We start from the raw sequence: 112,882 nt of genomic DNA, 5'->3' as shown, positions 1-112,882 counted from the left end.
GCGGTTTTGCAATTCCTCGACTTCCCGGGTCAATGCCGGCCGGTCGAGGAACTCCAGCAACACCAGACCGCGTTGCTCAGCCATCGCGATCATCGGCCCCAGCGGCGTGGTCAGTCGGGTAAACAACAGCGGTTCACTGTGGGCGGTGCGGCCCGGGGTGATGTGGAATGACTTCTGGAAAGCATCGCGAAACCCGCTAAGCGATTCATACCCGGAATCGAACGCTGCGTGGTCGATCGAAGTGCCTTGCTTGATCCCGCCCAGCGCCATGCCCAGGCGCCGGGTGCGCAGCCAGGCGTGGAACGTCATGCCGAAGTGCTGCTGGAACCAGCGCCGCAGCTTCAGCGGCTCAATGCCTTCGGCGAGCAATTGCGCATCGCTCCAGCGCAGCTCGGGGTCAGCGTCGACGGCCGCGAGCAAACGCTGTACCCAGTCCGGCGCAATGGCCGCCGCGTCCAGCGGTTTGCAGCGCAGGCAGGCGCGGTAACCGGCGGTCATGCATTCATCGGCGTGGGCGAAGAACTCGACGTTCTCCGGTTTCGGTTTGCGCGCCGTGCAACTGGGACGGCAAAAGATGCCGGTGGTTTTCACGGCCGTGAAGAACACGCCTTCATAGGCAGTGTCGCGTTCGAGCATGGCGCGAACCATCTCGGCGTGGGGCGGCAGGGCAGCGGTTTGTATGTTCATGGGGTGAGAGTAAAACCAGATTCTCGATGGCTCCACCGAAAAATCGACAATGAATTCCGGCGAACGCTGAACTATTGTAGGGGCTGCCGCAGCCTGCGGCAGCTCCTAGAGTTTGTTGAGGTTTGCCCATGCATCCGTTTGTAATTCAGCACATTGATCACATCGTCCTGCGCGTCGCGGATCTGCAACGCAGCATCGATTTCTACGGTCAGGTGTTCGGGGCCGAAGTGGTCAAATTCAACGAACCGCTGGGGCTGGTGCATTTGCGCGCCGGGACGTCGATGATCGATCTGGTCGACCTTCAAGGCGAACTCGGCCGTCAGGGTGGCGGCGCGGCGGGTGCCGAGCGGCGCAATGTCGATCACTTCTGCCTGCGCATTGAGCCATTCGATGAAGCAGCGCTGATCGAGCACTTGCGGGCGCATGGCCTTAGCGTTGAAAAGGCCGCTACCCGCTTTGGTGCCGAGGGCAACGGCTTGTCGCTGTATTGTTTCGACCCGGATGGCAATCAGGTCGAACTCAAAGGTCCGTCGCAGACTTAAGCCCGCTTCTCAGGCCCATCCAGTCAGGCGGTGCTGTCGCGGTACAGCAACCCCAGGCGCATCAGATCGGTCGAACTTTTTGCGTCAGAAGGAACTCTGAAATGTCCGAGGGCCGTGGTTTCGTCTGAAAAAACGATCTGTGCGGTCAGAAATGTCGTTTGACGTGTAAAATTTCACGCGACATTTTTACACCCCGAATGGCCCCAGGCGGCCTCACCAAGAGCGACATACATGCAAGCAAAGGCCCGTGAGGTTTATGTGCCACCGGTGCTGCAAGATCTGCGGACCGGCACGGCCGAACTGCACATCGCACTGGAAAAACGCCTTCCTTTTTTCTCCGATACGCTCGATTTACCTGCTTTCAAGCGTTTGATAGCGGCCTATTACGGCTTCTATATCCCGCTGGAAAACGCATTGCAGCGCAGTGGTTCAGTCCCCGACGATTTCGACCTGACGCCACGCCTCAAAACCTCGACATTGCGCGGCGATCTGCAAGCGTTGGGGTTAGCGCCCGCTTCGCTGGAAAACCTGCCGATCTGCGATCAGTTGCCCGTGATTGATTCGAGCGCCGCGTGCCTGGGGGTGCTGTACGTGCTCGAAGGCGCAACCCTCGGCGGACAGATCCTGCGTCGAGAAATCTCCGCACGGTTGGGCCTTGAATCAGACAACGGCGCTGCCTTCCTCGATGTCTACGGCGCTGCCACCGGCCGTCGCTGGCGCGAATTTATCGAATACCTGGGCAATCGCCCTATGACCGCCGATGAGCGCGAAGCCGTTGTGATCGCGGCGCAAACCACATTCAGTTGCTTCGAGCGCTGGCTCGATTGCCAGGAGGTATTGGCATGAACCCGCAAGACAAGAAAGATTTTGAAGAGCTGCTGGCCAACTGTGCTGACGAGCCGATCCGCTTCCCCGGCGCAATCCAGCCCCACGGGTTGCTGCTGACGTTGAGCGAGCCGGCGCTCGAGATCATTCAGGTCAGCGCCAACGTCGAAACCCTGCTGGACCGTGCGCCAGAGGCGTTAATTGGCCAGCCATTGGTGGATTTGCTGGGTGAAGTGCACACAGCACAGGTGCGTGAAGCCTTGCAGCAAGCGGCATTCTTCGACGCGCCGCGGTTGTACCTCCACCTCAATGGCACCGCGTTCGAGGGGTTGCTGCATCGACATCAGGGCGTGTTGATTCTTGAGCTGGAGATTCACGTCGAAAACTTCCAGCCGCGCAACGTCGCCGGCAATCAGACAAACCTGGGGCGCATGCTCCAGCGTCTGCAAGCGGCCACCACTTTGCAGGCGCTGTACGACATCAGCGTCAAGGAAATCCAGGCGATGACCGGTTACGACCGGGTGCTGATCTATCGTTTCGAAGAGGAGGGCCACGGCCAGGTCATCGCCGAAGCGTCCGATCCGTCGATGGAAGTCTTCAACGGCCTGTTCTTCCCGGCCTCGGATATTCCCGAGCAGGCGCGCGAGTTGTATCGCACAAACTGGCTGCGCATCATCCCCAACGCCGACTATCAACCGGTGCCGCTGGTGCCGAAGTTGCGTCCGGATACGCAGACGCCGCTGGATTTGAGTTTCGCGACCCTGCGCAGCGTTTCACCGATTCACTGCCAATACATGAAGAACATGGGCGTGCTGTCGTCGATGAGTATTTCCCTGCTCAAGGGTGACAAGCTTTGGGGCCTGATCAGTTGCGGCAACCGTCAGCCGCTGCATGTACCGCATGAGTTGCGCATCGCGTGCCAGACCATCGGCCAGGTGCTGTCGCTGCAAATCAGCGCGATGGAGGCGCTGGAGGTGAGTCGCCAACGTGAAGAGAAGGTCGAAGCGCTGGCGCTGCTCAATCAGGCCATGATCGATTCGCCGCAAAATGTCTTCGACGGCCTGGCCAATCAGCCACAGGTTCTGATGGCGCTGGCCAATGCCGGCGGTGTCGCAATCATTGAAGACAAGCAGTTGCATCGTTACGGCAACTGCCCGGAACCGGAAGACATCCGCGCTCTGCACAAATGGTTGCAGGACAGCGCTGAGCCGGTGTTCGCCAGTCACCATCTGGCCAGCGTTTATCCACCCGCCGCGCAGTTTCCCCAAGTGGCCAGCGGCGTACTTGCCATGAGCCTGCCGAAACCGGTGGACAACGGCGTGCTGTGGTTCCGTGCGGAAGTGAAAGAAAACATCAACTGGAGCGGCGATCCGCGCAAGCCGCTGGATCTGGAAAATTCTGATGCGGGCATGCGCCTGCGTCCGCGCACCTCGTTCGAAATCTGGAAGGTCGAGATGGCCGGGATTTCCGCCAAGTGGAGCCATGGCGACTTGTTTGCGGCCAACGATTTGCGTCGTTCGGCGCTGGAAAACGATCTGGCCCGTCAGGTACGGCGTGAGCAGGAGGCCGTGCGTGCTCGCGATGAACTGGTGGCGGTGGTTTCCCACGATCTGCGCAATCCAATGACGGTTATTTCGATGCTCTGCGGCATGATGCAGAAAGCGTTCAGCTCCGACGGCCCGCACACCTCGCGGCGAATCTCCACGGCCATCGACACCATGCAACAGGCGGCCGGGCGGATGAATACGCTGCTGGAAGACTTGCTCGATACCTCCAAGATCGACGCCGGGCGTTACAGCATCACACCGCAGAAACTCGACGTCAGTCAGATGTTCGAAGAGGCGCAAGCCTTGCTCGCGCCGCTGGCACTGGACAAGGACATCAGCATTTCCTTCGCGGCTGATCCCGATCTGCGCATCCATGCCGACCCGGAGCGGCTGTTTCAGGTGTTGTCGAACCTGGTGGGCAACGCCATCAAATTCACCCCGCGCCTGGGTTCGGTTGGCGTGCACGCCAAATCCGTCGGCAATGAAATCGTCTTCATCGTGCGCGACAGCGGCGAAGGCATTCCCAAGGAACATCTGCCTCACGTGTTCGACCGTTACTGGACGGTGAAAGAAGGTAATCCAACTGGCACCGGCCTGGGTTTGTACATCAGCCAAGGCATCGTCGAAGCGCATGGCGGCCGGATCTTCGCCGACAGTGAGCCGGGGCAGGGCAGCGAGTTCCGTTTCACCGTGCCGCGGCTGGACTGATTCAACTGGACTGCGCGGAATCTGTAGGAGCGCGCTTGCTCGCGAATGCGGTGGGTCATCTAGAAAAGATGTCCGCTGATCTGACGCCTTCGCGAGCAGGCTCGCTCCCACAGGGGATTTGCGCTGTCAGGGTGATTTTCTTCAATACCGGGGACCAGGCGCTGGTTACCGTGAGCACCTTGTTCCTCGTTTTGAAGCAGGTGTGAGATGAGTCTTGTTCTTTCGATGGCGGCGTTTGCTCTGGCCGCGTCCATTACCCCCGGCCCGGTCAACATCGTGGCGCTGAGCTCCGGTGCGCAGTTCGGCTTTCGCGCCAGTCAGCGGCATGTCGCCGGGGCGACGTTGGGGTTTGTGCTGTTGCTGGTGCTGATGGGACTGGGTCTGCACGAAATCCTCAAGCTCTGGCCATTCATGACCCGCGTGGTGCAACTGGCCGGGGTGGCGTTTCTGCTGTTCATGGCCTGGAAGCTTGCGACCGATGACGGGCAACTGAATGCCGGCGACTCGGGGCGTGCCCCATCCATGCTCTATGGCGCCGTCATGCAATGGCTCAATCCGAAGGCCTGGCTGGCCTGCGTCGCCGGCATGGGCGCGTTTGTTGCTGATGGCGAGGCAAGGTTGGTTTGGCAGTTTGCGGCGGTGTATCTGGTGATCTGCTATGTGTCGGTGGGCTGCTGGGTCTATGCCGGGACGTTTTTGCGTGGGTATCTGGGCAATCCGGCGGGGATGCGCCTGTTCAATCGGCTGATGGCGGGGTTGTTGGTCGTGAGTGCGGTTTATCTGTTGTTGCCTTGAAATCCTCCCATTCCTCTGTGGGAGCAAGCTCCCTCCCACAGGGGGGACGGTCGCTTGTGATACCGCGTCAGCCGCGATACTGGCCGGGCGTCGCCGCCAGATGCTGTTTGAACGCTCGTTGGAAATGCGCCTGATCGGCAAACCCCGCCTCCAGCGCCACATCGGCAATCAACTGCCCGTTGCGTAATCGCTCACGAGCGAACTGAATACGTTGGTTGACCACAAAAGCATGCGGCGTCATGCCGAAATGTTGCTTGAAGGCGCGGATCAGGTAGGACGGTGACAGCTGCGCGGCGCGGCAAATGTCATCCAGACTCAGCAGATCGGTGCAGTGTTCACGGATGTAGTCGGCGGCACGTTCCAGCTTGAAATTCGGCTCGCGCACCGGCTGTTGTGCCGGGTTCAGGCGTAATTGCAGATCGGTGAAAAACTCCACCGCTGCGCTCTGTTTGCGCAGGGCATCCTGCTGGTGGTCGACGAGGATTTCATACAAATCGTTGAGGTCGTCGAACAGGCTGGCATCGTTGACATGGGTGGTCGCAAACCGGCGAAACTCAAGCTCCTCGCCGAAACCCAATTGGTGTTGCAGATCAGTCAGCCAAGGTGTCTCGACATACAGCATCAGGTACGACCACGGCTGATCATCGATCGGATTACACGCGTGCACATCGCCAGGATTCATCAGCACCACAGTGCCGGCAGCGACCTCGAACCGGGCGTGCTCATGCACATACGTGCTGCGCCCGGCAGTGATCGCACCAATGGAAAAATGCGCGTGGGAATGCCGCGCGTAGCACACCTCGCGACCATCGGCGATGGCCCGCGCCTCGATGAACGGCAGGGCCTCATCACGCCAGAAACGCGGGGCTTTTTCAGGGTTTTTGGCGGCAGCGTGTTTCATCATCGTCCTTCCCGGCAGGCCAGCGCCCGAGTGTATTAGCTCCGGCCGGTAAAGGCTCGTTGCAGTCTGCAGTCCGGCCGGTGATTTTCGCCTGATCGAAGATCGAGCAGTAGAACCTCGCGGCGGCTTCAGCCTGATTGTCGAACCACAGGCACGGGGTGAGTTTTTGAAAGCGTTGCATGGCAGTCGTCCTCGGCAGGCAAGACATGCTGGATTAACAGCGTAGTCAGTCCTTCGTCGATGGGGGGGGCCGTAGATCGATTAAACTGGCGTGCGGGAATGTGTTTACGCACGGTACACATGGGTGAACAGAGGAGATCCACCATGGACCGATTCACGGGCGGCTGCCTATGCGGCGACATTCGCTTCGAAGCTTCAGGGCAACCTTACCGCGTGGGACTTTGTCATTGTCTCGACTGCCGGAAACGCCACGGAGCGTTGTTTCACGTCTCGGCGATTTTTCCTGCCAGCGCAGTGACGTTTACCGGCGAAACGCGTGACTACAACGGGCGGTTTTTTTGCCCACGCTGTGGTTCTCCCGTGTTTACGCATTCGGCTGACGAAGTAGAGGTGAACGTGGGATCGCTTGATCAGCCTGATCAATTCAAACCCACTTATGAGCTTTGGACTGTTCGGCGCGAGTCCTGGTTGCCGGCGCTTCCTCTTGCCCACCATTACGAGCGGGATCGCGAGAGTGATGGGCGTTCCGAAGACTAGTGCGTGACGGCGCCGCTGGACAAGATCAAGAGCGGTATGCGCCGTCTTCACATCTTTAAACAGCCAAAAGCCGACCCTCACCCTAACCCTCTCCCAAAGGGAGAGGGGACTGACCGTGGTGTTGGCGAGAGCTACACCGACGTGGGACACCGAGTCGAACTCAAGTGTTGAAAAGCCCAGATATCGGCCCCCTCTCCCTCGGGAGAGGGCTGGGGTGAGGGGCGAGCACACCACAAGACCCAAAGCCGACCGCCTGCGCTTCTACCACTCAAGAGGCCATTTTTCACTGAGTGCACGAGCCTGCTCGCGATGGCGGCCTGACAGTTAGCCAATCTCGACCCATGCCCTGTGGGAGCTGGCTTGCCAGCGATGAGGCCGGCAGCCTCGACATCGATAAGGCCTGACCCGATGCCATCGCTGGCAGCCAGCTCCCACAGGGTCGGGTGTATGGCTCGCGTAATGATCACCCGCGAATAAACGCCAACAAATCTGCATTAATCGTCGCCGCCTCAGTCGTCGGCATCCCGTGCGGAAATCCCGGATACGACTTCAACGTGCCCTTTGGCAGCAATTTCGCCGACAAAGGCGCCGAGTTCTCATAGGGAACAATCTGGTCATCTTCGCCATGCATCACCAGCACCGGCACCGTCACGCGCTTCAAATCCTCAGTGAAATCGGTCTGCGAGAACGCTACGATGCCGTCGTAATGCGCCTTCGCGCCGCCCATCATGCCCTGACGCCACCAGTTGGCGATGACACCTTCCTGCGCCTTGGCCCCCGGTCGGTTGTAGCCGTAGAACGGGCCGCTCGGCACATCGCGATAGAACTGCGCACGATTGGCCGCAAGTTGCGCTTGCAAATCATCGAACACCGATATCGGCAAACCACCCGGGTTGCTCTCGGTCTTGACCATCAGCGGTGGTACCGCGCTGATGATCGCGGCTTTGAGGACTTTGTCCTGGCCATGGCGGGCGATGTAGTGGATGACTTCACCGCCGCCGGTGGAGTGGCCGACGTGCACGGCTTTTTTCACGCCCAGATGGTTGACCACCGCCAGGACATCATCGGCGTAGTGATCCATGTCGTGACCGTCCCAGACCTGGCTCGAACGTCCATGGCCACGGCGATCATGGGCAATCACCCGAAAGCCTTGCCCCAGAAAGAACAGCATCTGTGCATCCCAGTCATCGGAGCTGAGCGGCCAGCCATGGTGAAAGTGGATGACCGGGGCGTCCTTCGGACCCCAGTCCTTGTAGAAAATGTCGACGCCATCTTGGGTGGTGACAAATCCCATGTTCGCTACTCCTGACACATATGGAGGGCAATCCGCGAGCTGCTCGCGAATCGGTTCGCTGGTACGAGTGTTCCTCTGGCGGCGCAGTGCGAGCCGTTATCAACTGTAGGATTAAAGCCGACATGTGCACGACCGGTGGTCGCCACGGCTGGCTTGAGGCGCAAATTAGGCTTTGCTGAAAGGGATAACCCGAGGCGCGCGCAGGCTTCACGGCCGCAGCAACGCCCCTTCAGAACACCGTGAGTCTGAGGAAAACCCCGATGCTGACTTTGAACATCAATGGCAAGGATCAAGCGCTCGATGTCCCCGCGGACATGCCGTTGCTCTGGGTCCTGCGCGATATCGCGCACCTGACCGGCACCAAATTCGGTTGCGGCATGGCGCAGTGCGGCGCGTGCACCGTGCATGTCGATGGTGCGCCGTTGCGTGCCTGTATCACCCCGGCCACGGCCGTCGCCCATGGGCAGAAAATCCTCACCATCGAAGGTTTGTCCACGGATGGCTCGCACCCTGTGCAGCAGGCCTGGGCCGAACTCGATGTGGTGCAGTGCGGTTATTGCCAGTCCGGGCAGATCATGTCGGCCGCCGCCTTGCTGGCGAAAATCCCCAAACCGACCGACAGCGATATCGATCAGGCGCTCTCCGGCAATATCTGCCGCTGCGGCACTTACCCAAGAATTCGCGCAGCGGTCAAACGTGCGGCCGAGATCGGCTGAAGCTGACGGGGGAGCTAAACGATGAACAGTCCCGTATCGCGTCGGGGTTTTCTTAAAGGCAGTGCCCTGTTGGGCGGCGGTCTGGTGGTGGCGTTTGCCGTGCCCGCCGGCCACCGCTTTGCCATGGCGGCGGAGAATGAGGGCAAAGTCTTTGCGCCGAATGCCTTTCTGCGCATCGGCGCTGACAACAGCGTCACCGTCCTGCTCGGGCATTCGGAAATGGGCCAGGGCATCTGGACCGGCCTGACCATGCTGATCGCCGAAGAACTGGACGCTGACTGGTCGACCATCCGTGTCGAACATTCCCCCGCGTCGGCGGCGGATTACGGCATGCCCGCTTTTGGCGGCATGCAGATTACTGGCGGCTCGACGTCAACCTGGATGGAGTTCGACCGTTATCGTTTGGCCGGTGCAACGGCCCGGCAGATGCTGGTCGAAGCGGCGGCCAAGCGCTTTGACGTCGCGCCTTCGACGATCCGCACCGAATCGGGTGTGGTGATTGCCGGCGATAAACGCGCAACCTACGGCGAACTGGCAGACGCCGCCGGGCAACTGCCGGTACCGGATCCGAAATCGATCACGTTCAAGGAGGCCAAGGACTGGAAAGTCATCGGCAAACCAACCAAACGCCTCGATACCCCGGAGAAAATCACCGGCCGCGCCAAGTTCGGCATGGACGTGCAATTCGAGGGTTTGATGACCGCCATGGTCGTGCGTGCGCCGGTTTTCGGGGCGACGGTCAAGTCCTTCGAAGGCGCTCAAGCATTGGCGATCCCGGGGGTACATAAAGTGCTGCAGGTGCCGAGTGGCGTCGCGGTGATTGCGGAGCATTACTGGGCGGCGAAACTGGGCCGCGATGCGCTGAAAGTCGATTGGGACCTGGGGCCTCACGCGGATCTGAGCAGCGAAAAGCTACTGGAGAGCTTTCGCAAACTGGCCACCACACCGGGCACATCAGCCAGTCAGGCCGGTGATGCCAAGGGCAACTTTAGCAAAGCGGCGAAGAAGATCGACGTCGAGTACAGCGTGCCGTATCTGGCGCATGCGCCGATGGAACCGTTGAACTGCACGGTGAAAATCAGCGAGCAGAAATGTGAAATCTGGACGGGCACGCAGTTTCAGACGCTCGACCAAATGGTTGCCGGAAAAATCACCGGGTTGAAGCCCGAGCAGGTGGAGATCCACACGGAATTCCTCGGCGGTGGGTTTGGCCGCCGGGCCAATCCGACTTCCGATTTTGTCGCTGAAGCCGTGCAAGTGGCGAAAGCGGCGGGTCTGCCGGTGAAAACCGTGTGGTCGCGGGAGGACGATATCCGCGGCGGTTATTACCGCTCGATGTTCCTGCATCAGGCACGAATCGGCCTTGGCGCGGATGGGCTGCCGCTGAGCTGGCAGCATGTGCTGGTCGGCCAGTCGATCATGACCGGCACGTTGCTGGAAGCGACCATGGTCAAGAACGGCATCGACCCGACGTCCGTCGAAGGTGTCAGCGACAGTCCGTACGTCAAAGGTCTGGCCCACCATCAGGTCGATCTGCATTCGCCGCAGACCGGGATCAACGTGCTGTGGCTGCGTTCGGTGGGGCATAGCCACACGGCGTTTGTCATGGAATCGCTGATCGACGAAATGGCCACGGCGGCGGGCAAGGACCCGGTCGAATACCGGCGTACATTGCTCAAGGAGCATCCGCGGCATCTGGGCGTGCTCAATCTGGCGGTGGAAAAGGCCAACTGGACAGCGCCGCTGCCAGAGGGCCATGCCTTGGGTGTCGCGGTGCACGAATCGTTTGGCAGTTATGTGGCGCAGGTCGCGCAAGTGTCCCAGGACAACCTGGCGATTCGCGTGCATCGGGTGGTGTGTGCGGTGGACTGTGGGATTGCGGTCAACCCGCAGAGCATCGCGGCGCAGATGGAATCGTGCATCACCTTCGGTCTGGGCATGGCGCTGCACAGCAAGCTCACGCTCAAGGACGGTGCGGTCGTGCAGTCCAACTATCACGATTATCAGGTGCTGCGGCTTAACGAAATGCCGGTGGTCGAGGTGCACATCGTACCCAGCACCGACAAACCCGGCGGCATCGGCGAGGCCGGTGTGCCGCCGACCGCACCGGCGGTGGCCAACGCGGTGTACGCCCTGACCGGGCAACGCCTGCGCGAACTGCCGCTGCAACTGTCGGGGGTATGAGATGAAACGACATCTGGTCTTGGCAACGATGGTGTTGGTCGGTCTGGGCGGCTATGCCGCGGATGTGTTCGCCGATGATCAGGAGGCCCTGAAAGCCTTCGGCACGGTGCAGAAGGTATTCCAGAGCCCGCGCTGCCAGAACTGCCACATTCCCGGCGATTCGCCGCTGCAATTCGACGCCGGCATTCCTCATGCGATGAGCGTGGTGCGCGGCATGGACGGCAAGGGCGCCGCCGGTTTGCCTTGTGCCACTTGTCATGCTGAAAACAATCCGCCGGCCAGTTACGGCCCCCATGCCCCTCCGGGGGCGCCGCACTGGAGCCTGCCGCCAGCAGCGCACAAAATGGCCTGGATCGGCCTGCCGCCGGACAAGCTGTGCGCGATGATCAAAGACCGTTCGAGCAATGGCGACCGCGATTTCGCCGCGCTGATCAAACATGTCAGCGAGGATAAACTGGTGCTTTGGGGCTGGAACCCCGGCGCAGGGCGCGCGCCAGTGCCGGTGCCGCACGACATATTCGTGAACCAGTTCAAGCTCTGGGCCGATGCTGGGGGGCCATGTCCGGTGGTGGGTGGTTGATGGGGTGAGGCCGAGGAGAATTAGCGCTACTCTTAGGAACACTGATGCCAATGGAGTGTGTGATGCTGGTTCCCCGAAAACCTGCCAACGAAGAGGCGCGCATCCAGGCGCTGCATGGCCTCAATCTTCTCGATTCGGCTCCCGAAGAGCGTTTCGACCGACTCACGCGGCTGGCCAAACGCCTGTTCAATGTGCCGATTGCATTGGTGACGCTGGTGGACAAGGACCGTCAGTGGTTCAAGTCCTGCGTCGGGCTCGATGCTACCGAGACGTCGAGGGACGTTTCCTTCTGCGGCCACGCGATTCTCAAGGATGACCTGCTGCTGGTGCGCGATGCCCGCGAGGATGAGCGCTTCCATGACAATCCGTTGGTCACCGGCGAGCCGAACATTCGTTTTTACGCCGGCTATCCGCTGACCGTGCCCACTGGCAACAAACTGGGTACGTTGTGCCTGATCGACACCAAACCCCGTGAGCTCGACGACGAGGAGCGTGCCCTGCTGCGTGATCTGGCCGAAATGGCCGAGCAAGAGCTGACGGCGGTGCAAATGGCGAGCATGGACGAGCTGACGCTGCTGTCCAACCGCCGCGGTTTCAAGCAGCTGGCTCAACATGCCCTGGACGCCTGCGCACGGCTCAAACGGCCGGCGACGCTGCTGTTTTTCGATCTCAACGACTTCAAGCAAATCAACGATCTGTACGGCCATGCCGAGGGCGACAACGCCTTGAAGACTTTCGCCGACGTGCTGCGCATCGCCTTTCGTGAGAGCGATGTGGTCGGACGCCTGGGCGGCGATGAATTTGTCGCGTTGCTGACCGGCTCCAGCCACATCGAAACCACGGCGGTCATGGCACGCCTCAAGGAAATACTCGAAGAACGCAACGCCACGCTCCACCGTGGCTACGCCATCCGCTTCAGCGTCGGCCAGATCGAATATGACCCGCAGCGCCATGAAACCGTGGATCGGTTGCTGGCCGATGCGGACGGGGCGATGTATGCGCATAAGCAGGTGTTGAAGCGTAGTTGATATCGGGGCACGAGCAGGCGTGTGTTCACGCATTTGCCTGCTCGGATATTGTGTGCAAAGGAGTTACGTATACCGATGGACTAAGAAAGTCGATGTGAAAGCCTGATGAACCGTCACCAATTGCTAGATGAACGCCGCTGATACCTTCATTCATTTGTGAATTCATTTTGTAGTCAATGTCTGGCGCAATGGCTTGGTTCACCCCGATGGCAAATTCCGTCAGTTTCAGACCTCGATTGCCGGCAGCAAGATCCAGGAGTTTTATTTGCTCCTCGTCGTTTATCTTGAATGAAATTATGGTGTTGTCCTTTATCGATATAGTCGCACCTTCTTGAGCTATGCGATCACTTAGCCATCTAAGTGAGGATTTCAAGCCCTCTGGTAATGTTGGGTTTGGCTTTCTCTGTACCGCTAATATTCCTGCAACTCTTAATGTGCCGTTAAAAGAAAATGGGCTGGGCTCCTTAGGGTCCATATGTGCGTAGTGGACTTCAAAAAATTCCGCGACCGACTGGATAAAGTTGTCAGATATATCTTCGGCCAGTAGCGCATAAGCCTTTGCGTGAGAGTGAATCGAAACTGATGCAGCGGCATGATTACCATGCAGGGAGAACTTCTGATTGGAGTTCAACATGCTCAGCACGGATCGTTGCATCGAAAGGGAATGTTCGAAATCGCTGCTGAGTAGAAGTCTTAAACTGTACATTGCCGCAGTCACGGAAGGCTCGAACACTTGAGCCGCGCAGAAAATACTTTTTTTCCTGTCAGCGTTTTCTGCGATTTGAAACATTACTCTGGCAGCTTGGTTGCTAAATGAAAAAACGATAGTGTTTTTTGGTAGTTTCGTTAGCTCAAAAATATTAGCCGTTTTGAAACCCAGGAGTGCACATTCTCTGAGAAAAGCAGCTGAGTCGGCGATGATGGAGAATTCCTCATGGCCGAAGAGCGTCGATATCATGTTTGAGGTTGACATGAAACTCTCCTGATGGAAAGGCGCGCGGCGTAAGTGATGCCGCGCGTTGTTCTCGTTTAATCTTCAGAATTCGCCCAAGCCAGTGGGGCCCATCCGAAATTTTCAGGTCCAGAAGTAATTCGCTTGAGGTTCTCGTTGGTGGTTATTTCGATGCACATTTGATTTTCCTTCTTTGAGTTTTTGTTTTTTACTCCCAGCACTGCTTGGGAGATATAAATTAGTACCTGATTTGTTTGATGTGTTAAATGGTTTATTTGATTTTTTAAGAATGATTTTATCTATCTGTTTTGTTGGGGGTGCATGGTTCGGTTATTTGAATGGGTGGCGGCTGTAGTACCGATCTGAAAATTTGATGTCAGTGGTTTTTGCTGTTGTGAAAGGTAGGTCTTTTGTAGTTATGTTTATTTATGGTTTTTGGTTTATATGAAACGTGGTCGGAGGAAGCACAGTGCACGTATCAAAGAAATACCTGACAGAAGCATCTGTTCACAAGGCTTTGCTGTTGGAAGATTTAACTGAAAAAAATCATCCTGACCACGCAGTACGGCTATTGCTCAATGAAGTTCTTCTGGGGCTTGCCGAAAATGGCTGGCCTCGAGCGCAGTTACAAGTGGGGCCAAGGATCGTCTCCGCTGAGGAGAATTACGGATTACTTGGGTACGATCCGAAAGAGACCACGCTGGGTAGCGAACATACGCGATGGGTCGATGAGCATTCCCTCTTGCGTACCCAAACCACGAGCCAGATCCCCGCGGCGCTTAAATTGGCCGCTCAGGGTCGACAACCGGGGCAGACGGTCTTGTTAGCTGCGCCGGGAATAACGTTCAGGCGTGATAGCCGGGATCGCTGGCATTGTGCAGAGCCTCATCAAATGGATATCTGGGTACTGGGCGATCCAGACTTGGCGTCGCATGAAAATTTGCTGCGTCTAATCGGCGATATTCTCAACGTTGCTGTTCCCGAAAAATCCTGGGTTTACAGCGATAGCCCCCATCACTACACCGAGGGTGGAATCGAAGTGAACGTGCTTAAGGATGGCACGCCGATTGAGGTCATTGAGTGCGGCCTTATAGCGAAATCTTTGCTGGAACGTTTGAACATTGACCCGCTGCGACATGGCGGGCTGGCGCTTGGGATGGGGCTGGATCGCCTGACGATGTTACGTAAAGGAATTCCTGATATTCGCTTGCTGCGCGATCAGAACGCGCGCGTGCAGGCGCAAATGCATGATCTGAATCCATGGACTTCGGTATCGCGTCTGCCTTCAATTGCACGGGATATATCAGTGGCGATAATGCCAGGTCTTAGTGAGGAAGAGCTGACCGAAAGGATGTTGCAGGCGGCGGGGGATTGCGTTGACTGGATTGAGGAGATGCAGATAAAGGGACGTTGGCCGTATGTGGATCTACCCGAACAAGCTATCGAACGGCTCGGACTGCTACCGGGGCAGGAGAATGTGCTTTTACATGTGGTTTTGCGCGATTGTTCGCGATCAATCACTACCGCCGAGGCAAATGCGTTGTACGCCGAAATTCAGGCGGCAATGCATGAGGGCGCCCCCGGGGCAGGATACAGAATGGATCTGTCCAAGGCGTGATATGTACTGACCACAACCGATATACCACGGGCCATGTAGGAGTGAGCCTGCTCGCGATGGCGCAGTGTCAGGCGGCCAAAATTCAGGAAGTGCTACCGACATCGCGTGCAAGCCCACTCCCATAGGGGGCTATGGTGTACTCGAATTTCAAGTATTTCAGAAGACCCTGCACGAGTGAAATTTCATCACTCGGACGGACTCAACGCCTGATAGAACGCCATCCATGTCGAGTGGCAGGTTTCGGTGTCGTTCAGATCAATGGCGGTCATTGCACGCTCCAGCGCCGCGGCTTCGTGCGCGTTGTACAACTGGTTGACTGCGGCTTGGGCGATGGCGTTGACCTTGGCAGATGAAAAGGTGTCGGGCACCGTTACGGGTTGTCGCGCGAATGGCGCTCCCTCGACGCTGAGACGTTCAACCCTGACATTGCAGCTCGCCGGGCTCTCGGGCTGAGTTCCTCGCTGGTATGCCTCCCCGTCTATTGGCAGTGAAGGCGGTGCCGCGCGGTCGGCCGTTGGCGTCAACAACGTCCAGTCGATATCCCTGCGCAACTGAACCTGCGAGTGTCGGACGAAGACTTCGAAGACCCGGGGCGTGTAGTCGCGTAGCAGCGCAATTATAGCGAATGGCCCCGCGTTATTGTGCGGTTCAACTGCCGCGCCTGCCTGCGGCACCGGACTCAGTGCAAACAGCTCCAGTGTGGAATCTTCGATATCAATCCGTTGTTGCAAAGGTAACTCGCAAAACGCTTCTTTGATCAAGGCCAGGCTGGCCTTTTTCATCTGAGCCAAGCGGGTGGTGAGGGCGAAAGAAAACTGCCGGCAGACCTCTTTCAGTCTGGAAAACTGCGGCGCCATTGTTTCCAGGTTCACTTGGGCACGCCTGGAGCTCCAGCCTGTCATGTCGGGCATCAGTCGGTTGGCCATGTGTAGATCCACCAGGGAATATTGCGGCGGATCGGTTTCCGTAACTGCGATTGCGTCGGTCCAGACCAGAACCTTGTCTTCGAGGTGACGGTGATTGGGGAAAATGCTGCGCAGGTCAGCCAATGCCACCGTATAGGGCGTTGGGAAGGCTGAGCGAAAACCGTCACGGCACAGCTGGTCCAGCTGGTGAGTGTGCTCGCGGAAGACCGTGCCGGCCTTTTCCAGTGTGGACGAGTCGTAGGTGCTGACGTCAAGGCCGGGCTCTGGGTGGATCAAGCCCCTGGCAATGGCCCAGTCGACCAACACCGATGTGCACGCGAGCCCGGTCTGAAACGTCTGGAATCGGGGGATTGGATGTTGGGCCAGGGTCATCAATTGTTCGAACGTCATCACTCGCGCCAGTCCGGTTTTCAACTGTTCGATGTACAACACCATCTGTTTGAGCATGACCCAACGGCACGAACTCATGTAACCGACGGATTCGGGAATATCACGGACCAGAAACTCTGGCGCTATGCCCGATAGCATCAGGTGTGTGGCCAGCACTTTGTTTTTGACTGGCGTCAGGCCGGGTTGAGCGTCGATAAAGCGGCGCACTTCGCTGAAACTTTCGCCCCAGAAAAAGCGGTCGTTCAAGGGCTGGGCAATGATCCGTCGGGTGTGCTTTCCCATACTCGGGTCGAGACTCAATATCAGGGCAGCGAGGACCAGGCGTTCACGGTTTATCGCGTTGAGTGCCTTTGCCATGTCAGCCAATCTGAATTTGCTCAACAACAGGTTGCCCAGATCCTGAGCCCGGGGTGCGCTCAGGATCTGGTTGAACAGGTAGTCCGCTTTGGCGTACAGAGCGGATCGGGGCAGGTCGGTTTCAAGGCCTTCGCTCAAATAGTCGATCAGCGGGGCCGAGCCTGAAGGCAGAAACGCTGCAGTGGCGTCGACAATGACCTGGCGTTCCTGCGAGGTAAACTGTTCGGTTTCATTGCCGGGAGGGCCCAGCAGATACCAGTGGTCCATGTGCACCGGATGCAGTATCAAAAGGGTTTTTTCCCACTGGGCGGTGAGGCGGGCAGAGTCGACGTTTTCAGGTACGTCCATTTCGTAGTAGCGCATCATCTGGACCAGACTGACTTTACCGTTGGTACGTATCTCTCCGCCTGCATCGCCCGCCAGGGTTTTTAGCCTCTCCAGCAAGACTTTCAATTCCGCGTGCCGCTCGACTTGCCGGCCCAGGGCAATCCAGTTGTGATTGCTGCCGACGGTGCCTACCCGACCTGATTCGGTCACAAGCAACTGACTGTCCGCCGGGAGGTTTCTGCCTTTGAGAATCGCTTGAAAAGCCTGAATGTTCCTGAACCCCAGCAGTAATTCCTTGCGCCTGGCCACCAGTCGCCCCAACGTCGATGCAGGTTCCGGTTTGCTGAATTCCTCCAGACTGATCGTCTGGGTACTTTCCTTGTTCCAGCTCAGCGCTTCCAGGCGCCCGATGATGTACTGACAGTTCTCAATATCACCAAACGCTTCCTGGTAGCGCGTGATGAGCAGATTGGTCTGCACGTAGCCACTGACAAAGGGTGGGAGTGGCCACTTTGCTTGGCGCAACCGCAGGATCAGTTCGCGGGTGCCTTCGACATTGTCCGGCAGTTCAAAGCCGTATTGCGTCATGACGTGGCCGAGGTTGTGTTGAGACTCTGTCCTGGCAATTAAAGAGCAAGAGATCAGCGATACCGACTTTGCGGCAATGCGAGACTGGATGAAAGGCTGTTTGCGCTCCTCTATGGCCTGCAGGGCCCGCTCCAGTTCTGCCGCGATGGCTCGATAGTCCTCAAGCTGCGCGGTGCGCTCTCTGATCACCGCCGACGTTGTATAGCCGTCGTTGTTGATCGCGGCAATTGCGCTGGTTTTCAGCTCATTGACAATCACCTGCGCCTGCTGGGTGTTTTGCGGTTCTGGATAGCCGTAGAACGCCAGCACCAGCTGGCGCGGAAAACGGGACTGAGGGTTGGCGGATTTACCGCCAATACAGGGCAAGCCGATCCCCGCCGGATCGATCCGTTGCGAAATCGACAACAGGGTCGGCGCCATTTGCCACCAGCCGGAATCATCGTCCAGGGTGAATATCCTGAGGGTAGGCGTTGTGTGCGACGCGGTCAGGGCCTGCAATATCTCGCCTTTGAGGCTGAAAGTATCAAAGTTGACGTCGAACTGGCTGGCCCAATAGAGAAAGTCCGGGCGCTGCAGAGCGGTCCAGTACAGTTCGGTCCACTCGCTTAACAGGCAGCCGCGCGGAATCTCAAGGGTGCGCGAGGGCGCCATGGCATCTGCGACGGGTACTTCGGTCAATTCGTTGATAAGACATTGGATCAATGCCTGTTGGGCCTGATCGGCCGCTGGTTCTGATTCGGTGTTGTTCATCTGTGTTCTCCTATAGGCGGTTGAAAACCGCTGAGCGCCGATTGTCGAACGACGGGGAGAATCTCCGGTGGTACATAGTTATTGCCCGTGCGCGAGTTTTGCGCAGGCGAAAAAAAACCGCCTCGAAAGGCGGTTTTTTTCTACATCGAGATCACTCTTCGATGTTGCCCATGGCGGTGGTGTTGAAGCCGCCGTCCACGTACATGATTTCACCGCTGATGCCCGACGCCAGGTCAGAGCACAGGAACGCGCCGGCATTGCCGACTTCGTCGATGGTGACGTTACGGCGCAGTGGGGTCTGCGCTTCGTTGGCGGCCAGCATCTTGCGGAAGTTCTTGATGCCGGAAGCGGCCAGCGTACGGATCGGGCCAGCCGATACGCAGTTCACGCGGGTGCCGTCCGGGCCCAGGGAACCGGCCAGGTAACGTACGCCAGCTTCCAGCGAAGCCTTGGCCATGCCCATGACGTTGTAGTTAGGCATGGTGCGCTCGGCGCCCAGGTACGACAGGGTCAGCAGGCTGCCGTTGCGGCCTTTCATCATTTCGCGGCCGGCTTTGGCCAGGGCCACGAAGCTGTAGGCGCTGATGTCGTGAGCGATGCGGAAACCGTCACGGGTGGTGGCTTCGGTGAAGTCGCCGTCCAGTTGGTCGCCCGGGGCGAAGCCAACGGAGTGCACGATGCAGTCCAGGCCGTCCCACTTCTTGCTCAGTGCTTCGAAGACCTTGGCGATTTCTTCATCGCTGGCCACGTCGCACGGGAAGCACAGCTCAGGGCTCGAACCCCAGCCTTGGGCGAATTCTTCAACACGACCTTTCAGTTTGTCGTTCTGATAAGTGAAGGCAAGCTCAGCGCCCTCGCGATGCATGGCGGCAGCGATGCCGGATGCGATGGACAGCTTGCTGGCGACACCGACGATCAGTACGCGCTTACCGGCGAGAAAACCCATGTGTTGCTCCTCTTTCAGGTTATTGCGCAGTGGCTGGTGCCAAAAAAGCGGCTTCCAGCAACTGCTGTGTATACGGATGTTCAGGGGCGGCAAAAATGGCTTGCGCGTCTCCCTGTTCGACCACTTGGCCATGCTTGACCACCATCAACTGGTGGCTCAGCGCTTTGACGACAGCCAGATCATGGCTGATGAACAAATACGTCAGGTTGTACTTGGCTTGCAGTGAACGCAACAGTTCCACCACTTGCCGCTGCACCGTCCGGTCGAGCGCTGAAGTCGGCTCGTCCAGCAGGATCAGCGCCGGTTTGAGCACTAACGCTCGAGCAATGGCGATGCGTTGCCGTTGCCCACCGGAAAATTCGTGGGGGTAGCGGTGCCGGGTTTCCGGATCCAGACCTACCTCCTTCAATGCCGCAATAATTGCCGCTTCCTGTTCGGCGGCGGTGCCCATCTTGTGAATCCGCAGGCCTTCACCCACGATGTCGCTGACGCACATCCGCGGGCTCAGACTGCCGAACGGGTCCTGAAACACCACCTGCATCTCCCGGCGCAACGGGCGAATCTCGTTCTGTGTCAGGCAGTCTAGCTGTTTGCCTTCAAAACGGATCGCGCCTTTGCTGCCGATCAGCCGCAAAATCGCCAGACCCAGCGTGGATTTACCGGAACCGCTTTCGCCCACAATCCCCAACGTCTGGCCTTGAGGCAGGCTGAAATTGATACCGTCCACTGCCTTGACGTAGTCCACCGTGCGCTTGAGCAGGCCTTTCTTGATCGGGAACCAGACTTTCAAGTCCTCGACCTCAAGCAGCGGCGCCCCGATTTTATTGGTCGCCGGGCCTCCGCTGGGCTCCGCGCCGAGCAATTCCCGAGTGTACGGATGCTGCGGCGAACGGAACAGCTCTGCGCACGATGCCTGTTCGACGATGCAACCGCGCTGCATGACACATACGCGATGCGCAATTCTTCGTACCAGGTTCAAATCGTGACTGATCAGTAGCAGCGACATGCCCAGTCGGGCCTGAAGTTCCTTGAGCAAATCGAGGATTTTCAGCTGAACGGTCACGTCCAGCGCCGTGGTCGGTTCATCGGCGATCAGCAGTTCCGGCTCGTTGGCCAGGGCCATGGCGATCATCACCCGCTGGCGCTGGCCGCCGGACAGTTCGTGAGGCAGGGCCTTGAGGCGCTTGTGCGGTTCGGGGATGCCGACCATCTCCAGCAGCTCCAGCGTGCGCCTGGTCGCGACTTTGCCGGTCAGCCCCTTGTGGATGCCGAGCACCTCGTTGATCTGCTTCTCGATCGAGTGCAGCGGATTGAGCGAGGTCATCGGCTCCTGAAAAATCATCGCGATGCGGTTGCCGCGGATGTGGCGGATGGTTTTCTCGCTCAGACCCAACAGGTTTTGCCCGGCGTAATTGATGCTGCCGGCCGGATGCCGCGCCATCGGGTACGGCAGCAAACGCAGGATGGAGTGGGCGGTCACCGATTTGCCCGAGCCGGATTCGCCGACCAGCGCCAGGGTTTCGCCGCGTTTGATGTCGAAGCTCACGCCCTCTACCACCCGGTGCAGGCGCTCGCCGACACCGAATTCGACGGCGAGGTCGCGCACTTCGATCAGATTGTCCTGATTCATTTCACTTCCTCGGGTCGAAGGCATCGCGAGCGGACTCGCCGATAAACACCAGCAAACTCAACATCAGCGCCAGCACCGCAAACGCACTCATGCCCAACCACGGCGCTTGCAGGTTGGATTTGCCCTGGGCCACCAGCTCGCCCAGCGACGGACTGCCGGCCGGCAAGCCGAAACCGAGGAAGTCCAGTGCAGTGAGCGTACCGATGGCGCCAGTGAGGATGAACGGCATGAAGGTCATGGTCGACACCATGGCGTTGGGCAGAATGTGGCGGAACATGATCGCCCCGTTCTGCATGCCCAGCGCCCGCGCTGCGCGTACGTATTCGAGGTTACGGCCACGGAGGAACTCGGCGCGCACCACGTCAACCAGACTCATCCATGAAAACAGCAACATGATCCCCAGCAGCCACCAGAAATTCGGCTGGACGAAACTGGCCAGAATGATCAGCAGGTACAGCACCGGCAACCCTGACCAGATCTCCAGAAAACGCTGTCCGGCCAAGTCGACCCAACCACCATAGAAGCCCTGCAAGGCCCCGGCGAACACGCCGATGATCGAACTCAGAATGGTCAGCGTCAGGGCAAACAGCACCGAAACGCGGAAGCCGTAAATCACCCGCGCCAGCACATCGCGACCTTGATCATCGGTGCCCAGCAGGTTGTCCGCCGACGGAGGGGCAGGGGCCGGGACTTTCAGGTCGTAGTTGATGCTTTGATAGTTGTACGGAATCGGCGCCCACAGCACCCACGCATCCTTGGCCTTGAGCAGTTCACGGATGTACGGGCTCTTGTAGTTGGCTTCCAGCGGAAATTCACCGCCGAAGGTGGTTTCCGGGTAGCGCTTGATCGCCGGGAAGTACCAGTTGTTGTCGTAGTGCACCACCAGCGGTTTGTCGTTGGCGATCAGTTCGGCGCCCAAGCTCAGCCCGAACAGCATCAGAAACAGCCACAGTGACCACCAGCCGCGCTTGTTGGCCTTGAACAGTTCGAAGCGGCGGCGGTTGAGAGGGGACAGGTTCATCTCAATGCTCCCGGCTTTCGAAGTCGATGCGCGGATCGACCAGGGTGTAGGTGAGGTCGCCAATCAGTTTCACCACCAGCCCCAGGAGGGTGAAGATGAACAGGGTGCCGAACACCACCGGGTAATCGCGGTTGATCGCCGCTTCGAAACTCATCAGACCGAGGCCGTCGAGCGAGAAAATCACCTCGACCAGCAGCGAGCCGGTGAAGAAGATACCGATGAACGCCGACGGAAACCCGGCGATCACCAGCAGCATGGCGTTGCGAAAGACATGACCGTAGAGCACGCGGTGACGGGTCAGGCCCTTGGCCTTGGCGGTAACCACGTACTGCTTGTTGATCTCGTCGAGGAAGCTGTTTTTGGTCAACAGCGTCATCGTCGCGAAGTTGCCGATCACCAATGCCGTCACCGGCAGCGCCAGGTGCCAGAAGTAATCAAGGACCTTGCCGCCCAGGCTCAATTCGTCAAAGTTGTTCGAGGTCAGGCCGCGTAACGGGAACCAGTCCAGATAACTGCCGCCGGCAAACACCACGATCAGCAGGATTGCGAAGAGGAACGCCGGGATCGCGTAACCGACGATGATCGCCGAACTGGTCCAGATATCGAAGTGACTGCCGTGTCGCGTGGCTTTGGCGATCCCCAGCGGGATCGATACCAGGTACATGATCAGCGTGCTCCACAGCCCCAGCGAGATCGATACCGGCAGTTTTTCCTTGATCAGGTCGATGACCTTGGCGTCGCGGAAGAAGCTGTCGCCAAAATCCAGCGACGCGTAGTTCTTGACCATGATCCACAGACGTTCCGGGGCCGATTTGTCGAACCCGTACATGTGCTCGATTTCCTTGATTAGCGCCGGGTCTAGGCCCTGTGCACCGCGATAGGCGGAACCGGCCACCGACACTTCGGCACCGCCGCCGGCAATGCGGCTGGTGGCGCCTTCGAAGCCTTCGAGCTTGGCGATCATCTGCTCGACCGGTCCGCCGGGCGCCGCCTGAATGATCACGAAGTTGATCAGCAAAATGCCGAACAGGGTCGGAATGATCAGCAACAGTCGCCGAAAAATATACGCCAGCATCTGATTACTCCGTGCCCGCAGGGTCGGCTTGCAGTTTGGTTTCGACTTCTATCGCCGGTTTTGCGTCGGGTTTGACCCACCAGGTATTAATCCCGATGTCGTACTTGGGCGAGACTTTCGGGTGGCCGATGTGGTTCCAGTACGCGACGCGCCAGGTCTTGATGTGCCAGTTGGGGATCACGTAATAGCCCCACTGCAACACGCGGTCGAGCGCGCGGGCATGGGCCACGAGACTTTTGCGCGTATCGGCGTTGATCAGGTTCTCGACCAGTTGATCGACGATCGGATCTTTCAAGCCCATGGTATTGCGGCTGCTCGGCTTGTCGGCAGCGGCACTCATCCAGAATTCGCGCTGCTCGTTACCCGGCGAATTGGACTGCGGGAAACTGCCGACAATCATGTCGAAATCCCGCGAACGCACGCGGTTGATGTACTGCGAGACGTCGACACGGCGAATCACCAGATCGATGCCCAGGTCGCTGAGGTTGCGCTTGAGCGGCAGCAGCACGCGTTCGAAGTCGGTCTGCGTCAGCAGAAATTCGATGACCACCGGTTTGCCGCTAGCGTCGACCATTTTGTCGTCGACGATCCTCCAGCCAGCCTCTTGCAGCAGTTGATAGGCCTCGCGCTGTTGGGTGCGAATCATGCCGCTGGCGTCGGTCTTCGGATTCTCGAAGGCTTCGCTGAACACCTGCGCCGGGAGTTTGCTGCGAAAGGGTTCAAGGATCGCCCGCTCCTCGGCGTCGGGCAGGCCAGTGGCGGCCATTTCCGAGTTTTCGAAATAACTGCGGGTGCGCACATAGGCGCCGTTGAACAATTGCTTGTTGGTCCATTCGAAGTCGAGCAGCAGCCCCAGCGCCTGACGTACCCGCACATCCTGGAACACCGGGCGGCGCAGGTTGAAGACGAAACCCTGCATGCCGGTCGGGTTGCCGTTGGCGATCTGTTCCTTGATCAACCGGCCTTCGGTGACGGCCGGGATGTTATAGGCGTTGGCCCAGTTCTTCGCGGTCATTTCCAGCCAGTAATCGAATTGACCGGCCTTCAACGCTTCGAGCGCGACGGTGTTGTCGCGGTAGTAATCGGTGGTCATCGTGTCGAAGTTGTAAAAGCCGCGATTGACCGGCAAGTCCTTGCCCCAGTAATCCTTGACCCGCTCGTAGCGCACCGAGCGCCCGGCCTTCACTTCGGTGACTTTGTACGGGCCGCTGCCGAGCGGAATTTCCAGGTTGCCCTTGGTGAAATCGCGCCCGGCCCACCAGTGTTTGGGCAGCACCGGCAACTGGCCGAGGATCAGCGGCAGTTCGCGGTTGTTGGCGTGCTTGAATTTGAACAGCACTTTCAACGGATCTTCTGCGATCACTTCGGCGACGTCATTGTAGTAGCCGCGAAACATCGGTGAGCCTTCCTTGGTCAGCGTCTCAAAACTGAACACGACGTCGTCGGCGCGTACCGGGTGGCCATCGTGGAAGCGCGCTTCGGGGCGCAGGTAAAAACGCACCCAGCTGTTGTCCGGGGCCTTTTCTATCTTGCCGGCGATCAGACCGTATTCGGTGAACGGTTCGTCAAGGCTGTGCTTGGTCAGCGTGTCGTAGATCTGGCCGATGTCTTCGGCAGGTACGCCTTTGCTGATGAACGGGTTGAGGCTGTCGAAGCCGCCGGACCCGGCCTGGCGAAAAGTCCCGCCTTTGGGCGCGTCGGGGTTCACGTAGTCGAAATGCTTGAAGTCGGCCGGGTATTTCGGCGGCTCGTTGTACAAAGTCAAGGCGTGCTGCGGGGCGGCAAACGCCAGCCCGGCAAACAGCAAGCCGCTGGCCTGCACCAGCAGGGCGCGGATCGGTTTCATTGATCTTTCTCCGAAGACTTCAGCCACCATGCGCTCAGGCCCAGGGTGTAGGGCGGCGTGGTGACAAAGGCCAACCGGTTGCGGTAGGCCAGGCGATGATAATTGAGGTACCAGTTGGGAATGCTGTAGTGCTGCCAGAGCAGTACACGGTCGAGGGCCTTGCCGGCGGCGACCTGCTCGTCGCGGGTGCGCGCGGCGAGCAATTGTTCGAGCAAGTGATCGACCACCGGATTGGCGATGCCCGCGTAATTCTTGCTGCCCTTGATCCCGACCTGGCTGGAATGGAAGTACTGCCATTGCTCAAGACCCGGGCTGAGGGTCTGGTTGAGCGTCATCAGGATCATGTCGAAGTCGAATTGATCGAGGCGTTGTTTGTACTGGGCGCGATCCACGGTGCGCAGGCGCGCGTCGATACCGATACTTTTGAGGTTCTCGATATACGGCTGGAGGAGGCGTTCCAGGTTCGGATTGACCAGCAACAGCTCGAAGCGAAATGGCTGGCCAGCGGCGTTTTGCAGGCGTTGGCCATTGAGCTTCCAGCCAGCCTCGGCAAGCAACGCCAGGGCCTTGCGCATGGTGTCCCGAGGAACGCCGCGCCCGTCGGTCTGCGGCAGGGTGAACGGCTCGGTAAACAGCTTCGCTGGCAGTTGCTCCTTGTACGGCTTGAGCATCAGCCATTCGTGCCCGACCGGCAGGCCGCTGGCGGAGAATTCGCTGTTGGGGTAGTAACTGGTGGTGCGCTTGTACGCATTGCTGAACAGCGCGCGGTTGGTCCACTCGAAGTCGAACATCAGGCCCAGCGCTTCGCGAACCCTGGTGTCAGCGAAGGTCGCTCGGCGGGTGTTCATGAACAGGCCCTGACTCTGGGTCGGGATCTGATGCGCGATCTGCGCCTTGATCACCTCGCCACGGCGCACGGCCGGGAAGTTGTAGCCGTTGGCCCAGTTCTTCGCCTGATGCTCGATGTAGATGTCGAACTCGCCGGCCTTGAAGGCTTCGAACGCGACGTCGCTGTCGCGGTAGAACTCGACTTGCATGCGATCGAAATTGTACTTGCCGCGATTGACCGCCAGGTCTTTGCCCCAGTAATCCTTGACCCGCTCGAAGATCAACTGGCGCCCCGGCGTCACCGACGTGATGCGGTACGGGCCGCTGCCCAGCGGCGGTTCGAAGGTGGTGGCCTTGAAGTCGCGGTCTTTCCAGTAGTGTTGCGGTAGCACGGGTAATTCGCCCAGGCGCAGAATCAACAGCGGGTTACCTGAGCGCTTCATCACGAAACGAATGCGCTGCTTGTTGAGGATGTCGACCCGCAGCACTTCCTGCAGCGCGGTGCGATACAGCGGATGACCTTCCTTGAGCAGCAATCGGTAGGAGAACGCCACGTCGTAGGCGGTGATGGGTGTTGCGTCGTGGAAGCGTGCTTCCGGGCGCAGATTAAACACCACCCAGCTGCGATCTTCGCTGTACTCCACCGATTGCGCGATCAAGCCGTAGCTGGATGCCGGTTCGTCACCGGACGGCGAATACTGGCCGGTGCCGACCATCAGTGGTTCGTTCAGCTCGTTGATGCCGTACTGGAGGAAATTCCCTGTGGAAACCGGGCTGGTGCCCTTGAAGGTGTACGGATTGACCGTATCGAAGGTGCCGAACGCCATTACCCGCAACGTACCGCCCTTGGGCGCTTGCGGGTTGACCCAGTCGAAGTGGGTAAATCTGGCCGGGTACTTGAGCGTGCCGAATTGCGCATAACCGTGACTTTCGGTAATCGTCGCGCTTGCGGGTGAGCTCAAGGCCAGGCTGATCAGGAGCAGGAGGAGGGGACGCTTCAAGTCAGATCTGATCCAGGCGGCTTGGGCTTTGTGGGCCGTACAGTAACAGCTTGTCTGGACAGGAAAAAGATAGCGGGTTAATGGGCTGTTAATCCTCTTGCCGAAGAACCCCTCACCCTGACCCTTTCCAGAAGGGAGAGGGGATGGATCTACCAGTCACCCCGCGTTCAAGCCAGACACCCGTCGAAAGAAAGCCCCTGAAATTCAGGGGCTGTTTTATCAATCAATGCGGCGAATAAACCGTGAGCATCTGCCCTGGCTTCAACGCCTTGCCGGCACCCGGATTCCAGCGTTTGAGATGTTGCATCTCAACGTTGAAACGCTTGGCCACCACATACAGGGTGTCGCCGCGCTTGACCTTGTACTGGGTCTGCTGGGCGCTCTCGGCCTTGCCTTTGGTTTTGCTGTTCGCCGCCATGACGGTGTTGACCCGGCCACTCTTGCGCGAAGGGCTGCGCTTGGTGTTGTCCTGCATCACCAGGGTCTGACCGATCTTGAGGTTCTTGCCGGTCAATTTGTTCCAGCGTTGCAGATCCTTGACTTCGACCTTGTTGGCCTTGGCGATGGTGCCAAGGTTGTCGCCGCGCTTGACGCGATAAGCGCGCTTGAGTTGCGCCACTTCGGCAGGATCGGCACCTTCGAACACCGGTTTCAGCGAACGCGGGCTGATCAATTCGTCAGGGCGCATGGTTTGCAGGCTGGCGGTCAGCAGTTGCGCCTTGGACGTCGGCACCAGCAAATGCTGAGGCCCGTCGATGGTCGTGCGCTGCTTGAACGCCGGGTTGAGCTGGAACAGCTCGTCTTCGTCGATGTTGGCCACCGCAGCGACTTTCGACAAGTCCATGCGCTGGTTGATTTCGACGACCTGGAAATACGGTTCGTTGGCGATCGGGTTGAGATTCACCCCGTAGGCTTCCGGCGCCAGGACCACTTGCGACAGGGCCAGCAGCTTTGGCACGTAGGCCTGAGTTTCCGCTGGCAGCGGCAGGTTCCAGTAGTCGGTTGGCAGGCCGAGCCTTTCGTTACGCTCGATCGCGCGGCTCACTGTGCCTTCACCGGCGTTGTAGGCCGCCAGTGCCAGCAGCCAGTCACCGTTGAACATATCGTGCAGCCGGGTCAGATAATCCATTGCTGCGGTGGTCGAGGCAGTGATATCCCGACGGCCATCATAAAAACGGGTCTGACGCAGGTTGAAGTAACGGCCGGTGGAAGGAATGAATTGCCAGAGACCTACCGCATTGGCCCGGGAATAGGCCATCGGGTTGTACGAGCTTTCAATCACCGGCAGCAGGGCCAGTTCCAGCGGCATGTTGCGTTCTTCGAGGCGTTCGACGATGTAATGGATATAGAGACTGCCGCGTTCGCCGGCGTTCTCGAGAAAAGAGGGGTTGCTGGCAAACCACAGGCGCTGCTGCTCGATGCGCGGGTTCACGCCCAGGCCTTCCTGCAACTGGAAACCCTGGCGCATGCGCTCCCAGACATCCTGGGGAACCTGTGGGCTGGGCTTCTCGGTCAGCCAGATCGGCTTCTGCTTGGCTCGCGCAGCAATGTTCGGCGTATGGGTCGCTTCAGGCTGCGGGGCGTGGCTGGAACAGCCCGCCAGCGTGGCAGACACCGCCACCGCGATGGCTTGCGCCAGGCGGGTCAACGCATCTGAATTGACGGACTTACGTATGGATGACGACATTGGCTGGAAGTAAGTTCCGGGCAAAAATGTCGGGCGATTCTAGAAAGTGCACCCCTTGCGGTCAACCATTCAGAATTTTTGTATCGGGCCATGTGGCTCTTAGAACGTATCTTTCCATGCCCGCAGAGCCGCAAAAACCTCACTCGGGCCCCGGTTTTGAGCGCCGTCCCGTTCGTCCACTTTTTGTGTAACCAATGTTTCAGTGGTGCGCAAAAACGGATTTGTGAGCTTTTCGAGTGCCAGGGTCGATGGCAGGGTCATGACCCCGTTCTGCCGTTGCCGGGTGACTTTTTCCAGACGGGCGGCAATGTCTGCGTTGCCCGGCTCAACCGCTGCGGCAAACTTGAGGTTGCTCAGGGTGTATTCGTGGGTGCAATAGACCAGCGTATCTTCAGGCAGCGCGGCGAGCCGGCCGAGCGAGTGGTGCATCTGCTCAGGCGTGCCCTCGAACAAGCGGCCACAACCGGCGGCAAACAGCGTATCGCCACAAAACAGCAAGCCGTGGTGATAATAGGCAATGTGGCCCAATGTGTGACCGGGCACCGCGTAGACATCGAAGTCCCAGCCGAGCACGCTGACGCTGTCGTTGTCCTCGAGCGCCACGTCCCGTGCCGGAATGTTTTCGCTGGCCGGGCCGTACACGGTAGCGCCGCTGGCCTGCTTCAGGCGTTCGACGCCGCCGACGTGATCGTGATGATGGTGGGTAATCAGGATATCGCTCAGCGCCCAGCCAGGATGGGCGTCGAGCCACGCCAGCACGGGCGCGGCATCGCCCGGATCGACCACCGCGCAGCGCTGGGTACGGTGATCCTGTAACAACCAGATGTAGTTATCGGTGAACGCGGGCAGGGCACTGATCTGTATCATCGTCGGAATTCGCCAAGCGGAAAACATTGGCGCATCTTAGTAGTTCCTGGCGCGTTGGAGAATGACATGACCGATAAAGCGTTCGCTCAGGCAGATCCCGACTGGCTGGCGTTGATCAGCGCCGCCCGTGAATGGCTGTCGGGCCCGCTCGGGCAATTGCTGCTGGATGAAGAGCGGCGCATGCTCGAAGACGAACTGGGCCGGTTCTTCGGTGGCTATCTGGTGCACTACGGCCCCTCGGCCGAAACCCCGCCGTCAGCGCCGCAAGTGCAGCGCAACGTGCGGCTCGGTGCGCCGTTGCCGGGTGTCGAGATTGTCTGTGAAGAGCAGGCCTGGCCATTGAGCGAGCACGCCGCCGACGTGGTGGTGATGCAGCATGGTCTGGATTTCTGTCTGTCACCTCACGGCCTGTTGCGCGAAGCGGCGAGCAGCGTGCGCCCTGGCGGGCATTTACTGATTATCGGCATCAATCCCTGGAGCACCTGGGGCCTGCGCCATGCATTTGCTCACGATGCCTTGCGCAAGGCACGCTGCATCTCGCCATCTCGGGTTGCCGACTGGCTCAATCTACTGGGCTTTGCGCTGGAGAAACGCCGCTTCGGGTGCTATCGTCCGCCGCTCGCGTCGCCCAAGTGGCAGGCCCGTCTGGCCGGCTGGGAACGCAAGGCCGGTGACTGGCAATTGTCGGGAGGCGGCTTCTACTTATTGGTGGCGCGCAAGATTGTGGTCGGGCTACGCCCACTGCGTCAGGAGCGTCGCGAGCCGATGGGCAAGCTGATTCCGCTGCCGATGGCCAAGGTCAACCGCCGCCGCATCGAACCGTAAACCCTTCTTTTATAGTGGCCGGACTTGCTTCGGCCGCGGCCATCGTCGATCCGCGATTGGCGAGGCACGCATTTTTTCTGGATAGATTGGCATGAGCGAAAGCGTCGAAAGCGTAGAACTGTTCACCGATGGCGCCTGCAAGGGCAATCCCGGTCCGGGCGGCTGGGGCGCCTTGCTGGTGTGCAAGGGCGTCGAAAAGGAATTGTGGGGCGGCGAAGCCAACACCACCAACAACCGCATGGAACTGCTCGGCGCGATCCGTGGCCTCGAAGCCTTGAAGCGGCCCTGTGAAGTGCTGTTGGTGACCGACTCGCAATACGTGATGAAGGGCATCAACGAATGGATGGTCAACTGGAAGAAGCGCGGCTGGAAGACAGCTGCCAAAGAGCCGGTGAAGAACGCTGATCTGTGGAAAGAACTGGACGAGCAGGTCAACCGCCACAAGGTCACCTGGAAGTGGGTCCGCGGGCACATTGGTCATCACGGTAACGAGCGCGCGGACCAGTTGGCTAACCGTGGTGTTGATGAGGTTCGCGGGTACAAGCAGAGCTGATTTTTTCCAGTTTCACCGTGGCGCCCATTCGCGAGCCTGCTGGCGAAGAACGATAACGCGCCAAGGCAGATACATCCCGTGAGCGTGTTAAGATCCGCGTTTTTGCCCGATTGACCCGTTGAGAGCTGAGCACTGATGGCCACCAGATCCGTTGTACTCGATACCGAAACCACCGGCATGCCGGTGACCGATGGTCACCGGATTATCGAAATCGGTTGTGTCGAACTGATCGGTCGGCGCCTCACGGGCCGGCATTTTCACGTCTACCTGCAACCGGATCGGGAGAGTGACGAAGGCGCCATCGGCGTCCACGGCATCACCAACGAATTCCTTGTCGGCAAGCCACGCTTTGCCGAAGTCGCTGATGAGTTCTTCGAGTTCATCAAAGGCGCGCAGCTGATCATCCACAACGCGGCGTTCGACGTTGGCTTCATCAACAACGAATTCGCCTTGATGGGTCGACAGGATCTCGCAGACATCACGCAACACTGCTCGATCCTCGACACCTTGATGATGGCCCGGGAGCGTCATCCGGGTCAGCGCAACAGCCTCGATGCGTTGTGCAAACGTTATGGCGTCGACAACTCCGGCCGTGAACTGCACGGCGCTTTGCTCGACTCCGAGATCCTCGCCGACGTCTACCTGACCATGACCGGTGGCCAGACCAGCCTGTCGCTGGCCGGCAACGCCTCCGACGGCAATGGCACGGGCGAGGGCTCGGACAACTCCGCTACCGAGATTCGCCGCTTACCGGCTGATCGCCAGCCAGCACGGATTATTCGTGCGACTGAAGATGAACTGGCTGCGCATCTGGTGCGGCTGGAGATCATTGCCAAGTCGGCCGGTGGCCCGGCGTTGTGGACACAGATTGCCGAGGCTGACGCGCAGGCTTGAAGATCCAGAGGTCGCGGTGCTGACAACTGGCCACCCTCGCCACTTTCGCTGCAACCCTCTACCCTGAATGCATTGGCGGATTCGAATCCGCCGCCTCAGGACACTGAGCCCCATGTACAAAGATTTGAAATTTCCGGTGTTGATTGTCCATCGTGATATCAAGGCCGACACGGTCGCCGGCGATCGTGTCCGAGGCATTGCCCGGGAGTTGGAGCAGGAAGGTTTCAGTATCGTTTCGGCCACCGACTACGCGGAAGGGCGTCTGGTGGCTTCGACCCATCATGGTCTGGCATGCGTGCTGATTGCCGCCGAGGACGCCAGCACGGACTCGCATCTTTTGCAGAATATGGCCGAACTGATCAGCCTCGCCCGGGTGCGGGCGCCGGATCTGCCGATCTTTGCCTTGGGCGAGCAGGTCACTCTGGAAAACGCCCCGGCCGACGCCATGGCCGAGCTCAATCAACTGCGCGGCATCCTCTACCTGTTCGAAGACACCGTACCGTTCCTGGCCCGGCAAGTGGCGCGGGCGGCGCGCAAGTATCTCGACGGCTTACTGCCGCCGTTTTTCAAAGCGCTGGTGCAACATACCGCCGACTCCAATTATTCCTGGCACACCCCCGGCCATGGCGGCGGCGTGGCGTATCACAAGAGTCCGGTGGGGCAGGCGTTTCATCAGTTTTTCGGTGAAAACACTCTGCGTTCCGACTTGTCAGTGTCGGTGCCCGAACTCGGTTCGCTGCTCGATCACACCGGTCCGCTCGCCGAGGCGGAAGCCCGCGCAGCACGCAATTTCGGAGCCGACCACACCTTTTTCGTGATCAACGGCACCTCGACCGCCAACAAGATCGTCTGGCATTCGATGGTCGCTCGCGATGATCTGGTGTTGGTGGATCGCAACTGCCACAAGTCGGTGCTGCACGCGATCATCATGACCGGCGCGATCCCGTTGTACCTGTGCCCGGAGCGTAATGAACTGGGGATTATCGGCCCGATACCGCTGAGCGAATTCAGCCGCGAATCGATCCAGGCCAAGATCGACGCCAGTCCGCTGACCAAGGGGCGAGCGCCGAAGGTGAAACTGGCGGTGGTCACCAACTCGACCTACGACGGGCTCTGTTACAACGCCGAACTGATCAAACAAAGCCTGGGCAATAGCGTTGAAGTGCTGCATTTCGACGAGGCCTGGTACGCCTATGCGGCGTTTCACGAGTTCTTTGCCGGGCGCTATGGCATGGACACTTCGCGCAGCGAAGACAGTCCTCTGGTGTTTACCACCCATTCCACTCACAAGATGCTGGCGGCGTTCAGTCAGGCCTCGATGATTCATGTGCAGGACGGCGGCGCGCGGCAACTGGATCGTGATCGTTTCAATGAAGCATTCATGATGCACATTTCGACCTCGCCGCAGTACAGCATCATCGCCTCGCTGGACGTGGCTTCGGCGATGATGGAAGGCCCGGCCGGGCGCTCGCTGTTGCAGGAAACCTTCGACGAAGCCCTGAGTTTTCGCCGTGCGCTGGCCAATCTGCGCCAGCACATTGCGGCGGATGACTGGTGGTTTTCGATCTGGCAGCCGCCGGGTGTCGAAGGGGTCGACCGCGTGCACACCGAAGACTGGCTGCTGAAGCCCGACGCCGACTGGCATGGTTTCGGCGAGGTCAGCGACGATTACGTCTTGCTCGATCCGATCAAGGTCACGCTGGTGATGCCGGGCCTGAACGCCGGTGGCGCGTTGAGCGAGAAGGGCATCCCGGCGGCGGTGGTCAGCAAGTTCCTCTGGGAGCGTGGGCTGGTGGTGGAGAAGACCGGGCTGTATTCGTTTCTGGTGTTGTTCTCCATGGGCATCACCAAAGGCAAATGGAGTACGTTGCTCACCGAGTTGCTGGAGTTCAAGCGCAGTTACGACGCTAACGTCAGTCTGGCGACGTGTCTGCCGTGTGTCGCCCAGCAAGATACCGCACGCTATCGCGGCATGGGCCTGCGGGATTTGTGCGATCAATTGCACGCCTGTTATCGCAGCAACGCCACCGCCAGGCATCTCAAACGCATGTACACGGTACTGCCGGAAATCGCCATGAAGCCGGCCCACGCATACGATCATCTGGTGCGCGGTGAAGTCGAGGCGGTGCCGATCGACGAGCTGGAAGGACGGATTGCCGCCGTGATGCTGGTGCCGTACCCGCCGGGCATTCCGTTGATCATGCCCGGTGAGCGCTTTACCGAGTCGACTCGCTCGATCATCGACTACCTGAAATTTGCCCGCACGTTTGATAGCAGCTTCCAGGGTTTTGTGGCGGATGTGCATGGCCTGCAACATGAAGACGAAGGCAATGGGCGGCAGTACACCGTCGATTGCGTCAAGGAATGAGGAGCTTTGCGAGCATGCAACCGGTCATGAATCCTAAACACCCAGGGCTGTCGGTGCGGGTTGCCGATGAAGGTTTTGCGCCTTATATCTGGGGCAGCGACTTCAGTTTTGAAGTCGCGGCGTATGGTGCCGCTGTTATCGGCAAACCCGTTGAACAGTGGCGGGTGACGCCCATCGTGCCGTACCGCAAGTGCTATGGCATTGATCCCGAGGAGTTCAGCAGCTTTCACAAAGCCGCTGACAGCGCGATATTCATGGCCTACCTCGATGATGAGCCGGTGGGCCATCTGGTGATCAGCACCAACTGGAACGGCTTTGCCCATATCGATGAACTGGCGGTGCACGCGCCGGCCCGTCGCCATGGCGTGGCCAAAGCATTGCTGGATGTGGCGCAGTTCTGGAGTCGCAAGAAGAAGCTGCCGGGCATCATGCTGGAAACCCAGAACAACAACCTCGGTGCCTGTCGGCTGTATGAGCGATGCGGGTATGTGATTGGCGGCGTCGACCAGTTGCGTTATCGCGGTATCGATCCGAACACCGCCGAAGAGGCGCTGTTCTGGTATCGATTGTTCGATAACCCGCTGGAAAATCCGCTCAGTTCGACAACATCGCCTCGGCTTGTTCCGTGATGATCGCCAGTAACGTCTGAATCGCCAATGAGGGGGCGGCGTGTTTGAAGGTCAGGGCGTAGAGGGTGATCGGCACGGCAGGCGACAGCGGGCAGACATCCAGCCCGGCGGCACGTGCACCGAGCGCGGTAAACGGGTCGACGATGGCCAGCCCTTCGCCAGCCTCGACCATGCTGCGCATCATCTGGTGGGTCTGCACGCGGGTCTGGATGCTCGGTGCCGGACGCACGGCCTGGAGTTTGTTATCCAGCGCCGGGCTCAGCGGGTCCTGACCCTCGAGGCCGATCATCGCCTGGCCCGCCAGATCCTGCAGGGAAATGTACTTTTGTCTGGGTTGCAGCCAGCCGTGCGGCGCGAGCAGTTGCAGCTTGCTCTGGGCCAGTGGCTGGCAATGAATGTCGGGGTGTTCGGGATCATGCAGGCTCAAGCCGAGATCGCTTTCGCGCAGCAGCAAGCTGCGGACGATGTCGCGGGTTGGCGCGCTGAGCAGGCTGCACGGTGCGTCTGGCACGCGTCGACGCAGGGCGGCCAGGCTGTGCGGGAGTAATTGTTGCGCCAGCGGCGGGGTGCCGATGATGCGCAGCGGCGGTGCGAGGTATTGCTTGAGGCTGCTGGCCAGGCGTTGCACCGGTTCCAGCGCTTCATAAACGTGCGCGATTTCCACCTGTAACGCCCGCGCCTCGGGCGTCGATTGCAGGCGACCGCGAACGCTGGCGAACAGCATGAACCCCAACTGACTCTCGGCTTCGCGCAAACGCTCTTCGACTTCGGTCACCGGCAACTGCAGCCATTCGGCGGCGGTGCCCATGTGACCGGTCTGCAAGAGCGCCTGAATCACTTCGATATGGCGTAAACGCATGCGTGAAGTCCATGTTCAGCAGGTGGGGTCAGAGGCCGAATCCTACCCCAAGTCTGCGCCTATGACTTCTGCTCATAACGCACGCTTATGAAGCGACGATTGGCTCAGGTTCGCGCGTCAGGATAATGCCTGACTGAACCAGCTTGAATTCAGCGTCATCAAGTTTCTCGATGCGATCGCCAATCGCCAGTTTGTACGTGGTGACGGGCTCCTTGCCGGTGATTCCGTCCGCCGACGGAGTGGATTCCTGGAACTCATGCACGGAATAAACGCGGCCTTCCGCATCTCTTGCATGGAACTGACCGACGAGTACTGCTGCCATCTGCTTAGAACCTCTGGAGATAAAACGCTTGATTTGCGGCTTGGTAGACCGCCATCAGGTGCTGTAAGTTTTCCTACAGGAAAAAAATAATCAGCAGGCGGGAATTTCCCTCCTCTGCTGGTGAAATCGTCATCGGATCATCTATAACTAGTGGCTCCCCCACTGACAGTCGAGAGTTTCCATGAGCAATGTCTACAACGTCGCAGTAGTGGTTGGTAGCCTGCGTAAAGCTTCGATCAATCGCAAAGTCGCTTTGGCACTGGCTGAGCTGGCGCCGGCGAACCTGAAGCTTGAGATTGTCGAGATTGGCGACCTGCCTCTGTACAACGAAGACATCGACGGTGATTCACCGCCCGCAGCCTACAGCACTTTCCGTGAAAAAGTGGGTTCATCCGACGCGTTGTTGTTTGTGACGCCAGAGTACAACCGTTCCGTGCCGGCACCGCTGAAGAATGCCATCGATGTCGGCTCGCGGCCTTACGGCAAGAGCGCCTGGAGCGGCAAGCCGGGCGCTGTGATGAGCGTATCGCCGGGGGCAATCGGTGGTTTTGGCGCGAACCAGCACCTGCGCCAGTCGTTTGTGTTTCTTGACGTGCACTGCATGCAGCAACCGGAAGCCTATTTGGGTGGCGCGGGCTCGGCATTTGACGAGGCGGGCAAATTGAGCGAGTCGGTGAAGCCGTTCTTGCAAAAGTTTATTGATGCCTATGGCCAGTTCGTCGAACAACACAAAAAGTAATGACCTCTTAATCGAAGCCCTGTGGGAGCGAGCTTGCTCGCGAAGGCGCACTTTCAGTCATTAATAATGTATGGCTGAAGGCCTCTTCGCGAGCAAGCTCGCTCCCACAAGTTTTGTGGAATGAGTTATTTCACCCTATTGAAGGTTGTTAGGAATGCTTTTTGCGTCACTGATTTTTTTACTGACCATTACCCTCGTGATCTGGCAACCCAAAGGCCTCGGTGTCGGCTGGAGTGCGACGTTGGGCGCGGTGCTGGCGCTGATCTTTGGGGTGGTGCACCTCAGTGATATCCCGCTGGTGTGGCAAATCATCTGGAACGCCACCGGCACTTTTGTCGCGCTGATCATTATCAGTCTGCTGCTCGATGAAGCCGGTTTTTTCAATTGGGCCGCATTGCACGTGGCGCGCTGGGGGCGGGGCAGCGGGCGCAAGCTGTTTGCCTTCATGGTGCTGCTCGGCGCGCTGGTGTCGGCGCTGTTCGCCAATGATGGGGCGGCGTTGATTCTTACGCCAATTGTCATTTCCATGCTGCTGGCACTGCGGTTTTCGCCGGCAGCGACCCTGGCGTTCGTCATGGGGGCAGGGTTTATCGCCGACACCGCAAGCCTGCCGCTGGTGGTGTCGAACCTGGTCAACATCGTCTCGGCGGACTTCTTCAACATCGGCTTCAACCGCTACGCGGCGGTGATGGTGCCGGTGAACTTCGTCAGTGTGGCCGCGACGCTGGGCATGCTGATGTGGTTTTTCCGTCGCGATATTCCGGCGGCTTACGACCCCGAACAGCTCGAGCGTCCAGAAACCGCCATCCACGACAAAGCCACGTTCTATGCCGGTTGGGCGGTGTTGGTGATTTTGCTGATCGGCTGTTTCGCGCTGGAACCGCTGGGCATTCCGATCAGCGCGATTTCCGCTGTCTGCGCGGCGCTGCTGCTGGCGATCGCCGCCCGTGGCCACAAGATTTCCACGCGCAAAGTGATGAAAGAGGCACCGTGGCAGATCGTGATTTTCTCGCTGGGCATGTATCTGGTGGTCTACGGCCTGCGCAATGCCGGGTTGACCGGGTATCTGGCTGGCTGGCTCGATGGTTTCGCCGGATATGGCGTGTGGGGCGCGGCGTTCGGAACCGGCGTGCTGACGGCACTGTTGTCATCGATCATGAACAACCTGCCAACGGTGCTGATCGGGCTCTTGTCGATTGATGCCAGTCAGGCGAGCGGGGTGGTCAAGGAGGCGATGATCTACGCCAACGTAATCGGCAGCGACCTGGGGCCGAAGATCACGCCGATTGGCAGTCTGGCCACTTTGCTGTGGCTGCATGTGCTGGAGCGCAAGGGAATCCGGATTGGCTGGGGGTATTACTTCCGGGTGGGGATTGTGCTGACGGTGCCGGTGTTGCTGGTGACGCTGGCGGCGTTGGCATTGCGCTTATCCCTTTGACCGATTGACCCCATCGCTGGCAAGCCAGCTCTCACAGAAAACTGTGGGAGCTGGCTTGCCAGCGATGAGGCCGGTATGAACACCACAGATTCTCAGGGTTGCCCGGGGACATTCGGCCACAGGTCGGACACCAGAAACAGCCGCTCCGCCTCTTCCCATTCCCCTCGCGCATTCTCGGTCAGGCGCACCATCAGTTGCGCTGGCGCCAAGGGTTCGAGCGCCTCGAGCCACATCTGCAAATGCTCACGACTCCAGGTCTGATCCGCCGGGTAATGCGCCGGCGCCAGCCAGGCATGGCGGGGCAGGGGTTGCCAACGTCCCGGCGGGCGCTGCGCCAGGAATGCCGGCCAGTCTTTCTGATGCAACCAACTGCCACGCAAATGTTGCGGATGCGCGCCATTCGGTGATTGCGACTGGCCGGGCCACGGGTACAGCAGATATCCGCCCAGCCACAGTTGTGCACTGAAGGCCTCGATATCCAGTGCAGCCAGGGTTTCACGGCTTTCCGGGCGCGCCGAAATGGGCAGTTGATGTTCGGCCAAGTGCGCCAGTTTACGATCCAGTCGATCATGGCAACCCGGCCCCAGCCACTGCGCCGGATCCTGGCCGTCGCCGTTTTGCGGGCCGAGGTAGAGTTTGATCGCCAGTTCCAGGTGATGCACGCCGTCGCGATCACGCAGCAGCATGTCCAGCTCGCCAAGGGTGTGCCCCTGGCGGCGGATCGGCAGATTGGCCGCGATCAACTCAATGCCTGGCGCGTGCTGCACGGCAAACTGCCACAGTCGCTCGTAATACAAACCCAGGCGCCGCGTGCGTGCCTGGGACAACCAGTGCAGCAAACCGCTGCTGTCGTGATCGAGCTGACGCAGCCATTGCTCCAGTTGCTCGGGGTGGCTGACCCAGTCGCTGCCCGCCAGCGGATGGCGCTGCGGCCACGGTGTGGTCGCGAGCATCGGCGGGGCGAGGATCACCCACGCCAGATCGCGCACATGCGGATGGCGTAATTGGTGGGGTAACTGCAGCAGGTCGGGAAATAGGATCATCTTGCGAGCATAGCCTTAAACACGCGTCCGCCCTTGAGGCTGAAAGGATTTTGTCTAACGGCGGCTTTCGCCCATAATCGGGTTTTTCGCGTTTTCGATTGTCCGCAGAGGTCCCATGGAGCAATTTCGTAATATCGGCATCATCGGTCGCCTGGGCAGTTCACAGGTGCTGGATACCGTCCGCCGACTGAAACGGTTTCTGCTCGATCGTCACCTGCATGTGATCCTCGAAGACACCATCGCCGAAGTCCTGCCGGGGCATGGCCTGCAGACTTCGTCGCGCAAGATGCTCGGTGAAGTCTGCGACATGGTCATCGTTGTCGGCGGCGACGGCAGCCTGCTTGGCGCCGCCCGAGCGCTGGCCAAACACAATACGCCGGTGCTCGGGATCAACCGTGGCAGCCTCGGGTTTCTCACCGACATTCGCCCGGATGAGCTGGAAGTCGAAGTCGCCAAAGTGCTCGACGGCCATTACCTGGTGGAAAACCGTTTTCTGTTGCAAGCCGAAGTTCGCCGCCACGGCGAGGCCATCGGGCAGGGCGATGCGCTCAACGATGTGGTGCTGCACCCTGGCAAGTCGACGCGAATGATCGAGTTCGAGCTGTACATCGACGGGCAGTTCGTCTGCAGCCAAAAGGCCGACGGCCTGATCGTCGCCACGCCGACCGGCTCCACCGCGTATGCGCTGTCTGCCGGTGGTCCGATCATGCATCCCAAGCTCGACGCCATTGTGATCGTGCCGATGTACCCCCATATGTTGTCCAGCAGGCCAATTGTGGTCGATGGCAACAGTGAGCTGAAAATCGTCGTGTCCAAAGATATGCAGATCTACCCGCAAGTCTCCTGCGACGGGCAGAACCACTTCACCTGCGCGCCGGGCGACACCATCACCGTCAGCAAAAAAGCGCAAAAGCTGCGGCTGATTCACCCGCTCGACCACAATTACTACGAAGTCTGCCGGACCAAGCTCGGCTGGGGCAGCAAGTTGGGTGGTGGAGGCGACTGATGCTCGATCCCGCGCGCAGTTATGACTTGATTGGTGACGTGCACGGATGCGCGCTGACCCTCGAACACTTGCTTGATCGCCTCGGCTATCACAAGCAGGGCGGGGTCTGGCGGCATCCATCGCGCATGGCCGTGTTCGTCGGCGACATCATCGACCGTGGCCCGCGGATTCGCGAGGCGCTGCACATCGTCCACGACATGGTCGAAGCCGGTCAGGCGTTGTGCATCATGGGCAACCACGAATTCAACGCTCTGGGCTGGAGCACCCCGGCGCCACCGGGCAGCGGCAAGCAGTTCGTGCGCGAACACACGCCACGCCATGCGCGCCTGCTGCATGAAACCCTGACGCAATTCGAAGGCCATCCAGGCGACTGGCATGACTTCCAGCAGTGGTTCTATCAACTGCCGCTGTTCGTCGATGCCGGGCGTTTTCGCGTGGTGCATGCCTGTTGGGATGCCGGCCTCATCCAGCCGTTGCGCGCGTTGTTCCCCGACGGCTGCATTGATGAACACTTCCTCCAGGCTTCGGCGGTGCCCGGCAGTTTCGCCTGCACCGTGTTCGATCGCTTGCTGCGCGGTACCGACATGCGCCTGCCCGATGGCCAGACCATGACCAGTGGCGATGGTCTGGTGCGTTCGTTCTTCCGCACCAAGTTCTGGGAGGACGATCCGAAAACCTACGGCGACATTGTCTTCCAGCCCGATGCTCTGCCGGAGCCGGTGGCGCAAACCCCGCTGACTTCAACCGAAAAGAATTCCCTGCTGCGCTACGGTGTCGATGAGCCATTGCTGTTCGTCGGCCACTACTGGCGCAGCGGCAAACCGGCGCCGATCCGCCCGAACCTCGCGTGTCTGGATTACAGCGCGGTGCTCTACGGCAAACTCGTCGCCTATCGTCTGGATCAGGAAACGCGTCTGGATCCGCATAAATTTGTCTGGGTCGATGTCGAGCGGCCGGAGGTGCTGCAATGAGTTCGGTAGCGGTATTGCGTCTGCCCCTGGCGGTGGATCTGAGCGGTTTCGTCACGCTGTTGCAACGCATGCAAGTGCCCCATCGAGTCAGTGAAGAGGCGGGCGAGCAGGTGCTGTGGGCGCCTGCGGAGATCAGCGACGACGTGCGTTCGCTGTACGAGCGTTTTCCGGCGGGCGATCCCGATCAGCAGCTGGATATTCCGGTTGCGCAGACGTTCAAGCGCCCCGGGTTTGTCGAGCAACTGAAGCATGCCAAGGCTACCGGGTTCATCCTGCTGCTGAGCCTGATCGTCGGCGGCCTGACCTTCCTCGGCGAAAATCTTGAAACCCTTCGCTGGCTGACCTTTCTCGATTTTCGCGTGATCGGCGAGTACATCCACTTCACGCCATTGGCCGACAGCCTCGCGGCGGGGCAGTGGTGGCGGCTGGTCACGCCGATGCTGATTCACTTTGGCATCCTGCACCTGGCCATGAACGGCATGTGGTACTGGGAGCTGGGGCGGCGTATCGAATCGCGCCAGGGCAGCATCAACCTGATCGGCCTGACCTTATTGTTCAGCCTCGTTTCCAACTACGCGCAATTTGTCTGGAGCGGGCCGACCTTGTTCGGCGGTCTGTCCGGCGTGCTTTACGGTTTGCTCGGGCATTGCTGGATCTTTCAGTTGCTGGCGCCGAACCCGGCTTATCGCCTGCCGCGCGGCGTGTTGGTGATGATGCTGGTGTGGCTGGTGGTGTGCATGTCCGGGCTGATCTCGATGATCGGTTTCGGCGAAATCGCCAACGCCGCGCATGTCAGCGGGTTACTCATCGGATGCTTCACCGGTTTGTTGGGTGGTTTGTATAACCGCCGTAAACTGGCCATCTAATTTTAGTTTGTAGATAAAGAGCACGGAGACCCAGATGTCCTCTTTTAACGACATGATCAAGAACATCACCCCGGACATCTACGAGAGCCTGAAACTGGCTGTGGAAATCGGCAAGTGGGCCGACGGTGGCAAGCTCACCGCCGAACAGCGCGAGTTGTCGTTGCAGGCAATGATCGCCTGGGAAATCCAGAACCTGCCCGAGGACCAGCGCACCGGTTACATGGGCCCGCAAGAATGTGCGTCGAAGTCGATCGAAGTGCCGAACATCCTGTTCAAGTCGGATGCCATCCATTGATCGAGATTGGCCGCGGTGCAATCAGCAAAATGTCGGCGCGCCTTGACGGGCCGAATGTGCAATACGCGTTTCGTCTGGATGACGTCGAGGTGCCGGTCAACCCGTTGATCGGCACGACGGTGCGTCTGGAGTATCTGGGGGCGATCCACTGCACCCATTGCGGGCGCAAGACCAAAACCAGTTTCAGTCAGGGGTATTGCTACCCGTGCATGACCAAACTGGCGCAGTGCGACCTGTGCATCATGAGCCCGGAGCGTTGCCACTTTGATGCGGGCACCTGCCGGGATCCGGTGTGGGGCCAGCAGTTTTGCATGACCGACCACGTGGTCTATCTGGCCAATTCGTCGGGCATCAAGGTCGGCATTACCCGTGCGACCCAATTGCCGACGCGCTGGCTTGATCAGGGCGCCAGTCAGGCATTGCCGATCATGCGTGTGTCCACGCGGCAGCAGTCGGGCTTCGTTGAAGACCTGTTCCGCAGTCAAGTGGCGGACAAGACCAACTGGCGTGCGCTGCTCAAGGGCGATGCGGTGGCCGTGGATCTGGCGCAGGTGCGTGATCAGTTGTTTGAAAACTGCGCCGAGGGTCTGCAAGGCTTGCAGGAGCGATTTGGCCTACAAGCCATTCAGACGATTGCCGATGTAGAACCTCTCGAAATCCGCTATCCGGTCGAGCAATACCCGGCCAAAATCGTCAGCTTCAACCTGGACAAGAACCCGATTGCCGAAGGCACGCTGCTGGGAATCAAGGGCCAGTACCTGATCTTCGACACCGGCGTGATCAATATTCGCAAGTACACGGCTTATCAGCTCGCCGTGCATCAATAAGGATTCCAGCATGCGCACCGAACAACCGAAGATGATTTACCTCAAGGACTATCAGGCGCCCGAGTACCTGATCGACGAAACGCACCTGACCTTCGAGTTGTTCGAGGACCACAGCCTGGTCCATGCGCAACTGGTGATGCGCCGCAACCCGGCGCGTGGCGCGGGCCTGCCGCCGCTGGTGCTTGATGGCCAGCAACTGGAACTGCTGTCGGTGACGCTGTCCGATCAGGAACTGAGTGCCGATGCTTATCAGCTCAGCGAAAACAACCTGATCCTGCAGCCGACCAGCGAAAACTTCACGGTCGACACCAGCGTCAAAATTCACCCGGAAACCAACACCGCACTGGAAGGCCTGTACAAATCCGGCACGATGTTCTGCACACAATGCGAGGCCGAAGGCTTCCGCAAAATCACCTATTACCTTGATCGCCCGGACGTGATGAGCAAGTTCACCACCACCGTGGTGGCCGAACAACACAGCTATCCGGTGCTGCTGTCCAACGGCAACCCGATTGCCTCGGGGCCGGGCGAAGACGGCCGGCACTGGGCAACGTGGGAGGATCCGTTCATGAAACCGGCGTACCTGTTCGCGCTGGTGGCCGGTGACTTGTGGTGCGTTGAAGACACTTTCACCACCATGACCGCGCGCGAAGTCGCGCTGCGCATCTACGTCGAACCGGAAAACATCGACAAGTGCCAGCACGCCATGAACAGCCTGAAGAAGTCGATGCGCTGGGACGAAGAGGTCTACGGTCGCGAGTACGATCTGGACATCTTCATGATCGTCGCCGTGAATGACTTCAACATGGGCGCCATGGAGAACAAGGGCCTCAACATCTTCAACTCCAGCGCCGTGCTGGCCCGCGCCGAAACTGCCACCGACGCCGCACACCAGAGGGTCGAAGCGATCGTCGCCCACGAATACTTCCACAACTGGTCGGGCAACCGCGTGACCTGCCGCGACTGGTTCCAGCTGTCGCTCAAGGAAGGCTTCACCGTATTCCGCGATTCGGGCTTCTCCGCCGACATGAACTCGGCCACGGTCAAGCGCATTCAGGACGTCGCCTACCTGCGCACCCACCAGTTTGCCGAAGATGCAGGTCCCATGGCCCACGCCGTGCGCCCGGACAGCTTCATCGAGATTTCCAACTTCTACACCCTGACCGTGTACGAAAAGGGTTCGGAAGTGGTCGGCATGATCCACACCCTGTTGGGTGCCGAAGGCTTCCGCAAAGGCAGCGATCTGTACTTCGATCGTCACGATGGCCAAGCCGTGACCTGCGATGACTTCATCAAGGCCATGGAAGACGCCAACGGTGTCGATCTGACCCAGTTCAAACGCTGGTACAGCCAGGCCGGCACGCCGCGTCTGGCAGTGAGCGAGTCTTACGATGCTGCGGCGAAAACCTACAGCCTGACCTTCCGCCAAAGCTGCCCGGAAACCCCGGACAAGGTGGAAAAACTGCCGTTCGTGATCCCGGTTGAATTGGGCCTGCTCGACAGCAAAGGCAATGAGATTGCCCTGCGTCTGAGCGGCGAAGCGTCGGCCCAAGGCACCACCCGCGTGATCTCGGTGACCGAGGCTGAGCAGACGTTCACCTTCGTCGATATCGCTGAACAGCCGCTGCCATCCTTGCTGCGCGGTTTCTCGGCGCCGGTGAAACTGAGCTTCCCGTACAACCGCGATCAACTGATGTTCCTGATGCAGCACGACAGCGACGGTTTCAACCGCTGGGATGCCGGTCAGCAACTGTCGGTACAGGTGCTGCAAGAACTGATCGGCCAGCAGCAGAAGGGCGAAAGCCTGAAGCTCGACCCGCGTCTGGTGTCGGCACTGCGCACGGTGCTGTCCGATGAATCGCTGGATCAGGCGATGGTTGCCGAGATGCTCTCGCTGCCGGGTGAGGCGTACCTCACCGAAATCAGCGAAGTCGCAGACGTTGATGCCATCCATAGCGCGCGTGAGTTTGCCCGCAAGCAACTGGCGGAAGGGTTGTTCGAGGCGCTGTGGCTGCGTTATCAGGCCAACCGCGACCTGTCGAAGAAAACCCCGTACGTGGCCGAGGCCGAACACTTTGCCCGTCGTGCGCTGCAGAACATCGCGCTGTCGTACCTGATGCTCAGCGGCAAGCCGGAAGTGCTGGCAGCGGCGCTGGAGCAGTTCGAAACGGCCGACAACATGACCGAGCGCCTGACCGCGCTGGCCGTGTTGGTCAATTCGCCGTTTGATGAGCAGAAGGACCTGGCGCTGGCGAGTTTCGCCGAGCACTTCAAGGACAATCCGCTGGTCATGGATCAGTGGTTCAGCGTGCAGGCCGGCAGCACGTTGCCCGGTGGTCTTGCGCGGGTAAAAGCGCTGATGCAGCACCCGGCGTTCAACATCAAGAACCCGAACAAGGTGCGTGCGCTGGTGGGGGCTTTTGCCGGGCAGAACCTGATCAACTTCCACGCGGCGGATGGCTCCGGTTATCGCTTCCTCGCGGATCTGGTGATCGAGCTGAATGGCTTCAACCCACAAATCGCTTCGCGCCAACTGGCACCGCTGACGCGCTGGCGCAAATACGACAGCGCCCGTCAGGCGTTGATGAAAGGCGAGCTGGAGCGGATTCTGGCTTCGGGGTCGCTGTCGAGTGATGTGTATGAAGTGGTGAGCAAGAGCCTGGCTTGAGCAAGCGTTTGTGGCTTCCCCCCTCACCCTACCCTCTCCCGGGGGGAGAGGGGACTGATCCGGGAATATTTGCGAACTGCACCGACTTGAGCGAATGGCTTTGAATCCATAATCGGCTCGATGTTTCAGGTCGACGTAAAGCGTCATACACTTTGGTCGGCTCCCTCTCCCTCCGGGAGAGGGCTGGGGTGAGGGGGCCGTTTTTGACGCAGATCGAAATGTGGGAGCGGGCTTGCCCGCGATGGCGGTGTCAGATCCAACGTCAATGTTGAATGATCTACCGCGATCGCGGGCAAGCCCGCTCCCACAGGTTTTTGCGTTTTCTGCTATTTCAGGTCAAACCGATCCAGATTCATCACCTTCGTCCACGCTGCAACGAAGTCTTTCACAAACTGTTCCTTCGCATCCGCACTCGCATACACCTCCGCGACCGCCCGCAATATCGCGTTGGAACCAAACACCAGATCAACCCGCGTCGCCGTCCATTTCACGCTACCGTTTTTACGGTCGCGGCCTTCAAACTCGTCCGCGTCCGGTGAGGTCGGCTTCCACTCCCTAACCCTCTCCCGGGGGGAGAGGCGACTGATCCGGGAATATTTGCGAACTGCACCGACTTGAGCGAATGGCTTTGAATCCATAATCGGCTCGATGTTTCAGGTCGACGTAGAGCGTCATACACTTAGGTCGGCTCCCTCTCCCTTCGGGAGAGGGCTGGGGTGAGGGGGCCGTTTTTGACGCAGGTCGAAATGTGGGAGCGGGCTTGCCCGCGATGGCGGTGTCAGATCCAACGTCAATGTTGAATGATCTACCGCGATCGCTGGCAAGCCAGCTCCCACAGGTTTTTGCGTTTTCTGCTATTTCAGGTCAAACCGATCCAGATTCATCACCTTCGTCCACGCTGCAACGAAGTCTTTCACAAACTGTTCCTTCGCATCCGCACTCGCATACACCTCCGCGACCGCCCGCAATATCGCGTTGGAACCAAACACCAGATCAACCCGCGTCGCCGTCCATTTCACGCTACCGTTTTTACGGTCGCGGCCTTCAAACGCGTCCGCGTCCGGTGAGGTCGGCTTCCACTCCACGCCCATGTCCAGCAGGTTGGTGAAGAAGTCGTTGGTCAGCGCTTCGGTCTGGCTTGTGAACACGCCGTGGCGAGTTTGCCCGACGTTGGTGTTCAGCACCCGCAGACCACCGAGCAACACAGTCATTTCCGGCGCGGTCAGGGTGAGCAATTGCGCCTTGTCGATCAGCAGCGCCTCAGCCGCTACGGTGTATTTACCCTTGCTGTAATTGCGGAAGCCATCGGCAATCGGTTCGAGAAAACCAAATGACTCGACGTCGGTCTGCTCCTGAGTCGCATCCGTACGCCCCGGCGAAAATGGCACGGTGACCGAGTGGCCGGCATTTTTCGCCGCTTGCTCGACCCCGACATTACCCGCCAGCACAATCAGGTCGGCCAGCGACACGTTCTTGCCGGTTGCGCCGCCATTGAACTCGTTTTGAATCCCTTCAAGGGTTTGCAGGACCTTCGCCAATTGCTCAGGCTGGTTGGCCTGCCAGAACTTCTGCGGCGCCAGACGCAGGCGACCACCGTTGGCGCCACCGCGTTTGTCCGAACCACGGAACGTCGACGCCGCCGCCCATGCGGTCGAAACCAGTTGCGAGACGGAAAGCCCCGAGGCCAGCACTTTGCTTTTCAGCGCGGCGACATCGTCATCGTCGATTAGCGGATGAGTGGCCTCGGGAATCGGGTCTTGCCACAGCAACTCCTCGTTCGGCAGTTCCGGGCCGAGGTAGCGTGACAGCGGGCCCATGTCGCGGTGGATCAGCTTGTACCAGGCGCGGGCAAATGCATCGGCCAACTGATCGGGATTGGCCAGGAAACGCCGGGAGATCTGCTCGTAAGCCGGATCGAAGCGCAGTGCCAGGTCAGACGTCAGCATGGTCGGGTCGATACGTTTGTTCGGGTCATGGGCGTGGGGGATAGTGCCGGCACCGGCACCGTTCTTTGGTTTCCATTGGTGCGCGCCGGCGGGACTTTTGGTCAGCTCCCACTCGAAGCCAAACAGATTTTCCAGGTAGTTGTTGCTCCACTGGGTCGGCGTGGTGGTCCAGGTCACTTCGAGGCCACTGGTGATGGTGTCAGCGCCCTTGCCAGTGCCGAAGCTGTTTCTCCAGCCCAGACCTTGTTCTTCCAGCCCGGCGGCTTCCGGCTCAGCGCCGACGTGATCGGCAGGGCCGGCACCGTGGGTTTTGCCGAAAGCGTGGCCGCCGGCGATCAGCGCCACGGTTTCTTCATCGTTCATGGCCATGCGGCCGAAGGTTTCGCGAATGTCGCGGGCCGATGCTACCGGGTCTGGATTGCCCTCGGGGCCTTCCGGGTTCACATAAATAAGACCCATCTGCACCGCGGCGAGCGGGTTTTCCAGGTTGCGTTCGCCCTGGTCGGTGCGGCTCTCTTCTTTGCCATGCAAATCCGGCTCGGCGACCAGCGTACCGTCGCCGGGCTCCTGCATCGGCTCCTTGCTTTTACCGTAACGGCTGTCGCCGCCCAGCCATTCGTTTTCCGAGCCCCAGTACACGTCCTCATCCGGTTCCCAGACATCCGCGCGACCACCGGAGAAGCCGAAGGTCTTGAAGCCCATGGATTCCAGCGCGACGTTACCGGTGAGGACAATCAGGTCGGCCCAGGAAATATTGCGACCATATTTCTGTTTGATAGGCCACAGCAGGCGACGGGCCTTGTCGAGGCTGACGTTGTCCGGCCAGCTATTGAGCGGGGCAAAACGTTGCTGGCCGGAGCCGGCACCACCGCGGCCATCCGCAGTGCGATAGGTGCCGGCGCTGTGCCAGGCCATGCGCACGAAGAGCGGGCCATAGTGGCCAAAGTCCGCCGGCCACCAGTCCTGTGAGTCGGTCATCAGTGCGCGCAAGTCTTGTTTCAGTGCCTGGAAGTCCAGGCTTTTGAAGGCGTTGGCGTAGTCGAAGTCTTTGCCCAGCGGATCGGACTTGGGCGAGTGCTGACTCAGGATCTTCAGGTTGAGTTGATTCGGCCACCAGTCACGGTTCGTCGTACCACCACCGGCGGCGTGGTTGAACGGGCATTTCGATTCGTTTGCCATGTTCGGGTCCTTATCAGGTCTGCGACGGCCGGCTCGTGCCGACTTCGGACTTGTAAGGCTAGACCCGAGTGGGCGAGTCAGCTAATAGCCCGACTGATGGGCGCCGATAGGCAGAATCTTTTACCGCTGATACATCGCAAACCCGCGCACGCGAACTCAACTCGACTGCGCCGCCTCGTCCTCAAGCGCGTCGTCCAGAATGTCCTCTTGCCCCGGCACTTCAGTAATCACACTGAAATCCGTCACCTCCACCGCGCCCAGTCCATAACCCAGCAAATGGAACGAGAACGCCTTGCGCTGCTGCGGATTGTCAAAGCTGAAATCCATCTCCAGCGGTTGATCCGCCGTGGCGACCATTTCTGTTGGCAATCCCAGTTGCACGTCCTGCTCGAATTCCTTGGCCTTGAGCTGGATGTACGCCGCCTGTTGCGGATCGACAGAGCGTACGGTCAGGCGCACGCGGGTGTGCGAGCCCTTGGGCATTTCCAGGTATTGAGCGCCGATCAGGTTGTCAGCCCAGTCGTCCTTGATTTGTGCTTGCAGCGCAATGACGTTGGTGCTGCCGAACTGATAGCGATGGTTGAGCGGGGTGCGCAGCAGCGACAGGTCGAGTGCCGTGGCGCGCGCGGCGACTTGCCGGGCGCGCTGGCCGCTATAGTTGCCTTTGAACCTGGCGCTCTCGGCGATGAAGCCGGCGCTTTCGTAATAGCGGCAGCGGCGCGGCATGTCACATTCGGAGAAGATGCCCCGGCCGTCGTGATAGCGCAGTTTGCCGTTGGTGAACGACATGATTTCGCGACCGGAATCGTAGTCGCGAAACAGCGAACGGCCACTCAGCGCGGAGGGCACCGGCAGGTCGAAGTAGTCGAGGATCGACGTGCTGAGATCAACATGACCATAGACCCCGGCATTTAGTCGGGGCAGTTGTGGTTGCTCCGGCGCCAGCGTCAGGTTGAAGCCCCACGACGAGGCCAGACGTACGCCGTCGATGCCGTGGGATTCATCCGAAGTGATCACCACCAGCGTGTCTTTGAGCACACCTTGTTGCTCGAGACCTGCGAGGAATTGATCCAGCGCATCGTCCAGATAACCGACGGCTGCCTGCTTGGGTGTCTCGTAGCGGTCCAGGTATTCGTCCGGGGCGGAGTAGGGCTGATGCGTGCCCACGGTCAGCAGGGTCAGCATCCACGGTTGCTTCTGCTTGTTCAGTTGGCCGACGTAATCCAGCGCACCCTCGAAGAACGCTTTGTCATCCTTGCCCCACGGAAACTCCAGATAGTTGGCATTGGTGAACCATTCCAGGCCATGCGTCGCATCGAACCCGATGTGCGGCATGATCTTGTCTTTGGCCATGAAGCGCAGGCCGGCGCCTTGCAGGTAGTGGGTGCTGAAGCCATGTTCGCGCAGCTGCGCCGGCAGGCAGGCCTGATTGCGTTTGTTCTGGGTGAGCATTTCCACGCCTTTGGGCGTGCCGTTGTTGAGTTTGTCGTAATCGCCACAGAGCATCGCGTACAAACCGCGAATGGTCTGGTGCGTGTGCAGAACGTAATCCGGAGTGTTCATGCCGCGCTCGGCCCAGCGGCTGAGGTTGGGCATAAGGTCTGCCTGATAATGGCTGCCGATGGCTTCGCGGTTGGCGCGGATGTAAGCGCCGGGAATACCTTCCAGGGCAATGATCAACACGTTGCGTGCTTGCCCCGGCGCGGTCAGCAGTTTTTGACCGTTGAGGTCGACGTCGGTGAGCCCCGCCATCGCGGGTGTGGCTTCTTCGACATCACCGTCAAGCCATTCCTCGGCCTGAATCTGAATATCGGCGACTTGAGTGGCGAGCAACTGATGCGGCAGGTTATACGCGCGCCACGGATCGTCCTCGCTCGGCCACAGATTTTGCGCGCCCCAGTGCGCGGCGAACAATACCAGCGGCGCGCTCCAGACCGCGCGGGGCAGGGGTGGGCGGCTAATGCCGCGAGCGGTGAACTGCGTCAACAGCCAGAACGTCAAGGCCAGCAGCAATGTGATGCCCAGCGCCGGATGCGCCAAACCACCACCGGTGGAGTTTTCGACAAATTGCGGATCAATCAGGTAATGCAGATCGGAAGGATTCGGCAAACGGCCCACAGCGCTGACCAACTCGGCCGTTGCCACCGCCAACAGCGCCCAGAACACCAGCACCGGCAGCGCCAGCCACCAAGCCCGGCGATGCAGCAGAACCACCAGCAGACTGCCAACGGCCAGATCCGACAGATAACCCAGCGGTGTCGACCAGCCCAATGCCGCGCGCAGGCACACCGGCACGATCAGTACCAGCAGAATCAGAGAGAACAGGCGGGCATGTGGTTGCCGCAACCAGCGAAAAAGAGCGCTCACAAAAAAAAGACCTTCCAGTCATTAAATCGTCAAAAAAGTGTGAACGATGATACCAAGGGTCAGGGGTCTGATCGCCTTTTAAAACCTGAAGGTGATTCGATGCGGGGCGCACTTGCAAGCGTGGGCTCCGGGCTGAAGCCCAGACAGGAGCGGGTGTCTGACTATTAACCGGGGTAGCGCAGGCGAATCGGTGCAGGCGTTTTTTTGTTTCAGGCTGTTTAACTGAAACGGGAATCCGCCTGCACCGACTGTTGCTCAGTTCAAGCCATCATCAAAAATGCTTTCAATCGACAGCTCAAACGCCCGGGCAATCTGGAAAGCCAGCGGCAGGCTCGGATCGTAGCGTTCGTTTTCGATGGCATTGATGGTCTGGCGCGACACGTTCAGGCGTTCAGCCAGATCGACCTGAGACCATTTGCGCTCGGCGCGCAGTGCCTTGAGGCGGTTTTTCATTGGTAGCGGCGCCGGGCGATCTGCAGCCCGAGGATCCACATCAAGGCCATCACGGGCCAGACGCAAGTCCATGGAATGTGCGGCGCGCCGATGTTTTCCAGAAAACCATAGCTGAAGGTCAGCAGTGCTGAAGCGGCAAACGCGAAGCCCAGCGCTTCGAACTGGATGCGCAGGTGCATTTCGTCCATGCGCCGCATGTTGCGCACGATGGCCCAGCACATCAATCCCGACGGAATGATCGGGGTTAGCGCAACGGCTGAACGCAGAATAATGTTGGCCTCCATCAGGTGCTGCGAGGCGATCAATGACGCCATCAACACCAACACGTAGAGAGTCAACGCCGCGCCCATTTCGAGGTAATACCGCTTCATGCTCTACTTCCTATGTAAAAGACCCTTTACATAGTCGCGAAAGATTTCAATTATGTAAAGCTTGCTTTCCATAGAAGTGGATTTCCCAAACCAAAAAAGGGCCGGACTGATCAACGATCAGCCCGCCCCTTTTTGTTACCGCTCAGTCAGATCAATGCATTTTGCTGTGATCGTGACCTTCCATGTTGGTCAGCGAACGCACGCTGGCCTTCACTTCAACGGTTTCTTTTTCGCCCTTGGCGTTCTCCACGGTCAGGGTCAGCGGCACGGATTCACCTTCTTTCAACTGACCGGTCAGGCCCATCAGCATGACGTGGTAACCGTTCGGATCGAGCTTGACGGCTTTACCAGCCGGCAGGTCTACCGATTTGACCGGGCCCATGCGCATGACGTCGTTCTTCATGCTCATTTCGTGGATCTGCACGTCTTTGGCCACTGGCGTGGCGACGCTCAGCAGCTTGCTGTCGCTGTCGGCGGTGAGGGTCATGAACGCGCCGCTGGCGGACTGGGTCGGCACGGTTGCACGCACCCACGCATCGTCGACCTTGGTTTGCGCCGAGACCTGAAAGGCCAGGCCCAGCAGGGACAGACCGAGTACCGCGCGTTTGATGTTGTTCAGAACCGGTTGCATTAGCAAACCTCCATAACAGTAAGCAAATCTTCCGTGCATTCTTCTGCCGAAAGCGAAGTGGACAGACCCAGGCGCAGTTCGCCGCGCGAGTCGAAGACGTAGCTGGTGGAAGTGTGCGAGAGGGTGTAGGTGTCGCCGGCCGGCACCTTCTCGAAAAACACGTCGAATTCCTTGGCGGTGGCCTTGGTTTCCTCAAGCGTGCCGTACAGCGCGACGAACGTCGGGTCGAAGGCTTTGACGTAGGCGTCGAGGATTTGCGGCGTGTCGCGCTCGGGGTCGAGGGTAATGAAGATCACCTGCAAGCGATCACCGTCCCTGCCCATCAGTTTTTTGATTTTTGCCGCGCGGGCCAGGGTGGTCGGGCAGACCGCCGGGCACTGGGTGAAGCCGAAGAACACCATCGGCATAAGGCCGCGGAAGCTCGACAGGGTCATGGTATCGCCGTCGGTGTCCTTCAGTTTGAAGGTGCGGCCCATGATTTTGTTACTCAGGTCCTTGCCGTACTTGTACGACAGTTGGCCGCGGGTGTCGCAGCCGGCGAGCAGGCCGAGCCCGAGTACGCCCATTCCCGCAAGTACCTTGCGGCGAGTCAACAAAGCCGTCATCTAATACCGCCTTTTGCAGCCCGTCAGTCGGCAGGACCGGCGGGGTGGGTTAACCGTAAAAGCGGCGCATGATACCAAACTGAACCGGCGAGTCGGTTTTCGATCGGCTGACAGGGTGTCGCAGGGCGACAAAAGGTGTAAGAAAAAGTGACGGGTGCGAGCGAGGAAGGCGCTATCAGCTCATCACCGCCGAACTCGAACACCAACGGTTGCGCCCCTGTTGCTTGGCCTCGTAGAGGCAAGTGTCGGCCGCTTTCAACAACGACGCCGACGTGACCGTGTCGTCGACGGGATGACGCGTGGTGATGCCGGCACTGGCGGTGACATACCCCAGAGGATGTCCGGCATGTTCCAGCTTCAGCGCCCGAATACTCTGCAAAATGTCCTCGGTGACCTGGATTGCCCCAGCGCTATCGGTATTGGGCAATAACACGGTGAACTCTTCGCCGCCATAGCGTACGGCCAAGTCACCCGGACGTTTGACCGCTTGCTGGATCGCCTGCCCGACTGCGCTCAGGCAATCATCACCCGCCGCATGCCCGTATTGGTCGTTGTAGCGTTTGAAGTGGTCGACATCGAGCATGATCAACGACAGTGCCGAGCCTTGGCGACGGGCCAATCGAATTTCATCGGCCAGCGAATTGTCCAGGCGTCGACGGTTGCCGAGCCCGGTCAGGGCGTCAGTCAATGCCATGTCGCGCATGGTCTGATGGGCGTGGCGGATTTGTCGTTCCATCGCCATGCGCTGGCGCAACTGGCTCAGGACGATGAGCCCGAAACAGCTCAGCACCAGAATCAGAAACACCAGCACGAAGCCGTTCTTGAGCAAATCCTGCTGCCAGGGTTCGATGATTGAATCACGCGACAGACCCGCCTCGACCACCAGTGGATAGGTCGTGAGGGCGCGATAGCCATACAAGCGTTCGGTGTCGTCGACGACGGCGCGCACTTGCGCGATGCCTGAGTTGGAGATGGGTAAATAGGTCTTGAAGATCTCGCTGTTGGCCAGGCTCTTGCCGATCACCGAGGCGATGAACGGGCGGCGCACGAGGATGGTACCGTCGCGCCTGGCCAGCACCAGCGCGCCTTTGTCATCAATGCGAAAGTCACCGTAGTAATCGACGAAGTAGCTGACCTTGACCGTGCCCAGCAACACGCCGGCGAACGAGCCATCGGCATTGTTCAGCCGGCGTGAGATGGGAATGATCAGGTCTTTCGTGGAGCGGCTCTCGACCACATCGCCGATGCGCACATGGCGATCTTCATGGGTGCGGTGGTACTGGAAATAATCGCGATCGGCGTTGTTCGCGGTCTCGGGCGTCACCTCCTTGTCGGTGACGATCCACTGTCCATCAGGACCGTAGATAAACAAACCGTGCAGCTGCGGCATGATTGTCGATTGCTGCACCAACAATTTATGGATGCGCGGGACATTGAGGTTTTGCAGGCCATCACCTTCGATCCGCTCACTCAGGGCGGCAGTCAGCACGTCCATCTGGCGGATGGTGTCTTCGGCATGCTGGGCCGTGGCGCGGGCGAGGTTGGTCACCGAGTTGCGCGCAGAATCGAAGGCTGCACGGTAGTCGCGCCAGGTTCGCCAGCTCTCGACGGCCAGGAAGGCCATGACCACTACCAGCATGAAACTCACCGTCAGGCGGAACGTCGATCCGGCGCGCACGGCTTTTAGGGATGCGGGGTTGTCTGTGTTCGGCTCTGGCGAGGGGCGTCCGAGCATGAACATCTCCTTGGTTTATTGCACACGTGAAGCGGGTGACAGTATGACAAGGATCGCCGCGAAGGTCGGGATCGCAGCGAAATCCGTGATCGGTGTCGCGTGATTGTCCTTTTTGGGTTGACGGTGAAACGCTTTTCAGCCGGTTTATCCAGCGCTGGAGTGTCAGTAATCTGTGCCCATCTTGAACGCAACAAGAACTTCCCCAACTAAAAAGGACTGCACAGATGAATACGCCAACCTACAACCGCCTCAACAAAGACGACGCCGTAGTACTGCTGGTTGACCACCAGACCGGTTTGATTTCTCTGGTGCAGGACTTCTCGCCAAACGAGTTCAAGAACAACGTTTTAGCCCTGGCCGATCTGGCGAAATTCTTCGAATTGCCGACCATCCTCACCACCAGTTTCGAACAAGGCCCGAACGGCCCATTGGTACCGGAACTGAAAGAGATGTTCCCGGACGCGCCCTACATCGCCCGTCCAGGCCAAATCAACGCCTGGGACAACGAAGACTTCGTCAAGGCGATCAAGGCTACAGGCCGCAAGCAGATCATCATTGCCGGCGTGGTGACCGATGTTTGTGTGGCGTTCCCGACATTGTCGGCACTGGCCGAAGGGTTTGACGTGCTCGTGGTCACCGATGCCTCCGGCACCTTCAACACCACGGTGCAACAAGCCGCTTGGAGCCGCATGACCCAGGCCGGCGCACAAATGATGAACTGGTTCTCGGTAGCCTGTGAGCTGCACCGCGACTGGCGCAACGACATCGAAGGACTGGGCAATCTGCTGTCGCAGCGGATTCCGAACTATCGCAACTTGATGAATGGTTATGCGGCGCTGACGGCGCAGCAGAAATAAGCTGACGCTGACTGACTAAAAGCCTGCCCTCAAAAGCAGGCTTTTGTTCGTTCAACTGCATAACCTATTGTGGGAGCGAGCTTGCTCGCGAAGGCGCTGGTTCATTCAACCTATCGTTCGACTGGCACGGCCCCTTCACTAGCAAGCTCGCTCCCACAGGTTTGTGCGTCGCTCACGGATCTTTGTTTCACCCCAATCTGCGGCCGGCACAACATCCTGTAGGCGCATTCGAGTGCAGCGTGCCGCAGCGCCTACAGGGGATGGTAGTGTCTAGACGGGAGAGGGGACCACCGCCTTGTCGCTGTCTTGCCCTTTGAACGTCAGCCAGAAAAGCAGCAGTACCGCGACCGAGAAACCGGCCGGAAACAGCCAGATGCTGCGCCAGTCATGCCCGTTTGGTGAGGCAAAGTGGTCGGTGATCTGGCCGGCGATCCAGAAGCCGATCAGCATGCCCAAACCGTAAGTCGCCAGGGTAATCAGGCCTTGAGCCGAGCTGCGAAAGCGCTCTGGGGCCTTGGCGTCGGTGTAGATTTGCCCGCAGACGAAGAAAAAGTCGTAGCAAACGCCGTGCAGGGCAATACCGATGAGCAGCATGAATGCCTGATCACCGTTGTCGCCGAAGGCAAACAGCACGTATCGCAGCGCCCACGCCAGCATGCCGACCAGCAACGCAATCTTGATGCCGAAGCGCTGAATGAACAGCGGCAAAAGCAGCATGAACAGCACTTCGGACACTTGCCCGATGGCCATCTTCGCCGTCGGGTTGGTGACGCCGATTTCGGCGAGGAACGGGTTGGCATTCTGGTAATAAAACGCCAGAGGAATGCAGATCAAAATGGACGCGAGGAAGAACACCAGATAGCTGCGATCCTTGAGCAGGCTCAACGCATCCACACCGAGCATCTGCTTCAGGCTCGCCGGGCCGGCAGTGGATTTCAGCGGTGCGGTATTCGGCAGGCTGAAGCTGTAGAGCCCCAACACCAGCGACGCTACGGCAGACATCAGGAAGGTGTTGCGCAAGCCGCCGGCCGCGATGGCCTGTTGGGAGTCCCAGGCAAAGCCGAAGCTGATGACGATGCCGGCGACAATCCAGCCGACCGTGCCCCAGACCCGTATGCGCGAGAACTCCAGGGCCGGGTCTTTGATTTGGCGGAACGCCACCGCATTGACCAGGGCCAGCGTCGGCATGTAGACCATCATGTAGGCCAGCACATAGGGATAAAAATCGCTGAAATCCGCTGCCCGATAGAGCTGGAACAGCAGCACTGCGCCGATCAGATGCAGCACCGCCAGGATGCGTTCGGCGTTAAAGAATCGGTCGGCAATCAGGCCAATCACGAAGGGCGCAATGATTGCCCCCCACGACTGGGTCGAGAACGCCATCCCCACCTGGCCGCCGCTGGCCGCCAGCGTTGTGGTGAGGAAGGTGCCGAGGGTGACGAACCAGCCACCCCAGATAAAAAACTGCAAAAACATCATCACGCTGAGTCGCGCATTCATTACGTTCATTTCAATCACCGTATTATTTTTATGTCGGTAACAGCGGTAAATCAGTGGTCGTGGAGCCCTAAAAGACGTCGATTCGATTGCGCGTCAGCGCTCACGCTGGCGAAGTCGTCGAACGCCTTGCGGGTCTTGGTGATCATGTGTTGTTCAATGAAGGCGGCGCCTTCGGCAGCGCCTTGCGCTGCATCTTTCAGACAGCATTCCCACTCGAGCACGGCCCAGCCGTTGAAGTCGTATTGGGTCAACTTGCTGAAGATCGATTTGAAGTCGATCTGGCCATCGCCCAGCGAGCGGAATCGGCCCGGGCGATCAACCCAGCCTTGATAGCCGCCGTAAACTCCGGAGCGCGCGTCGGGGCGGAACTCGGCGTCCTTCACATGAAACATGCGGATGCGCTCGTGATAGCGATCAATGAAGCCCAGGTAATCCATCTGCTGTAACAGCAAGTGGCTCGGGTCATACAGAATCGCCGCGCGCGGATGATGATTCACCGCCTTCAGGAAACGCTCGAAAGAGGCGCCGTCGTGCAGGTCTTCGCCGGGATGGATTTCGTAACACAGGTCGACACCGGCCTCGTCGAAACAGTCGAGTATGGGTAGCCAGCGCTTGGCCAGTTCAGTAAAACCGTGCTCGACCAGACCGGCAGGGCGTTGTGGCCACGGGTAGACATACGGCCAGAGCAGGGCGCCGGAAAAGGTTGCATGGGCTGTCAGCCCCAGGCGCTGACTGGCACGCGCCGCAAGCTTCAACTGGTTGATCGCCCACTCGGTGCGCGCTTGCGGCTTGCCACGCACATCCTGTGGGGCGAAGTCGTCGAAGAGGCTGTCGAACGCCGGATGCACCGCGACCAGTTGGCCTTGCAGATGCGTCGACAATTCGCTGATCACCACGCCGGCCCTGGCGCAGGTTGCGATGAGTTCGTCGCAGTAATCCTGACTCTCGGCGGCGCGCTCAAGATCAATGAAGCGCGTGCCAAGGGACGGCAACTGGATGGCCTTGTAGCCTTGCGAGGCCGCCCACTGTGCAATGTTGGCGAGGGAGTCGAAGGGCGCTTCGTCCGAGATGAATTGCGCGAGAAAGATGCCCGGGCCGCGCATGCCGCCAAGGTGTGTTTGATCAGTTTTCATGGGCGGATGCTCCGATTGAATGGCGAGGTATTTCGCTCCACTTGGCATCGCCGCGATGGTTGGCGATAGCGGTTTCGATGAACGCCATGCCGCGCAGGCCGGTCGCTATGCCGGGCACGCCTGGCGCGTCGGGGCCGCTCGTGCCCTCAAGAATCGCCTGCGCGAGGTCGCCGTACAGATTGGCCATGGCCTCCAGATAACCTTCCGGGTGCCCGGCAGGCAGGCGCATGCGCCGGGTTGCGGCTTCACATAGCCACGCTTGACCGAGGCCGGATCGCAGCACGCGCAGGGGTTCGTTCAAGGGTCGGTGGATCAGACTGGCGGGCTCTTCCTGACGCCACTCCAGGCCGCCCTTGTCGCCATACAGACGAATTTTCAGCGGATTCTCTTCGCCGGCGCAGACCTGACTGGCGATCAACACGCCGCTGGCACCGTCGGCCATCTTGAACAGCATGGCGGCGTCGTCATCCAGTTGGCGGCTGCCGAAGTGCGAGCCAAGCATCGCGCTGATGAACTGGATGGGCTGACCGGCGATAAACTCCGCCAGGGAAAACGCGTGAGTGCCGATGTCACCGATGCAGCCGCCGATGCCCGATTGCTCTGGGTTGTCGCGCCAGTCGGCCTGCTTGTTGCCTTGGCCGGCAACGTCGGTACTGAGCCAGCCTTGCGGGTATTCGACGAGGACTTTGCGCAAGCGACCGATAACGCCGCTGGCGACCATTTCCCGGGCCTGCCAGACCATCGCGTAACCCAGATACGTGTGCGCCAGCGCGTAGATTCGCTGACTGCGGCTGACAACGCGTTCGAGCGCCTGCACTTCGGCCAGATTGAGCGCAGCAGGCTTCTCGCTGAAAACATGGAAACCGGCGCTCAACGCTGCGCTGGCAACAGGCGCGTGCAAGTGATTAGGCGTGACGATCACCAGCAGCTCCATGCGCTGATCGGGCGACAGAATGGATTCGGCGGCGAGCATGTCTTGCCAGCTGTCATAACAGCGTTGCGCGGGCAGGCCCAGTGCGGCGCCGCTACGCTGATTGTTTTGCGCGTCTCGGCTGAACGCACCGCAGACCAGTTCGAAGCGTCCATCGAGGCCGGCTGCCTGCCGGTGTGCCTGAGCGATGAAGGCGCCTTCACCCCCACCGACGAAGCCCATTCTTATTTTTCGAGCAGGAGCAATCATGGCAATTGTCTCTGTGGAAAGTGTATGAGTTGTCTATCATGTAACCGGTTACATCGTGAGCGGAATCTAGGCTCGAAATGCACGGCTGTCAAACCATGTCGGACGAATGCCGGCGTTTCCGCGCGCACCGCTGTGCGGTAAGCTCGGCGGCCAATTTGATGGAAAGAGCGAGGCAGACTTGTCCAATATCCGCGAAGTGGCACGGCTGGCGGGCGTTTCGGTGGCAACAGTGTCAAGAACACTGAAGTCGCCGGAGCGCGTACTGCCTGACACCCGCGATCGGGTCATGGCTGCCGTCGAACAGGCGGGGTATAGGCCGAACTTGATGGCGGTGCAGTTTCGCTCACGCAGAACCGGGAATCTGGTGATTCTGGTCCCCACCATCGCCAACACATTTTTCGCCCGAGTCATCAGCGGTGCACAAAAGGCTGCGCACGCCGCCGGCTACCGATTGTTGCTGTGCGACACTCAGGGCCGCGAAGCACTGGAACGCCAGTTCGCCGATCTGGTGTACGCCCATCAAGCGGATGGCGTGATTCAACTGCGCGCCTTCGATCCCTTCGAAGGCTCAATGCCGGGGCAGGATCTGCCACCGATCGTCAATGCCTGCGAAGTGATCCAGCAAGGGCGTCATCCGACAATCAGCCTCGACAACGTCGCGGCCGCCAAAGCGATGACCGAGCATTTGATTGCGCTTGGGCATCGGCGCATAGGCCTGATCAAAGGATCGAAAGGCAGCCCGCTGACGCGCGATCGTCTGGCGGGGTACGAACAGGCGATACGCCAGGCGGGCCTTGCACTGGACGATGCGCTCGTTTGTCACGGGGATTTCAGTCTGGCTGCGGGCTATGCCGGCGCCGGAAAAATGCTGGCGCTCGACGACCGGCCAAGTGCGCTGTTTTGTGAAAATGACGAGATGGCGATTGGTGCGCTGAAGCGCATCAAGGAGCAGGGGTTGCGCGTGCCGGAGGATATCTCACTGGCCGGATTCGATGACATTCCGATGGCGGCTTATTGCGATCCGCCGCTGACAACCATCTCCCAACCGGCGGAAATGTTCGGCGAGAAGGCCGTCGAAATGCTGATTGCGCTCATCGAGAAACAGCCGTTGCCTGCCCGACATGTGGTGTTGCCGTTCCAGCTGACGCCACGTGACAGCACAGCGCGATTTGAAAAGTCTTAGTCGGCTTCCAGCTTCAACGATTGATACCATTCGGCGTACGGCGTGTTGCTCACTTTATACCGGTTGTAATCCGCACTGCCATCCTCCCACCACACCGGGCCACGCTCGCCCAAGGCCACTTTGGCGGCTTGCACATGCGCTCTCGCTGCTTTCAATTTTTGCGGGTCATTCAGCAACTTCGCCGCTTTGACGTCGCGTCGCGCGGTCATCAAATCGTCGACCAGATGCTGGCGCTGTTGCGGGTCCAACGCCGGGTTGCTGCACCGCCAAAGCTGTTCTTTGACCACGAAATAACGGCCGTCAGGCGTGGTTGGGTGCATCTGTGAGCCCCTCTCATTTTAAATGTTGATAGCCGTGATAGCGGCCGCCAAACGGCATAAACACGCTTAGTCAATCGGCTGCGCTAAACAGGGGGCTGGCACAGGCAAAATATCCAGTGACTGATCCACCGCTATCGCCAGCAGGCTGGCTCCTACAGGAAATCTGCGAAGGTCGAGATTGTATGAGCACCGCTTATCCTTGTGGGAGCTGGCTTGCCAGCGATTAAGTCCGCACAGCCGAAATGGTTGTTGGCTGACTCACCGCCATCGCTGGCAAGCCAGCTCCCACAGGTGTTGTGGCGTTCACAAGCGTAATGCACTTAAAGATCGCAGCGTGCCGCAGCGCCTGCACGGTTCTGGTTGCGGTTTACGGCATTTTCGCTTCGTACAGCAAATGACTGACCCGCGACACCAGGGTGTCGACCGCAAAAGGCTTGGTCAGCACTTGCATCCCCGGCCCGAGCTGAGCGCTGCCGATAACCGCGTTTTCGGCATAGCCGGTGATGAACAGGGTCTTGAGTTTCGGGCGGATTTCCCGGCCCGCGTCGGCCATTTGCCGGCCGTTCATGCCGCCCGGTAAACCGACATCGGTGATGAGCAGGTCGATCTGCGCGTCGGAGCGCAACGTCTCAAGGCCTTCGACGCTGTCAGCCGCGTCCAGCACGCTGTAGCCGAGTTCGCTGAGCACGTCTTTGAGCAGCATCCGCACCGTGGGTTCGTCGTCGACGATGAGGATGGTCTCGCCTGCTTTTACCAGCGGTGTTGCCGTGCTGCGGGTGGCGTCATGGTTGTGTTTTGCTTCGCCGCAATAGCGTGGCAGGTAGATGCACATCGTGGTGCCATGGCCGACTTGTGAATGCACACGCACATGGCCACCGGATTGTTTGGTGAAGCCGTAGATCATCGACAGCCCCAGACCTGTGCCCTGACCGAGCGGTTTAGTGGTGAAAAACGGGTCGAAGGCCTTGGCGATCACTTCCGCGCTCATGCCGGTGCCGGTGTCGGTGACGCAGAGGCAAAGGTACTCGCCCTCGGGAATATCCAGCGTGCGAACCGACTCGACGGCCACGGCGCGATTGGCGGTTTCCACCGTGATGCTGCCGCCATCCGGCATGGCATCGCGGGCGTTGATGCACAGGTTCAGCAGAGCGTTTTCCAACTGGCTGGCATCGACCAGCGCCGGCCACAGATCGGGTGCCACCAACGTCTTCAGGCGAATGCTCGGGCCGACGGTGCGCTGGATCAACTCGGTCATGCCGACAATCAGCGTGTTGACGTCCGTTGGCCGCGGATCGAGCGTCTGGCGCCGGGAGAACGCCAGCAGTCGATGGGTGAGCGCCGCCGCACGTTTGGTCGCACCTTGGGCGGTGGCCAAATACTTGTCGACGTCTTTGAAGCGGCCCTGAGCGATGCGTTTTTCCATCAGCTCCAGGGCGGCGGAAATGCCGGCCAGCAGATTGTTGAAGTCATGGGCCAGGCCGCCGGTCAGTTGCCCGACGGCTTCCATTTTCTGAGATTGGCGCAGCTTTTCTTCGGCTTGCATGAGATCGGCAGTGCGCGCGATTACACGTTGTTCCAGGGTGTCGTTGAGCGCGCGCAGTGCCGCGTTGGCCCGATCGCGCTCGGCCTCGACACTGCGCCGCTCTTCCACATCGATCAGCACGCCGGGGAAGCGCAGCGCAGTACCGTCGTCGGCGCACTCGACGCGTCCGTTGGCCTCAAGCCAGTTGTATTTTCCATCGGCGTCGCGCACCCGATACTGATGGGAATAGGCGCCGCCGCGGGCAATCGCTTCGTTGATCGCACCGATGAGTCCTTCCCGGTCGTCGGGGTGAACGGTCATCACCACTTGTTCCAGGCTCAGACCGGTGCGGCCCAAAGCGGGGTCGAGATTGAACACCTTGGCGAAGGCTTCATCCACGGTAAAGCTATCGGTTGGCAGGTCCCAGTGCCATGTGCCGATAATGGCGCCGGCGGCGAGGGCGAGTTGTACACGCTCGACGTTTTCACGCGCGAGTGCTTCGCTGACGCGCAGGCGCTCTTCGGCGTCGCGTCGTTCGGTGACGTCATTAAAGAGGATCGCGATTTGCCGGTCGGCCGGATCGCCAACCCGTACGGCACGCACGTCGAACCATCGTTCAAAGGTGTTGGCGTAACTTTCGAAGTTCGCCGGCTCGCCCGTCTTGGCCACGTGCCCGTAAGTCTCGAACCAGAACTTTTCCAGGTTGGGTGCAAACTCGGTCACCCATTTACCCCGCAGGTTGACCCCGCATTGACGTTCGAATGCTGGATTTGCCTCGACGAAGTAGTAATCCACCGGACGATCATCGGCGTCGAATTTGACCTTGACGATGGCAAATGCGGCTTCGATGGTTTCCAGAATGGTGCTAAAGCGTTCTTCGCTCAGGCGCAACGCCGTTTCGGCACTGCGTGAGCGCGTCAGATCAAGCATCGCGCCGATCATGCGCTCGGCGCGGCCGTCGGCGTCGCGGATCAAGTGGCCGCGGTCGAGCACTTCGGCATAGGAACCGTCCTGGCAGCGGAAGCGGTACTCGGCGCTCCAGGTCGATCCGCTGCCCTCGATGGCCGAGCGAATCGAGGTCTCGACGCGTTCGCGATCCTGCGGATGGATCTGGGCAAAGCGCCATTCACTCGTCGAGTCAATGGCTGCGCACGGGAATCCATAAGCCTGTTGCAGGGCTTCGTTCCAGACAATCTGCCGGGTCTGCAGATCCCAGTCCCAGACCGCATCGCGTGTGGCCTTGAGCGCCAGGCGATAGCGCTCTTGCGATTCGAAAAGCGCACGGCCAGCGAGATGCTCCTGGGTGCGGTCACGAAGGATTTTCACGAAGCCCAAATGGGATTGATCGTCAGCATAAAGCGGCATCAGTTCGCCCGACGCCCAGAACAATTTGCCGTCCTTGCGCAGGTGCCAACGCTCATCCCAGGCGCGTCCCTCAAGCAAAGCGCGTTGCATTTCCAATTCAACGCGACCCGTCGCGCGATCCGTCGGCGTGAAAAAAATCGCGGCGCTTTGGCCGAGTATTTCTTCAGCGGTCCAGCCCATGACATTGACGGCGCCGGCGTTCCATTCGGTAATGTTGCCTCGCGGGTCGGTGGCGACCATGGCGAAATCGATCGCGCACTCGAAGATTGCCCGCTGGCGCGCTTCACTGGCGGCGAGCGCCGCACGGCTGGCGGCCAGTTGCGCGGCGATATCGTGCTGTGCGCCGTTGACGAGTGTTTGTCCTGCGCTGGTTTCCAGCGCCTGGCGCAGACGCATGACCTCGGATTCAAGCGCTTCGCGGGTTAGATGTTTCAGGATTTTCACCACTCACGCCTGGTTGATTATTGTGGTCCTTGCTCGTTTTGCGCGTTGCAAACGAACACTACGGGTGACCCATTGACACGGCGCGCCTTACATAAGTTGCAGCCTTGAAGTGCGGTGCTTGCGGATCTACAACGACTGCCCGTTATCCAGCGTGTCGAGCAGCATTTGCCCGCGTTGCCAAAGGGCCTGCTGTTTGGCTTCTGGCATGCGGTCGAGGTTCTTATAGAGCATGCCCATGCGCTGATTACTGCGCAGCAGGTTGCCGTGACGCATGAGGAAATGCCAGTACAACGCATTGAATGGGCAGGCATTGTCGGTGGTGCTTTCACTCACCTTGTAAGCGCAATCGCGACAGTAATCGGACATTCGCTTGATGTATTGGCCACTGGCGCAGTACGGCTTGGAGCCCAGGTATCCGCCATCGGCGTGCATGACCATGCCCAGGGTGTTGGGCAATTCGACCCAGTCGAACGCGTCCATGTAAATGGCCAGATACCACTCGCAGATCTCGCTCGGCGCGATGCCCGCCAGCAGGGCGAAATTGCCCGTGACCATGAGCCGCTGGATATGGTGTGCATAGGCATGTTCGAGACTTTGACCGATGGCCTGGCGCATGCAGTTCATCTGTGTTTCGCCGGTCCAGTAGAACTCCGGCAATGGCCGGGTGTTACCGAATGAATTGCCGTGGGCGTAGTCAGGCATTTTCAGCCAGTAGACCCCGCGCACATATTCACGCCAGCCGATCAGCTGCCGAATGAAGCCTTCGGCGGCATTCAGGGCCACGCTGCCCGCCGAGTAGGCCGATTCGACGTCGCTGCACAATTGCCGCAGATCGAGCAAGCCGATGTTGAGTGCCGCACTGATGCGCGCATGGAACAGAAACGGCTCGTCGATGGCCATGGCGTCCTGATAATCACCAAAACCGGCCAGGCCGAAATCCAGAAAATATTGCCACAGCGCTTGGGCGTCGGCGTGGGTCACCGGGTAGTTGAAATCATCCACAGCGCCGTAGTGACTGGCGAAACGCTCGCGCACCAAAGCGAGGACTTGCTGAGTGACAGGGTCCGCGCTGAAGCTGAGCGGGTAGGGCGGCTTGACGCCTTTGGGCAGCGACTTGCGGTTGTCGGCGTCGAAATTCCACGCGCCACCCACCGGAGTGCCGTCGCCATTGAGCAACAGCCTGCTTTTGCGGCGCATCTCGCGGTAGAAGTACTCCATGCGCAGCTGCTTTTTATCGGCCGCCCAATCGGCGAACTCGGCACGGGTGCATAGAAAACGGCTGTCACTGTGCCAATGGATGGGCAAACCACAATCGCGCAGCGAATGCTCCAAACGCCAATCGCCGCATTCGGTCAGGTGCAACTCGTCCGGCTTTAGAAGCGCATGCCAGCGCTGCAACTCACTCGGTACAGCGCCGGTGTTTTGTGGATCATCGAGCCTGACGTACTGCACCCGAAAGCCTTGCGCCTGCAACGCCTGAGCAAAATGACGCATGGCGCTGAACACCAGAACGATTTTTTGCGGATGGTGAGGAACATGGCTGGCTTCCTCCATCACCTCGACCAACAGGACGGTATCGCGTTCTCGATCAAGCCCCTGCAACGAGGCGAGATCGAAAGATAACTGGTCACCGAGGACCAGGCATAAGCGGTTAACGGTCTTCATTCGAACGCAATCAGCCTGATGAGAGGCAGTAGGGGTAGCCGGTGGTGGGAAAGTCCTCGCTTAGATAGTTGTACGAAAATTTCCTTTTGTATAGGTTTTTTTTGCTAGCCGGAATACACCGGATAATCGATATAACCTTCAGCGCTGCCGCCATACACCGTGGCCGGGTTCAGTGCATTCAGCGGCCAGCCGTTGGCGATTCGCGCAGGCAGATCCGGGTTGGCCATAAACGGCCGACCGAAAGCGACGAAATCAGCGAGACCGGAGTCGAGCAACTGCGCACCGGTTTCGGCGTTGTAGCGCCCGGCATAGATAATCGCGCCGCTGAAGGTATCGCGCACCGCTTGGCGGAAGGTTTGCGGCATCGCTGGCGCATCGTCCCAATCGGCTTCGGCGATGGACAGATAAGCAATGCCGACGTCTTCCAGCACCTTGATGGCTTCTATATAGGTGGTGTGCGGATCTTCCTCGACCAGGCCTAGGTACGTGCGCGCCTCATCGGTGGTGGTGAACAGCGGCGCGAAGCGCACGCCGACCTTCTCCTTGCCAATGCACTCGGCGACGCCCGCCACCACGTCGCGCAGAAAACGCAGGCGATTGTGCAGCGAACCACCGTATTGATCGGTGCGCAGATTGCTGTGGGCGGAGATGAACTGGTTGACCAGATAGCCATTGGCGCAGTGCAGTTCGATGCCGTCGAAACCGGCGTCCATCGCGTTGCGTGCTGCCTGGATATAGAGCTGGATCAGCTCCTGAACTTCATCAGTGCTCAACGCGCGCGGTGCGGACGGCGGCACCAGCTCGCCTTTGCCTGGCGCGGTTTCGATGAACACACTGACCCGGTCGGTCGCCACGGCGGAAGCCGATACCGGCGCCTCGCCGCCAGGTTGCAACGCACTGTGCGACACACGACCCACGTGCCAGAGCTGGGCGAAAATCACCCCGTCGACCGCATGCACGGCATCGGTGACTTTGCGCCATCCGGCAATTTGCTCGGGGGTGTGAATGCCCGGCGTCCAGGCATAACCCTGACCCCGCGGCTCGATCTGGGTGCCTTCGGTCACCAGCAAACCCGCGCCGGCGCGCTGCTGGTAATACTCGGCCATCAATTCATTGGCGACGTTGCCCGGTTGGGTACTGCGCTGGCGGGTGAGAGGCGGCAGGACGATGCGGTTTTTCAGGGTGTGCAGGCCCAATCGGGTGGGGGTGAAGAAACGGCTGTTGTTCATGAATGACCTTTTTACTGGTTTATTAGACCAGTCAACTATTGAGTGAGCGTAAAAAAAACGCCGTGCATGACGCGCACGGCGTTCGGGTGTTATTCCCGCGTGGGGCTTGACGTGAAAAATCAGCCGAGCATCTTCAGCAGTTTTTCGGCGACCGCTGCGGAGCTGGCAGGGTTCTGGCCAGTGACCAATTGCCCGTCGGCCACCACATGTACTTGCCAGTCGGCGACTTTGGAGTAGTAACCGCCAAGACGCTGGAACTCGTCTTCGATCAGGAACGGCACAACCTCAGTCAAACCGACCGCGGCTTCTTCGGCATTAGTGAAACCGGTGACCTGGCGATGCTGGATCAGCGGCTTGCCCTCGGCATTCAAAACGTGGCGCAGTACGCCCGGTGCGTGGCAAACGAAACCGTGCGGTTTGTTGCTGCGGTCGAAGGCTTCGATCAAAGCGATCGACTGCTTGTCTTCGGCCAGATCCCACAACGGGCCGTGGCCACCCGGGTAGAACACCGCATCGAAATCATCCGCCCGAACATCCGCCAGACGCCCGGTATTGGCCAGTGCCTGTTGGGCGGCCGGATCATTGCGAAAGCGATCGGTCTCGGCGGTTTGTGCATCTGGCTCGTCGCTTTTCGGATCCAGAGGTGGCTGGCCACCGGCCGGGGACACCAGCGTGACGTCGGCGCCAGCGTCCTTGAAGGCGTAGTAAGGAGCAGCGAACTCTTCGAGCCAGAAGCCGGTTTTCTTGCCGGTGTCGCCAAGTTGATCGTGCGAAGTCAGAACCATCAAGATTTTCATAAAGCACCCTTGGTTGATCAGGTGGCGTCGCTGCGCAACGGATTTGCGAAACGCCGACACCGGGAGATGAGTTGTCGGAGCGCAGCATAGATTCCAAATAGACCAGTCGTCTAGTAATTTTTTCTGCGCAGGTTTTTCACTGACAGGTATGGCAAACTCTCGTTCCCTGGAAATATACGACTGGTCTATTGTCTGGTAATTTGCGCCCCATGAAACCGACCTACGACGACACCCGCCAACACTTGCTCGATACCGGCCACCGAATGATGGCCGAGAAGGGCTTCACCAGTGTCGGCCTCAATGAAATCCTGCAAACCGCTGGCGTGCCCAAGGGCTCGTTCTACCACTATTTCAAATCCAAAGAGCTCTACGGCCAGGCCTTGCTCGCGGATTACTTTGTCGGTTATCTCGCCGACATGGAGCGGCGCCTGACGTTGCCGGGGCTGACCGCTTATGAGCGGTTGATGGATTACTGGCTGGGCTGGCAGAACCGCTGCACCCTCGAAGGCCACGGCGATGAGTGTCTGGTGGTGAAACTCAGCGCCGAAGTCGCCGACCTGTCCGAGTCGATGCGCCTCACCTTGCGTGATGGCGCCGAACAAGTGGTGTCGCGCATTACCCTGTGCATCGAGCAGGGCCAGGCTGAAAACAGCCTTCCTGACGGCGATGCTCGGCAATTGGCGGAAACCCTGTACCAGATGTGGTTGGGCGCCAGTCTTCTGAACAAGTTGCAGCGCACCGGGCAGTCGCTGAACACGTCGATGGCGACCACCCGGCAACTGCTCAGCGTTTGAGTTCGACGGTCGGCTAAAGCGCCGCCCATTGATCCCGGTATTGCAGCAGAAAATCAACGAAGGCCCGCACGTGTTGCGGCACGTAGCGGCCGTGTGGATAGAGCAAGGTGTAAGGTCTGGAACGACCTTTATAGGGCTGCAGGACTTCGACGAGGCGGCCGTCCGCCAATTCCTGTTCGACAATGAATTTGTAGGTCTGAAACACCCCGGCACCGTGCTTGGCCAGGGTCACGCCACCGAGCACATCGTCGGAGCAAGAGTAACCGCCGTCCGAAATAAGCTCTCGATCGCTGCCATGTTCCTGAAACAGCCATGAAATCCGCCGTCCGCTGCTGGGCAGTTCGAACTGGATGCACTCGTGGTCCGCCAGATCCTCCAGCGTCTGCGGCGTACCGGCCTTGCGCAGATACTCGGGCGAGGCGACCACCACCAGTTTGGCGTCCTCCAGCAGGCGCGCAATCATCGTTGAGTCCGGTTGGGCGCGGACGCGGATTGCCAAATCGTAGCCCTCGGCGACGAAGTCGATGTTGCGATTACCCAAGTGGATATCGACGGTGACGTCGGGGTACAGCGCGCGAAATTTTGGCAGCAGCGGCAGGATGCGGTGGTGACCGTAAGTGGTCGGCAGGCTGATGCGCAATCTTCCTGACGCACTTGTCTGTGCGCCCATGACCTCTTGCTGAGCTTCAACCAGTTGGGTCAGCGCCTGGTTGCACTGGACGAAGAAGTTTCTCCCGGCCTCGGTCAAGCGAATACTGCGCGTGGTTCGCGCAAAGAGCCGAGCACCGAGCCGTTGTTCCAGACGCAGAATCGACCGGCTCACCGCTGCCGGTGTCACCCCGGCCAGTTGCGCCGCCGCGGTGAAGCTGCCCGCTTCGGCGGCGAGGCAAAAGAGTTCGATACTGCCCAACTGCAAGTCTTCAAAGTGGCGCTTCATAATCGATTACACCGAGGCTTGACGGATCTTTCATCCCGGTATTTACCACAACAAACGGCACCGCCGGTATAGACCGACGGTGCCGTTTGTTGTTGCAAGGACAGCGGCTGGATCAATGTCCCGCGCTCTGGCCACCGTCGACGTGCAGGATCTCGCCCGTGACAAAGTTCGCGTTATCCAGATAGAGGATCGCTTGCACGATGTCATCAATCTCGCCCATGTGGCCAACCGGGTGGAGATTGCCCAGCGCTTCGTGGGTTTCCACGCCGTGCATTGGCGTCTTGATGATGCCCGGCGAAACCGCGTTGACGCGAATGCCGCGCTTGGCGTACTCGATGGCCAGCGATTTGGTTGCCGCGTTGATGCCGCCCTTGGTCAGCGAAGCGAGCACCGAAGGCACGCCGTCAATCGCGTGGTCGACCAGGCTGGTGGTAACGCTGACGACGTGGCCGCTACGGTTTTTTTCCATCTCGGCAATGGCCAGTTGGGTGATGTAGAAGAAGCCGCTCATGTTGGTCGCCACGACCTGGGCGTAATCTTCTTTGCTGTAATCGGTGAAGGGCTTGGCGACGAAGATGCCCGCGTTGTTGACCAGTGTGTCGATGCGACCAAAGCGTGCAACGGCTTCACGGATCACCCGCTCGGCGGTTTGCGGATCAGCGATGTCGCCCGCGACGGTCAGAATATCCGGGTCCGACGATGGTTTGACGGAGCGAGACGTCGCGACAACCTGATACCCGCGATCGCGAAAACCCTTGACCAGGCCAGCGCCAATGCCTTGCGAGGCGCCGGTGACCACTACAACTTTATGGGAAGTGCTCATGATGAATTCCTCATTGAATCGATAGGGATGAGTAGAAAAATCTGCAAATCAGGCGTGAGCGGTCTCTCGGGCCGCCTGCCGTAACGCTTGCTGGTATTCGGCGACCGAGTGCGATCCGGACATCAGTTCTCGGTCGTTGAGCACCATCGCCGGGACCGAATTGATGCCCCGCGCCTGATAAAACTGCTGAAGCTCGCGGACCTCCTGACTGAACTCGCCGCTCGCCAACACTGCTTGCGCACGTCCGGTGTCGAGGCCGACTTCGCCCGCGAGATTCACCAGCGTTTGCGCGTCATCCGGGTTCTTGCCGTCGGTGAAGTAGGCTCGTAACAGAGCTTGCTTCAGTGCGCGTTGACGGCCTTCGACGTGTGCCCAAAACAACAGGCGATGTGCATTGAACGTGTTGAAGAAGTGACTGCGTTTTTCCAGGTCGAAGCTAAAGCCGATGTCTTTGCCGCGTTGAATGATCATCGCGTTGCGCTCCGCCACTTGCTGAGCGCTACGGCCATATTTGCGCATCATGTGCTCGACGGCGTGTTCACCGACGGCCGGCATATCCGGGTTCAGTTCGAACGGTTTGTAGGTCAGTTCAACATCGATCTCACCGGCCAGATTCGCAATCGCTTGCTCAAGTGCCGTAGCGCCCAAGGCGCACCACGGGCAGACCACATCCGAGACAAAGTCGATTTTCACCGTGCGGCTCATGACTGTTCGTCCGCTAGCTGCTGGCGGTACTCGGTGGTCGTTATACCGGCGTAACCCCAGTTATCCGTGTCGACTTCTTCAATCACGATGTGCGTGAGTTTTGGGTCCTTGTTGAGTACTCGCTCCATCGTTTCGGTGATCTCTTTGATCACCTGGGCTTTTTGCTCGCGAGTGACGCCGTCACGGGTGATGCGTACGCTGATGAAAGGCATTGGAGTAACTCCACTAGCCAGCCTGTCGGGATGATGGGCTGCTGTTGGAGAGAACTTTAAGAAGTCGCGCGCGATTGATAAATACGCCTTGAGGTACTTCATTTGTGATGCGGTGTATCAAATCGAAAGGGGCGAACCCTGCGGGATCCTTCCACTGAGGGCGATGGCGGGGGAGTTGTTCAGGAGCCTAGGTCGCAACGGATGTGCGCCCAGGATTGAAGCGAAGCGGTTTTTACGGTCAGGCGTACGCCACTCAAGCCAATAAATCGGTGATCCATTGCGCTTGTTGCGTGATCTCTTGCACTTTCGCCTCGGGTAACGCCTGCCGCGCTCGGGCGAACTGGCTCAGGGTCTTTTGTTTCTCGCGCAAGATGCGCTGCCACTTGCTCAGAAACGCCGGGCTGCGCGCCTGCATCTGCAGTGGCCCGAAGTACAACTCCGGACCCGTGTAGGCGACGGGTTCTGCGCGCTCGGCCACAATGATTTCGTAGTAGAAGCGGTTCTCCCACAGCAGTTCTTCACAGCGGATGCAGTAGCCGTTATCCATCAGCCATTGGCGCAGGGGTTGTTCGCCGCCGTTGGGTTGCAGGATCAGGCGTTCGGCGCCCCCAAGCTTCGCTTTGCCGCTGTCGAGAATGTCGCGGATCGTCTCGCCGCCCATGCCGCAAATGCTGATCGCGGTGATTGCGTCGCCAGGCTCGATTGCCGCCAGACCACTGGCATGACGCACGGTGATGTGCTGTTCAAGATCGTTCTCGCGCACCGTGCGTTCAGCCGAGCGGAACGGCGTCAACGCCACTTCGCCAGCCACTGCCGCTGCAATCACGCCACGGCGCATCAGCGCCACCGGCAGATAGCCGTGATCCGAGCCGATATCGGCCAGTCGCGCGCCGGCGGGCACGTGCGCCGCCACGCGCTCCAGGCGCATGGACAATGTGTGTTCGTTCAACGACAACCCCTGTTCAACACTGACCTGCGGCACTGATGGCCGCAAAAGGGGTGCGACTTTGTCGAGCTACGCGTTGCCTGTCAAATCCCGCTGATAAGGGCCACGTTGCGATCCGCTGGCAGCGCCGGTTTCGCCAGCGCTGCCAGCGGGTCAAACCGCTAACCGGCGAATGTCGCGTTGTCGATCACGAAGCGATATTTCACGTCACCCTTGAGCATGCGCTCATAGGATTCGTTGATCTGGTCCGCGCGGATCAGTTCGATGTCGGAAACAATCCCGTGCTCGGCACAGAAGTCCAGCATCTCCTGGGTTTCGGGGATGCCCCCGATCATCGAACCGGCAATCGTGCGGCGCTTCATGATCAGGTTGAACACGTTGGGCGATGGATGCGGCGAGGCGGGCGCGCCGACCAGCGTTAACGCGCCGTCACGCTTGAGCAGCACCAGGAAAGCATCGAGATCGTGGGGCGCGGCCACCGTGTTGAGGATGAAGTCAAAGCTCTTCGCATGCGCGGCCATCTCTTCGGCGTTACGCGACACCACGACCTCATCGGCGCCTAGCTGTTTCGCCGCTTCGCGTTTCGATTCAGAGGTGGTGAACGCGACAACATGGGCGCCCATCGCGTGGGCCAGTTTGATGCCCATGTGACCGAGGCCACCGATGCCGACCACACCGACTTTCTTGCCCGGACCGGCGTTCCAGTGCCGCAGCGGCGAGTAGGTGGTGATGCCCGCGCACAGCAGCGGCGCGACGGCCGCGAGTTGCGCTTCGGGATGACGAATACGCAGCACATAGCGTTCATGCACGACAATGTTTTGCGAGTAGCCGCCCAGCGTCCAGCCCGGTGCGTCAGGCGTCGGGAAGTTGTAGGTGCCGATCATGCCGTCGCAGTAGTTTTCCAGACCGGTTTCACAGTCGTCGCAGTGTTTGCAGCTGTCGACGATGCAGCCGACACCGACCAGATCACCGACCTTGAAATCCGCAACATGCGCGCCGATCGCCGAAACCCGACCGACAATTTCGTGGCCCGGCACGCAAGGGAATTGCGTGCCAGCCCATTCGGCGCGCACCTGATGCAAATCCGAATGGCAGATGCCACAGAAGGCAATGTCAATCTGGATGTCATGGGCCGTGGGTGCACGGCGGTTGATCTGCATGGGCTCAAGGGGTTTGTCGCCAGCGTGGGCACCGTAGGCTTGTACAAGCATGGGAACGTCCTCAATGAATGTGTCGGACGTCCATTTTTGCTGTTCCGCGCCGCCGTCAAGTAGTGCAATCCTGTGCAATGTTTGCCTGATCCTGTGCGTCGTTGTGACGTTGCACCGACAGACGAGCGCGATGATTGCGGGTAATCTGCCGGCTCGCTGACTAAAACAAGATAAAAACAGGAGTCATTGATGCAACCGATCCGACTCGGTCTGGTGGGCTACGGCAAGATTGCCCAGGATCAGCACGTCCCGGCGATCAACGCCAATCCCGCATTCCAGCTGGTGTCTGTCGCCACACAGGGCAAGCCCTGCGCCGGCGTGGAGAACTTTCAGTCCCTGAGCGAGCTGCTCGCCAACGGCCCGCAGGTTGATGCGATCGCGTTCTGCACACCCCCGCAAGGGCGCTTTGCCTTGGTGCAAGAAGCGCTCGCTGCCGGCAAACATGTGCTGGTGGAAAAGCCGCCGTGCGCCACATTGGGTGAGGCCATGGCGTTGGTCAGCCTGGCCGGGCAGCAAGGCGTCAGCGCGTTGTTCGCCTGGCATTCGCGCTACGCCCCCGGCATTGCCGCCGCCCGCGACTGGCTCGCCACGCGCACCCTGCAAAGCGTGCAGATCGACTGGAAGGAAGACGTGCGCAAATGGCACCCCGGCCAGACCTGGATCTGGCAGCCGGGCGGTCTCGGCGTCTTCGACCCGGGCATCAATGCCTTGTCGATTGTCACGCACTTGCTGGCGCTGCCGTTGTTTGTCGAGTCTGCCGAACTGCGCGTTCCGGAAAACTGCCAGTCGCCGATTGCCGCGTCGATCAAAATGTCAGACGCACGCCACCTTGATGTACGCGCCGAGTTCGACTTCGACCACGGTCACGACGAACTCTGGAGCATCGAAATTCGTTGCGCCGAAGGGGTGTTGCGACTGGACAACGGCGGCGCGTTGTTGAGCATCGACGGCGTGCGCCAGCCCGTTTCGGAGGAGGGTGAATATGCCGCGGTGTATCGGCACTTTCAGCAGTTGATTGGCGACAAGAGCAGCGACCTCGACCTTCAGCCGTTGCGGTTAGTGGCGGACAGTTTCTTCGTCGGCAGTCGCGTCTCAGTCGCCCCGTTTTACGACGCATAATCCCCATGCGGTCACAAAAAACCGCCGTCCTGGTTGATCGGGACGGCGGTTTTTTGGCCTGATGGCACTGCGTTGCTTATTCGTCAGCCTTCGCGAGCAAGCTCGCTCCCACATTGGAACGCGGCCAACTGTAGGAGCGAGCCTGCTCGCGATGGGGGCAGAATTGGCCCCGAATAACGCTGCGGATATTGACCGCGATTGTCAGCCCGACAACTCCAGATTATCCAGCACCCGATTCACCACCAGCTCCCCGAGCATGATCAACTGCGCAATCCCCACCAGCGTCCGACGCTGCGATGCCGGCACCAGCGCTGCGAAATCATTGGCGATGGTTCTCGCCGAGGCGAGCGTTTCGCAGGCATCAACCAGCAGCTCGTCGTTTTTGAAATCGGCGTTAACGGCGTACATTCTGCGGGTTTTGCGTGGCGCAGGGGTGGAACCGGGCGGGCAGAGGTAGTGATCAAGGGCGCGGTCGGCAGCTTCGTTCAGCTTTTTTGAATCGAGGGATTCGTAGGGGGAGGTGGGGTCGGTTTCGGGCGGGTTTGGTGTTGGTTTTATCATGGTGAAGCTCCTTGAGAAATGGAGCCGTCAACCTTCGCTGCTAAACGAAGAGGGTGGCGGCTGTGCGCGGGTTAGCAGACCAGGCTCAAGGATCCCGGCGCACCGAAGTGCCCCACGCAAAGCCGCCATAGGGAAATGGCGGGACTTACGTGCCTTGAAAATTGGCGAGCTGCTAAACCCGATCACTGATTCGTCAGCGACCGCACCACAATAGAACCCGCCCTCAAGGCGCACAAGCCGGCTGATTCTGGCGTAGCTGTAGGCAATTGCGCAAGGATGCGTAGCCTCAGATCCGTGTCCTCAGGTGTCATTTAAACACCCTGGTTTAAAGCGAAGATCGCTGCACCAAGGCGACGCGCTTCAGCGCATTTGACGCCGGGTCAGAAGCGCGCCAGTCGATACGCCTCGCTGCATGGCAGGTCTTTGGGCGGGTTTGGAGCTGCCGAAGGCTGCGATCTTTAGATTTTGATTGCAGCCTTCGGCAGCTCCTACGATGGGGCGCGTTCAGTGCAGCTAGACTGAATGAGCCACAACCTCATGCGACAGGAGCAACGCGATGATCGGAACACCTCGGCACCGATGCTCGCTGTGGCTCTTGCCTGCGCTCATCGTTTTCAGCCTGACGCTGAGCGCCGGCTGCTCGAACCGCAAACACTATCCGCCCTCCGGCGTAGGCGACAGTTGTTACGCCAAGGCGTTGCCGACGGTGGGCGAGGGCGGTCTGGCCTGGGGCTCCAGCCTGAACATGGCGCGGCAGAAATCCATGAACAACTGTATTCGTTATGCCGGTCGCTCAGGCGGCACGCCGAATACTTGTCAGGTGGTGTTGGCCAAGTGCAAATGATTTGAGCTGCGTAGTGAACGCATTTACCGCGGAGCGAAAGCGACTCACTGTCGTGACAAAAAAAACCGGCCTGTTCAGCCGGTTTTTTCATGCGCGATGCTTTTGCGTGTGTGTGCCTGTCAGACGATGTTCAACGCCTTGAGAATCACCAGTTTGTTACTGGCAAATACCTTGGCACTCAGCGTCAGCTCAGCGATGTTCTCTTCGGCGGTCGCCAGCGGCTGGCCGTCCCTGACGAGGACTTCGCCTTGTTCGCCGAGGATGGCCCACGCCAGTTGTGCCCATTCGGCGGGTTGTTCCTGGCCATGCTTGATCGATATCAGGAACAGCTGTTCGAAACGACTGACGGTGATGCCGCCGCCGGTCACCGGGCTGGCCAACACCTGGATCTTGTCGTTCAACAGCGAGCGTTTGCACAGTTCCAGGTTCAGGTCGTTGCAACGCGCCTGCACGCCTTTCTCGGCGGCTTCGCTCTGGCACGGTGCCACGGCATTCATGCCGATCAGTACGTTGAGCGCTTGCAGCACATCGTCAGAAGCCAGTGAGGACGCGGCGGCTGACAACTGGCGCAAGGTTTTCGGGGCATAGTCGTTGGCTGCCAGCGCTTCAAGTACCGGGCCGTAGATCTCCGTCTGCAGCGAGGCTTCACCCGCAGGCCCGCGAACGTGGACAGGTACGCTCTCTGGCGCTTGCAGCAGGATGAAACGGGTATTGAACAATGTCTGGCGCTGCTCTGCGGTGGACAGCCGGGTGGCGCCGCGCACGTAGAGATCACGTCGGAAACTCTGATTGACGAAATAGTCACGCGCCTGTTCGCGCATGATCGGATGCTCGATCCCTTCCAGGAAATCCATGCCCTCGGGCCTGAGGTTGAGCGGGTCGACCGAGTCCAGCGGCACAGCGGTGGTGACGTAGTCGAGTTTGGCGGGGGCCATGGCGTCGACCACGTCAGTGAAATACATGCAATCCCAGCTACGATTGAAGTATTCATGGGCGATGTACTGACGATTCTGCCCCTTGATGCTCTGAAGTTTGGCATCCAGATTCGGCGCTGCGCTGGCGTAGTTGGGATGGGCGGCCAACAGCGCTTCAGAGAATTGCAGAGCAGCGTCAATACGCTGATCCGGGCCGGCAGACGCCGACTTGGTGAAACGATCATGCAGGCTGAACAGGTTGCGCAGTGGCGCTGCGGGCGACCAGCCGGGGAAGCAGTTGTAGCTGACGTACAGCATTCCACCCGGTTTCAGATGGCGACGGGCAAACTCGACGATCAGTTGCTGGTTGTCGCGACTAACCCAGGTCCAGATGCCATGCAGGCTGATGCTGTCGAATTGCGGCAAGTCATTGCGGGCCAGCAGCTGCGCGAAGCTGTCGTCATACAGCCGGGCATCGCTGTTCCAGTCGCTGGCCAGCTTACTGGCAAAGGCGGCCTGAGACGGTGTGAAGTCTGTACCCACATAGGAACCGGGGTTGGCGGCGGCATGGATATTGATCGATACGCCTTGGCCGAAGCCCAGTTCGCAATGATAGCTTTCGCTCGATTCCAGGCTGGCAAAGCCGCGCAGCAACAAGCAATAACGCTGGAAGACAGGATTGATTTCCCGGCTATAGCTGTAGGTGTAGCCTTCGTCGGTGAAATACCCTTCGTTCCAGGTGTCGCTCATGTTCGTATCCTAATATTTCGTGACTGAAAGGCTGGTTTATAAGGGCTGGTGATTACGGGCCACAAGGACAAAATGCGCGTGAGTATTTCTATTCGTGTCCGCATTGTGGCGAGGATTCATCCCCCAATGGACTGCGGAGCAGGCTCCAGTCTCTAAATGGCCTCATCGCGAGCAGGCTCACTCTTACAGTGATCGGCGTCAGGTAAGGATTCTTTAAACACCCGGCAACTTGTGGGAGCTGGCTTGCCAGCGATAGCGGCGCATCAGCCAGCGAAAATATCGAACCTGATCAAGCACTCGACGCCGGCTTCGCCAACGCAATCCCGGCCGCGCCCAACCGCTTGAGCACCTCGAACAACAAATCACTCTTGGTCACCCCGACAATCCTCGGGCTGCCGACATACCCGGTCACGGTCAACGTAATCCCGTCCGGCGACAAATGGCTGAAGCGCACAAACGGCGCCGGCTTGTCGAGGATGTTTTCGTTCTCGCGGTAGGTGTTGAGGAGAAGCTCTTTGACCTCCTCGGGATCAATATCCAGCGGGAACATCAACTCCAGCGACGCCACGCCCTGGGCACTGCCGCCCAGGGTGACGTTGCGCAGGTTCTGCGAGATCAGTTGCGAGTTGGGCACGATCACGATCGAGCGGTCGCTGAGCTGGATTTCCGTGGCGCGCACATTGATCCGGCGGATGTCGCCCTCGACGCCGCTGATGCTGATCAGATCGCCGACCTTCACCGGGCGCTCGGTGAGAAGAATCAGGCCCGAGACGAAGTTCTTCACAATCTCCTGCAAACCGAAACCGATGCCCACCGACAGTGCGCTGACGATCCACGCCAGATTGGTCCACTGCACGCCGAGCGACGACAGTGTCAGCAAGATCACCAACGCGTAACCGATATTGGAAAACAGCGTACTCAGCGACGCGCACATGCCCGGGTCCATGTCGGTCTTGGGCAGGAACTCGTTGTCGAGCCAGCGGCGCAGGGCGCGGATCAACCAGATGCCGATCAGCAGCGCCAACACCGCGTTGAGCAGATGAGCGGGGACAACGTTCAGCTTGCGCAACCCGGCGCCGCCGAGGATCGCCATGATGTTGCTCGTCAACTGCCCGAGCGTGGTGCCGATGCCGCCGACAAACAGTGCGATCACCGCGCACAGCAACAGCACGGCGCGGCTGATGCCGGATATCAGGATGGCGATCTGATCCAGCCGTCGATCACCAATCCCGAACAGATGCTCAAGCGCCTTGCCGCTTGAATACCTGGGCGAAAACGCGAACTCGCAACCGTCCTTGACCACCTGAATCACCAGGTAGAACCCTGCAAGCACGATGTACGCCCACACCAGTTCATACGTGACGAACCGTGCCAGCGACACATAACCGGTCAGCAGCGCGACCGTCGAAACAACCATAGAAATGCTGGCGACGGTGAAAATCACTCCGGCGAAGGTGCTGCTCGTCTGCGGGTCATGAGCCGCAGCCAACGCCTTGCGCACTTTGCCCACACGCAGCAGCATCGTCACGATGATCGCCATGACCACCATGGCGACCACGCCACGGCCGGCCAGCACAATCTTGCTGCTCATTGCCGTCGCATTGCTGACCTGCACCAGCGTCACCAACACCAGCAATGTGCAGGACAAGATGCGCGGATAAGGCTTCAGGGCCAGCGCCACTTCATCGGCAATCGCTGGCAAACGCCACGACGGATGCTCCGTCGCCAACAACGCGCGACTCAAACCGGTGATCAGCACGCAGGCATAGACGACTTTTTCGAACTCTTCGGAGAACGTTGTCAGTATTGGCGTCAACGGCGCTTGCCGAGTCAGGGCATAGAACAGCAAATGCAAGGCGAGGGCGGTGGTGACGATGGTCGCCAGCGCGGATGCAAACGCCAGCGCACTGCGCCGCAAGCGCCCCTCCGGCATGCGGTGAATGCACACCCACGTCAGCCCTCGCTCGGCCAGCCGCCGCCCGAGCGTCCACACCAGCCATGCCAGCAGCATCAGCACCAGCGTGAAAAAGTACTCGGCAGGCGTCCAGACCGTCGCCCAGGTTTTGCGGATCTGGTCGGAGAAATAATTGAAACGCTGGGCATCACTCTCTGAAGGACTGACCAGCGGCGCCCAGAAATCCGGATTCAGCACACTCAGTGTGCGCAGCGTCAATTCGCTCTCAAGCAACGTGCGGCGGATACCGGCGATCTGTGTGATCAAATCCGCGGCACTCTGTTTCAACGCCGCGAGACTCTTCAGCGTGCCATCGACCTTGTTCTTCTGCTCCGTCAGCGCCGCCCGCTGCGCGACGATATCCGCTTGCTCCGCCGCGGCCTCGACATCCGGTGCCGCGCCCAACACTCCCAACTGCACCGCCAACTGTGCCTGCTGCGGCAACAACGACGCCGACAACCGATCAACATCCAGGATAAAAGCCTGAACCCGATCCTGCGGCCCTTCGAGTTGATTGAAATTGTTCGCCGACGAAATCTGCTGCTTGAGCGCATCGAGACGTTGTTGCAGCGCTTGCAGATCACTTTGATTAATCGCCGGCAACGGCGCCGCCGCTGCCGTGGAAGGCGCCGGCAGATCTGCAGCCCACAGCGAAAAACTGCCGGGAACGAGCAGCATGAATGCGACCAGAAACAACGACTTCATCGTGTTACGCATGGGCAGGACGGGCTCGAAGGGAACACACAGTCTATGAGGTTAGGTGATCGAGCCGGATGGAGCGGAAAAGTTTCAGGGCAGAAGGTGGATCAGCTGCGGTTCCAGTGCGTCTGCACGCACGTCGAGCAGGGCCAGCGTCACGGGGAGTTTGAAACGACGGCGACCGGCGCTGCCGGGGTTCAGGTAGAGGCGGTTGTCGCGCCATTCGATTAACGGCTTGTGGGAATGGCCGGTGATGATGAGTCGGGTATTGGCGGCGAGGAGGGCAGGGACGTCGGCGATGTCGTGAATCAACAGGGTTGGCCAACCGTTGAGATCGAGGCTGAGGTAGTCGGGGATGTTGGCAGCCCAAGGAAGGTCGAGGTCGTTGTTGCCGCGCACGGCCTGGACGGGGGCTATGTGGGATAGCTGATCGAGGATTTCGGGACTGCCGATATCACCAGCGTGGAGGATGAGGTCGCAGCCCTGGATGGCGGTCAGGGCTTCGGGACGCAGGAGGCCGTGGGTGTCGGAGATGATGGCGGTTTTCATGGGGGGAGATTAGCAGGGAATGGATGGGTGGTTTCGGCTGTGGAATCACCCGGTCAAGAGCATGAACGTCGTATTACAGGCTTCGATGACCAGGTCATTGCCATGTACGCCCGTGGCGTGACGGTGCGTGAGATCCGCGCTTTCCTGCCGGAGCAGTATGGAACCGATGTGTCGCATGATTTCATCTGGATACCAAGTTCGAGATGTTTGCTCCGGATTCCACCGCGCTGTCGCCCGACTTGAGCTCATGGGCAAGCAACCTGCCGGCAATCCGTGCGGCGTTCTCCAGGCGCTCGCTGGACATTCCACTGCATGCCGCCGCAGATAGCCCCCGCAGGGTGATCAGGATGTAGTCGGTCAGGGTCTGCGAAGCGTCCGGGCGGACGTGGTCCAGATAACGGCGGATCGCCTGGATTCCGGCATCGCCAAATTTCTCGGCCATGTTTCGAGCGATCGGATCGTCCGCGCGTAGGCCTTCGGTAATCAGACAACCACGCAAAGCGCTGTCTCGTCCGTACTGCTGCGCAGCGGCAATTAGCAGTGCGGTTAGCGCTTCGGCGGGAGGTCGATCCGGTGCCAGCAGCCTGTCCATCGGCAGCGCGTTTTCTGCGGCGTAGCGATTCATCGCTCGTTCGAACAGTTCGGCCTTGCTGCCATACGCTGCGTAAAAGCTCGGCGGTTTGATATTCATGGCCTCGGTCAGGTCGGTGAGGCTGACGGCGTCGAATCCACGCTGGTGAAACAGTGCTTGTGCGATGGCTATTCCTTGCTCTCGGTCAAAGGCGGGACGGCGCTGCCTGGGTTTTTCGTTCATGGCTTATCTCTCAAGTTGGTACGCCACTTTAGCGATCGCTACATGCAAGTTCAAATACGCTTTGCCTGCGTGCTTTTATTTAGTGGTTGCTAAATAACTTGCAGGCGGTTTTCTTATTATGTAGTGTTCGCTACATATTCGACTGTTGAGGTTTTTCCCATGCAATTCAAAAACAAGGTTGTGCTGGTCACTGGCGGCTCCTCGGGCCTCGGCTTTGCAATCGCCGAAGCATTCGTCAGCCAAGGCGCGGATCTGATCATCACCGGGCGCCGCCAGCCACAGCTCGATGAAGCTGCAAGTCGCCTCGGTGGTAATGTTTCTACAGTGCGGACTGATATCTCGGACCCTGCCTCTTTAGGGGAACTGTTCAGGCATATCGGTGCGGTCCACGGTCGTATCGATGTATTGATCGCTAACGCCGGGATGGGTGAAATCGAGCCTCTGGGTGCAATCACTGAAGCGGGCTTCGATCGGGTTTTCGCGACCAACGTCAAAGGCACCACCTTTACCGTTCAGGGGGCGTTGCCGTTGATGGGCGAGGGGAGCAGCGTTGTCATCATCGGCTCGACCTCTTCGATCAACCCTGGACCTGGTATGAGCGTTTATGGAGCAACCAAGGCGGCATTACGCGCGTTGGTGAGGAGCTGGATTCTCGACATCAGAGGATCGGGTGTACGTATTAACTTACTCAGCCCCGGGCCGGTGGACACCCCGTCCCTACGCGACGTGCTTGGTGAAAACGCGCAGCAGGTGATCGGTTTGCTCAACGAGAAGAGCACGCTTGGCCGGATCGGCCAGGCACACGAGATCGGCCAGGCTGCGCTCTTCCTGGCGAGCGATGCCTCGAGCTATGTCAATGGCGCCGAGCTGTTCGCTGACGGTGGAGCTTCTCAGGTCTGAGGTTACATGGGGCGGCCGATTCGTCCCACGCTCACCTTCCTCTGAACTCCGACAATGCCTTAGCCGGCTCCTGATGCGATTAACCCGCCCCAACCGGAAACATCGTTCGTCTATGGATGGCGAGCCTTACCAACATGCCGAGCGAATCGGGCATTTGAGGAGTTACCTAATGAGTAAATTTGCTGGATCAGTAATCGATCATGTGGGCATCGGTGTTTCGGACATTTTGCATGCTCGCGCCTTCTACGAGCAGGCGCTCGAGCCTTTGGGGATTACATTGATAATGAGCATCGAGACGGAACCACCGCAATCGACGCCTCGGAGATTGGGGTTCGGCTCCGCAGGCAAGCCATTCCTGTGGCTGCACGACGCTCCCGTTCCCAGTTACGGGGCTCATATCGCGCTGATGGCGCAGAGTCATAAGGCCGTCGACGCATTCCATGCGGCTGCCATCGCCGCTGGCGGACAGGACAACGGTGCACCCGGGATCAGGCCTCAGTACCACTCCGATTATTACGCGGCCTACGTACTGGGTCCTGATGGGGTGAATCTGGAGAGTGTTTGCCAACTGACGACTTAAGCGATTGGGCTCACACCAGGTGCCTGCCGGGTCACGTTCTTAGTCAGCGATACGATGTCATCTCGCGCTAATGGCACGTAATTAACAGCTGGCACGTAACGATGAAGATCGAACGCCCTTGCTTTCACCTTGCCGACTGATGGCCAAGTCGACGGTGCCCGCGGTAAAGCGGGCACCGCTTCCTATAAGGGAAAAAGGCTTACACGCCTGCTTACCAGTTGTAACTCACTTTGGCGGTAATCTCGCGACCCGGGTTGTAGAAGTTCGCTGTGCCGGAGCCGACCACGTGCTGCTCATCCAGCAGGTTGCTGACGTTCACCGCAAGGTCGGTGCCCTTGGCGATCTTGTAGTTGAAGGCGGCGTCGAACAGCGTGGTGCCATCGCTTTTGCCGGAGTTGGCGGCATCGAAGTAATAAGAGCCGACGTAGCGCGCACCCAAGCCAACGCTGACATCAGTGGCGGGGACGTCGTAATAACTCCAGAGCGAAGCGGAATGCTTGGGTGCCGTGGAGAACTCATTACCCTTCAGGGAGCTGCCGTCGTACAACGAACCGCGCAGTACCTCGGACTCCATATAGGAATAGCCACCGATCAGGCTGAGGTTCTGCGTCACCTGCGCCTTGGCCTCCAGGTCGAGGCCACGCGCCCGCGATTCGCCCACCGTCTGTTGCTCAATGATGCCGCTCGGCAGCACCACAGCGATGGTGACGTTTTCCTGGGTCAGGTCATAAACGGCGGCGGAGAACAGTGCGTCCATCCCCATCGGCGCATATTTCACGCCCACTTCGTACTGCCTGCCCGTCTGCGGTGTAACGCCAACCTGCGGCGGCGAGACGGATTCCACCATGCTCACATAGGTGGACACCTCATCGTTGACGATATAGGTCAACGCACCTCGGTAGGAGGTTTCGGAGAAGGTGTCTTTCTCAGTGGATTGCAAGCCTTTGCTGGTCAGGTCCATCGAGTCGTTGCGCACACCGCCGGTGACGATGAAACGTTCGTAGAACGACAGGTTCTGCTGCAGGAATACGGCCTTGGTGGTCGCGTCTCGCTTGTTCACGGCATACGGCGCGATTGAGCGTGAAACCCCAGTAAACACGGGGTTTGCAATGTCAATCGGGGTCGTCAGGGCGTAGATCGAGCTTTCCTTGGTGGTCGAATCGAGGTACTCCACGCCCACCAGGCTGCTGCTGTCGATGTTCTCGAAGCGGGCATCGTATTGCAGCATCAGATTGCCGTTGAACTGGTCGGCCTCACTGTCCGTTCCAAACATATAGCGGTCAACGGTAGTACCGACACGTGCGGCGCTGTCGCTGAGGTAAACGTAGCCAAAATCATCGGTCAACTTGCTGAAACGCAGATTGCTGCGCAGTACGAAGCCGTTATCGAAGTCATGGGTGATGTTACCGCTGAGGCTGGTGCGCTCGACATCGTGGAAGTTATAACTGGGCTCACCATAAAACTTGCTGCGGTCGTACTCCTTGTCCAGCGGATAACCGCCGCTGTTGGGCGAACTTTCGGTTTTCAGGTAGTCCAGAATCATCGTGGCCGACGTGTAATCCGTCGGTGCCCAGGTGAGGCCACCCATAAACAACTGGTTGTCGTCCTGTGAGTGATCGTACTCGCGGTCGCTGTTCTGGCCTTTGGCAGTAAAGCGGCCAGCCAGGGTTTTCTCGTCGTTCAGCGCATCCCCTACATCGATGCCTGTCTCGACATGGTCAAACGAACCGTAGGTCACATAGCCTTGGCCAAACTGTTCGAAGCGCGGCTGTTTGGTCACAAAATTCACCGAACCGCCCGGGTCCGCAGGGCCAAACAGTGTGGAGTTGGCGCCACGCAGAATCTCGATGCGCTCGTAAGCGAATGGATCTTCGCGTACGCCGCGCATCGAGCTCAGGGTCAAGCCGTCACGGTAGGTGGTGGCCTGGAAACCCCGGATCTGGAAATAGTCGTTGCGGTCATCCGTACCATAGAAGTCACTGACCACGCCCGGCGTGTATTGCAGCGCCTCTTCCGTGGTGCTGACGCTGCGTTGCTCCATTTCCTTGTTGGTAACAACCGACACCGATGCCGGTGTATTGAGAATGCTGGTTGCCACCTTGCCGCCAACCCAGAGCTCCTTGGCGACCACCGAGTTGGCGTCGTCGTCGGCACTGACCCTGACCTTGGCATTGATGATGAGAGGGGCAAGGCGGTAGTCCTCGACGTCCGTTGCGTCGAGCTCCAGCGGGCCGGCGGGCTTTGCTTGAGGGAGCAGCAGGTAGGCGTTCGGGCCTTGCTGTTCGATTTGCAATTCGCTCCCCTGCAGCAACGATGACAGCGCTGCCGACGTATCGAGCGTGCCACTCACGCCAGCAGTGGTGCGGTTCACTACACTCGACGCGTCGAATGAAAGACTGATACCAGCCTCGCGCGCAAAGCGGTCAAGCGCCGGTGCCAGTGGACCCGCAGCGATGTTCCACTGCTTGATTTGATTGCTGTGGTCAGCGCTCGACGTTTGCGCCAAGGATGGCAATGCGTAGCTGCTTACGATCAAACCCAACATCGCACCGTGCAAGGCACGATTCAATGGATGGCGCTGTGAAACCGGGGACGAACTCATTTTCTCGCTCCAAGAAAGGACATCGGCAGACTGGCCTGTATTCCGGCCTTCCAAAGAGGTCGAACGAGAATGAGAAACCACCTCATTATTTTTCAGGTTATATAAAGTTCTGATGGATTCAGGTGGCAGCGGTCACGGTCACCCAATAACGGGTCCGATAATCAATCTGCAAGTGCAGTGACTGCGCGATCAAAGCCAGGACCTGATCGTTGTCGGCGAGCTGGAAGGTGCCGGAAACGCGCAGATCAGCGACCTCTTCGGCGCAGCGCAGTACCCCGGGGCGATAACGCGACAACTCCACGATGAAATCACTAAGGCGCATATTGCGCGCACTGATCACGCCGTCACCCCAGCTCCATAGATCAAGACCGTTGTCCCTGACCATTTGGGCGCTACTTGATGTGAACAGCAGCTGATGTCCGGCCTGGACGCTGCGGCTTGCAGGCGTTTGACTGGAGCCGGGGAATACCGTGACTGATCCTTCCTGAGCCGCGACCAGAGTGCCAACGTCAAGCTCGCGCGCCAGAAAGCGCGAACTCTGAGCGCGCATGATCCCGTCACGTGATTGCACCCAGAACGGTCGCGCTTGAGGCGAGTGTTGATCAGCGCCGACATTCACGATGATTTCACCACGTCGCAGAATGAGCAGACGTCGCTGGGCGTCGAAATCGCTGTCGACGGCGCTATCGCTATTGAGCTGGATAAGGCTGCCATCATCGAGTTGGAAGCGTCGTTGCTCGCCGGTGCTGCTGCGTTGCTGCGCAAGCATGGCGGGTACGGGCGTGTAGTCCCGGCCGAGCCAGGCTGCCGTGCCAACAGTCGCCAATATGCCCAGTAGCTTCAGGCTTTCCCGCCGGCGCAATCCATGATGGGTGCCATCAAGGGTTTGTCGGGCCAGTTGAGCTGGCACGCCTGTGAGTTCATCACCAAGTGTTTCCACACGCTGCCACGCCAACACATGCTCTGGGCGCTCCTGCAGCCAGTGCTCAAAGGTGCGCTGTGTTTGTTCATCCGCTTGATTGAAGCGAAGGCGCACCAGCCATTGGATCGCTTGCTCGACAATGGCCGGATCCAGCGCCTGCGGCTCACGCCTCGACATAACGCAAGCGATAGCAGTGTTGCAGGGCCGTGGCCAGGTCGCGTTCCACGGTCGCGCGGGAAACTCCCAGCTTTTCGGCGATTTGCGCGCACGTCAGACCGTCGAGTCGGGCCAATAAAAACGCCTGGCGAACTCTCGGTTTAAGCGTACCGAGCATGCGGTCTATGCGCTCAAGCGCATCAAGAATCATCAGCCGGCTTTCTTCCGAGGGGACCTCGTGTTGAGGCAGCAACGTGACGCTTTCCAGGTAGGCACGTTCGAGTTCGCGACGACGATACTGATCAATCATCAGTCCGCGGGCGATACTGCTCAGATAGGCGCGTGGTTCGCGCAAGGGGCTGGACTGACGGGATTTGAGCAGACGTACGAAGGTGTCCTGCGCCAAATCTGCTGCGTTATCGCGACATCCAATGCGTCGGATCAGCCAGCCGTGCAACCACGAGTGGTGGGTGCGATAGAGCAGCCCTAGATCTGCAGTACCTAGTGTTTCGTCGCTGCGCATTGGAATCCCAGCAAGTACATGATTGATAATTAATCGCATTCTACTTACGCGATAGGCCTTAGGCAAATACGTGGCGCTCAGTGTCTGCTTTTGCCGACCGCTGAGCGCCGCTCCAGGCATGCATTCCCTGCAGGAATGCACCGCATAAAATCTATGCATTTTTTTTATCCGATTTCTCGGCGTACCTTGCTGCAAAGACAAGGAGATCGCCCATTGAACTCATCCACTGCCAATCCCGCCGATAAATTCGATACCTCCCGCGCCAGCGAATACGCCAGGCAAAGCCGCATCGCATTGGCCGGTTACGATGCCTGTCACGATCTTGCAGCGTGCATGTTGGCCGCCAGTCTCGGTCACTCGCGGTCGGCCAAAGTACTGGTCGTCGGCGCTGGCGGTACGGCGCAGGAAATCATCGCAATGGCCACGCTGGAGCCGAACTGGCGCTTCACCGCAGTTGATCCTTCCGAGCCAATGCTGGACGCCGCGAGGCAGCATTTGCAGGCCAACAACTTGCTGCACACAACGAAGGTGCATTTGGGGCACGTCGACGACTTGCCAGCGGACGAGTCATTCGACGCAGCGACCCTGATCGGCGTCCTCCATCACCTGAATGGCGACGAGCAAAAACACGCCATCCTGCAATCGATCAAGGCTCGCTTGAAGCTGGGCGCGCCGTTGATCGTGGCAGGCAATCATTACGCTTACGCGAGTCAACCGTTGATGCTGGAAGCGTGGGGTCAACGCTGGCGGCAACAGGGCGCCAAGGCGGAGGAGGTGAGGGCCAAACTTGGCAAGATTCTTCAGGGAGCGGATCCGCCGCATTCCGAGGCGGCGGTTCAGGCGTTGCTGCATGAGGCGGGGTTTGGCGAGGCTACGCGGTTTTTTAGCAGCCTGTTCTGGGGGGCGTGGCTAACCTGTCGAACGGTCTGAACGCAAGCGGTCGGTGTTATCCTCCTGCCGCCGCGTTTGGCTGATGTTTGAAGAGCATGAATCCCCGGGGCCCGGTCAAAATAACAAATCTCAGAGCATAGGCTCGCCCCACTAAACCCCTTCGCGCAGCGCATTCGCAACCAATGTAAATGCAGGCGAAGGTTGCCGGCGGTTGGGGTAGTACAAGTAGTATCCAGAAAATGGCACGCACCAGTCTTCCAGAACCCGCACGAGCCGGCCTTCCTGCAGATGCGGTTCAAATTCCTCTTCGGGGAGGTAGGCAATGCCCAGTCCGGCCAAAGCGGCATAGACGATGTGGGTCGAGGTGTTGAATATGAGCTGGCCGTCTACGCGCACGTTCACTTGTTTGCCGCGCCGTTCGAAATCCCACACATAGAGCCCGCCTGATGTCTGCATACGCTGATTGATGCAGTTGTGCTTCAACAGGTCTCTTGGATTTTTCGGGCGCTCGTGCGCGGTGAAGTACGCTGGCGAGGCGACGACGGCCATGCGTAAGGACGGCCCTATCGGAACGGCAACCATGTCTTTATCGATGGTATCCCCAAGACGCACACCCGCATCAAAACGATCCGCCACGATATCCCTGAATCCGTAATTGACGTCGAACTCGACATTGATATCGGGGTATTCGTGTAGCAATGCGGTGAGTTTTGGAAGGAGTGTTGTCCGCAAAACGTGATCGCCGCAGGTGATGCGTACCGTGCCGGCCGGCTTGTCGCGCAGGTCCGTCAGGATATCCAGTTCCGTTTCGATTTCATCGAAGCGGTGGCCGATCGCCTGCAACAGCCTCTCGCCGGCTGCGGTCGGCGAAACGCTGCGTGTGGTGCGCGTCAGTAACCTGATTTGCAGACGTGCTTCCAGACCGCTGATGGCCTGACTCAGCGCGGACTGCGTGACGCCCAGTACGCTTGCCGCGCGCGTAAAGCTGCCTTCGCGCGCCACCGTTACGAACGACAGCAGATCGTTGAGATTTCTTCTGACCATTTTGTAAACGCCATCACAGTCGATTAATTAGCTGAGCTTATAACCTTGTTAAGTATTCATTAGCTAGTCGCGCTTGCGTTCACTCGTCACCATTGGCGACATGAATATGAATGCTAGTGAGGCCCCAATGGTCGCTGTCTCCGCCCCCCAGAATGCGCCTGCTCATTGGAGCGGCGTCTTTGCAATGACGCTTTGTGTCTTCGCGCTGATTGCGTCGGAGTTTATGCCGGTCAGTCTGCTGACGCCGATGGCCGATGATCTTCAGGTGACGCAAGGGATGGTCGGGCAGGGCATTGCGATCTCCGGGGCATTTGCCGTTTTAAGCAGCCTGACCATCTCCTGGATGGCCGGGACCCTTAATCGCAAGATTTTGCTGATGGCATTGGCAGGGTTGATGGCCGCTTCTGGCGCGATCGTCGCACTGGCCCCCAACTATCTGACGTACATGGTCGGGCGTGCCTTGATCGGTGTGGTCATTGGTGGTTTTTGGTCGATGTCCGCTGCGACCGCGATGCGTCTTGTACCCGCCTCGCAGGTGCCCAAAGCCTTGGCCATCTTCAATGGCGGCAACGCGTTGGCTACCGTGATCGCCGCACCGCTGGGCAGCTATCTGGGCTCGATCATCGGTTGGCGCGGCGCGTTTTTTTGTCTGGTACCCGTAGCGGCGATTGCCTTCATCTGGCTGTGGATCAGCTTGCCGACCATGAAGGTTGCGCCGCGCACGTCGGGAACGGGCAATGCCTTGAAGCTGTTGAAGAACCGATCTGTCGCAATCGGCATGGCCGGGTGCGGCGCCTTTTTCATGGGGCAGTTCGCCCTGTTTACCTACCTGCGACCTTTCCTCGAAACGGTGACGCGTGTCGATGTATCCACGCTGTCGCTGATCCTGCTGGTGATCGGCGTAGCAGGCTTTATCGGCACTCTGATCATTGGGGGGTTTTTAAAACGCGGCCTCTTCCGGACATTGATAGTCATACCGGTGTTGATGGCGTTGATTGCTTTGGCACTGATTCCATTTGGCGCCTCGGTCGTAGTCGTTGGCGCACTGCTTGGCTTTTGGGGGTTGTTGGCCACCGCCGCGCCAGTTGGATGGTGGAGCTGGATCGCGCAGGCCTTGCCGAACAATGCCGAGGCCGGGGGAGGCTTGATGGTGGCGGTGATTCAACTGGCCATCGCCCTGGGCTCAAACATCGGTGGGCTGCTTTTCGATCATGGCGGCTATCAGAGCACGTTCGTGTTTAGCGCAGGCGTGCTGCTGCTTGCCGCGTTCGTGACGTTGCTGACATCTCGCTCCCCAATAGCGCAATCCGCTTGAGTCCTACAACTTTTCGGGAGATGGACCATGAGAGCACTTCGCTGGCTTGGTTTGCTTCTGCAATGCTCGTCCTGGGCGGTTACGTCGCTGTATGTGATGCCGCGTCGGCGTCCTTAGATCCGGAGAAATCTCGCGTGTGGATGACATCGCTGACCTGGCTCAGGCGCTAGGGCGAGGGGATGTGCGCGTGATGTTCTCTAAAGGCTGATCAATCCGAATCAACAGGGATTCCAATGAAAAAACTCATTGCTCTTTTAACGCTTCTTGTCAGTTCACTCTCAGCAACAGGAGCCGATATGTCCAACGGCGCAGATAATTTTTACACCAGCGAAAAAGTGACCGTGCAGAAGGTTACTTTCAAAAACCAATATCAAATGAATGTGGCGGGGAATCTGTTCATCCCGAAAAACCTCGACGCAAAATCGAAGAGCCCGGCGATTGTTATCGGCCACCCGATGGGCGCGGTCAAGGAGCAGAGCGCTAACCTCTATGCCACGAAAATGGCGGAGAAGGGCTTCGTGACTCTGTCACTGGATCTTTCGTTTTGGGGTGAAAGCGAGGGGCGTACGCGCAATGCTGTTTCGCCGGACATCTACGCCGAAGACTTCAGTGCGGCAGTGGACTTTCTGGGTGCACAGACTTTCGTCAACAAGGAACGTATTGGCGCAATCGGCATCTGTGGCAGCGGCAGTTTCGTCATCAGCGCGGCCAAGATCGACCCGCGCATGAAAGCCATCGCAACGGTCAGCATGTATGACATGGGCGCGGTCAATCGCAATGGTTTGAAGCATTCGCAGACGCTTGAGCAACGCAAGGCGATGATCGCGCAAGCGGCACAGCAGCGTGATGTCGAGTTCGCTGGGGGTAAAACCGCTTACACCAGCGGCACGGTCCATCAACTGGATGAAAACACTTATCCCATTCAACGCGAGTTCTATGACTTCTACCGCACACCTCGGGGCGAGTACACACCGTCCAGTTCCTCTAAAGAGCTGACGACGCACCCGACTCTGACGAGCAACATCAAATTCATGAACTTCTACCCGTTCAATGATATCGAGACGATTTCTCCGCGCCCGATGTTGTTCATTGCCGGCGCTGATGCACACTCAAGGGAGTTCAGCGAGGAGGCCTACAAGCTCGCCGGACAACCCAAGGAGCTGGTTATCATCCCGGGCGCCGGGCATGTTGACCTCTATGATCGTGTCAATCTCATTCCTTTCGACAAGTTGGCTACCTTCTTTGAGAACAATCTGAAGTAACCAACAGGCAGGGACTGCCGGCCGCGAAAGCCTCAAAATCTTGAGGCTTTCGCGAGAGTTCGAGTGACATTCTTTCAATACGCTTCTTGAAGGATGACTTTGCCTTTTGATCTACGAGCTGTTCATTACCACGTCGACGTCGCGCAGCTCGTGTGTAAGATCCAGGGATCATCGCGATGGGGCGCTCCACGGGTTGCACCCTGGCTGCGTTGTGCGGTGATGCGGCGCGTCAGTCGGGCGATTTGAAGTCGGCCTTCGCTGAAGGCATTGAGCGTACGTTGCAGACGCTCGGCGAAAATTCCCGACGGCGCCGTCGGCGCGCCCGCCAACATGAGCGCCGAAGAAGCGGCAACGCTGCCGATTGCCGCGCTCAAACGAACACAAGATCCGCCCGGTTATCGATCAGGTGTATCCGTTCGAGCAAGCCTGCCAAGCGTACGAGCATCTGGCGAAAGGGGCGTTCGGCAAGGTGGTGATCAAGATCGATTGAGGCCGTTGCGGCTAGGCCTCAGCTATCGGTAGAAACGACCGGCTCGGCAACAGTTTCCTCAGCCATCTTCAGCCGGTCAGCCTTGCTGATGTACTTTTCCTTTTTCGGGGCCAGCTTCGCGCTGGCCTTTTTGGCTTTTTCCCTGAACAACTGCTTCAGTTTTTTCTGGCGGTTCATGTTGATGACTCGGGTTGTCTGTTGAATATCGACGATCGAAGGGTTTCTCGCTCGCCTTGACCAGAGAGTCGCATAAGCAAGTGTCGCTGTCTCTGGCCCAAAAGGGCAGGCATCCTGACGCATGGCCGGGGTGCAGGCAACACCAATTCCTTACCTCACAATAAAGTCCCGAACAGCCTTTGTCGGTGCCCGCGCCTCCTCCATCAACTGTGGCATCCGCGCAGCGATCAACGTTAGTGTCTCGAGCAGTCAGCCGGTGTGGTGCCAATCTGGATCATGCCGGCGTAAACGGTGGGGTAAATGTCATTACCCCATGATTTCGGCCCCCCGTAAGCCACCAGATCGTAGATCCTGCTTTCGCCGAGCAACTGACCGTTACGGTTATCGTATAAGCGGAAAAACGCCGGGCTCTCCCAACGGATGAACCAGGACAGATCTTGCGGATCGTGCGGGTGGAACTGAGGATGAAAGGAGGTTGGCAACACCCAATAAGGCCTGAATGCCTGGACCCGGACGCAACCATCGGGGCTGATGTCAGCGTCGCCGTAAGGAGTCGCCAACGCTGTTTCCCACCACTGAGACGCCGCCCACAGTCCCATGTAAAACACCCCTAAACCGAGGACGATCATGATGTGTCGGCGTTGCCTGCTCATGCCAGACGCATGCCCATTTCAACTGCGCGATCCTCGAAACCGAGCTCCGCATACATGCGTGCCGCACGTTCATTGAACGGCCAGACTGTCAGGCGCAAATCCTGTGCGTCATGTTCAATCGCCCAATCCCTGACGAGTTGCATCAGCGCCCGACCAATGCCTTTGCCGGAGAACCGCTCGGCGACACATATCGAGCCGATGCGCACAACCTTTTGCGGCTGCATAAGCGGTGGAGAACTGGCCGACAGGCTGGCCGTAATGAATGCGGCGGGCTGATCGCCGACGTGCGCAATAAACACCACCTGATCCGCCTTCTCGAAAATGCCCGACCAATGTGGCAGGTCGCGGGAGAAGTCTTCGGTGGCGGCAGCGTAAATATCGGGACGGGCAGCGTGGTGTACGGCGTTGAGCAATTGGCCCAACTCGCACATGGTCAGTGCGTCTTCAGCCGTTGCGATGCGGTAGGTGATGGTGTCGTCCATGAAGGTTAACGCTCCTTAAGTGTGTTGCACGGCTTGAGCTTGCGCGAGGATGTGGTGATTGTCCAAATGGCTTAATTGAATGCCACAGCGGGCGCTGATTCTGGAGACTCGCTCGTCATTTGTGCCAGACATTTTTTGAGTCGTGCCGCCTCTCTGGGCAGGCGCCCCGAAAAAGCATCCCACCCGCATTGTTCAAATGCATGGGTTTTTCGACGAGCCCTCAATGCTGTGACCAAGAGATTTGCGTGCAGGCTTGTTCAGACCCGCCACAAACACTGAAATCTGCCGCGTCCCACTCAGGTGAATAACCGGGATCTGCGGTGCTATCGCCATTCGTCTGGCCTCACTGGCTGGGCGATTGACTCTGTCAAAGTGCCAGACATATTTCAGAAAGCCCAGAAAGGCTTTATCCAGACGTTCGGTACATCCTGCCGGGAGATCCGGGCGTGGCCGGTTCAGTGCGCTGCGCGTGATGACCCGTCGCAGGCAGGTCAGTCGCGGGGTTTCGAGCCAGATAATCAGGTCTGCACGGGGCAGGCGCAGATCGAAGGTGCGTTGGGAGTAATTGCCGTCACTGACCCATGCATCACCGGCGATGGCTTGTCGTACCCGCTCACGGAAAGCTTCGTCATCCGGCTCGACCCAGCCAGGCTCCCAGAACAGCGGATCAAGGTGAACCACGGGCACGTCCAGACGCTGGCCGATTTCCCGGGCCAAGGTGGACTTTCCACTGCCGGCGTTTCCCAGAATGACGATGCGTTGCATATGCAAATCCCTTGCGGCAAAAGTCGGCAATTCTAAGCCCCCAAAACCTGGGGCAGGCCATCGACCGCAAAAAAAGCCCGGCAGTACGCCGGGCTCTGGATTGCTTCAGCGCATTACGCAGCCATATTGCCGGCCGCCATGTCTTTCTTGTAGCTGGCCTTCATGGCCTCCATTTGCGCGCCCAGTTCATCAAGCTTCGCTTTACCCAACAGCTTTTTCGCCTGAGGGAACATTTCTGTCTCTTCCTCTTCGATGTGGTGCTCCAGCAACTCCTTGACCACTTTCACCCGACCGGCAAATTCCGGCGTGCCCGGATCGGTCATTTTCAGATCCGGCAGCACCAGCGAGTCCACCGTGCGGTGCTCTTCCTTGGCTTCGAAGTACATGATGTCCTGTTCCTTGCCGCCCGCTTCCTTGAACGCGGGGTAGAGGATTTCTTCTTCCAGACGCGTGTGGATCGAGATTTCCATTTCCAGCTTGGCGAGCAACTCGGTGCGTTTTTTCAGCGCGCGTTCGGTGGATTCGCTCAGCTGGGTGAGGATGGCTTTTACTTTTTCATGGTCGGCTTTGAGAAGGTCGATGGCGTTCATGGTGGTTGCCTCTGCTATCACGGGTTGTACACAGGCCGTTGTGCCACGGCGCTATAGGATTCGCCTGTAGCTATCGCATTTGCTGTGCCAACTTGCAGCGCGACCCTGAACTGCGCTGGATCAAGGGTTTGCGCCGCATGCGGCAAAAAGCCTTCGTGCAAGCTGCATGAACAGCGTCCGGCAGGCATTGCAGATCGCTGCCTGCGCTGAATTTGCAGGTTGGCGGTGATGTCGAACCTCCATCAGGCGATAACTTAAGGACGGCGACATGCCCATGAGACTGCAAACCGGATACGTTCATGGAAAACGTTGAGTCAGCCCTCATGGCGGCGCGAATGCAGTTCGCGATCACCATCAGTTTCCACATCGTGCTGGCGGCGTTGAGCATCGGCCTGGCCAATTTTCTGATGATTCTCGAAGCGCTGTGGCTGAAAACCGGGCGCAAGGTTTATCTGGATGTCTACCGCTACTGGCTCAAGGTGTTTGCCCTGAATGTGGCAGTCGGCGTGGCGTCGGGGCTGATTCTGGAATATCAGTTCGGACTCAATTGGTCACGACTGGCGGTGCAGGCGGGGGATATTCTCGGTCCGCTGATGTTCTACGAGATACTCGCGGCGTTTTTTCTGGAAGCCGGTTTTCTCGGGATCATGCTGTTCGGTCTGAAGAAGGTCGGACCGCGTCTGCATTTCCTGGCCACGTGCGCTGTGGCCGTGGGCTCGTTGATCAGCGCGTTCTGGATTCTTTCGGCCAACTCGTGGATGCAGACACCCGCCGGTTACTCGATTGCAGCAGACGGTCGTTTTATCGCCGAAGACTGGTGGGCGATCATCTTCAACCCGTCGTTTCCCTATCGGTTGATCCATATGACGCTGGCCGCGTTGCTCGGCACCGCAGCCGTGGTGGCGGGCGCCAGTGCGTGGCAACTGTTGAAGGCGCCAGGCAATCCACGCGCACGCCTGGCGTTTTCCATGGCGCTGTGGGCGATTGTCGTACTGATCCCGGTGCAGGTTGTGGTCGGCGATCTGCATGGTCAGAACAGCCTGAAGTTTCAGCCGCAGAAAGTGGCGGCTATCGAAGGCTCCTGGACTCGCCCCGCGACAGGCGCGGGCGAACCGTTGCGGCTGTTGGCCTGGCCCGATATGAACGAGCGTCGTAACCGTTGGGAAGTGGCGATTCCGCGCGTTGGCTCCCTGTACCTGACGCATGATTTGAGCGGGACAATCGCTGCGCTGGATGAGTTTGCGCCACAGGATATTGCGCCAGTGACGCCGGTGTTTTTTGCCTTTCGCGCCATGGTCGGTCTGGGGTTGTTGATGTTGGGGCAGGGCGTCATCAGCCTTGTCCTGCGCCGCCGACAACGCCTCTACACCGCGCGCTGGTGGTTATGGACAAGCCTGCTGATGGCGCCGGCAGGTTTGTTGGCGATGCTCAGTGGCTGGATTGTCACCGAGGTCGGTCGGCAACCGTTCACGGTCTACGGGCTGATGCGCACGGCTGACAGTCTGTCGTCCGTGTCGCGGGCGCAGGTGCTCGGATCGACCTGGTTGATTCTGCTGTTTTATCTGCTGATCTTCGGCATCGGCCTGTGGGTGCTGCTACGCACCCTGCGCGAGCCACCCCACGAAGACGAGCCCGGGCCACAGCCGACCCTGGCCGATGAAACCGGGCATTCCTGAGGATCTGAAGGCATGGACACCGATTGGATCACGCTGCTCTGCGCTGCCGCTCTGGCGTTTTCAGTGATGAACTATGTACTGCTCGACGGCACCGACCTGGGCGTCGGCATGCTGATGGGGCTGACGACTTCCAGCCAGGATCGCCGCGCCATGGCAGTAACCATTCTGCCGATCTGGGACGCCAACGAGACATGGCTGGTGCTCGGTGGCGGCGGGCTGCTGGCATTGTTTCCATTGGCGTATGCCGTGCTTTTGCCGGCGCTGTATCTGCCTTTTATTGTGATGTTTCTGGCATTCATTCTACGGGCGGTCGCTCTTGAGTTTCGCGACTATGCGCCCAGCGAAACCGCCAAGCGATGGGTCGACGGCATGATGCTTGGCGGCTCACTGTGCACCGGCGCGATACAAGGCATCATTCTGGGGACACTGGTACAAGGCGTGCCGCACAAGGGCGGGCAATACGCCGGTGACGGCGGCGAGTGGCTGACGCCATTCCCGTTGTTTTGCGGGGGAGTGCTGGTGCTGGGTTATGCGTGGCTGGGCACGTGCTGGCTGTATTGGCGCACCGTCGATGAACTGCAATGGCGCTCGGCTCGTCAGGCGAAGTGGCTGGCGCTGGTGACCGTAACGTTGTTGCTGATTCTGGTTGGCTGGACGTCTACGTTGCAGGGGCAATATCTACAGCGCCTGTCGGATGTCCGCGTGTGGCTGACGTCGGCCGTGTTGCTCGGCACCTTGCTGGTCGTTTTTCACCTGGGCTTTCGCAGTCGTTTTCATGGCTTGCCGCTGTTCGCTGCGCTGGGTGTATTTATTCTGGCTTTTGCCCTGATGCTGATCGCTTTGTACCCGCTGATCGTGCCACCGGACCTGACTCTGCAAGCCGCTACGTCCAGCCCGAAGAGTCAGGTCTTCATGCTGGTCGGCTTCGCCGTGTTGATCCCCGTGACACTGATTTACAACACCTATGGCTTCAAGGTCTTCAGCGGCAAGGTTCGCATTGGCGAATGATTCCACTTATCCGAATAAGCAAAAATGCAATGAACTCGTAGCGGCTTTCATCCTTCCGAAAATGAAGCAGCAATCCTTTCATCAGAAAGTACGAGGACACCCACCATGCGAGCAATGACTTACCACGGCGCACATGATGTCAGAGTCGAAACCGTGCCGGACCCGATCATCGAAGCGCCCGACGACATTATCCTGCGCGTCACGGCCACGGCCATTTGCGGCTCGGATCTGCACCTGTATCGCGGCAAGATTCCCACCGTTGAGCATGGCGATATCTTCGGCCATGAGTTCATGGGGATTGTCGAAGAGACGGGCTCTGCGGTAACGGCCGTGCAACGCGGCGATCGCGTGGTGATTCCGTTCGTGATCGCCTGCGGTGATTGTTTCTTCTGCCAACTGGAACAGTACGCCGCGTGTGAAACCACCAACTCGGGTCCGGGCGGGGCGTTGAACAAAAAGGTCATTCCACCGCCGGCCGCACTGTTCGGTTACAGCCGTCTGTACGGCGGCATTCCCGGTGGCCAGGCGGAACTGGTGAGAGTTCCAAAGGCCAATACCGGGCCGTTCAAGGTACCGGGGACTTTATCGGATGAGAAAGTGTTGTTTCTCTCCGATATCCTGCCGACGGCCTGGCAAGCGGTGATCAATGCCGGTATCGGCCAAGGGTCGAGCATTGCAATTTTTGGCGCCGGCCCTGTCGGTCTGCTCAGCGCGGCATGCGCCAGAATGCTCGGTGCCGAACGTATTTTCATGGTCGATCACCATGCTTATCGACTCGAATACGCGCAAAGCACTTACGGGGTGATCCCGATCAACTTCGATGACGACGATGACCCGGCAGACACCATCATTCGTCAGACGCCGGGCAATCGCGGCGTGGACGCGGTAGTCGATGCAGTGGGTTTCGAAGCCAAGGGCAGCACCACGGAAACCATCATGGCCACGCTCAAGCTTGAAGGCGGCAGTGGCAAAGCGCTGCGCCAGTGTATTGCGGCAGTACGCCGCGGTGGCGTTGTGAGTGTGCCGGGAGTGTATTCCGGGCCGATTCACGGTTTCCTGTTTGGCGATGCATTCGACAAAGGCCTGACATTCAAAATGGGCCAGACTCATGTCCAGCGTTTCCTGCCTGAACTGCTCGGGCATATCGAGACCGGACGCTTGCAGCCGGAGGCGATCATCACCCATCGGATGTCGCTGGAGCAGGCCGCCGAGGGCTACAAGATCTTCGACAAGAAAGAGGAAAGCTGCCGCAAGGTCATTCTCACGCCGGGCGGCAGCGATGTGCCGTTGGCGGAGACGATCGAGACGCCTGCATTAGTGCCGGCGACCTGAGTCATTGTTCATGGGCAGTGGAGTGCGCAGGCACTCCACGGTCTGACGCTCAGTCCACTTTCGACTCGACGTCGATCTCATCGGCTTCCCCGAGCGATCTGTAGTGCTTGCGCAATTTACGCAGTTCCCGAGTGCCCATTTTGTCCAGCCCCAGCGCCGCGTTTTGCGCGTCTTTGGTGGCGCGTATCAGCTCGTCGATCTTCAGATGCAAAATATCGTTGTCGCGGTTTTGCGTGTTCTGGATCAGGAACACCATCAGAAACGTGATGATCGTGGTCGAGGTGTTGATGATCAGTTGCCAGGTGTCGTTGTAGTGGAAGAACGGCCCGGTAAGCGCCCAGATGATGATCAGGACAATGGCGGCGATAAAAGTTTTGGAGCTGCCGGCCCAATTGGAGAGGGCCTGGCAGAAAGACGCGAATTTCATGTTTGTACAAGCTCTTGAGGAAGGTAAGGCATAGACCTCAGCAGTCCTTTGAAATTCTTTTTTACAAATTAGTAAGGCGGATTTATGGGTAAAACCATCACGGCAGAGGATCTGGAGATCAGCTTTGGCGACGCGTCAGATGAGGTGGCGCTGTTCAAATGGTTGATCGCCAGTTTCCTGATGGGCAAACGCATACAGGCTGACATTGCTGCGCAAGCCTATCGGGTGATCGTCGACAGACATCAGCGCGATACACCGCGAAAGCTAGCCCACTGCAGCCACAGAGAATTAGTGAGAATGCTTGGCGAAGCGCATTACGTGAGGTACGACGAGACCACCGCCACGCGACTTCTGGCGTTGGCTCACAAGCTCAATAATGAATACGCGGGGAAAGTCGGCAATATCGTGGCCGAAGGTGCCGACCGCCAAGCGTTCGAGAAACGCCTGGCGGAATTTGACGGGATCGGTCCGAAAACCGTCGAGATTTTCATGCGTGAAGCAGGGCCGGTACTTTTTGGTTAACGGCCAGGACGCGCGGCGGTGCTCGGGCTGATGTGCTTAGGGCCGGCGATTGCCCAGGCGATGAGCCCGAACAGCGGCACAAACACGATCAATACAATCCAGACGCCCTTGTTGTTCGATTTCCCCTCACTCTTGCGCACCCGATTGATGGCCCACAGTTCTATCAGTAGAAGAACTGCCGCCAGTACGATCCACACGGTTTCGATATGCATTGGCTACCTCCTGATGGTCTCTCTTAGGTGGCGTGTGTTGCGCCGGGTTCATTTATTTTTCTGCAGTGTCTTGAGTTGCTGCGCCAGGTGAAGTGCGACACGGCCGCTGCCCACCGTCGGCAGCAGGTGAGTGAAGGGGATGTCGATCAGGCGATGCTCACGCACGGCGCGCAAGCGCGATAACACCGGATCATTGTGCAGCAGCTGACGTTTGCGCCAGGCCGGCGACCACTCGGCATCGGCCAGCAAGATGACGTCGGGATCGCTGATCAGCAGGGTTTCGCGATCTATCGTCACGCGGTGCTGGTTGATGTCGGCGAACAGATTGCGCGCCCCGGCAGCCGCGAGCAGGGTGGTCACGAAGCCTAGTCCGCCCTCTGAATCCAGACCGTTGACCTCGCTGTCCAGATAGAACACCGACAGCGGCTTTTCGTTGCCGATCAGTGCGCGGGCGCGGGCCAGATCGGCGTCCAGGGCGGCGCTCAGTTGCTGGGCTTTTTGCTGTTTGTGCAGCAGCGCACCGAGGGTCAGCAGGTCATTACGCACATGCCCGAAATAATCCAGCGAATGCCCCGCGCAGGCCGACTCCAATAAATAGGAAGCGACGGCGTTGCGCGCCAGACCCGCGCGTGAAGTGACGCCGTCGCCGAACGCCGTAGCAAAGCCGCCGACCACCAGATCCGGTTTCTGCGCGTACAGCACTTCGCTGGACGGGTAGCGCGGCGCGATCACCGGAACCCCTGCGTACTCGGTGTTTCGATCCCCGGCATGGGTGTCGTCCGGATAGGCGACGCCAACCAGACTCGGCCCTGCATCCAGGGCGATCAGCAGATCAGCCGCGTGTTGATTGAGTGCGACGATGCGCGATGGCGGCAATTGTGCAGCGCTCCAGGTTTCGCCGCAGTTTCGATAATTGTCAGCGAGCGCCGGTGCTGTGCAAAGCAGGGCCGTCAGGCATAACCCAAGTGTTCTCATGAACGCTCCTTGATCAGCAGATCCTCGACCACCTCACCACCGACCAGATGCACCTCGACCAGCCGTTGCACGTCGGCGTCGCTGTGTACGCCATACCAGCAGGTGTCGGGATACACCGTCAGAATCGGCCCCAGGTTGCACGGAAACTGACAATGCGTGCGCGTCAGTAAAACGCCGCACGGGGTTTCGATGCGGTCGTGCGCCAGCAGGTGCCGGCGCAGGGTTTTCCATAACTGCAAGGCGCCGCGCTGGGTGCAGCGCGGGCCGGTGCAGAGGAACACGTGGCGCGCATGTTCGGGAACGTGCGACCAGTCCGGGTGCGTGTCGATGCCGTCGACTGCTTTGATTTCAGCCATCAGAAGCGGTACGTGTAGCGTACTTCTGAGGTGAACGGTCGTCCGAGGTTGTCGACGTTGCTGGCACGGCTGGTGACGTAATCGCGGTCGAACAGGTTCTCTACCAGCAGGCTGACGCGATGTTGACGGGCATTGTCGAGGTAGCGATAAGCGTCGGCATCGATCACTGAATAGCGACCGTACTCGACCTGTTTCGAGCTGGTCACATCGCGGATATAGCGGATCGCGCCGCCGGCACCCCACAGGCGGTTTTCCGACTCGAAGCCAATGCGCGAACGGGCGAAGAAGCTCGGGATGTCATTGATGGTCACGCCGCTGCGCGATTCGGTGAGGTTGCGGGTCATGTCCGCTTGCAGGCTCCATTGCGCGTTGAGGGCCAGTTTCGCGTCAGCCTCGAAACCGCGCATACGTACCTGGCCCTCGCCGTTGACCCAGTGGCTATCGTCGAGGGTGATCAGGTCGTCGATCTTGCGTTTGAACACGGTGACGCTGGCACTGAACGCGCGATCGAGCAGCAGGCCCTTGTAGTCGAGGCCCAGTTCGGCGTTGCGGCTTTTTTCCGGTTTGAGGTTGCGGTTGCCGATCTCGTCGCCCGGTTCGTTGACGAACAATTGTTCGGCGTTCGGCAGTTTGTAGGCGCTGCCGTACTGACCGCGCACGGCCCAGTTGTCGTTGAGATCGTAGAGCGAAGTGAGCATGGCGACCGTGGCGCTGTCGCCGCCGCCCATGGCTTCGTGACGAACGCCGACGCTCGGGTGCCAGTCGGGCAGGGCGTCGATCTGCGGACGCAACTGGGTGTAGATCGCGTGGGCTTCGGCCTTGTCGTTGTCGATGATCAGCACATCGTCCTGGCCTTTGAACCATTGGTTGTCGGTGCCGAACACCAGCACATGACCGCCGGACGATTCAGCCTTGCCTTCGGCCTGTATGCCCCAATCGGTAAAGCCCCAATAGTCGTTGTGGTTGATGGCTTTGGTGGCGCCGCCCTCGACATTATTGATGCGCGTGTAGCGGGTGTCCCAATCGTTGATATGGCCTTTGACGAAGTAGCTCAGACGTTCATTGAGGTTTTGCTCGAAGGTCGCCGTAGCGATCTGTTGCACGCGGTCGTTGGTGGTTTTGTGGTTATCGACCGGGCGGGCGAAATCGAGGTTGGCGTCCGCATATTGGTAGAACAACTCCAGCCGCGAGTCGTCGCCAAACGACTGAATCGCCTTGCCACCGAATGTGGTGACTTCATAAGCACGGTTTTTCTCGGTGACGTTTTTCATGTCGCGGTTGCGAAACGGCTGGTAACCGTCGGAGACGTTGTGGCTGACATAGGCCAGCAAGCCCAGATCGCCGAAACCGTTGCTGAAGATGTTCTCGACCCGGGCATCGCCGGTGGTGCCGCCGAAAGTGTCGAGGCCCATGTTCACCTCGCCCGAGGCCTTTCGACTCTGCGGCGAACGGGTGACGATGTTGATTACTCCTGACACCGCTTGCGTGCCGAACAACAGACTCTGCCCACCCTTGAGCACTTCGATGCGTTCGATGGCGTTGGCCGGCAAGGTGTCCAGGTACAAACCGCCGTACAAGCGGTTGTTCAGGCGTGCACCGTCGAGCAGGACCAGCGTATCGTCATTGCGTCCGCCTGACAGGGAATAAGTGCCGTAGTCGAACGGGCCGTTTTTCGGGGCGACATAGAGGCCGGGAATGAACATCTGCATGACGCGACTGACATCCGCCCCGGGGCCGGCGCGCTCGATCTGTTCGCGGCTGACGATGTCCACTTTGCTGCCGTAATGCGCCATGTCGGCGACGGTCGTGGACTCCACCGAGGGTGCCGAAACGATTTGCTGATTGAGTTCCAGAGTCGCGTCGTCGGCCAGCAGCAGCGGACTGAACAGGCAACCGAATAACAGGGAGGGAGCAGAGGAGTTGAAAGGTCGAATCATTGTCTTCTCGAAAAGGATCTTCGCAGAAGAGCATGCAGGAGAAGGCATCGCGCACACGCCGACACCGGCCCATGCCCGCCCACCGCAGGATTTTGCCAAACAGACATTTCGGGCCGGTCTCCGGGCTCGCGCGTATCGATGCTTTCACCTTCCCATGGCCGTCTGGCCACAGTGGTGTGTCGAAAGCATCACGCGCATACCGTTGCGGGGGCAGCACCGGACTTGTTCAAAAAAGAACGTACCGGTTTCCCGTTTCACCCCATGCACGGCGGCATGGGACACCTGAAACTGGGCGGCATCTGAACACTCGAATGACCGTTCGTCAACGCCGCGGCCATTATCGGACGCTCAGTTCAGCCCGGCTGCAGGGCGGCAAACTGGTTGCTCAACCACGCATGCAGTTGCGATACCGCGGGGGAGATTTGTTTGCGATGCGGGCACACCAGACTCAATGGCGAGGCCTCTCCGGGGAAGTCCGGCAGCAGCACAAGCAGGCGTCCTGCGCTCACGTCAGCGCTGACATCCAGCCAGGATTTGTTGGCGATACCTTCACCGGCCAGTGCCCAGCGCCGAACCACATCGGCGTCGTCGCTGAACAGCGGGCCAGAGACTTGAATCGTTTTACCGGCCAGGCACCATTTATCGAATACCCGACCATTCTGCAGGTAGAGCAGGCATGGATGATTCAGCAAGTCCTCCGGCGTTTTTGGCTGCCCGTGGCGTTGCACGTAGTCCTTCGATGCGACCAGCACCCGGTTATTCCAAGGCGCGAGTGGCAGAGCCACGTAGTTGGCGTCTTCGTTGGTACCGTACCGAATGGCGACGTCGACCGGGTCGCGAAACAGGTCGGCCATCTGGTCCGACAGGGCAAAGCGCAGGGTCAGTTCCGGATGCTGACGACGGAACATCGTTAACCACGGCAGCAGAATATTGCGCCCCAGATCAGACGGCGCAGTGACTTGCAGCACGCCGCGCAGCGTGGCGTTTTCACCCCGCAGGTTGTCCTCGCCTTGTTTCAGGGTTTCGAGCACGGCGTGGGCGGTGGGCAGGTATTGCTCACCTTCGGCAGTCAAACGCAGGCTGCGGGTGGTTCGCGCGAACAGGCGCACATCCAGTTCGCGCTCCAGACGTTTGATGGCGGCGGCGACCTGCCCTGGCAACAAGTCGGCCTCCAGCGCCGCGGCGGTAAAGCTGCCCAGCGCTGCGCTGCGGGTGAACAGGGCGAGATCATCGATGCGGATCATTTTCTCTCCTGCAGTGAAAGTGTTGGCGCATTCTGCAGGTTTTTCTTTCTCCGTGGGAAGTCGAAGATGGTGGCAAGTGAATGCTTCAACCCTTCAGACAGCGAGTCCCCATGAAAGCCATCACCTTTGTACAACACGCCCTGCCCATTGAAGATGCGCAATCCTTGCAAGACATCGAGATAACTGCGCCAGTGCCCGGTCCGCGTGACCTGCTCGTCGAGGTACGGGCTGTTTCAGTCAACCCGGTCGACACCAAGGTGCGCGCCGGTACTTTCACCAAAGAACCGAAAATTCTCGGTTGGGATGCGGCCGGCATCGTTCGCGAAGTCGGTTCGCAAGTGACGCTGTTTCAACCGGGCGACGAAGTGTTTTACGCCGGCTCGATTATTCGCAGCGGTAGCTACAGCGAATTGCATTTGGTCGATGAGCGAATTGTCGGGCACAAGCCACGTTCGTTGAGTGCTGCCGAGGCGGCGGCACTGCCGTTAACGTCGATCACGGCGTGGGAATTGTTGTTCGACCGTCTCGGTGTCGCCGAGGCCAGCGGGGAGGGCAAATGCCTGTTGATTACCGGCGCGGCGGGTGGCGTCGGTTCGATGCTGGTGCAACTGGCTCGGCAGTTGACCCGACTCACGGTGATTGGCACCGCTTCGCGCCCGGAGACCGCAGGTTGGGTGAAGCAGTTGGGCGCCCATCACGTCATCGATCACAGCCAGCCGCTGCTCGCTCAGTTGCAGGCCCTCGGGATTGCCGAGGTCGATTACGTCGCCAGCCTGACCCACACCGAACAGCACTTTCTACAGCTGATCGAAGTGCTGCGACCGCAGGGTCGTCTAGCGGTGATTGATGATCCCGAGAGCCTTGATGTCATGCCGCTCAAGCGCAAGTCGTTGTCGCTGCATTGGGAGTTGATGTTCACCCGCTCATTGTACGAAACGGCGGACATGATCGAACAACATCACTTGCTTAACCGGGTCTCCGACCTGATTGATCTGGGCGTTTTGCAGACCACCGTCGGCGAGCACTTCGGCGCGATCAACGCAGCAAACATGCGCCGGGCTCATGCACGGGTCGAGAGTGGCAAGGCTCGGGGCAAGATCGTGCTCGAAGGCTTCTGTTGACTGTCTGTATTTCATCGCCAACCCGTTGCACCGCCAGGCGGTGTTTCGCGGCGGGCAGGATCAACAACAGAAACCCTGCAGCCTGCTGCGTCTGAAAATCGACGCGGCGCCTGCGCCTACCCGGTAATACCTGTTTTATCTTCCGGAGAACTGATGATGAATGCGTCCACAGAAGTGTTGGTTTCGATTGCCGTCCTCAAGGCCAAAAAGGGTCAGGAACGGGCCTTGAAAGAAGGGCTTCTGGCACTGGTCGAGCCGACCCGGGCAGAGCCAGGCAATCTCGATTATGTGTTGTTTGAACTGCGCGATGAGCGCGGCACGTTTTACATGCGCGAGGCGTTCAAGGATCAAGCGGCACTGGATGCGCACTTCGCCATGCCGTATTTCCAGCGCTTTGCTGCTACGGCGGATGACCTGCTTGAAGAGCCCTTGCAACTGATCTTTCTTGAACAGGTATCGAGCTGACGGCATCGCACAATGGTTGAGTGGCTTGCGAGTGCCCGGGTCTATATTCTTCACGGCTGTTTATGTGCGTCGAATAGTGGCTGAGAACAGCCTTTCAGTTAGGGAAGAATTGAATGCCGTTCAGGGTGATGGTGGTCGGTGGCTACGGTAATTTCGGTAGCATCGTTTGCGGGCATTTGGCGGTCATGCCGGGTGTAGAACTGCTGCTCTCGGGACGCGACCCGCACAAGTTGCAGCGCAAGGTTGATGAGCTGAACAGCCAGTCGGCTGCTGTCGCCCAAGGTTGGTGCGGCGATGCCATGGGCCCCGCGTTCAGCGCCGCTTTGCGCTCGCTGGATATCCAGTTGGTCATCCACACCGGCGGGCCGTTTCAGGGGCAATCCTATGCGGTCGCCGAGAATTGCATCGCTGCTCAAGTGAATTACTGCGACCTGGCGGACTGCCGAACCTTCGTCAACGGCGTAAGTATTCTCGACGCACGGGCGAAAGCGGCGGGCGTGGCGATCCTCAGTGGTTGCAGTTCGGTGCCGACGCTTTCGTCAGCGATCATCGATCAGCAGCGTCACCGATTCTCGCGTATCGATTCGATCGAATACGGCGTATCTGCTTCGGCGAAAATGCCCGGTCTGTCGACAATCGAAGGTGTGCTGGCCTACGCCGGCAAGCCGATCAAACAACTGAAAAACGGCAAGGTGCATGAAGTGTCGGGTTGGCAGAATCTGACCTTGCGCAAAATACCGCAACTGGGCAGCCGTTTACTGGCGAATGTTGACGTACCGGACATGGATATCTTCGCCGGACGCTATGGTGCGCACACGCTCAGCTTCAAGGCAGGTGCCGGGCTGAAACTCGCCGGTATTGCCAACGCATTGTTAGCGCAGGCAGTAAAAATCGGGCTGGTTCGCGACCATCTCCCTTGGGCCGCCAGACTGTATCGGCTGGGCTGTCGATTCGAGCGTTTTGGCGATGGCAAAAGTGCGATGTACATCGACGTTCAGGGCGCAGGCGTTGAAGGGCAACCGCTGACCATGACCGCGCAACTGACCGCTCTTAACGACAAAGGCCCGGAAATTCCCAGCTGCGCCGCCGTCGCACTGGCCGCGAAAATGGTCGGAGGTTATGTGCCGCAACCAGGTGCCCGGCCCTGCGTCGGCGAAATCAGCGTTGCTGAATACCTGATTGCGATCAACGATCCGGCCAACTTGACCCTGTCCGTGCAGTTTTCTGACGAGCAGTTCTGACCACGCTTTATCGGTGTGATTGTGCTGAAGATGGCGCAGGCATTTTCAGAAATCGCTGCTCGTGATCAGGATTGGGCAGCAGGCAGCTGTCGTACTTGCCGAACAGCCGATAGCGATTCAACGCGATGCGGTCATATGCCCAGTCCCGCAGCCCACGCGGGAAAACGCGCAGCAAGCGCAAGGGCTGCCAGCGGCCGGGCAACTGACCGACGACTTCAAAAAAGGCATCTGATCGCGCCCAGTAATGTCGGTCGCGAATGACTGCCATGGTGTCGAACTGGTCCACTGGCAACCCCGCCCATGCCAGCAGCGCCTGTCCCTCGGGTGACTGCACTGCCGCCAGTCGCACGCGCCGTTGATGATCATGCCGAATCAAAAAACGCGCCCAGCCATTGCATAGCTTGCACACACCGTCGAACAGCACCACGGTTTCGCCGGGTTTGAGCATTGGCGCGGGGGTAGGGCGGGTCTGCGCGGTTGGCATGAGCGTGAGTCCATCGGAATCGGTTGCTGCGGATCATATCGCAATGCTCGCGGCCAACTGAAAACTACTGGATTCTCGCATTGACATATCGAAAAATGTCGATATCCTCGCGGCATGGACTTACTCGAAATATTCAAAGCACTTTCAAACCAGACCCGACTTGAAATCCTCAAGGGTTTGAAAGACCCCGAAAAGAACTTCCCACCGCAGGATGAAGGTGACGTTCATACGGTGGGCGTTTGTGTGAGCAGTATCCAGGAAGGTGTCGGGCTGTCGCAGTCGACGGTGTCTTCTTATCTCGCAACGCTGCAACGCGTGGGTCTGGTTGAAGTCAGGCGTATCGGTCAATGGACCTACTACAAGCGCAATGAAGCAACCATCAGCGTCCTTGCCGAGATCATCGGGAAGGACCTGTAGTTTTCAGCTGTTTTTTTACCTAAAGATATCGAGAAATCTCGATATCCCTTTTTATCGAAATGAGGGTATACGATGAAAGCTCTGATACTTAAATCATTTGGCGGCCCGCAAGCATTCGAACTTTGCGACGTGCCCAAGCCCGTGCCTCAGGCGGGACAGGTTCTGGTCCGGGTTCACGCGACTTCGATCAACCCGTTGGATTTCCAGGTTCGACGCGGCGATTATCCCGACCTGGTACAACTGCCGGCCATAACCGGACATGACGTATCGGGCGTCGTCGAAGCGGTGGGGCCGGGCGTGACAACCTTCGTTCCCGGAGACGAGGTCTGGTACACCCCGCAGATATTTGACGGTCCAGGCAGTTACGCCGAGTACCACGTTGCCGCCGAAAGCATTGTCGGCAAGAAGCCTGCCGCGCTCAGCCATCTGGAGGCCGCCAGCCTGACGTTGGTGGGCGGGACGGCGTGGGAAGCATTGGTCGTACGTGCGGCGCTCAGAGTAGGCGAAACCATTCTGATACACGGTGGTGCCGGGGGCGTCGGGCATGTCGCTATTCAACTGGCAAAAGCCATTGGCGCCAAGGTGTTCACGACCGTGCGGGAAGCGAACAGTGAGTTCGCACGCCGTATGGGGGCCGATGTGGTCATCGATTACGAAAAGGAGGATTACGTCGACGCCGTCCTGCGGGAAACCGCTGGGCGCGGAGTCGATGTGGTGTTCGACACCATTGGCGGCAACACGTTGTCACGCAGCCCCGACGCGCTCGCTCAACTGGGTCGCGTAGTTTCGATTGTCGACATTGCAATGCCACAAAATCTTGTCCAGGCCTGGGGCAAGAACGCCAGTTATCACTTCGTTTTCACCCGACAAAACCGCGGCAAGCTTGATGAACTGAGCGCGTTGATCGAGCGCGGTCAACTGCGCCCGCACGTAGGGGCCGTCTATTCACTTGCCGACATCCCACTCGCGCATGCCCGGTTGGAGAGTCCCAACAATGGTATTCAGGGAAAAATCGCGATTGCCATCGAAGACAGCCTCATTGGCTGAGTGCACTTTCAACCGTTGAAACTCAATTTGGAGACACGTCATGATTTATGAAATCGCTTTGCTTCCCGTCCATAAAGAACAAATAGAGCCGTTCCGCCATGCGTTCGCCGAGGTCGCGCCTTTACTCACTCGGGCAAAGGGTTACCGCGGTCACACACTCGCGCAGGGGATCGAAAGTCCTGAGGTCTTCAACTTGATCGTGCAATGGCAGACACTCGAGGATCACACGCCGGGTTTTGAAGCGAGTGATGACCATCAGAGGTTCATGCTGGGTTTGCAGGATTACTTTTCGCAAGAACCGACGGTCTACCACATTGAGGGGCCGGAGTTTGCTAAAGGCTGACGGGAAACGCCGAACAGCCCCCGGTACTTATTAAAGAAAGGTATCGGGGGCTGATGTCGGAGAGCTGCGAACTTGTTTTGGCTATCAGTTGCGCTTGGGCAACTTCCAGTTCGGCCGAATAAAGTGGCAGGTGTAGCCGTTTGGAATCCGCTCCAGATAATCCTGGTGCTCAGGCTCTGCTTCCCAGAAGGGACCGGCCGGTTCGATTTCGGTGACCACGCGGCCCGGCCACAACTTTGAGGCGTCAACGTCAGCAGCAGTGTCTTCGGCAACATCGCGTTGCTCTTCGCTAAGGTAGTAGATCGCCGAGCGATAGCTGGGGCCCAGGTCATTGCCCTGGCGATTGGGTGTGCTCGGATCGTGTATCTGGAAGAAGAACTCGAGGATCTGCCGGTAACTGATCACGGCTGGATCGAACACGATTTCGATCGCTTCGGCATGGTTGCCATGGTTGCGATAAGTCGCATTGGGCACATCGCCGCCCGTATAGCCGACCCGCGTCTGCAAGACACCGGGGTAGCGCCGCAGCAGGTCCTGCATCCCCCAGAAGCACCCGCCGGCGAGGATGGCAGTTTCGGTTTGGCTGGTCATGTTCTGTCCTTCCCCTCGGGAAATGATGTGAGTAGTCATTGTTATGAGGGCGTGTTGCCGGATTCCAAGGCTGAAGCGTTCATTTGCCCGTCGACCCGAGCGCAAATCCATTCACGGCTGTAGGTCAATACGCTTTCAGCAATAGCCGTTGGAAAGTGAATGAAACCGTGGGGCGAGGAGGGCAGCAGGTGCATTTCGACAGGCGCCGATTGCTTCCAGCGCTCGGCGATGTCGAGGGTGTCGTCACGTAACGGATCCAGTTCGCCGGCAAACATCAGCGCAGGCGGGAAATCACTGAAGTCTCCATAGAGCGGTGACAACGGAGGCTGTCGGCGTTCCTCGTCACTCAGGTCTGGCGTGAGCATGCGCAACGCGTCAACTATACCGGGACCGTCCAGCACCAGCGTCTGCGGCGGCGCGGTGCGGACGCTCGGCGTGCCGGTCAAATCGTAGACGCCGTAATACAGCAGTGCACCGCTTACCCGTTGCAGCAAATCGGGCGATGGCTTAAGCCCCAATAAAGTAGCTGCCGCCAGATGCCCCCCTGCCGATTCGCCAACGACAATGACCGGCAGATTGGCAAACTCCTTGTCAGTCAGTAGCCATTGAGCCGCCGCCAGGCAGTCTTGCATCACCTCCTTTATAGGAGTCGATACCGCCAGCCGGTAATCCACCGAGACGACAGTCACATCGCACGTATTAACGATGGCGACATTGAAGTTGTCATTCATCTGTGCGTTGCCGATCACCCAGCCGCCACCGTGATAATCCAGCACAACGCCTTTCGCTCGACCTTTGGGCCGAATGATCCGCACGCCCACCGGGACGCCGCCGCTATCAATCACCCGGTTTTCAGCCGTGAGGCCATGCTTGAGCAATTTTGTCGCGCCACCGATCTGACTGGCGCGCAGCAGCGTTTGAATGATCCTCGGCAGCACGCGATTGCGAATTTTAAAGCGCGGCAACCAGGCGAGTTTTCTGTTGAAGGCGCGCACTTGCCCCAATTCACGCTCGCCCTCCGGCCACGGCGCCTTTCGGGTGAATGTGTTCATCAGCGGTTCTTGATCAGAATGGAGAAATTCAACGCCGCGGCAACGCATAGCCAGGCCAGATAAGGAAACAGGATTAAACCAGTGACCAGATCAAGCTGCACGGCCAGCACCACCATTGTCGCAACCACTAGCCAGAGCAACGTCAGGATCACCATGGCGGCGAGAACTTGATGTGCGCCGAAGAACACCGGAGTCCACAGTGTATTCAGGGCTATCTGCGCGGCCCACAAAGCCAGCACCGTCTGACTCCCGGGAATAAGGCTCAAGCGGTAACCCGCCCAGGCCAGCAACACATAGATGACTGTCCAGGCCACCGGAAACGCCCAGTTGGGTGGCGTGAAGCCGGGTTTGGCCAGTGAGTCATACCACTCGCCCGGTTTGAACATGACGCCAGTGGTCGCGGCGGCCGCGCAGGCCAGAAGGAAGATAAAGAAGGTCATCGCCAGTCCTTAACTGTGATCAGCTGTTTGGGAGTGTAAGAAAAGGACGCCCGGTGGAGCGAAAAGTTTGCATTGAGTGAAGGCATTTATCCGTTGATGCACGAGGCGAAATGCAGTTTGAACTAAATTCTGACCAACGAGTCAGGATAATCAGTTGCTTCTTCCTACAACCCTGGATGAAATCATGCACACCTATCTTCTGGAATACCTGTTCAACGGCCAGCCTCGTACTCACACCTTCGAGCTCAAGGCGCCTCAATTGGGCGATCACGAGGCGGCCATGCATCTGCTGGAACTGCATCTGGGCGATGCCGAGAACGGCCTGATCATGCCCACCGCAGACTCGACGCCGCAGGAAATTCTGCAGCAGGCCGAGCGGGTGGGGATCACACACATTCAGGTGATCGCTAAGCACTGACGCAAATCCCTATAGAAACTGAGGAGCGCTGCGATCTGTCGATGCTGATCCTCGGATACATCGATCATTGGCAGCGCAACCCTGGGTTCGAACATCACTACGGTCATGTTCAAAAGCGCCGCTGATGCCATTACGATGATGGAGCAGATCCACGGTTGCTGCAGGCGGGGCTGCAACCGGTTGATTTCTGTCTGGAAAAGAATTTTTCAAGGGGGGTTGACCATAAGTTTCAGTCCTGTATTATTCACCTCCCGCCAGACAGCAGATTGCTT

The 112,882-nt window shown here is 59.0% G+C and carries 105 protein-coding genes, 6 pseudogenes and 1 riboswitch (1 of these 112 running past the window's edge); of the genes and pseudogenes, 48 read left to right on the top strand and 63 right to left on the bottom strand.

Annotation, left to right across the window (positions count from 1 at the left end; all coding sequences use genetic code 11):
• A protein-coding gene (locus AB4P91_RS21120) for a bifunctional transcriptional activator/DNA repair enzyme AdaA (protein ID WP_395603590.1) crosses the window boundary here: on the bottom strand, window positions 1-687 show its 5' portion. Its footprint begins 396 nt before the window's first position; 687 of the gene's 1,083 nt are visible here — the first part of the coding sequence; its start codon is at window positions 685-687; its stop codon lies beyond the left edge, outside the window.
• 128 nt (window positions 688-815) lie between these two features.
• On the opposite strand from AB4P91_RS21120, the gene AB4P91_RS21115 reads away from it, so the two are divergent.
• The 4 genes from AB4P91_RS21115 to AB4P91_RS21100 all read left to right on the top strand — a co-directional run bounded on the left by AB4P91_RS21115 (window position 816) and on the right by AB4P91_RS21100 (window position 5,104).
• A complete protein-coding gene (locus tag AB4P91_RS21115) occupies window positions 816-1,229 on the top strand; it encodes a VOC family protein (RefSeq protein ID WP_150595453.1) in 414 nt (137 codons plus the stop codon).
• Between the two features lie 231 nt (window positions 1,230-1,460).
• Window positions 1,461-2,075, top strand: coding sequence for a biliverdin-producing heme oxygenase (locus AB4P91_RS21110; protein WP_395603589.1), 615 nt, complete (start codon window positions 1,461-1,463; stop codon window positions 2,073-2,075).
• Entirely contained in the window at window positions 2,072-4,309 is a 2,238-nt protein-coding gene (locus AB4P91_RS21105; protein WP_395603588.1) for an ATP-binding protein, read from the top strand. Before AB4P91_RS21110 ends, AB4P91_RS21105 begins: the two co-directional genes overlap by 4 nt.
• Window positions 4,310-4,516: 207 nt before the next feature.
• Complete coding sequence (locus tag AB4P91_RS21100; protein WP_150596630.1) at window positions 4,517-5,104, top strand: LysE family translocator; 588 nt, start codon at window positions 4,517-4,519, stop codon at window positions 5,102-5,104.
• Window positions 5,105-5,171: 67 nt separating this feature from the next.
• On the opposite strand, the gene AB4P91_RS21095 is transcribed toward AB4P91_RS21100, so the two are convergent.
• Window positions 5,172-6,005, bottom strand: a complete 834-nt coding sequence (locus AB4P91_RS21095; protein WP_395604989.1) for an AraC family transcriptional regulator — start codon at window positions 6,003-6,005, stop codon at window positions 5,172-5,174.
• Between the two features lie 70 nt (window positions 6,006-6,075).
• Window positions 6,076-6,186: pseudogene (locus AB4P91_RS21090) on the bottom strand (VOC family protein); the annotation flags it as partial.
• A gap of 143 nt (window positions 6,187-6,329) precedes the next feature.
• On the opposite strand from AB4P91_RS21090, the gene AB4P91_RS21085 reads away from it, so the two are divergent.
• Window positions 6,330-6,722, top strand: a complete 393-nt coding sequence (locus AB4P91_RS21085; RefSeq protein ID WP_395603587.1) for a GFA family protein — start codon at window positions 6,330-6,332, stop codon at window positions 6,720-6,722.
• A gap of 463 nt (window positions 6,723-7,185) precedes the next feature.
• Here the strand turns inward: AB4P91_RS21085 and AB4P91_RS21080 are convergent, their stop codons facing one another.
• Window positions 7,186-8,016 carry an alpha/beta fold hydrolase gene (locus AB4P91_RS21080; protein ID WP_395603586.1) on the bottom strand — a complete coding sequence of 277 codons (831 nt, stop codon included), beginning with the start codon at window positions 8,014-8,016 and terminating at the stop codon, window positions 7,186-7,188.
• Window positions 8,017-8,276: 260 nt separating this feature from the next.
• Here AB4P91_RS21080 and AB4P91_RS21075 point away from each other — a divergent pair, with 260 nt between their 5' ends.
• The 4 genes from AB4P91_RS21075 to AB4P91_RS21060 all read left to right on the top strand — a co-directional run bounded on the left by AB4P91_RS21075 (window position 8,277) and on the right by AB4P91_RS21060 (window position 12,524).
• Window positions 8,277-8,732 carry a (2Fe-2S)-binding protein gene (locus AB4P91_RS21075; RefSeq protein ID WP_395603585.1) on the top strand — a complete coding sequence of 152 codons (456 nt, stop codon included), beginning with the start codon at window positions 8,277-8,279 and terminating at the stop codon, window positions 8,730-8,732.
• Between the two features lie 21 nt (window positions 8,733-8,753).
• Window positions 8,754-10,916: a molybdopterin cofactor-binding domain-containing protein gene (locus AB4P91_RS21070; protein WP_395603584.1), complete on the top strand. Its 2,163-nt coding sequence runs from the start codon at window positions 8,754-8,756 to the stop codon at window positions 10,914-10,916.
• Between the two features lies 1 nt (window position 10,917).
• Window positions 10,918-11,496 (top strand): hypothetical protein, encoded by a 579-nt coding sequence (locus AB4P91_RS21065; RefSeq protein WP_395603583.1) that lies wholly within the window; start codon window positions 10,918-10,920, stop codon window positions 11,494-11,496.
• A gap of 62 nt (window positions 11,497-11,558) precedes the next feature.
• Entirely contained in the window at window positions 11,559-12,524 is a 966-nt protein-coding gene (locus AB4P91_RS21060; protein WP_150595445.1) for a diguanylate cyclase, read from the top strand.
• A 25-nt stretch (window positions 12,525-12,549) separates the two neighbouring features.
• Here the strand turns inward: AB4P91_RS21060 and AB4P91_RS21055 are convergent, their stop codons facing one another.
• Entirely contained in the window at window positions 12,550-13,497 is a 948-nt protein-coding gene (locus AB4P91_RS21055) for a hypothetical protein (RefSeq protein ID WP_150595444.1), read from the bottom strand.
• A 448-nt stretch (window positions 13,498-13,945) separates the two neighbouring features.
• Here AB4P91_RS21055 and AB4P91_RS21050 point away from each other — a divergent pair, with 448 nt between their 5' ends.
• Window positions 13,946-15,094: a hypothetical protein gene (locus AB4P91_RS21050; RefSeq protein ID WP_395603582.1), complete on the top strand. Its 1,149-nt coding sequence runs from the start codon at window positions 13,946-13,948 to the stop codon at window positions 15,092-15,094.
• 185 nt (window positions 15,095-15,279) lie between these two features.
• Here the strand turns inward: AB4P91_RS21050 and AB4P91_RS21045 are convergent, their stop codons facing one another.
• The 9 genes from AB4P91_RS21045 to gloB form a co-directional block, all read right to left on the bottom strand.
• Complete coding sequence (locus AB4P91_RS21045) at window positions 15,280-18,432, bottom strand: hypothetical protein (protein WP_395603581.1); 3,153 nt, start codon at window positions 18,430-18,432, stop codon at window positions 15,280-15,282.
• A gap of 151 nt (window positions 18,433-18,583) precedes the next feature.
• Window positions 18,584-19,378: an enoyl-ACP reductase FabI gene (fabI, locus tag AB4P91_RS21040; protein WP_007910591.1), complete on the bottom strand. Its 795-nt coding sequence runs from the start codon at window positions 19,376-19,378 to the stop codon at window positions 18,584-18,586.
• 19 nt (window positions 19,379-19,397) lie between these two features.
• Window positions 19,398-21,008, bottom strand: coding sequence for an ABC transporter ATP-binding protein (locus AB4P91_RS21035; protein WP_150688621.1), 1,611 nt, complete (start codon window positions 21,006-21,008; stop codon window positions 19,398-19,400).
• Between the two features lies 1 nt (window position 21,009).
• Window positions 21,010-22,029, bottom strand: a complete 1,020-nt coding sequence (locus AB4P91_RS21030) for an ABC transporter permease (protein ID WP_150596622.1) — start codon at window positions 22,027-22,029, stop codon at window positions 21,010-21,012.
• 1 nt (window position 22,030) lies between these two features.
• Window positions 22,031-23,104, bottom strand: a complete 1,074-nt coding sequence (locus AB4P91_RS21025) for a microcin C ABC transporter permease YejB (protein ID WP_150596621.1) — start codon at window positions 23,102-23,104, stop codon at window positions 22,031-22,033.
• 4 nt (window positions 23,105-23,108) lie between these two features.
• Complete coding sequence (locus tag AB4P91_RS21020) at window positions 23,109-24,950, bottom strand: extracellular solute-binding protein (protein ID WP_150596620.1); 1,842 nt, start codon at window positions 24,948-24,950, stop codon at window positions 23,109-23,111.
• The gene (locus tag AB4P91_RS21015; RefSeq protein WP_395603580.1) at window positions 24,947-26,779 is read right to left on the bottom strand and encodes an extracellular solute-binding protein; all 1,833 of its coding nucleotides are present in this window, start codon (window positions 26,777-26,779) and stop codon (window positions 24,947-24,949) included. The genes AB4P91_RS21020 and AB4P91_RS21015 overlap by 4 nt, the downstream gene beginning before the upstream one ends.
• 223 nt (window positions 26,780-27,002) lie before the next feature.
• Window positions 27,003-28,466: a transglycosylase SLT domain-containing protein gene (locus AB4P91_RS21010; protein ID WP_395603579.1), complete on the bottom strand. Its 1,464-nt coding sequence runs from the start codon at window positions 28,464-28,466 to the stop codon at window positions 27,003-27,005.
• 99 nt (window positions 28,467-28,565) lie between these two features.
• Window positions 28,566-29,333, bottom strand: a complete 768-nt coding sequence (gloB, locus tag AB4P91_RS21005) for a hydroxyacylglutathione hydrolase (protein ID WP_150688617.1) — start codon at window positions 29,331-29,333, stop codon at window positions 28,566-28,568.
• Window positions 29,334-29,399: 66 nt separating this feature from the next.
• On the opposite strand from gloB, the gene AB4P91_RS21000 reads away from it, so the two are divergent.
• The 5 genes from AB4P91_RS21000 to AB4P91_RS20980 all read left to right on the top strand — a co-directional run bounded on the left by AB4P91_RS21000 (window position 29,400) and on the right by AB4P91_RS20980 (window position 34,602).
• Complete coding sequence (locus AB4P91_RS21000) at window positions 29,400-30,158, top strand: class I SAM-dependent methyltransferase (RefSeq protein WP_150595435.1); 759 nt, start codon at window positions 29,400-29,402, stop codon at window positions 30,156-30,158.
• A 91-nt stretch (window positions 30,159-30,249) separates the two neighbouring features.
• A complete protein-coding gene (gene rnhA, locus AB4P91_RS20995) occupies window positions 30,250-30,711 on the top strand; it encodes a ribonuclease HI (RefSeq protein WP_150595434.1) in 462 nt (153 codons plus the stop codon).
• A 135-nt stretch (window positions 30,712-30,846) separates the two neighbouring features.
• Entirely contained in the window at window positions 30,847-31,605 is a 759-nt protein-coding gene (dnaQ, locus tag AB4P91_RS20990) for a DNA polymerase III subunit epsilon (protein WP_150595433.1), read from the top strand.
• A gap of 112 nt (window positions 31,606-31,717) precedes the next feature.
• On the top strand, window positions 31,718-33,973 hold the full coding sequence (locus AB4P91_RS20985; RefSeq protein WP_395603578.1) for an Orn/Lys/Arg decarboxylase N-terminal domain-containing protein: 2,256 nt from the start codon (window positions 31,718-31,720) through the stop codon (window positions 33,971-33,973).
• Window positions 33,974-33,987: 14 nt separating this feature from the next.
• The gene (locus AB4P91_RS20980; protein WP_150595431.1) at window positions 33,988-34,602 is read left to right on the top strand and encodes a GNAT family N-acetyltransferase; all 615 of its coding nucleotides are present in this window, start codon (window positions 33,988-33,990) and stop codon (window positions 34,600-34,602) included.
• Here the strand turns inward: AB4P91_RS20980 and AB4P91_RS20975 are convergent.
• Together AB4P91_RS20975 and AB4P91_RS20970 are read right to left on the bottom strand one after the other, a co-directional pair.
• Window positions 34,568-35,461 (bottom strand): LysR family transcriptional regulator, encoded by an 894-nt coding sequence (locus AB4P91_RS20975; RefSeq protein WP_150596615.1) that lies wholly within the window; start codon window positions 35,459-35,461, stop codon window positions 34,568-34,570. The two genes, AB4P91_RS20980 and AB4P91_RS20975, sit on opposite strands and share 35 nt — an antisense overlap.
• Window positions 35,462-35,546: 85 nt before the next feature.
• Window positions 35,547-35,783 (bottom strand): hypothetical protein, encoded by a 237-nt coding sequence (locus AB4P91_RS20970; RefSeq protein WP_042558811.1) that lies wholly within the window; start codon window positions 35,781-35,783, stop codon window positions 35,547-35,549.
• 181 nt (window positions 35,784-35,964) lie between these two features.
• On the opposite strand from AB4P91_RS20970, the gene AB4P91_RS20965 reads away from it, so the two are divergent.
• Window positions 35,965-36,522, top strand: coding sequence for an NADPH-dependent FMN reductase (locus AB4P91_RS20965; RefSeq protein ID WP_042558812.1), 558 nt, complete (start codon window positions 35,965-35,967; stop codon window positions 36,520-36,522).
• A gap of 154 nt (window positions 36,523-36,676) precedes the next feature.
• Window positions 36,677-37,960 (top strand): arsenic transporter, encoded by a 1,284-nt coding sequence (locus AB4P91_RS20960; RefSeq protein ID WP_042558813.1) that lies wholly within the window; start codon window positions 36,677-36,679, stop codon window positions 37,958-37,960.
• 92 nt (window positions 37,961-38,052) lie between these two features.
• Here AB4P91_RS20960 and AB4P91_RS20955 read toward each other — a convergent pair whose 3' ends face one another.
• Window positions 38,053-39,003 (bottom strand): DUF1853 family protein, encoded by a 951-nt coding sequence (locus tag AB4P91_RS20955; protein ID WP_395603577.1) that lies wholly within the window; start codon window positions 39,001-39,003, stop codon window positions 38,053-38,055.
• A gap of 115 nt (window positions 39,004-39,118) precedes the next feature.
• Here AB4P91_RS20955 and AB4P91_RS20950 point away from each other — a divergent pair, with 115 nt between their 5' ends.
• The 6 genes from AB4P91_RS20950 to pepN are packed head-to-tail and all read left to right on the top strand — an operon-like array spanning window position 39,119 to window position 45,636.
• Window positions 39,119-40,009, top strand: a complete 891-nt coding sequence (locus AB4P91_RS20950) for an NAD(+) kinase (RefSeq protein WP_042558815.1) — start codon at window positions 39,119-39,121, stop codon at window positions 40,007-40,009.
• Window positions 40,006-40,980 (top strand): metallophosphoesterase, encoded by a 975-nt coding sequence (locus tag AB4P91_RS20945; protein ID WP_191624510.1) that lies wholly within the window; start codon window positions 40,006-40,008, stop codon window positions 40,978-40,980. The genes AB4P91_RS20950 and AB4P91_RS20945 overlap by 4 nt, the downstream gene beginning before the upstream one ends.
• Window positions 40,977-41,846: a rhomboid family intramembrane serine protease gene (locus tag AB4P91_RS20940; protein ID WP_150595427.1), complete on the top strand. Its 870-nt coding sequence runs from the start codon at window positions 40,977-40,979 to the stop codon at window positions 41,844-41,846. The genes AB4P91_RS20945 and AB4P91_RS20940 overlap by 4 nt, the downstream gene beginning before the upstream one ends.
• 34 nt (window positions 41,847-41,880) lie before the next feature.
• Window positions 41,881-42,141 carry a YeaC family protein gene (locus AB4P91_RS20935; protein ID WP_042558818.1) on the top strand — a complete coding sequence of 87 codons (261 nt, stop codon included), beginning with the start codon at window positions 41,881-41,883 and terminating at the stop codon, window positions 42,139-42,141.
• The gene (locus AB4P91_RS20930) at window positions 42,138-42,968 is read left to right on the top strand and encodes a DUF2797 domain-containing protein (protein ID WP_395603576.1); all 831 of its coding nucleotides are present in this window, start codon (window positions 42,138-42,140) and stop codon (window positions 42,966-42,968) included. The genes AB4P91_RS20935 and AB4P91_RS20930 overlap by 4 nt, the downstream gene beginning before the upstream one ends.
• Before the next feature lie 10 nt (window positions 42,969-42,978).
• Window positions 42,979-45,636, top strand: coding sequence for an aminopeptidase N (gene pepN / locus AB4P91_RS20925; RefSeq protein WP_395603575.1), 2,658 nt, complete (start codon window positions 42,979-42,981; stop codon window positions 45,634-45,636).
• Between the two features lie 326 nt (window positions 45,637-45,962).
• On the opposite strand, the pseudogene AB4P91_RS20920 reads toward pepN, so the two are convergent.
• The 8 genes and pseudogenes from AB4P91_RS20920 to AB4P91_RS20885 form a co-directional block, all read right to left on the bottom strand.
• A pseudogene (locus tag AB4P91_RS20920) lies at window positions 45,963-46,190 on the bottom strand (catalase-peroxidase); the annotation flags it as partial.
• Window positions 46,191-46,490: 300 nt separating this feature from the next.
• On the bottom strand, window positions 46,491-48,761 hold the full coding sequence (katG, locus tag AB4P91_RS20915) for a catalase/peroxidase HPI (protein ID WP_395603574.1): 2,271 nt from the start codon (window positions 48,759-48,761) through the stop codon (window positions 46,491-46,493).
• Between the two features lie 156 nt (window positions 48,762-48,917).
• A complete protein-coding gene (locus AB4P91_RS20910) occupies window positions 48,918-51,128 on the bottom strand; it encodes an LTA synthase family protein (protein ID WP_395603573.1) in 2,211 nt (736 codons plus the stop codon).
• A gap of 255 nt (window positions 51,129-51,383) precedes the next feature.
• Window positions 51,384-51,581, bottom strand: coding sequence for a helix-turn-helix transcriptional regulator (locus tag AB4P91_RS20905; RefSeq protein WP_150595422.1), 198 nt, complete (start codon window positions 51,579-51,581; stop codon window positions 51,384-51,386).
• Entirely contained in the window at window positions 51,578-51,952 is a 375-nt protein-coding gene (locus tag AB4P91_RS20900) for a hypothetical protein (RefSeq protein WP_150595421.1), read from the bottom strand. Before AB4P91_RS20900 ends, AB4P91_RS20905 begins: the two co-directional genes overlap by 4 nt.
• A 151-nt stretch (window positions 51,953-52,103) precedes the next feature.
• Entirely contained in the window at window positions 52,104-52,583 is a 480-nt protein-coding gene (locus tag AB4P91_RS20895; RefSeq protein ID WP_150596609.1) for a copper chaperone PCu(A)C, read from the bottom strand.
• Window positions 52,583-53,188: an SCO family protein gene (locus AB4P91_RS20890; RefSeq protein WP_150596608.1), complete on the bottom strand. Its 606-nt coding sequence runs from the start codon at window positions 53,186-53,188 to the stop codon at window positions 52,583-52,585. The genes AB4P91_RS20895 and AB4P91_RS20890 overlap by 1 nt, the downstream gene beginning before the upstream one ends.
• Before the next feature lie 175 nt (window positions 53,189-53,363).
• A complete protein-coding gene (locus AB4P91_RS20885; protein WP_395603572.1) occupies window positions 53,364-54,923 on the bottom strand; it encodes a diguanylate cyclase in 1,560 nt (519 codons plus the stop codon).
• 224 nt (window positions 54,924-55,147) lie between these two features.
• On the opposite strand from AB4P91_RS20885, the gene ycaC reads away from it, so the two are divergent.
• Window positions 55,148-55,780: an isochorismate family cysteine hydrolase YcaC gene (gene ycaC / locus AB4P91_RS20880; RefSeq protein WP_395603571.1), complete on the top strand. Its 633-nt coding sequence runs from the start codon at window positions 55,148-55,150 to the stop codon at window positions 55,778-55,780.
• Window positions 55,781-56,050: 270 nt separating this feature from the next.
• On the opposite strand, the gene AB4P91_RS20875 is transcribed toward ycaC, so the two are convergent.
• From AB4P91_RS20875 to AB4P91_RS20865, 3 genes are read right to left on the bottom strand one after another with little or no spacing between them, the layout of a single operon-like run.
• Window positions 56,051-57,289, bottom strand: coding sequence for a nucleoside permease (locus AB4P91_RS20875; protein WP_395603570.1), 1,239 nt, complete (start codon window positions 57,287-57,289; stop codon window positions 56,051-56,053).
• 41 nt (window positions 57,290-57,330) lie between these two features.
• Complete coding sequence (locus tag AB4P91_RS20870; protein ID WP_150595584.1) at window positions 57,331-58,383, bottom strand: sugar phosphate isomerase/epimerase; 1,053 nt, start codon at window positions 58,381-58,383, stop codon at window positions 57,331-57,333.
• A gap of 19 nt (window positions 58,384-58,402) precedes the next feature.
• Window positions 58,403-59,593, bottom strand: a complete 1,191-nt coding sequence (locus AB4P91_RS20865) for a Gfo/Idh/MocA family protein (RefSeq protein WP_150595415.1) — start codon at window positions 59,591-59,593, stop codon at window positions 58,403-58,405.
• A gap of 178 nt (window positions 59,594-59,771) precedes the next feature.
• Between AB4P91_RS20865 and AB4P91_RS20860 the strand changes: the two genes are divergently transcribed.
• Entirely contained in the window at window positions 59,772-60,776 is a 1,005-nt protein-coding gene (locus AB4P91_RS20860) for a LacI family DNA-binding transcriptional regulator (RefSeq protein WP_150595414.1), read from the top strand.
• Here AB4P91_RS20860 and AB4P91_RS20855 read toward each other — a convergent pair.
• The 5 genes from AB4P91_RS20855 to AB4P91_RS20835 all read right to left on the bottom strand — a co-directional run bounded on the left by AB4P91_RS20855 (window position 60,773) and on the right by AB4P91_RS20835 (window position 68,118).
• Window positions 60,773-61,096 carry a hypothetical protein gene (locus tag AB4P91_RS20855; RefSeq protein WP_150595413.1) on the bottom strand — a complete coding sequence of 108 codons (324 nt, stop codon included), beginning with the start codon at window positions 61,094-61,096 and terminating at the stop codon, window positions 60,773-60,775. The genes AB4P91_RS20860 and AB4P91_RS20855 overlap by 4 nt on opposite strands.
• Before the next feature lie 367 nt (window positions 61,097-61,463).
• Complete coding sequence (locus AB4P91_RS20850) at window positions 61,464-64,379, bottom strand: PAS domain S-box protein (RefSeq protein WP_395604988.1); 2,916 nt, start codon at window positions 64,377-64,379, stop codon at window positions 61,464-61,466.
• Window positions 64,380-64,553: 174 nt separating this feature from the next.
• Window positions 64,554-66,092 (bottom strand): cryptochrome/photolyase family protein, encoded by a 1,539-nt coding sequence (locus AB4P91_RS20845; protein WP_395603569.1) that lies wholly within the window; start codon window positions 66,090-66,092, stop codon window positions 64,554-64,556.
• A 104-nt stretch (window positions 66,093-66,196) separates the two neighbouring features.
• A complete protein-coding gene (locus AB4P91_RS20840; RefSeq protein WP_395603568.1) occupies window positions 66,197-67,321 on the bottom strand; it encodes an alkene reductase in 1,125 nt (374 codons plus the stop codon).
• Window positions 67,322-67,440: 119 nt separating this feature from the next.
• The gene (locus AB4P91_RS20835) at window positions 67,441-68,118 is read right to left on the bottom strand and encodes a type 1 glutamine amidotransferase domain-containing protein (RefSeq protein ID WP_150595410.1); all 678 of its coding nucleotides are present in this window, start codon (window positions 68,116-68,118) and stop codon (window positions 67,441-67,443) included.
• A gap of 209 nt (window positions 68,119-68,327) precedes the next feature.
• Between AB4P91_RS20835 and AB4P91_RS20830 the strand changes: the two genes are divergently transcribed.
• Window positions 68,328-68,912, top strand: coding sequence for a TetR/AcrR family transcriptional regulator (locus AB4P91_RS20830; RefSeq protein ID WP_150595409.1), 585 nt, complete (start codon window positions 68,328-68,330; stop codon window positions 68,910-68,912).
• 13 nt (window positions 68,913-68,925) lie between these two features.
• Here AB4P91_RS20830 and AB4P91_RS20825 read toward each other — a convergent pair whose 3' ends face one another.
• The 6 genes from AB4P91_RS20825 to AB4P91_RS20800 form a co-directional block, all read right to left on the bottom strand.
• A complete protein-coding gene (locus AB4P91_RS20825) occupies window positions 68,926-69,849 on the bottom strand; it encodes a LysR family transcriptional regulator (RefSeq protein ID WP_232391984.1) in 924 nt (307 codons plus the stop codon).
• 112 nt (window positions 69,850-69,961) lie between these two features.
• Window positions 69,962-70,672: an SDR family NAD(P)-dependent oxidoreductase gene (locus AB4P91_RS20820; RefSeq protein WP_150595407.1), complete on the bottom strand. Its 711-nt coding sequence runs from the start codon at window positions 70,670-70,672 to the stop codon at window positions 69,962-69,964.
• A 48-nt stretch (window positions 70,673-70,720) separates the two neighbouring features.
• Window positions 70,721-71,377: a DsbA family oxidoreductase gene (locus AB4P91_RS20815; protein ID WP_150596597.1), complete on the bottom strand. Its 657-nt coding sequence runs from the start codon at window positions 71,375-71,377 to the stop codon at window positions 70,721-70,723.
• Window positions 71,374-71,589: a 4-oxalocrotonate tautomerase family protein gene (locus tag AB4P91_RS20810; RefSeq protein ID WP_042558834.1), complete on the bottom strand. Its 216-nt coding sequence runs from the start codon at window positions 71,587-71,589 to the stop codon at window positions 71,374-71,376. Before AB4P91_RS20810 ends, AB4P91_RS20815 begins: the two co-directional genes overlap by 4 nt.
• A gap of 253 nt (window positions 71,590-71,842) precedes the next feature.
• The gene (locus tag AB4P91_RS20805) at window positions 71,843-72,538 is read right to left on the bottom strand and encodes a tRNA (adenine(22)-N(1))-methyltransferase TrmK (protein ID WP_150595405.1); all 696 of its coding nucleotides are present in this window, start codon (window positions 72,536-72,538) and stop codon (window positions 71,843-71,845) included.
• Between the two features lie 158 nt (window positions 72,539-72,696).
• The gene (locus AB4P91_RS20800; RefSeq protein ID WP_395603567.1) at window positions 72,697-73,746 is read right to left on the bottom strand and encodes an NAD(P)-dependent alcohol dehydrogenase; all 1,050 of its coding nucleotides are present in this window, start codon (window positions 73,744-73,746) and stop codon (window positions 72,697-72,699) included.
• Between the two features lie 189 nt (window positions 73,747-73,935).
• Here AB4P91_RS20800 and AB4P91_RS20795 point away from each other — a divergent pair, with 189 nt between their 5' ends.
• The gene (locus AB4P91_RS20795) at window positions 73,936-74,865 is read left to right on the top strand and encodes a Gfo/Idh/MocA family protein (protein WP_395603566.1); all 930 of its coding nucleotides are present in this window, start codon (window positions 73,936-73,938) and stop codon (window positions 74,863-74,865) included.
• A 201-nt stretch (window positions 74,866-75,066) separates the two neighbouring features.
• On the opposite strand, the gene AB4P91_RS20790 is transcribed toward AB4P91_RS20795, so the two are convergent.
• Window positions 75,067-75,426: a DUF6124 family protein gene (locus tag AB4P91_RS20790; protein WP_395603565.1), complete on the bottom strand. Its 360-nt coding sequence runs from the start codon at window positions 75,424-75,426 to the stop codon at window positions 75,067-75,069.
• Between the two features lie 556 nt (window positions 75,427-75,982).
• On the opposite strand from AB4P91_RS20790, the gene AB4P91_RS20785 reads away from it, so the two are divergent.
• Window positions 75,983-76,270, top strand: coding sequence for a hypothetical protein (locus tag AB4P91_RS20785; RefSeq protein WP_395603564.1), 288 nt, complete (start codon window positions 75,983-75,985; stop codon window positions 76,268-76,270).
• 119 nt (window positions 76,271-76,389) lie between these two features.
• On the opposite strand, the gene AB4P91_RS20780 is transcribed toward AB4P91_RS20785, so the two are convergent.
• From AB4P91_RS20780 to AB4P91_RS20770, 3 genes are all read right to left on the bottom strand, one after another.
• Window positions 76,390-77,934: a class I SAM-dependent methyltransferase gene (locus AB4P91_RS20780; protein WP_395603563.1), complete on the bottom strand. Its 1,545-nt coding sequence runs from the start codon at window positions 77,932-77,934 to the stop codon at window positions 76,390-76,392.
• Window positions 77,935-78,223: 289 nt separating this feature from the next.
• Window positions 78,224-80,605 (bottom strand): DUF3772 domain-containing protein, encoded by a 2,382-nt coding sequence (locus tag AB4P91_RS20775; RefSeq protein WP_395603562.1) that lies wholly within the window; start codon window positions 80,603-80,605, stop codon window positions 78,224-78,226.
• A 72-nt stretch (window positions 80,606-80,677) separates the two neighbouring features.
• Window positions 80,678-81,136, bottom strand: coding sequence for a metallophosphoesterase family protein (locus AB4P91_RS20770; protein ID WP_150596591.1), 459 nt, complete (start codon window positions 81,134-81,136; stop codon window positions 80,678-80,680).
• Between the two features lie 57 nt (window positions 81,137-81,193).
• On the opposite strand from AB4P91_RS20770, the pseudogene AB4P91_RS20765 reads away from it, so the two are divergent.
• Window positions 81,194-81,322, top strand: a pseudogene (locus AB4P91_RS20765) (transposase); the annotation flags it as partial.
• Here AB4P91_RS20765 and AB4P91_RS20760 read toward each other — a convergent pair.
• Entirely contained in the window at window positions 81,318-81,950 is a 633-nt protein-coding gene (locus AB4P91_RS20760; RefSeq protein WP_150595398.1) for a TetR/AcrR family transcriptional regulator, read from the bottom strand. The pseudogene AB4P91_RS20765 and the gene AB4P91_RS20760 overlap by 5 nt on opposite strands.
• A 159-nt stretch (window positions 81,951-82,109) precedes the next feature.
• On the opposite strand from AB4P91_RS20760, the gene AB4P91_RS20755 reads away from it, so the two are divergent.
• On the top strand, window positions 82,110-82,850 hold the full coding sequence (locus AB4P91_RS20755; protein WP_150596590.1) for an SDR family NAD(P)-dependent oxidoreductase: 741 nt from the start codon (window positions 82,110-82,112) through the stop codon (window positions 82,848-82,850).
• A gap of 169 nt (window positions 82,851-83,019) precedes the next feature.
• Entirely contained in the window at window positions 83,020-83,430 is a 411-nt protein-coding gene (locus AB4P91_RS20750) for a VOC family protein (protein ID WP_150596589.1), read from the top strand.
• 211 nt (window positions 83,431-83,641) lie between these two features.
• On the opposite strand, the gene AB4P91_RS20745 is transcribed toward AB4P91_RS20750, so the two are convergent.
• The 3 genes from AB4P91_RS20745 to AB4P91_RS20735 all read right to left on the bottom strand — a co-directional run bounded on the left by AB4P91_RS20745 (window position 83,642) and on the right by AB4P91_RS20735 (window position 87,633).
• On the bottom strand, window positions 83,642-86,032 hold the full coding sequence (locus tag AB4P91_RS20745; RefSeq protein ID WP_150596588.1) for a TonB-dependent siderophore receptor: 2,391 nt from the start codon (window positions 86,030-86,032) through the stop codon (window positions 83,642-83,644).
• 118 nt (window positions 86,033-86,150) lie between these two features.
• Window positions 86,151-87,131 carry a DUF4880 domain-containing protein gene (locus AB4P91_RS20740; RefSeq protein WP_395603561.1) on the bottom strand — a complete coding sequence of 327 codons (981 nt, stop codon included), beginning with the start codon at window positions 87,129-87,131 and terminating at the stop codon, window positions 86,151-86,153.
• Window positions 87,118-87,633 (bottom strand): sigma-70 family RNA polymerase sigma factor, encoded by a 516-nt coding sequence (locus tag AB4P91_RS20735; RefSeq protein ID WP_150595393.1) that lies wholly within the window; start codon window positions 87,631-87,633, stop codon window positions 87,118-87,120. The genes AB4P91_RS20740 and AB4P91_RS20735 overlap by 14 nt, the downstream gene beginning before the upstream one ends.
• A gap of 213 nt (window positions 87,634-87,846) precedes the next feature.
• Here AB4P91_RS20735 and AB4P91_RS20730 point away from each other — a divergent pair, with 213 nt between their 5' ends.
• Window positions 87,847-88,563 carry a class I SAM-dependent methyltransferase gene (locus tag AB4P91_RS20730; RefSeq protein WP_395603560.1) on the top strand — a complete coding sequence of 239 codons (717 nt, stop codon included), beginning with the start codon at window positions 87,847-87,849 and terminating at the stop codon, window positions 88,561-88,563.
• A 111-nt stretch (window positions 88,564-88,674) separates the two neighbouring features.
• Here the strand turns inward: AB4P91_RS20730 and AB4P91_RS20725 are convergent, their stop codons facing one another.
• A complete protein-coding gene (locus tag AB4P91_RS20725; protein ID WP_150688591.1) occupies window positions 88,675-89,568 on the bottom strand; it encodes a LysR family transcriptional regulator in 894 nt (297 codons plus the stop codon).
• A 127-nt stretch (window positions 89,569-89,695) separates the two neighbouring features.
• Here AB4P91_RS20725 and AB4P91_RS20720 point away from each other — a divergent pair, with 127 nt between their 5' ends.
• From AB4P91_RS20720 to AB4P91_RS20705, 4 genes and pseudogenes are all read left to right on the top strand, one after another.
• The gene (locus AB4P91_RS20720; protein ID WP_395603559.1) at window positions 89,696-90,883 is read left to right on the top strand and encodes an MFS transporter; all 1,188 of its coding nucleotides are present in this window, start codon (window positions 89,696-89,698) and stop codon (window positions 90,881-90,883) included.
• A gap of 233 nt (window positions 90,884-91,116) precedes the next feature.
• Window positions 91,117-92,145, top strand: coding sequence for an alpha/beta hydrolase (locus AB4P91_RS20715; protein ID WP_395603558.1), 1,029 nt, complete (start codon window positions 91,117-91,119; stop codon window positions 92,143-92,145).
• Between the two features lie 160 nt (window positions 92,146-92,305).
• Window positions 92,306-92,470: pseudogene (locus AB4P91_RS20710) on the top strand (TetR/AcrR family transcriptional regulator); the annotation flags it as partial.
• 48 nt (window positions 92,471-92,518) lie between these two features.
• Window positions 92,519-92,635, top strand: a pseudogene (locus AB4P91_RS20705) (zinc-binding dehydrogenase); the annotation flags it as partial.
• A gap of 18 nt (window positions 92,636-92,653) precedes the next feature.
• Here AB4P91_RS20705 and AB4P91_RS20700 read toward each other — a convergent pair.
• The 5 genes from AB4P91_RS20700 to AB4P91_RS20680 form a co-directional block, all read right to left on the bottom strand.
• Window positions 92,654-92,812: a DUF2986 domain-containing protein gene (locus tag AB4P91_RS20700; protein ID WP_115146881.1), complete on the bottom strand. Its 159-nt coding sequence runs from the start codon at window positions 92,810-92,812 to the stop codon at window positions 92,654-92,656.
• Between the two features lie 233 nt (window positions 92,813-93,045).
• On the bottom strand, window positions 93,046-93,465 hold the full coding sequence (locus AB4P91_RS20695) for a hypothetical protein (protein WP_395603557.1): 420 nt from the start codon (window positions 93,463-93,465) through the stop codon (window positions 93,046-93,048).
• The gene (locus AB4P91_RS20690; protein ID WP_395603556.1) at window positions 93,462-93,947 is read right to left on the bottom strand and encodes a GNAT family N-acetyltransferase; all 486 of its coding nucleotides are present in this window, start codon (window positions 93,945-93,947) and stop codon (window positions 93,462-93,464) included. Before AB4P91_RS20690 ends, AB4P91_RS20695 begins: the two co-directional genes overlap by 4 nt.
• Window positions 93,948-94,139: 192 nt before the next feature.
• Window positions 94,140-94,712 carry an AAA family ATPase gene (locus tag AB4P91_RS20685; protein ID WP_395603555.1) on the bottom strand — a complete coding sequence of 191 codons (573 nt, stop codon included), beginning with the start codon at window positions 94,710-94,712 and terminating at the stop codon, window positions 94,140-94,142.
• Between the two features lie 113 nt (window positions 94,713-94,825).
• Entirely contained in the window at window positions 94,826-95,302 is a 477-nt protein-coding gene (locus AB4P91_RS20680) for a hemerythrin domain-containing protein (RefSeq protein ID WP_150595383.1), read from the bottom strand.
• Between the two features lie 299 nt (window positions 95,303-95,601).
• Here AB4P91_RS20680 and AB4P91_RS20675 point away from each other — a divergent pair, with 299 nt between their 5' ends.
• The 3 genes from AB4P91_RS20675 (at window position 95,602) to AB4P91_RS20665 (ending at window position 99,318) form a co-directional block, all read left to right on the top strand.
• Window positions 95,602-96,978 carry a cytochrome ubiquinol oxidase subunit I gene (locus tag AB4P91_RS20675; RefSeq protein ID WP_395603554.1) on the top strand — a complete coding sequence of 459 codons (1,377 nt, stop codon included), beginning with the start codon at window positions 95,602-95,604 and terminating at the stop codon, window positions 96,976-96,978.
• A 12-nt stretch (window positions 96,979-96,990) separates the two neighbouring features.
• Window positions 96,991-97,986, top strand: coding sequence for a cytochrome d ubiquinol oxidase subunit II (cydB, locus tag AB4P91_RS20670; RefSeq protein ID WP_395603553.1), 996 nt, complete (start codon window positions 96,991-96,993; stop codon window positions 97,984-97,986).
• Between the two features lie 105 nt (window positions 97,987-98,091).
• On the top strand, window positions 98,092-99,318 hold the full coding sequence (locus AB4P91_RS20665; RefSeq protein ID WP_150688583.1) for a zinc-dependent alcohol dehydrogenase: 1,227 nt from the start codon (window positions 98,092-98,094) through the stop codon (window positions 99,316-99,318).
• A 49-nt stretch (window positions 99,319-99,367) separates the two neighbouring features.
• Here AB4P91_RS20665 and AB4P91_RS20660 read toward each other — a convergent pair whose 3' ends face one another.
• Window positions 99,368-99,745: a low affinity iron permease family protein gene (locus tag AB4P91_RS20660; RefSeq protein WP_150595379.1), complete on the bottom strand. Its 378-nt coding sequence runs from the start codon at window positions 99,743-99,745 to the stop codon at window positions 99,368-99,370.
• An 84-nt stretch (window positions 99,746-99,829) separates the two neighbouring features.
• Here AB4P91_RS20660 and AB4P91_RS20655 point away from each other — a divergent pair, with 84 nt between their 5' ends.
• Window positions 99,830-100,267, top strand: a complete 438-nt coding sequence (locus AB4P91_RS20655; protein ID WP_150595378.1) for a DNA methylase — start codon at window positions 99,830-99,832, stop codon at window positions 100,265-100,267.
• Here AB4P91_RS20655 and AB4P91_RS20650 read toward each other — a convergent pair.
• From AB4P91_RS20650 to AB4P91_RS20630, 5 genes are all read right to left on the bottom strand, one after another.
• Entirely contained in the window at window positions 100,264-100,479 is a 216-nt protein-coding gene (locus AB4P91_RS20650; RefSeq protein ID WP_042558859.1) for a PLDc N-terminal domain-containing protein, read from the bottom strand. The genes AB4P91_RS20655 and AB4P91_RS20650 overlap by 4 nt on opposite strands.
• 48 nt (window positions 100,480-100,527) lie before the next feature.
• A complete protein-coding gene (locus AB4P91_RS20645) occupies window positions 100,528-101,454 on the bottom strand; it encodes an ABC transporter substrate-binding protein (protein WP_395603552.1) in 927 nt (308 codons plus the stop codon).
• Window positions 101,451-101,810: a (2Fe-2S) ferredoxin domain-containing protein gene (locus tag AB4P91_RS20640; RefSeq protein WP_395603551.1), complete on the bottom strand. Its 360-nt coding sequence runs from the start codon at window positions 101,808-101,810 to the stop codon at window positions 101,451-101,453. The genes AB4P91_RS20645 and AB4P91_RS20640 overlap by 4 nt, the downstream gene beginning before the upstream one ends.
• Entirely contained in the window at window positions 101,810-103,747 is a 1,938-nt protein-coding gene (locus AB4P91_RS20635; protein WP_395603550.1) for a TonB-dependent receptor plug domain-containing protein, read from the bottom strand. Before AB4P91_RS20635 ends, AB4P91_RS20640 begins: the two co-directional genes overlap by 1 nt.
• A gap of 93 nt (window positions 103,748-103,840) precedes the next feature.
• Window positions 103,841-104,048, bottom strand: a riboswitch (cobalamin riboswitch).
• Window positions 104,049-104,100: 52 nt separating this feature from the next.
• Window positions 104,101-104,991 carry a LysR family transcriptional regulator gene (locus tag AB4P91_RS20630; RefSeq protein WP_150596574.1) on the bottom strand — a complete coding sequence of 297 codons (891 nt, stop codon included), beginning with the start codon at window positions 104,989-104,991 and terminating at the stop codon, window positions 104,101-104,103.
• 110 nt (window positions 104,992-105,101) lie between these two features.
• Here AB4P91_RS20630 and AB4P91_RS20625 point away from each other — a divergent pair, with 110 nt between their 5' ends.
• The 4 genes and pseudogenes from AB4P91_RS20625 to AB4P91_RS20610 all read left to right on the top strand — a co-directional run bounded on the left by AB4P91_RS20625 (window position 105,102) and on the right by AB4P91_RS20610 (window position 107,818).
• Window positions 105,102-106,112 carry a zinc-binding alcohol dehydrogenase family protein gene (locus AB4P91_RS20625; RefSeq protein WP_395603549.1) on the top strand — a complete coding sequence of 337 codons (1,011 nt, stop codon included), beginning with the start codon at window positions 105,102-105,104 and terminating at the stop codon, window positions 106,110-106,112.
• A 4-nt stretch (window positions 106,113-106,116) separates the two neighbouring features.
• Window positions 106,117-106,239: pseudogene (locus AB4P91_RS20620) on the top strand (gluconolaconase); the annotation flags it as partial.
• 29 nt (window positions 106,240-106,268) lie between these two features.
• Window positions 106,269-106,577, top strand: a complete 309-nt coding sequence (locus AB4P91_RS20615) for a putative quinol monooxygenase (protein WP_150596572.1) — start codon at window positions 106,269-106,271, stop codon at window positions 106,575-106,577.
• Window positions 106,578-106,690: 113 nt separating this feature from the next.
• Window positions 106,691-107,818 (top strand): saccharopine dehydrogenase family protein, encoded by a 1,128-nt coding sequence (locus AB4P91_RS20610; RefSeq protein ID WP_150596571.1) that lies wholly within the window; start codon window positions 106,691-106,693, stop codon window positions 107,816-107,818.
• A 7-nt stretch (window positions 107,819-107,825) separates the two neighbouring features.
• Here AB4P91_RS20610 and AB4P91_RS20605 read toward each other — a convergent pair whose 3' ends face one another.
• Window positions 107,826-108,302 carry a thiol-disulfide oxidoreductase DCC family protein gene (locus AB4P91_RS20605; protein WP_395603548.1) on the bottom strand — a complete coding sequence of 159 codons (477 nt, stop codon included), beginning with the start codon at window positions 108,300-108,302 and terminating at the stop codon, window positions 107,826-107,828.
• Window positions 108,303-108,416: 114 nt separating this feature from the next.
• Between AB4P91_RS20605 and AB4P91_RS20600 the strand changes: the two genes are divergently transcribed.
• From AB4P91_RS20600 to AB4P91_RS20590, 3 genes are all read left to right on the top strand, one after another.
• Window positions 108,417-108,719: a helix-turn-helix transcriptional regulator gene (locus tag AB4P91_RS20600; protein WP_047300830.1), complete on the top strand. Its 303-nt coding sequence runs from the start codon at window positions 108,417-108,419 to the stop codon at window positions 108,717-108,719.
• Window positions 108,720-108,791: 72 nt separating this feature from the next.
• Window positions 108,792-109,766 carry a zinc-dependent alcohol dehydrogenase family protein gene (locus AB4P91_RS20595; protein WP_395603547.1) on the top strand — a complete coding sequence of 325 codons (975 nt, stop codon included), beginning with the start codon at window positions 108,792-108,794 and terminating at the stop codon, window positions 109,764-109,766.
• 40 nt (window positions 109,767-109,806) lie between these two features.
• The gene (locus tag AB4P91_RS20590; protein WP_395603546.1) at window positions 109,807-110,109 is read left to right on the top strand and encodes an antibiotic biosynthesis monooxygenase family protein; all 303 of its coding nucleotides are present in this window, start codon (window positions 109,807-109,809) and stop codon (window positions 110,107-110,109) included.
• 84 nt (window positions 110,110-110,193) lie between these two features.
• On the opposite strand, the gene msrA is transcribed toward AB4P91_RS20590, so the two are convergent.
• From msrA to AB4P91_RS20575, 3 genes are read right to left on the bottom strand one after another with little or no spacing between them, the layout of a single operon-like run.
• The gene (msrA, locus tag AB4P91_RS20585; protein WP_042558871.1) at window positions 110,194-110,700 is read right to left on the bottom strand and encodes a peptide-methionine (S)-S-oxide reductase MsrA; all 507 of its coding nucleotides are present in this window, start codon (window positions 110,698-110,700) and stop codon (window positions 110,194-110,196) included.
• Window positions 110,701-110,741: 41 nt separating this feature from the next.
• Window positions 110,742-111,752, bottom strand: a complete 1,011-nt coding sequence (locus AB4P91_RS20580) for an alpha/beta hydrolase (protein WP_395603545.1) — start codon at window positions 111,750-111,752, stop codon at window positions 110,742-110,744.
• Window positions 111,752-112,192, bottom strand: a complete 441-nt coding sequence (locus tag AB4P91_RS20575; RefSeq protein ID WP_150595365.1) for a TspO/MBR family protein — start codon at window positions 112,190-112,192, stop codon at window positions 111,752-111,754. The genes AB4P91_RS20580 and AB4P91_RS20575 overlap by 1 nt, the downstream gene beginning before the upstream one ends.
• A gap of 184 nt (window positions 112,193-112,376) precedes the next feature.
• On the opposite strand from AB4P91_RS20575, the gene AB4P91_RS20570 reads away from it, so the two are divergent.
• The gene (locus AB4P91_RS20570) at window positions 112,377-112,610 is read left to right on the top strand and encodes a hypothetical protein (RefSeq protein WP_395603544.1); all 234 of its coding nucleotides are present in this window, start codon (window positions 112,377-112,379) and stop codon (window positions 112,608-112,610) included.
• Window positions 112,611-112,882: the final 272 nt, after the last annotated feature.

The sequence above is a fragment of the Pseudomonas sp. B21128 genome (assembly GCF_044218865.1).
Lineage (GTDB): Bacteria > Pseudomonadota > Gammaproteobacteria > Pseudomonadales > Pseudomonadaceae > Aquipseudomonas > Aquipseudomonas iridis.
The sequence above is the reverse complement of the archived record's forward strand: the minus strand, read 5'-3'. Positions and strand labels throughout refer to the sequence as shown.

Coding starts and splice junctions, on each gene's coding strand:
- AB4P91_RS21115 (WP_150595453.1), top strand. CDS start 816: ATGCATCCGTTTGTAATTCAGCACATTGATCACATCGTCCTGCGCGTC.
- AB4P91_RS21110 (WP_395603589.1), top strand. CDS start 1,461: ATGCAAGCAAAGGCCCGTGAGGTTTATGTGCCACCGGTGCTGCAAGAT.
- AB4P91_RS21105 (WP_395603588.1), top strand. CDS start 2,072: ATGAACCCGCAAGACAAGAAAGATTTTGAAGAGCTGCTGGCCAACTGT.
- AB4P91_RS21100 (WP_150596630.1), top strand. CDS start 4,517: ATGAGTCTTGTTCTTTCGATGGCGGCGTTTGCTCTGGCCGCGTCCATT.
- AB4P91_RS21095 (WP_395604989.1), bottom strand. CDS start 6,005: ATGAAACACGCTGCCGCCAAAAACCCTGAAAAAGCCCCGCGTTTCTGG.
- AB4P91_RS21085 (WP_395603587.1), top strand. CDS start 6,330: ATGGACCGATTCACGGGCGGCTGCCTATGCGGCGACATTCGCTTCGAA.
- AB4P91_RS21080 (WP_395603586.1), bottom strand. CDS start 8,016: ATGGGATTTGTCACCACCCAAGATGGCGTCGACATTTTCTACAAGGAC.
- AB4P91_RS21075 (WP_395603585.1), top strand. CDS start 8,277: ATGCTGACTTTGAACATCAATGGCAAGGATCAAGCGCTCGATGTCCCC.
- AB4P91_RS21070 (WP_395603584.1), top strand. CDS start 8,754: ATGAACAGTCCCGTATCGCGTCGGGGTTTTCTTAAAGGCAGTGCCCTG.
- AB4P91_RS21065 (WP_395603583.1), top strand. CDS start 10,918: ATGAAACGACATCTGGTCTTGGCAACGATGGTGTTGGTCGGTCTGGGC.
- AB4P91_RS21060 (WP_150595445.1), top strand. CDS start 11,559: ATGCTGGTTCCCCGAAAACCTGCCAACGAAGAGGCGCGCATCCAGGCG.
- AB4P91_RS21055 (WP_150595444.1), bottom strand. CDS start 13,497: ATGTCAACCTCAAACATGATATCGACGCTCTTCGGCCATGAGGAATTC.
- AB4P91_RS21045 (WP_395603581.1), bottom strand. CDS start 18,432: ATGAACAACACCGAATCAGAACCAGCGGCCGATCAGGCCCAACAGGCA.
- fabI (WP_007910591.1), bottom strand. CDS start 19,378: ATGGGTTTTCTCGCCGGTAAGCGCGTACTGATCGTCGGTGTCGCCAGC.
- AB4P91_RS21035 (WP_150688621.1), bottom strand. CDS start 21,008: ATGAATCAGGACAATCTGATCGAAGTGCGCGACCTCGCCGTCGAATTC.
- AB4P91_RS21030 (WP_150596622.1), bottom strand. CDS start 22,029: ATGAACCTGTCCCCTCTCAACCGCCGCCGCTTCGAACTGTTCAAGGCC.
- AB4P91_RS21025 (WP_150596621.1), bottom strand. CDS start 23,104: ATGCTGGCGTATATTTTTCGGCGACTGTTGCTGATCATTCCGACCCTG.
- AB4P91_RS21020 (WP_150596620.1), bottom strand. CDS start 24,950: ATGAAACCGATCCGCGCCCTGCTGGTGCAGGCCAGCGGCTTGCTGTTT.
- AB4P91_RS21010 (WP_395603579.1), bottom strand. CDS start 28,466: ATGTCGTCATCCATACGTAAGTCCGTCAATTCAGATGCGTTGACCCGC.
- gloB (WP_150688617.1), bottom strand. CDS start 29,333: ATGATACAGATCAGTGCCCTGCCCGCGTTCACCGATAACTACATCTGG.
- AB4P91_RS21000 (WP_150595435.1), top strand. CDS start 29,400: ATGACCGATAAAGCGTTCGCTCAGGCAGATCCCGACTGGCTGGCGTTG.
- rnhA (WP_150595434.1), top strand. CDS start 30,250: ATGAGCGAAAGCGTCGAAAGCGTAGAACTGTTCACCGATGGCGCCTGC.
- dnaQ (WP_150595433.1), top strand. CDS start 30,847: ATGGCCACCAGATCCGTTGTACTCGATACCGAAACCACCGGCATGCCG.
- AB4P91_RS20985 (WP_395603578.1), top strand. CDS start 31,718: ATGTACAAAGATTTGAAATTTCCGGTGTTGATTGTCCATCGTGATATC.
- AB4P91_RS20980 (WP_150595431.1), top strand. CDS start 33,988: ATGCAACCGGTCATGAATCCTAAACACCCAGGGCTGTCGGTGCGGGTT.
- AB4P91_RS20975 (WP_150596615.1), bottom strand. CDS start 35,461: ATGCGTTTACGCCATATCGAAGTGATTCAGGCGCTCTTGCAGACCGGT.
- AB4P91_RS20970 (WP_042558811.1), bottom strand. CDS start 35,783: ATGGCAGCAGTACTCGTCGGTCAGTTCCATGCAAGAGATGCGGAAGGC.
- AB4P91_RS20965 (WP_042558812.1), top strand. CDS start 35,965: ATGAGCAATGTCTACAACGTCGCAGTAGTGGTTGGTAGCCTGCGTAAA.
- AB4P91_RS20960 (WP_042558813.1), top strand. CDS start 36,677: ATGCTTTTTGCGTCACTGATTTTTTTACTGACCATTACCCTCGTGATC.
- AB4P91_RS20955 (WP_395603577.1), bottom strand. CDS start 39,003: ATGATCCTATTTCCCGACCTGCTGCAGTTACCCCACCAATTACGCCAT.
- AB4P91_RS20950 (WP_042558815.1), top strand. CDS start 39,119: ATGGAGCAATTTCGTAATATCGGCATCATCGGTCGCCTGGGCAGTTCA.
- AB4P91_RS20940 (WP_150595427.1), top strand. CDS start 40,977: ATGAGTTCGGTAGCGGTATTGCGTCTGCCCCTGGCGGTGGATCTGAGC.
- AB4P91_RS20935 (WP_042558818.1), top strand. CDS start 41,881: ATGTCCTCTTTTAACGACATGATCAAGAACATCACCCCGGACATCTAC.
- pepN (WP_395603575.1), top strand. CDS start 42,979: ATGCGCACCGAACAACCGAAGATGATTTACCTCAAGGACTATCAGGCG.
- katG (WP_395603574.1), bottom strand. CDS start 48,761: ATGGCAAACGAATCGAAATGCCCGTTCAACCACGCCGCCGGTGGTGGT.
- AB4P91_RS20905 (WP_150595422.1), bottom strand. CDS start 51,581: ATGAAAAACCGCCTCAAGGCACTGCGCGCCGAGCGCAAATGGTCTCAG.
- AB4P91_RS20900 (WP_150595421.1), bottom strand. CDS start 51,952: ATGAAGCGGTATTACCTCGAAATGGGCGCGGCGTTGACTCTCTACGTG.
- AB4P91_RS20895 (WP_150596609.1), bottom strand. CDS start 52,583: ATGCAACCGGTTCTGAACAACATCAAACGCGCGGTACTCGGTCTGTCC.
- AB4P91_RS20890 (WP_150596608.1), bottom strand. CDS start 53,188: ATGACGGCTTTGTTGACTCGCCGCAAGGTACTTGCGGGAATGGGCGTA.
- AB4P91_RS20885 (WP_395603572.1), bottom strand. CDS start 54,923: ATGCTCGGACGCCCCTCGCCAGAGCCGAACACAGACAACCCCGCATCC.
- ycaC (WP_395603571.1), top strand. CDS start 55,148: ATGAATACGCCAACCTACAACCGCCTCAACAAAGACGACGCCGTAGTA.
- AB4P91_RS20875 (WP_395603570.1), bottom strand. CDS start 57,289: ATGAACGTAATGAATGCGCGACTCAGCGTGATGATGTTTTTGCAGTTT.
- AB4P91_RS20870 (WP_150595584.1), bottom strand. CDS start 58,383: ATGCGCGGCCCGGGCATCTTTCTCGCGCAATTCATCTCGGACGAAGCG.
- AB4P91_RS20865 (WP_150595415.1), bottom strand. CDS start 59,593: ATGATTGCTCCTGCTCGAAAAATAAGAATGGGCTTCGTCGGTGGGGGT.
- AB4P91_RS20855 (WP_150595413.1), bottom strand. CDS start 61,096: ATGCACCCAACCACGCCTGACGGCCGTTATTTCGTGGTCAAAGAACAG.
- AB4P91_RS20850 (WP_395604988.1), bottom strand. CDS start 64,379: ATGCGTCTGCGCCAGGCGCTGGAAACCAGCGCAGGACAAACACTCGTC.
- AB4P91_RS20845 (WP_395603569.1), bottom strand. CDS start 66,092: ATGAAGACCGTTAACCGCTTATGCCTGGTCCTCGGTGACCAGTTATCT.
- AB4P91_RS20840 (WP_395603568.1), bottom strand. CDS start 67,321: ATGAACAACAGCCGTTTCTTCACCCCCACCCGATTGGGCCTGCACACC.
- AB4P91_RS20835 (WP_150595410.1), bottom strand. CDS start 68,118: ATGAAAATCTTGATGGTTCTGACTTCGCACGATCAACTTGGCGACACC.
- AB4P91_RS20830 (WP_150595409.1), top strand. CDS start 68,328: ATGAAACCGACCTACGACGACACCCGCCAACACTTGCTCGATACCGGC.
- AB4P91_RS20825 (WP_232391984.1), bottom strand. CDS start 69,849: ATGAAGCGCCACTTTGAAGACTTGCAGTTGGGCAGTATCGAACTCTTT.
- AB4P91_RS20820 (WP_150595407.1), bottom strand. CDS start 70,672: ATGAGCACTTCCCATAAAGTTGTAGTGGTCACCGGCGCCTCGCAAGGC.
- AB4P91_RS20815 (WP_150596597.1), bottom strand. CDS start 71,377: ATGAGCCGCACGGTGAAAATCGACTTTGTCTCGGATGTGGTCTGCCCG.
- AB4P91_RS20810 (WP_042558834.1), bottom strand. CDS start 71,589: ATGCCTTTCATCAGCGTACGCATCACCCGTGACGGCGTCACTCGCGAG.
- AB4P91_RS20800 (WP_395603567.1), bottom strand. CDS start 73,746: ATGCTTGTACAAGCCTACGGTGCCCACGCTGGCGACAAACCCCTTGAG.
- AB4P91_RS20795 (WP_395603566.1), top strand. CDS start 73,936: ATGCAACCGATCCGACTCGGTCTGGTGGGCTACGGCAAGATTGCCCAG.
- AB4P91_RS20790 (WP_395603565.1), bottom strand. CDS start 75,426: ATGATAAAACCAACACCAAACCCGCCCGAAACCGACCCCACCTCCCCC.
- AB4P91_RS20785 (WP_395603564.1), top strand. CDS start 75,983: ATGATCGGAACACCTCGGCACCGATGCTCGCTGTGGCTCTTGCCTGCG.
- AB4P91_RS20780 (WP_395603563.1), bottom strand. CDS start 77,934: ATGAGCGACACCTGGAACGAAGGGTATTTCACCGACGAAGGCTACACC.
- AB4P91_RS20775 (WP_395603562.1), bottom strand. CDS start 80,605: ATGCGTAACACGATGAAGTCGTTGTTTCTGGTCGCATTCATGCTGCTC.
- AB4P91_RS20770 (WP_150596591.1), bottom strand. CDS start 81,136: ATGAAAACCGCCATCATCTCCGACACCCACGGCCTCCTGCGTCCCGAA.
- AB4P91_RS20760 (WP_150595398.1), bottom strand. CDS start 81,950: ATGAACGAAAAACCCAGGCAGCGCCGTCCCGCCTTTGACCGAGAGCAA.
- AB4P91_RS20755 (WP_150596590.1), top strand. CDS start 82,110: ATGCAATTCAAAAACAAGGTTGTGCTGGTCACTGGCGGCTCCTCGGGC.
- AB4P91_RS20750 (WP_150596589.1), top strand. CDS start 83,020: ATGAGTAAATTTGCTGGATCAGTAATCGATCATGTGGGCATCGGTGTT.
- AB4P91_RS20745 (WP_150596588.1), bottom strand. CDS start 86,032: ATGAGTTCGTCCCCGGTTTCACAGCGCCATCCATTGAATCGTGCCTTG.
- AB4P91_RS20740 (WP_395603561.1), bottom strand. CDS start 87,131: ATGTCGAGGCGTGAGCCGCAGGCGCTGGATCCGGCCATTGTCGAGCAA.
- AB4P91_RS20735 (WP_150595393.1), bottom strand. CDS start 87,633: ATGCGCAGCGACGAAACACTAGGTACTGCAGATCTAGGGCTGCTCTAT.
- AB4P91_RS20725 (WP_150688591.1), bottom strand. CDS start 89,568: ATGGTCAGAAGAAATCTCAACGATCTGCTGTCGTTCGTAACGGTGGCG.
- AB4P91_RS20720 (WP_395603559.1), top strand. CDS start 89,696: ATGGTCGCTGTCTCCGCCCCCCAGAATGCGCCTGCTCATTGGAGCGGC.
- AB4P91_RS20715 (WP_395603558.1), top strand. CDS start 91,117: ATGAAAAAACTCATTGCTCTTTTAACGCTTCTTGTCAGTTCACTCTCA.
- AB4P91_RS20700 (WP_115146881.1), bottom strand. CDS start 92,812: ATGAACCGCCAGAAAAAACTGAAGCAGTTGTTCAGGGAAAAAGCCAAA.
- AB4P91_RS20695 (WP_395603557.1), bottom strand. CDS start 93,465: ATGAGCAGGCAACGCCGACACATCATGATCGTCCTCGGTTTAGGGGTG.
- AB4P91_RS20690 (WP_395603556.1), bottom strand. CDS start 93,947: ATGGACGACACCATCACCTACCGCATCGCAACGGCTGAAGACGCACTG.
- AB4P91_RS20685 (WP_395603555.1), bottom strand. CDS start 94,712: ATGCAACGCATCGTCATTCTGGGAAACGCCGGCAGTGGAAAGTCCACC.
- AB4P91_RS20680 (WP_150595383.1), bottom strand. CDS start 95,302: ATGAACGCCATCGACCTTCTCAAAGCCGACCATGAAAAAGTAAAAGCC.
- AB4P91_RS20675 (WP_395603554.1), top strand. CDS start 95,602: ATGGAAAACGTTGAGTCAGCCCTCATGGCGGCGCGAATGCAGTTCGCG.
- cydB (WP_395603553.1), top strand. CDS start 96,991: ATGGACACCGATTGGATCACGCTGCTCTGCGCTGCCGCTCTGGCGTTT.
- AB4P91_RS20665 (WP_150688583.1), top strand. CDS start 98,092: ATGCGAGCAATGACTTACCACGGCGCACATGATGTCAGAGTCGAAACC.
- AB4P91_RS20660 (WP_150595379.1), bottom strand. CDS start 99,745: ATGAAATTCGCGTCTTTCTGCCAGGCCCTCTCCAATTGGGCCGGCAGC.
- AB4P91_RS20655 (WP_150595378.1), top strand. CDS start 99,830: ATGGGTAAAACCATCACGGCAGAGGATCTGGAGATCAGCTTTGGCGAC.
- AB4P91_RS20650 (WP_042558859.1), bottom strand. CDS start 100,479: ATGCATATCGAAACCGTGTGGATCGTACTGGCGGCAGTTCTTCTACTG.
- AB4P91_RS20645 (WP_395603552.1), bottom strand. CDS start 101,454: ATGAGAACACTTGGGTTATGCCTGACGGCCCTGCTTTGCACAGCACCG.
- AB4P91_RS20640 (WP_395603551.1), bottom strand. CDS start 101,810: ATGGCTGAAATCAAAGCAGTCGACGGCATCGACACGCACCCGGACTGG.
- AB4P91_RS20635 (WP_395603550.1), bottom strand. CDS start 103,747: ATGATTCGACCTTTCAACTCCTCTGCTCCCTCCCTGTTATTCGGTTGC.
- AB4P91_RS20630 (WP_150596574.1), bottom strand. CDS start 104,991: ATGATCCGCATCGATGATCTCGCCCTGTTCACCCGCAGCGCAGCGCTG.
- AB4P91_RS20625 (WP_395603549.1), top strand. CDS start 105,102: ATGAAAGCCATCACCTTTGTACAACACGCCCTGCCCATTGAAGATGCG.
- AB4P91_RS20615 (WP_150596572.1), top strand. CDS start 106,269: ATGAATGCGTCCACAGAAGTGTTGGTTTCGATTGCCGTCCTCAAGGCC.
- AB4P91_RS20610 (WP_150596571.1), top strand. CDS start 106,691: ATGCCGTTCAGGGTGATGGTGGTCGGTGGCTACGGTAATTTCGGTAGC.
- AB4P91_RS20605 (WP_395603548.1), bottom strand. CDS start 108,302: ATGCCAACCGCGCAGACCCGCCCTACCCCCGCGCCAATGCTCAAACCC.
- AB4P91_RS20600 (WP_047300830.1), top strand. CDS start 108,417: ATGGACTTACTCGAAATATTCAAAGCACTTTCAAACCAGACCCGACTT.
- AB4P91_RS20595 (WP_395603547.1), top strand. CDS start 108,792: ATGAAAGCTCTGATACTTAAATCATTTGGCGGCCCGCAAGCATTCGAA.
- AB4P91_RS20590 (WP_395603546.1), top strand. CDS start 109,807: ATGATTTATGAAATCGCTTTGCTTCCCGTCCATAAAGAACAAATAGAG.
- msrA (WP_042558871.1), bottom strand. CDS start 110,700: ATGACCAGCCAAACCGAAACTGCCATCCTCGCCGGCGGGTGCTTCTGG.
- AB4P91_RS20580 (WP_395603545.1), bottom strand. CDS start 111,752: ATGAACACATTCACCCGAAAGGCGCCGTGGCCGGAGGGCGAGCGTGAA.
- AB4P91_RS20575 (WP_150595365.1), bottom strand. CDS start 112,192: ATGACCTTCTTTATCTTCCTTCTGGCCTGCGCGGCCGCCGCGACCACT.
- AB4P91_RS20570 (WP_395603544.1), top strand. CDS start 112,377: ATGCACACCTATCTTCTGGAATACCTGTTCAACGGCCAGCCTCGTACT.